The following is a 114,791-nucleotide window of genomic DNA, read 5'->3' on the forward strand; positions in this document are numbered from 1 at the left end:
GGACGCCGTCCGGATGCTTCAGGACCAGGGTGTACAGGCAGTCCTGGCTGTCCATAACGGTCTTCATCGCGGCGTCGGAGGGCAGCACCCCCACGCCGCAGATGGCCCAGTCCAGAGCCTTGCCCTGGTTCATCAACCGGTCCAGGTACATCGCCTCGTGTGCCCGGTGGAATCCCCCAACACCGAAGTGCACAATGCCGGTGGTCAGACGGGAACGGTCATATTCGGGCCGCGGCAGGGACGCCGGCAGGTCGGAAAGGAACTCTTCGCTGAGTTTGGTCATGATGAGCCGCCTTAGGCAAAAGGATGGGCGTCAATCTACCAGACCCCTTCTCCCGGCACCCGGCCTCGGACGGCCTTTTAACCACGTACTTCGTCACTCGACGGCCTGGGTATCCAGTTCGATAAAGGCCCAGTCCGGCTCAGCCAGGATGGGGTCCATCACCGGTCCGCCGGCCTCGGCGATCCGGTCCTGGACCTTGGGCGGCAGGCCGTCCTGGCGGAGGTTGTTCCTCAGCCAATCCTTGGCGGAGCTGTCCAGGTACGGCCACCAGCGCTCGATTCGGATAGGTTCCACTGCAGCCCCCTTCAGCGTTGCGTAAATCCACGGTGACACCGGCACCGAGGGGGCGCAAGAGGGCACCGAAAGAGGGGCAGCCGAAGCTCCAGTGCTACCGGCAGGTAGTACCGGAGCGGTCCAGACCTAGTCGCGGACGGTGATGGATTCCAAGGCGGCATGGGCCTCTTGGGCCAGGGATTCGGGGATGGGTGCGCTCTTTGCCGCGTCCGCAGAGGTCTGCTGGCCCTCCCTGCTGACCACATACTGGCCGAAGGTCCGCACGCGTTCCACGAGGGCCTCGTCGGCGTACGAGCTGCAGTAGATCTGGTAGGAAACCAGTACCAGCGGATAGGCGCCGGGCGCGGTGGTCCGCCGGTCCAGCTGGAGCGCAATGTCATTCTTTCCCCGTCCGGGGACCCGCGTGGATTGCTCGACGGCGGTGCTCGCCGCCTCGGCACTGATCGGCACGAATTCGCTGCCGACCAGCAGGTTGGCGGTGCCCATGGAATCGTCAATCACCGAGTCATCGGCATAGGTCACGGCTCCCTCGGTACGCGTCACGGTACTGACGACGCCGGAGCTTCCCTGCGCGTTCTCCCCCTGCAGCCCGCCCGGCCAGGTTCCGGACGGGGCGTCCGGCCAGGCCTCCGGCACTACCTCGTGCAGGTATTCAGTGAAGTTCTCCGTGGTGCCCGAATCATCGGCACGGCTGACCGGGGTGATCCGTGTGGAGGGCAGCTGCACGTCCGGGTTCAGGGCCGCGATGGCCGGATCGTTCCAGGCCTCAATCCCACCGCGGAAAATCCGGGCAATGGTGTCGGCATCCAGGTTCAGCGATTCGATGCCGGGGAGGTTGAACGCTACGGCAATCGGGGAAATGTAGGCCGGAATGTCCAGGGCACCGTCGGGTCCGCACACCGTTTTGGCATCTTCCAGCTCTTCGTCCTGCAGATAGGCATCCGAACCGGCGAAGTTCACCGCACCGGCCAGCAGGGCGCTGCGTCCGGCACCTGAGCCGTCCGGGGAGTACTGGAGCTGGACCTTGGGGTGCAGCGTGCCGAAACCGGCGATCCAGGAATCCATTGCCGGCCCCTGCGCGCTCGATCCGGCACCGGAGAGCACTCCGCTGAGGTTGGAAGTACTGTTCTCGGCCGCCTCCCGCTGGGCATCGCCAAGGGGATAGTCGGATCCGCATGAGGTAAGGGCAAGCGATGCCAGCACCACCGTGGCCAGGGAACGGGCGGGGCGGATTGGGCGCAAGGGGTGTCCTTCCACAAGGGGGCTTCGGCGTCCAACGCCGCAGGAGGCAGCGGCTGGTTCTTCCGCTCATTCAAGGCTAGCCGGATTTTGGCTCCCTCCGCCAACCGAAAGCCCCCTTCACCCTTGAGCGCCGGCATTGCCGGCTGTCACGATTGACGGCACTGCGGATTTAATCCGTTTCGGCGCGTCAGCGCCGGGCGGCTCCGCGGCCGCAACGTTCGAGGAGTACCCGTGCTGATAGCCGCAGCCATCTTTGCCGTCGTGGCCGCCGCGGTGGCTTTCTACTTCTTTATGCTCGAGTCGCTGCGCTGGGCGGAACCCGAAACCGCCGCGGTCTTTCAGCTGCGGGGGTCCAATGCTGCCGCCACGGCCCAGCTGGCCTACAACCTGGGGTTCTACAACCTCTTCCTGGCGGTGGGTGCCGGGCTGGGAGTGGTCCTGCTCTTCGCCGGCAACGCCGTGGCCGGGCTGACCCTGATGACGTTCACCACGGCCTGCATGCTGCTCGCCTCTGTGGTCCTGGTGCTCAGCGACCGGAGGATGGGGAAACTGTCCCTGGTCCAGGGCGGTCCGGCGGCGTTCTCCCTTGTCTTTTCGCTGCTGGGCACCTGAACCGGTGCCACCGCCGGCGGAACGTTACCCGGCAGCGCCGGCGGGCACCGCGGGAGCATAGGCGGCCGAGGTCCAGAGATGGAACAAGGCGTAGGAGCGCCACGGACGCCACGGCTGCGAAAGCCGGGCAGCCTCGCGTCCGGACCCCACTCCCAGCGCCCGCTTGAGCACCAGGTCGTCAGCCGGATACGCGTCGCGGTCCCCCAGTACCCGCACGGCCAGATAGTCGGCCGTCCACGGTCCGATTCCAGGCAGGGCCAGCAACCCGGTCCGTACGGCTCCGGGTTCCGCACCGGCGTGCAGCGGCAGTCCTCCGGCCACTGCCCCTGCCAGGGCAGAGACGGTCCGGGCCCGGGCATGCGTGATCCGCACTGCGGACTGGATGTCCGCAGCCGGAACGGCAGCCAGCCGCTCTGCCGAGGGAAAGGCGGACAGTCCGGCGGGCCCCGGCTCCCCGAAGGCCGCGACCAGCCGTGATCCGAATGTCCGGGCAGCGGCAAGGGATACCTGTTGCCCCAGGACAGTCTGGACCCCGGTCTCGAAGCCATCCGTGGAGCCTGGCACCCGCAGCCCCGGGTGCCGCCGCACCAGGGGCTCCAGCAGTTCGAACCCGGCGAGGAACGGATCCACGACGGCTGGGTCCGCGTCCAGGTCCAGCCACGCCCGGACCATCGCGGTCAGGGCCGCTTCCTCCGGTTCCGGCAGTCCGGGCAGGTCGAGGACCACCCCGGCATCCCCGAAGTGCACCGCCGCCGCGACCGGAGCGGAACCCGCCGCAAGCAGCCGTTCCACGGTGGCGCCGCCGTCGGTCCGGGTGACCCTCTCCAAACCGGGTACGGCGTGCGCCTGCAGCGCGTTCGCCAGGGGCTCCCAGGCGAACGGGGTGCGGTGCTGCAGTACATAACGCCGCCGGCCGGCGGCGTCTTCGCTCACTCCAGTCCGGTCATGCGCAGGGTGATGTTGATCCGGCCCGAGGCCAGCCCCGACGCCGGGTCTGCGGTGCCCGCCAAGGTCCGCGGGACGCCATGATAGGCGAAGCGGGAGGGGCCGCCGAACACGAAAAGGTCTCCGGATTCCAATTCCAGGTCGGTGTAGGGACGGTTCCGGGTTTCGGTGTTGCCGAACCGGAAAACACAGGTGTCCCCGATGCTGATGGACACCACGGGGGCGCTGGATTTCTCGTCCTTGTCCTGGTGCATGCCCATGTGGGCGCCCTCCGCGTAGTAGTTGATCAGCGCGGTGTCGGGAGTGTAGTTTTCCGGCCGGAAGTCCTCCCTGGCGTAATTGCCGTCGGGTTGCCGGTAGGCCTCACGGAGGGCGTCGCGGCCCAGTTCCACCAGCCAGTCGGGCAGTTCCGCGACGCGTCCGCCGCCGACGTCGTCGGCTGTCCTCGTGTATTTGTAGGGCTGCCAGTGCCAGCCCAGGCACACGGTCTGCACGGACATGGGGTGCCCGCCCGGCAGGACGGCCGCGCGCATGGGAACCGGCCCGATGGCCCACTGCCGGCAGGCCGCTACGATGTGCTGCTGTTTCTCCGGCGGCAGCCAACCGGGCACATGTACCGCGCCGACGGCGGGTTCGGAACGTTCACGCGGGAACAGGGAGTTACTCATGCGGCAGCTTCCAGGTCGAGGAGGATTTTCTTCGCAGCGGGACCGCCGCGGTAGCCGCCGGTGGTTCCGTCCGAGCGCAGCACCCGGTGGCACGGAATCACCAGGGGCAGCGGATTACGTCCGCAGGCGGTCCCCACGGCCCGGACCGCCCCCGGATTTCCGGTCAGCGCGGCAATACCGGCGTAAGTGGCGGTGTGCCCGTAGCCAATGCCCTGTAACGCCTCCACCACGGTCCGCCGGTAACCGGCGGTCAGCCGCAGGTCCAGGTCCAGGTCAAAACTGTAGCGGGTGCCGTCGAAATACTCGCGGAGCTGGGCGGCGGGACGGGCCAGCCGTCCGGGGGCTTCCAGGATCCGCGGACTGATCCGGGTACTCAGGTCCTGCAGCACCGTATCCACCCCTTCACATTCGAACGCGACCCGGACCAGGCCGGCGTCGGTTGCCGCGAGGACGAGCCGGCCCACGGGACTGTCGATGACGGTGTAGGCAACGTCCAGCAGCCCGGCCGGCTCCGCCTCGGCGGCAAGGCGCGCATGCAGCGCGGCCAGGACCGCGTCCTCGTGCGGATCGGGGTCCAGCAGGCCGGCGGCGGAGAGACCGCCCCCGGAGGGCTCAAAGGATGCCATTGCGGTCCTCCTTGTACAGGGTGCGTAGTTTCTTGATGCCGTCTGCGGCGGACCGCCGGCAGGCGGCCTCGCTGCCGCCGAGCAGCCGGGCCACTTCGGCGTAGGGAAGACCCGCGAGGTGGTGATAGGCCAGGGCCTCCCGCTGGCGGACCGGCAGGGTTTTCAACGCCCCCCACAGCCCGTCGGTGTCCGGCGGATTGGCCGCCGCCCGTTCCGGGATGATGTCCACGGGCAGCGGGTTCCGGGCGGCTGAGCGGTGCTGGTCCACGGCCTTCCGCTTGGCGATGGTGACGAGCCAGGCCTGGACATTGGCGCCGTCGGGCAGGTCCGGGTAGGCGCCGAGCGCGGCGAGGAACGTCTCCGACCAGGCGTCCTCGGCCTCATCCGGGCCCAGGACGGCACGGCAGACCCGCAGCACGGCCGGACCGTGCTCGCGGACAATCTGCTCAAAGGGTTTCACTTCCACATACGGTAGACGTTTTCCACCGCCGGTTTGTGAGCCCCCGCGGCCGAAAGTTCTTCCCCGTCCAGCGGCAGTGGCTAGACTTCCCCTACGTCACAGATCAAAGGAGATCTCCCCCCATGCATAATCTCGCCAGCATCCTGACCGAAACGGCGGCACGCTTTCCGGAGCGGACAGCCCTGAAACTGGATGACACCGTCGTGTCCTATGCGGCCCTGGACGCCATGAGCGCCAAGGTAGCCGGCCTCCTTGCCAGCAAGGGAGTGGTGCCCGGAGACCGTGTTGCGCTGGTGATGCCGAACATTCCCCAGATGGCTTTCGTTTACTTCGGCGCGCTGCGCCACGGCGCCGTCGTCGTCCCCATGAATCCGCTGCTGAAGGCCCGCGAGGTGGCCTACCACCTGCAGGACTCCGGTGCCCGGATCGTCTTCGCCTGGGAGGGCGTGGCTGCGGAAGTCTCCGCCGGGGCTGAGGAAGCCGGCGGCGTGGACGTGGTGTCCGTGGACTCCGGGGCGTTCCTGCAACTGCTGGCCGGTGCGGACAGCAGCACGGAAGTCGCCGAAGTGGATGACCAGGACACGGCGGTGATCCTCTACACGTCCGGAACCACGGGACGGCCCAAGGGTGCCGCGCTCACGCACCGGAACCTGCTCAGCAACGCCCGCGTGGCCCAGTCCCTGCTGAACACCGTGGAGACGGATGTCCACTTCGGCGGACTGCCCTTCTTCCACGTATTCGGCCAGACCGCCGCCCTGAACTCCTCGGTCCTTTCCGGAGCCTCCATCAGCCTGCTGCCCCGTTTCGACGCCGGCAAAGCCCTGGAGATCATCGAACGCGACGGCGTGACCATCTTCGAAGGCGTTCCCACCATGTACGTGGGCATGCTGCGCCACCCGTCAGTGAAAACCACCAACCTCTCCTCCCTGCGCGGAGCCATTACCGGCGGGTCCGCCATGCCGCTGGAAATCCTGCACGAGTTCGAGGAGGTTTTCGGCATCGAACTCCTGGAGGGTTACGGCCTCTCGGAAACCTCGCCGATCGTGTCCTTCAACGTCCCCGGCGGGAACCGGCGGCCCGGCTCGATCGGCAAGACCGTGGCCGGAACGGAAGTCCGGATGCTCGACCCGGACGGCAACGACGTGCCGACGGGCGACATCGGGGAGCTCTCCGTCCGCGGCGACGGCGTGATGAAGGGGTACTGGAAGAACGACGACGCCACCGCCGCTGCCATCCCGGACGGCTGGTTCCGGACCGGGGACCTCGCCCGCTTCGACGAAGAGGGCAACATCTACATCGTGGACCGCAAGAAGGACATGATCCTGCGCGGCGGCTACAACGTCTATCCGCGGGAGATCGAAGAGGTGCTCTACGAACATCCGGCGGTGGCCGAAGCAGCTGTCATCGGCATCCCCGACCCGCTGCACGGCGAGGAAATCGCGGCCGTGGTGGGGCTCCGGGAAGAGGCCGTGCCTGCTGACGACGCGGCGCGGGAGGCCCTGATCGCAGATATCCAGCAGTTCACCAAGGACCGGTTGGCCGCCTACAAGTATCCGCGCCGAATCGAGCTCACCGACGCGCTGCCCAAGGGCCCCACGGGCAAGATCCTGAAGCGCGAAATCAAGGTCTCCGCGCCCCTGGTGGCTGAAGCGCCTGGGGTCTAGGCGCGCGGGCTTTGGGCCTTTGGGCCCCTACGGGGCCTGGAACGGCGGCAACGAAATTCTCCGCTCGCAGAGCTCGCGAGAATATTAAAGCCGCCTTCCTCCAGGCCCCTCCAGTGCCCGCGGAAGAGGCCAGCAGGTGCCGGTGCCCAGTCCCGTGTGTTTGCGGCCTGCGGGCATTGCGGGAATTGAAGGGTTAAGCGGCGGCTAGGCGTAGGGCTCGACGTCGGCCGTTGCTTCGCCTGGAAGGCCCGCCGTTTCGTCGGAGCGGACCAGCACGACGCCGGCGACGATCAGGACGCCGCCCGCCAGCTGCACGGGCCGGGGCAGTTCGGCCAGCAGCAGCCACGCCCACAGGACGGCAAACAGCACCTCGGTCAGGGACACGAACGAGGCCACGCGTGAGCCCAGCGAACGGGCCGCGATGATGCCGGTGACATAGGCCAGCACCGTGGAGAAAAGCACCAGGCCGGCCACCGGAACCCACCAGGCCGTCTGCCAGCCGCCAAGCTCCACATCCGCGGTGCTCACAGCCATCGGAAGGACGCCGGTGAGGCCCAGTACGGCCATGGTGGCCCCACCGACAAACATGCCTCCCGTGGCAAGCACCAGGGGCGGAAGGGAGTCGTTCTGTTTGGCGGTGATGAAGAAATAGCCCGCCAGGCAGACGGCTGCCGCGAGACCCCACAGCACGCCCACCGGGTCGACGCGGATGCTGCCGCCCAGATCCAGGACCAGCACGAGTCCTGCCACGGCGGCCACCGCGCCGAGGACCGTGCGGAGGCCGGGCCGGCGGCGCGTCACCGCCCACAGCCAGAGCACCATAAGCACCGGAGCCAGGAACTCAAGCAGCAGGGCCACACCGACGGACAGGCGCTCCACCGCGTTGAAATAGAAGAACTGGCATCCCGCCACCCCAATGAAGCCGAAGACCACGATGGTGCGCCAGTTGGTCCACACCTGGCTCCAGCGTCCATGCAGGGCAACTGCGGCCGGAATGGCCAGCACCAGGGCGGCCCCGAGCATCCGGACAGCAACGGCGCCGGTGGAGGTCCAGCCGGTCTCCAGCAGCGACTTCGCGAAGGAACCGGAGAGCCCGAACACAGACGACGATGCAAGCGCTACAAGAATTCCGGCTGCTCCGGGACGCAGGCGGCCGGGTGTGGCCCGGGCACGTGCCATGGATCCCCCTGGGTAGGCGTTGTCCGGGACACCGCGCCCGGGTTTTACGACGGCGACGCTACCCGGGGCGGGGTGGCGTTTCAACAATCCGTCCCAAGGCAACCCCACGTCCCCTTATTGGAGTACAAGGACAGCAGAAACGGCGGCGGGCCTTCCCCCGGGCCTAGGGTTGATAGGTCAAGAAGACGGCGCCTCCTCCTGCCAGGGATCTTTCCATGGTTTCCATGCTCACCTTCGTCAGCCGCCGCACCGCCTGGCTCGTCCTCGCCGGCTGCACCGCCTTCTGGGTGGTGCTGATTGCCGGTCTTTTGGAAGCACCGCTGGGTACCCCGCCAACCCTCATGTTCCTGTGGATGTACGCCAGCCTTATGGTGGCCCTGGCCAGCACGCTGGTGGCCGCAGCCGCCGTCGCCGCGCTGGTCCTGCACCGCAGGGCACCCGCCGCAGGAAAACCCCAGCCGCCTGCTCCAACGGATCCCGGCCCACAGCAGCCGGCGGAGCCGAACGGTCCGCGGGACTTATACCTTCTGCTCCGTGGCCAGTTCAAGGAGCAGTGACAAAACAAGTGGTCCGGACTCTTGATAACGGGTGAGTGCTCTGGTGTTCTGATCGGGCGGTCCAGCAGCGGGCCGGACCTGCTGCTGAAAACCCTGCCCGCAGATGAGCCCTCACTCCCCCTTTTCGCCGTCCCTCCCGTTTGAACAGGCCCGCCAGGCGCGGGGCGACCTGCAGCAGGCACTGCACAATGAGCTGGTCCTCAAATACCGTGACATCGCCGAAACCGCGGCCGCCGCCTATGCCGGCAGGGGGCGCGAGCTGGCTGATCTTCGGCAGGTTGCCTACATGGGACTGATCAAGGCGGTCCGGCGCTTTGATCCTGCAGTCGGCCCGCATTTCCCTGCCTTCGCAGTCCCGACCATCCATGGGGAACTCAAGCGGTATCTCCGGGATCATTCCTGGGTGGTACGCCCACCACGGCAGCTTCAGGACCTGCGGACGGCCATTGCCAGGCTGCAGCCGGAGCTGCTGCAGTCGCTCGGGCGTGAGCCCTCACTCCGGGAACTGTCCGAGGCACTGGGAGTCAGCACCACAACCGTCTCGGAGGCGTGGAACTGCCAGAGCAGTCTCCGCCCGGAGTCCCTCGAGGCCTTGGCCGATACCGCCGGCGCCGAGCAGTGGGCCGTGGCGGACGGACGGCTGGAACGCGCCGAGAACCTCGCCATGCTTCGCCGCGCCGTGCGGAAACTGACCGACCAGGATAAGGAACTGTTGTTCCGACGCTACTTCCACGAGGAGTCCCAGCAGGCCATCGGCGAGCGCCTGGGCATGACGCAGATGCAGGTGTCCCGCGGTTTGGCCCGGATCCTGGTGCGCCTGCAGCACGAACTACTGGGCGCACCCGCGGCGGCACCCGCTTCCGACGCCGCCACCGCCTGACCTCCGGCTCCACCGGCACCGCGTCCTACAGCGCTTCGAGTTTCTCCACCGCGGACAGGACGTCCTCCACTGTGACCGCCAGCAGCGCCGGATCGGGATCCCCGGCAAACGTGTCCCCACGGCGCCGGCTCTCGTCGGTCAGGGCGATGTGCGGGCCCGGGGGCGGCCCCCATTCGCTGACCGGCGCCGGGCCGAAGAGGACCACCGACGGCCGGGCGTAAGCGGAGGCCAGATGCGCTGCACCGGTATCGGCGGAAAGTACCAGCCGGGACCGGGCAATCACTGCGGCGAACTCCTCCAGGCGCAGTTTCCCCGCCACCACGCTTTCCGTCGGCAATCCGGCGGCGGAGGCGACGGCGAGCGCCCGCCGGCGTTCGCCCGCACTGCCCGTGAACAGCACTGGCGCACCGGCAGCGGAGAGTTCCCGGGCGACGTCGGCAAACCGGTCCGCAGGCCACAGCCGGCTGCCGTACGCGGCACCCACGTGGATGACCACCGCTTCGGGTACCCCGGCGGCGGCCGGCGGCGGGTCCAGCCGGTAGTCCAGCGGATCGGCGGGGATGCCGTGCCAGGACAGCAGGTCCGCCCACCGGTCGCGTTCGTGGACCCCGTCCTTCCACGGCGGCCCGTCCCAGCCGGGCCCGGCGTGCCCGATCCGGCGGGCGGGCTGCACCGCCTCCAGCCGGCTGCAGCTCTCCGGCCCGCTGCCGTGCAGGTTGACGGCAATGTCTATCTGTCCTGGTTCGAGCGGAATGGGTACATCGAGTCCGTGCAGGGGAAGCAGGTCATCCACGGCGCCGGTAAGCGGCAGCACGGGCCGCAGCCACTCCTGGGCGGCATAGCGGATGCGGTGCCCCGGGAATTCCCGGCGGAGGGCCTTCAGGGCCGGAACCGCCACCAGCAAATCCCCCAGTTTCAGGGCACGCAGCACCAGCAGCTCGGGACGGCGGACCAGTTCGGGCATGGGTGCGGCTTCCTTCCGGTCGGGTGCACATCCTCCCAGAACAACCGGCCGCCGGATACGGGTGGTGCGGCAGTGCACCTGTCCAAGAAGTGGCCCGCGGGATGTTTAGCTCCCCTTCCGGAGGGGAACAGATGCGGTATGGGATTTTTGCCGTCACCGCCGCGTGCCGTCCTGTTCGACCGGGACGGCACGCTGGTTGTTGACGTGCCCTACAACGCTGACCCGGCCCTGGTGCAGCCCTTGCCCGGCGCCGCCGAAGTGCTGGACCGGCTGCGGCGGCAGGGCGTCCGCGTTGGAGTGGTCACCAACCAGTCCGGCATTGGCCGGGGAATGCTGACCGCTGCCCAGGTGGAGAGGGTCAACGCCGCAGTCGAGAACCTGCTGGGTCCCTTCGATGTCTGGGAACTCTGCCCGCACGCCCCCGGATACGGGTGTATCTGCCGCAAGCCCCGTCCCGGCATGGTGCTGCGGGCCGCCAGGCGCCTCGGGCTCGATCCGGTCGAGGTCGCAGTGATCGGAGACATCGGCGCCGACATGCGGGCCGCCGCAGCCGCCGGTTCGCGCGGTGTGCTGGTTCCCACATCGGTGACCCGTGCCGAGGAAACCGCCGCCGCGCCGCTCGTGGCCAGTGACCTGGCCGGCGCGGTGGAGCTGTTGTGGGGCAGCAGATGACCCGGCGCGTGCTGGTGGCACGGCTCGACGGCGCCGGCGACGTCCTCCTGGCCGGGCCCGCCGTCCGGGCCGTGGCTGCGGCGCCCGACGTCGAGGTAATACTGCTGTGCGGGCCGCAGGGCGCGGCCGCCGGCCGGCTGCTGCCCGGGGTGTCCCGGGTGCTGGAGTGGTCCTGTCCCTGGATCCTGAACCCCTCACCGGAACCATCCCGGGACCTGCTGCAGGCGCTTCGGGAGGCGGTCCGCGCTGCCCGGGCCGACGAAGCGGTCATCCTTACGTCCTACCACCAGTCGCCGCTGCCCCTGGCGCTGCTGCTCCGGGAGGCGGGGGTCTCCACCATCACTGGGGCGTCCACGGATTACGCCGGGGCGCTGCTGACCTGCCGGCTGAAACCCGAGGAGGACTTCCCGGAAGACCAGCCGGAGGCGGAACGGGCACTGCGGATCGCAGCCGCCGCGGGTTTCCGGCTTCCGGCCGGCGACGACGGCAGGCTGCGGCTGGGTCCGCTGCCGGACGTTTCCCATCTGGTGGGCGGCACACCCTACGTCGTAGTGCATCCAGGTGCGGCGGTGCAGGCGCGTGCCTGGCCCGCGCTGCACCATGCCGCCGCCGTCGAACTGCTCACGGCTGCCGGATACCGCGTGGTGGTCACCGGCGGACCGGGCGAGAAGGAACTGACCGCCACGGTCGCCGCCGTGGCCGGACTGGACCTGGGCGGACGTACCGATCTGGCGGGGCTGGCCTCCCTCCTGGCGGGAGCCGACGCGGTGGTGGTCGGCAATACCGGCCCCGCCCATCTCGCCGCCGCAGTGGGAACCCCGGTGGTCAGCCTCTTCGCCCCGGTGGTCCCCGCCATCCGCTGGGCGCCCTACCGGGTTCCACTGGAACTGCTGGGGAACCAGGGCGCCCCCTGCGGCGGGACCCGGTCCCGGACCTGTCCGGTTCCGGGACATCCCTGCCTGTCCGGCGTCACGCCTCAACAAGTGGTGGACGCGGTACAGCGGCTGGTCACCGGCGTTCCATCCCTGCAGACGCACCGTGAAATGAGGCACCGATGAAGATCCTGCTGTGGCATGTCCACGGCGGCTGGATGGAGGCATTCATCCGCGGCGCCCACCAGTACCTGCTGCCGGCCACCCCCGCCCGGGACGCCTGGGGGCTGGGGCGCGGCGGCAGGCCCTGGCCCGGGTCCGCCGTCGAGGTGGCGCCGGAGGCGCTGCGGGAACAGCAGATCGACGCCGTAGTGCTGCAGCGCCCCACGGAAATCGAGGCCTGCACCCGCCTGCTCGGCCGCCGGCCGGGCAGCGACCTTCCCGCCGTCTACCTGGAGCACAACACCCCGCGCGGCAACGTGCCCTCCACCCGGCACCCGCTGGCCGGGCAGACGGAGATCCCGATCGTGCACGTCACGCAGTTCAACCGCCTGTTCTGGGACAACGGAGCGGCTCCGGTGCGGGTGATCGAACACGGCATCCCCGATCCCGGCTACCTCTACACCGGGGAACGCCCGCATCTGGGGGTGGCCGTGAACGAGCCGGTCCGCCGCGGCCGGGTGGCCGGAACCGATTTACTCCCCGGCTTCGCCCGGACTGCTCCGCTGGAGGTCTTCGGCCTCGGGACAGAACTATTGCCGGATTCCCTGCACCTCGGGAGTGGACGGGTGCTGGTCCGCGGCGACCTCCCCGTTGCCCGGCTGCACCGGGAACTGGCCGGCTGCCGGGCCTATCTGCACCCGATGCGGTGGACCTCGCTGGGACTGTCCCTGCTCGAGGCCATGCACCTGGGCCTGCCCGTCCTGGCCCTGGCCACCACCGAAGCGGTCCGGGCCATCCCTCCCGGGGCCGGGGTGGTCAGCAACGATCCGGAGGAGCTGCTCCAGGCCGCACGGATGTTCTTGGCGGATCCGGAGCAGGCGCGCACCTGCGGCCGCGCCGCACGGGCAGCTGCCCTGGCCCGGTACGGGCTGGACCGGTTCCTGGCCGACTGGGACGGACTCCTCGCAGACCTGCTCACAGAGACGGATTCCGCCGCGCCGTTGGCCGCGGCGGCAGGAGCCACACCGGCATCGACAGGAGGGGGACAACAGTGAGAATTTCAATGGTGTCCGAACACGCAAGTCCGCTGGCTGCACTGGGCGGGGTGGACGCCGGCGGCCAGAACGTGCACGTGGCCGCACTCTCCGTGGCGTTGGCCGCCCGCGGCCACACGGTCCAGGTGTACACCCGTCGGGATGATCCCGGACTGCCGGACCGGGTGCAGGTCCAGGACGGGCTGGAAGTCGTCCATGTCACCGCCGGGCCGGCACTTCCGCTGCCCAAGGATGACCTGCTGCCCTACATGGGGCAGCTGGCCGACGGCGTTGTGGCCGACTGGGGTGCCGAACCGCCCGACGTCGTGCATTCGCATTTCTGGATGTCCGGCCTTGCGGCGCTCGAGGCGGCCAATGCAGCGGAGGGCGGCGTGCCGGTGGTCCACACCTTCCACGCCCTGGGCACCGTGAAGAAACGGCACCAGGGTGCCGAGGACACCTCCCCGCCGGAGCGGACCTGGCTGGAGCCCTCCGTGGGCCGCCGCGCGGACCGGGTGCTGGCCACCTGTTCGGACGAAGTCTTCGAGCTCAAGGCGATCGGGGTGCCGGGCAACCGGATTTCCGTTGCCCCCTGCGGTGTGGACCTGTCCCTTTTCGCGTCCGAGGGACCCGCGGAGCCGCGCCGGCGGCGGCACCGGATTGCCGCCGTCGGGCGCCTGGTGCCGCGCAAGGGTGTGGACCTGGCCATCCAGGCCCTGGCCCTGCTGCGGGATGAGGGCCTCGACGACGTCGAACTGCTGATTGTGGGTGGCTCCAGCGACTGCGCCGGGCTGGAATCGGATCCGGAGGCGCGGCGGTTGCTGGATCTTGCCCGGTCCCTGGGGGTCGAGGACCGGGTGCTGCTGCGCGGACAGGTGCCGCGTGAACAAATGCCGGCGGTGCTGCGCAGTGCGGATGCCGTGGTGTGCGCGCCTTGGTATGAGCCCTTCGGCATCGTGCCGCTGGAGGCGATGGCGTGCGCGGTGCCCGTGGTGGCCTCCGCGGTGGGCGGACTGATCGATACCGTGGTCCACGGCAAGACCGGCCTGCATGTGCCGCCCCGGGACCCGGCGGCCCTGGCCGCGGCACTCTCTGAGCTGCTGCAGAATCCGCGCTACGCCCGGCGGCTGGGTGCGGCGGGCCGGCAGCGCGCCGCCGCCCGCTATTCCTGGGACCGGGTGGCGCTGGATACGGAGAAGGCGTATCAGCTTGCCCTGGGCACGGCGGCCCGGCCGGTCCGGCTGCAGCCGCTGGGAGGGAAGGCACTGTGAGCATCGAATCGCCGATCACCCCGGCGCCGGCATCCTTCGCGGGTGCGGGTGCGGAGCAGGCGGTGCTGGACCATCTGGCCGCCGCGCAGCCCGCGCTGCTCTCCGTCCAGCGGCAGGCACGGCACCTTACGGAGTGGGGCATTGAGCTGGCGGCCCGCCTGCTGGCAGGGCACCGGCTGCTGTGCGCTGGAAACGGCGGTTCCGCCGCGGAAGCGCAGCATCTAAGTGCGGAACTGGTGGGCCGGTTCGACGGGGAGCGGCGCCCGTTTTCCGCCCTTGCCCTGCATGCGGAAACCTCCGCGGTCACCGCGATCGCCAATGACTACGGATTCGAGCAGCTCTACGCCCGGCAGGTGCAGGGCCACGGCAGGCCGGGTGACGTCCTGATCCTCTTCTCCACCAGCGGTGCCAGCCCCAACCTGCTGGCCGCGGTGAGGGCCGCGCACGATGCGGGGCTGCGCACGTGGGCGCTGACCGGGCGGGCCCCGAATCCGCTCGCGGCGGCGTGCCAGGACTTCATTGCCATCGACGCGCCGGCGGCGAACGCGCAGGAGGCCCATCTGGTTGCCCTGCATGCCCTCTGCCGGTCCTTCGACGCCGAGATCGCGCGGTGCACAGAGGCAGGAGGAACTCCGTGAAGTCGATAGTTGTGGTGGGTGATGTCCTGCTGGACACGGACATTTCCGGCTCGGCGCAGCGCCTGTCTCCGGACGCTCCGGTGCCCGTGGTGGAGGTGGACGACGTGGGACGCCGGGCGGGAGGAGCCGGTCTGGTGGCGCGCATGCTGGAACGGGACGGGCGGCAGGTCCAGCTGGTGACGGTGTTGTCCGACGACGACGCGTCCGGGCTGCTGCGCACAGCGCTGGCCGGCATCCCCCTGGTCGAGGGTCCGTCAAACGCCCCCACCCCGGTGAAGACCCGGATCCGGGCCGGCACCCATGCCGTGGTCCGCTTCGATTCCGGCTGCTCCCCCGCCCCGGTTCCCGGGGTTACTCCACAGATGCTCGCCGCCGTCGCCGGAGCCGATGCGGTGGTGGTGGCCGACTACGGACGGGGCCTGACCGCCAACCCGCTGCTCCGGGAGCTGCTGGCGGTCCTGGCCGCACGCATTCCGGTGGTCTGGGACCCGCATCCTGCGGGTACGGATCCGGTGCCCGGCGTCGCTGCCGTGACGCCGAACCTCGCCGAGGCCCTGCACGCCGCGGGACTGGCGCCGGGCGGGGTTCCGGCCGCCCTGCACGCGGCGGAACGGCTGCTGGCCCGCTGGCAGAGCCAATCCGTAGTGCTCACCATGGGGGCACAGGGTGCGCTGGCACTGCCCGCGGCGGGCCTGGCGCAGGTTCTTCCGGCCCCGAAGGTTTCCGTGGACGACACCTGCGGTGCCGGGGACAGGTTCGCCGCTTCCCTCACCGCCCGGCTGCTCGACGGCGCCGGGCTGGAGGCTGCCGCCGAAGGCGCGGTGCAGGCCGCGGCGTCCTTCCTGGCCGCAGGGGGCGTGGCCAGCCTCGAAACGGAGGCACCGCTGCAGATGCCGGGTTCCGGAGCGCCGGACGCCATGGAAACGGCGGCGCGGGTCCGGGAACGCGGGGGAACCGTGGTGGCCACCGGCGGCTGCTTCGACCTGCTGCACGCCGGACATGCCCGCACGCTGCTTGCCGCCAGAGGACTGGGCGACTGCCTGATCGTCTGCCTGAACTCGGATGATTCGGTCCGGCGGCTCAAGGGTGAGCACCGTCCGATCATCGGTGCCGGGGACCGGGCCGAACTGCTGCAGTCCCTGGAATGCGTGGACGGGGTGCTGGTCTTCGAGGAGGACACTCCCACCGCGGTGCTGGACCGGCTGCGGCCGGACATCTGGGTAAAGGGCGGCGACTACCGCGAAGACCAGCTCCCCGAAGCCGCGTTAATCCGTTCCTGGGGCGGGGAAACCGTCACCGTCCCGTTCCATCCGGCCCGGTCCACCACGGCCCTGGCCGCCGCACTGGCGAAGGTCGGGTGACCGGCACCATCCCCGGTTTCCACCGCCACGCCGTTCCGCCGAAAGGAATTCCCATGAGCCTGTCCCCAGCGGCCCCCGCGCCGGCCTCCCTTCCGGATCCAGTGCCCGGTCCTGTCCCGGTCCCGGACCCCCTCATCCAAATACTCCCCCTTCCCGCGGTGTTCACCGGCCGGGTGCTGGTCACCGGCGGCGCCTCCGGGCTGGGTGCCGCCGTCGTCCAGGCGGTGACCGAGGCGGGCGGCAGCGTGGTGGTGCTGGACCGCGATATCAGCGCCGTCACGGAGGCGAAGGCCATACAGGTGGACGTGGCGGACCGGGCCGCCGTTGAAGCGGCCGTCCAAGAGGCGGCGCAGATCCTGGGCGGACTGGATGCCGTGGTGACCGCCGCCGGCATTGACCGCTGCGGGCGGCTGGAGGACGTGGCGGCGGAGGAATGGGAGAAGGTCATCGGGGTGAACCTGATGGGCACCGTCTCCGTGGTCCGGGCGGCGCTGCCTCATCTGCGGAAGAGCCACGGCCGGGTGGTCACGGTCGCCTCCTCGCTCGGCATCAAGGCGGTGTCCGATGCCACGGCGTACTGCGCCTCGAAGTTCGGGGTGATCGGGTTCAGCCGTGCCCTGGCGGCCGAGACCCGTGGCCAGCTGGGCGTCACCACCATGATTCCCGCCGGGATGAAGACCCGGTTCTTCGACGACCGCACCGAGCAGTACCGTCCGCAGGACGATTCGCGGCTGAACGATCCGGAGAACGTGGCCGCGGCGATCCTCTTTGTGCTGGGCCAGCCGAGGGGGTGCGAGGTCCGGGAAATGGTCATCTGCCACGAGGAGGAAGACTCCTGGCCGTAAGCCGGGCAATTACGGCCAGGGTGCGCAGTCCGGCGCCGGCCTAGCCGCGCACCTGCCGGCTCCGGGACCGGACCGCGACGGCGGCACACAGGATCACGGCCACTCCGCCGAGCGCCGTGGCATAGGTGAGCTGCTCGCGCAGGATCAGGGCCGCCCAGCAGATGGTCAGCACCGGCTGGACCAGCTGCACCTGGCTGACCTGCGCCATGGGACCGATCCCAGCCCGCGGTACCAGGCGAAAAAGCCCAGGAACATGCTCACCACGGCCAGATAGCCGAAGGCGCTCCACTCGGTGAGGCTTCCCGTGGGTGGCCGGCCGGCCACCGCCGCCAGGGTCAGGGCCAGCATCAGCGGAGACGCAAGGACCAGCGCCCACGAGATGGTCTGCCAGGCCCCGAGTTCCCGGGCCAGCAGGCCGCCTTCGGCGTAGCCGACCGCCCCCGCACCAACGGCGGCAAGCAGGAGGACATCGGAGAAGTGCAGGCCGCCAAGCCCCCCGCCCTGCAGCGCGGCAAACCCAACGGCCGCAGCGGTTCCGAGCCCGGCCATCAGCCAGAACATCCGGGGTGGACGTTCCTGCGTCCGCAGGACAGCGATGACAGCCGTTGCCGCCGGAAGGACGGCAATGACCACCGCGCTGTGGCCGGCCGGGGCAGTGGTCAGGGCAAAGGAGGTAAAAAGGGGGAACCCGGCGACGACGCCGCCGGCCACCAATGCCAGGCGTCCCCACTGCGCACCCCGTGGCAGGCACTGCCGGGTGGCCGCGAGCGCGGCTGCGGCGAGGAGGGCGGCGATGACTGCCCGGCCCGCACCGATGAACAGCGGCGACATCCCGCCGTCCTGCACCGCAATGCGGGTGAAGGGGACAGTGAACGAGAAGGCCGCCACACCCAGCAGCCCCCAGCCGAGTCCGGCTCGGTTTAGGGATAGCAGCGGCGCAGGATCGAGAGTAGCGCTATTATCTGGCTTCATGGCCGATAGTAGCAGTGCACAACGGATCGCGGCAGGGCTGCGGACCTGGATCTCGACCGCCGCCCCGGGGGCGCAACTGCCGTCGACGCGGACCCTGGTGGCGCAGTACGGCGCCAGTCCGGTCACGGTGCAAAAGGCGCTGCGCACCTTGGGTTCGCTGGGCCTGGTGGAGAGCCGCCCCGGCGCCGGAACCTTTGTGCGGGCCCGCAGCGCCGCCCGCCCGCACGACTATGCCTGGCAGACTGCCGCGCTGGGCGCCCCGCGGAGCATCCCGCCGATGTCCGCTGCCCTGCGGGCCGTCCCCGACGACAGGATCGCGCTGCACGCGGGGTATCCGGACCGGGACCTGCTCCCCTCCCGGCTGGTGCGGGCCGCATTCGCCCGTGCCGCGCGCAGCGAAGCCGCCCTTTCCCGCTCCCCCGCCGCGGGGCTGCCCGACCTTCGGGCCTGGTTCGCCGCGGAACTGGGTGAAGCCGCACCGTTCGGCGTCGCGCCGCCGGCACCCGCCGACGTCGTCATCCTGCCGGGCAGCCAGAGCGGCCTCAGTACGGCGTTCCGCGCCCTCGTTGGCCCCGGCCAGCCCCTGCTGATGGAATCGCCCACCTACTGGGGCGCCATCCTCGCCGCCGCGCAGGCCGGGGTGCAGGTCATCCCCGTGCCCAGCGGCAGCCTCGGCCCGGACCCCGCTGAGGTGGCCCGCGCCTTCGAATCAACCGGTGCCCGGGCCTTCTATGCCCAGCCCACCTTCGCCAACCCGACCGGGGCCCAGTGGTCCCGTACACGGGCGGACCAGATCCTGGAGACGGTGCGACGGTACGGAGCCTTCCTGATCGAGGATGACTGGGCCCATGAGTTCGGCATCGCCGGCACCCCGGAACCCCTGGCCGCCCGGGATGACAGCGGACACGTGGTGTACCTGCGCTCCCTCACGAAGAGTGTCTCCCCCTCGGTGCGGGTGGCGGGCATCATTGCCCGCGGCCCGGCCAGGGAGCGCCTGCTGGCGGATTTCCAGGCCTCGTCGGTGTATGTCAGCGGCGTCCTGCAGGCCGCAGCGCTCGACGTCGTCACCCAACCGGCGTGGCAGACGCACCTGCGTTCCCTCCGCGGGCAGCTGGGCACCCGGAGGGACCTGCTGGTGGACGCGCTGCAGGAGCATGCGCCGCTCGTCCAGCTGGACGCAGTGCCCCGGGGCGGCCTGAACCTCTGGGTGCGGCTGCCGGATGCCACCGATGTGACCCGCTTTGCCCGCGAGTGTGAAAACGCCGGAGTCCGGGTGGCCCCTGGCACCGAATGGTTTCCGGCGGAGCAGACCGGCGCCTACCTCCGGCTGAACTATTCCGGCCCCAACCCCGGGTCGTTCGCCGAGGGTGCCCGCATCATCGGGCAGACGCTGGAGCAGCACCGGCAGGACTGACCGCTACTGTGCGGCCCGCGAACCCGCCGAAGGCCCCGGCTCGGACTCCGGCACGCCGTTCGCCGCTGCGCCGGCGCCTGCGCCCGCGCCCGCGCCGGTATCGGCGTTCTCCGGCTCCCACCGGAGGAGGTCCCCCGGCTGGCAGTCGAGCACCTCGCAAAGGGCGGCCAGGGTGGTGAAGCGGACGGCCTTGGCTCGTCCGTTCTTCAGGACCGCCAGGTTCGCCGGGGTGATCCCGATCCGTTCGGCCAGGGTTCCCACGGGCATTTTCCGCCGAGCGAGCATCACGTCGATGTCCACGATGATGGGCATCAGATCACCCCGCCGAGCTCGGTGCGCAGCCGGGCCGCCTCTGCGGCTGTCGCGACGGCGGAGGCCAGCAGTGCCCGCATCACCAGAACGAGCAGGGCGCCCGCCGCAATGGTAATGCCCATGCCGCTGATCAGCAGGACGATGCCCGGTGCCACTTCCTCGCCGGGGGCCAGCACCGTGCCCAGCGCGAACAGCAGCAGGGCCGCGGCCGAGAGCGCGCCGATGATGACATCCACGTAGCGGAAGGCCGCGGAGGAGAAGACGGTCCCCCGCCGCACCATGGTCAGCAGCCGCCAGACGCAGACCAGGCAGACCTGGAACGCCAGGATGCCGAGCACCACGATGGACAGGACGGGTATGCGGACGGCTTCCGCGCCGGCTTCGGCGAGGTCAATACCGAACAGCGGCACCATCACGGCCTGCACAAACAGGGTGCCCAGCAGCACCAGCGCGAGGACGCTCCGTAACACCAGGATTGTTGCTTTTCCCATCATGGTCTCCCTGCGGAAGCACTGCGGCTATTGAAGGTCAATCAATACTTATCGATTATCGAGAGATTCCGCAAGGGTCCCCCGAGCCTAGGGCGCCGAATCCACTACGGAGGTTGTGATTGCCGTCCACCTAGTCACGGTGCCCGCCGGGACCCCTTTGTCCTCCCTGAGCTGCACCTCCCGCTCGCCGATCATTTGGCCGGACTCCGGGTCGATGATGATTTCCATCCTGGTCCGGTAATTGCTGCTTTTCATTCCCAGGGAGACTCCGGTCCGCCCGTCCAACGTGGCCTCGCGGTCCACCACGGTCACCCCTGGGATCAGGGCAATAGCTTCGTAGAGCGCGGCACGCAGGTTAGCCGGAATCACACCTGTTCGCAGGATGTTTGAGGCAGCCGTGAAGGCTTCGGCATCCGTGTTCCATCCTCTGCCCTTTGTTTGTTCATAAATCATGTTCAACAATTCGTCCGGGTTGAGGGGTGCGCTTTTAATCATCTCGTTCAGCGAAATATCGTTGAGGACCTGCCAGTCGAAGCCGCCCCATTGCCCGCCGGGTGCACGCAATACTTCGCCGTCCATCGGCATTCCGAAGGCCCGCCTTTCCGCCATCCTCTCCGACGCCTGCCGCGAACCTTCGCCGAAGAACTGCACCGGTGCAATGGGCTCCGAGGTCCAGACCCATTCCCCGGTCCTATCCGCCGGCACATACATCTGCCGGTCCAGACTGGCTAGCCAGCGGTAAGTGGCCTCTCCCGTCTGCCTGGGCTCGAACATCATTATCACGCCGGTGGTATTGATCTTCAGGTACTGGCCTGGCTGGACTACGGGATCAGACGTGTTGACCGCGGCTGTCGCGGCAGCGTCGAGCACCCGGTCCGCCTCCGCCGTCGCCCCCGGGCGTTCACCCGAACCCATGACGTCGACCGCCACCAGCGTCGCGACGAGTGCCACAGCCGCGGCGGAGGCAAACAGAGTGCGGCGCCAGGGCCGCACGGGGTGCAGCACCGGTGCCGGGGTTTGATGTGCGGATTCATCCGCCGCCCTTTGCATCAGCTTCTCCCGCCCGGAGGCCAGGACGGCCGGGGTTACGGTTCCGGTGGTGTTACGCGTTGCGCGGAGCAGGTGCAGTTCGTCCATGATCACTGTCCATTTCGTCGAAAAGGGCAAAGCCGAGGTCGGCCCGGAGCCTGCGCCGGGCGCGGTTGATGCGGGAGCGGACGGTGCCGATGGGCACGCCCGTTGCGGTGGCGATGCCGTCATAGGTCAGGTCCGCCCAGGCATAGAGCAGGATCGCTTCTCGGTCGATCGGGGTCAGCGCGTGCAGTGCCGCACCGATCCGGGACCGGTCGCCGTCGGCGTCGACCGCCGCGTCCACGTCTTCCAGCCCGTCGGCGGCATGTCCGCGGCCGCCGTTCCGGGCCAACGCCCGCAGCATGCGGGCTTCGGCGCGGTGATGCCGGCGCAGCAGATTCGTGGCGATGCCGAAGAGCCAGGGCCGTACGGCCTCGGACGGTCCTTCGAAGCCTGCCCTGCGTTCAAAGGCGATCAGGAAGGTTTCCGCCATCACGTCTTCGGCGGCAAAGTCACCGGCACGCCGGGCCGCGTACCGGTAGATGTCCGGTGCGTGCCGGTCATAGAGTTCCCCGAATATGGCAGGGCCGCTGCGCGACCGCTCCACAATCTCTTTGTCTGTCTTCACACCTTGTAATGCCCGATCACCGGCAATGGTTCACGGATCCCCCGGATTTCTTTTCGACGGCTGCCCCTCTGGGCAACATGCACATTAAACGACGACGGCGCCGCCCGGACTCGCAGGGAGTCCGGCGCGGCGCCGTCGGGCGTGCTTCTTGAGACTAGAGCTTGGAAGCAACCAGTCCGGTCAGGTCGACCAGGCGGTTGGAGTAGCCCCACTCGTTGTCGTACCAGCCGACGATCTTGACCTGGTTGCCCATAACGCGGGTCAGGCCGGAGTCGAAGATGCAGGAGGACGGATCGCCCACGATGTCGGAGGAAACAATCGGATCCTCGGTGTACGTGAGGATGCCGGCCCAGCGCGGATCCTGTGCGGCCTTGGCGTAGGCGGCGTTGATCTCTTCGACCGTGGCTTCCTTTTCCAGCGTGACGGTCAGGTCAGTGACCGAGCCGGTGGGGACGGGAACGCGGATGGCGAAGCCGTCCAGCTTGCCCTTCAGCTCCGGCAGGACCAGGCCGATGGCCTTTGCGGCACCGGTGGAGGTCGGCACCATGTTCAGGGCAGCGGCACGGGCGCGGCGCAGGTCGCTGTGCGGGCCGTCCTGCAGGTTCTGGTCCGCCGTGTAGGCGTGCACGGTGGTCATGAGGCCCTTTTCGATGCCGAAGGCGTCGTTGAGGACCTTGGCCAGCGGGCCCAGGCAGTTGGTGGTGCAGGAGGCGTTCGAGATGACGTCGTGGTTCTCGGCGTCGTAGTCGCCGTCGTTCACGCCCATAACCACGGTGAACGCGTCACCCTTGGCCGGAGCGGAGACCAGGACCTTCTTGGCGCCGGCGGTGATGTGCTTGCGCGCATCGTCGGCGTTGGTGAAGAAGCCGGTGGATTCGATGACGATGTCCACATCGAGCTCGGCCCAGGGCAGGTTGGCCGGATCGCGCTCAGCGAAGACCTTGATGGTGGAGCCGCCGACAACCAGGTTGCCCTCTTCGACGGTGACCTTCTCGGCCAGGCGTCCGGCTACCGAGTCGTACTTGAGCAGGTGGGCCAGCTGGGCGGGATCGCCGAGGTCGTTGACCGCAACAACCTCAAAGCCTTCACCGTGCTGCAGGGCTGCCCGCAGGTAGTTGCGGCCGATCCGACCAAAACCGTTGATTCCGACGCGTACCGTCATGAGTGCCTCCTTGATGCAAACAAGTAAATTTAGGAACTAAATTTATTCTCTCCTATAATTATGCTGTTATTACCGCCACACGTCAAAAGGCCACTTCCATGGACGCCTCCGCCAACACCCCGCAGCTGCTGCGCCGCACCAACCTGCGCGCCGTGCTGGAGGTGCTCCGTGCCGCCCCGTCCGTCACGGGCACCGACCTGATCAACGCCACCGGCCTGACCCGGGCCACGGTGATTGCGGTCTGCGACGACCTGATTGCCCGCGGCTGGGCCCGCGAAACCGACTCCCCGCGCCTCGACCGGCAGAAAGGCCGGCCCGCCCGCCGGTTCGAGTTCAACGAAAGTGCCGGTTACGTCCTGGGGCTCGACGTCGGCATCGCCACCGTCCGTGTGCTGGCCGCGGACCTGGCGGGCGTCGTCGTGGGCGAATCAGAGGCGCGGTTCCCGCGTCACGGCGGGGAGCCGGAGCAGCGACGCCGGGTAGTCACCGAGGCCGTTGACGCCGCGCTGGCGGACGCCGGGATTTCCTCTTCGGCGGTACTGTGCGCCGGGATGGGCATTGCCGCCCAGGTCACCGGGGCAGGCGTTATGGCCCCGGGGCAGGAGGTGGCGCCCATGTTTGATCTCGGGTTGAGTTCCACCTTCAGCGAGGCCCGGGGCTGGCCGCTGCTGGTGGAAAATGACGCCAAACTGGCAGCCCTCGCCGAACGCTGGCGCGGCGTTGGTGCCGGTGAGGACAATCTGGCGGTGATCCTGGCCGGCGAACGCCTGGGCAGCGGCATCATCGAGTCCGGCCGGCTGCTGCACGGCGCATCCGGCGGCACCGGGGCCATGGGCGTCCTGGATCTGGTTGCCGGGGTCGGCAACGAGGACGGCATCGCGAAGCTCGCGCGCCTCTGGGGCAGCGCCGCGTTGAAGGAGGGGCACAGCGGCAGGATCCGCGAACTCGTGGGGCCGGACACCAACCGCGCCTCGGCACGGCTGGTGTTCGAGGCTGCCGAGGCCGGGGATCCGGTGGCCGAGGAAATCCTGGGCCGGATCGCCCGGCGGATGGCCAGGGTACTGGCCCTGGTGTCCTCGTTCTTTGATCCCCGGCTTATCGTGATCGGCGGTGCGGTGGCGGCGTCGGCCACGGCCCTCCTGCCCGCCATGACGCAGGAACTGGACCGGTATGTGGCGAAGCCGCCCCGCGTTGCCGTCTCGAACCTGGGCACCATGCTCGTCCCCACCGGCGCCGTCCGCCTGGCCCTGGATTATGTGGAGACCCACCTCCTGGACCTGGTGCCCGAACCGCGCCGGGAGTAGGCGGAACCTACCGCAGTTCCTGGATGCGCAGCTGGTTTCCGGCCGGGTCCCGCAAAGCGCAGTCGCGGGCTCCCCAGTCCTGCTCCATGGGTTCCTGGATGACGTCCGCTCCCCCGGCGACGGCACGCTCGAAGGTCCCGTCCAGATCTGCGGTTGCCAGCAGCAGCCCGGCGTAGGTGCCCTTGGCCATCATTTCCCCGATGGTCCGGCGCTCGGCGTCGGTGATGCCCGGGTCAGCCGCAGGCGGCTGGAGGACAATGGACGTCCCGGGCTGGTCCGGCGGTCCCACGGTAATCCAGCGCATGTCCTGGTAGCCGACGTCGTTGCGGACCTCGAAGCCGAGCACATCCCGGTAAAACGCCAGCGAGGCGTCGGGGTCCGAGTGGGGAAGAAAAGCTGCATTGATGGAAATATTCATCGAACTCACCCTCTTTGGGGCGGCGGCAACCGCCCGTTCCTGATTGGTCGTTGCACTTTGCGGGTCACACACCCAGGCAGGTCGAGCTCCTGCTGTGCGGCCCGCCGCCGGTAAGTCCCCGGCGGTACGCCCACGAGCTCGGTAAAACGGGTACTGAAGGTGCCCAGCGACGAGCACCCCACCGCGAAGCACACCTCAGTGACACTGAGGGTGCTGCAGCGCAGCAGGGTCATGGCACGTTCAATGCGCCGGGTCATGAGATAGGAGTACGGCGATTCCCCGTATGCCAGCCGAAACTGGCGGCTGAGATGCCCGGCGGAAAGATGGACCCCGCGGGCGAGGGCTTCCACGTCCAGCGGCTTGTTAAACTCGCGGTCCATCCGGTCCCGCACCCGGCGCAGCCGGGCGAGCTCCGCCAACCGGCGGGAGGTGTCCACCGACCGGCTGGATCCTTGGTCCCTGTCCGCAGTCACTGATGCTGAAGCTGCGCCACTCATCGAATGCTTCCCTGCTGCTGTCCTGTCTGGTGTTCCACCTACGCTACCGACGGCCGGGGGAAGGCGCTTCTCGATTCCTGATCATTTTTGGCCCCTTACCAAGGGCCGGGTGCCTCTGCACCCGGCCCTTAATCAACTACGCCTGGTCTGAACCATCCGCGGTTCCGTCGGCGGATTCCCGGTCCTCATCCGGCCCGCCGTCGTGATCGTCATGGTGGCCGCCGTCGTGGTGGCGGTCGTCGTCGGGTCCGCCGTGATCGTGGCGGCCGTCGGGTCCGTCCTCTGCATTTCCCTCGGCACCCTGGTCCCCGTCATTGGGTCCCTGGGCGTCCTGGTCCTGGTCCTTTTCGTCCTGGTCCTTCTGATCCTTCTGGTCCTGGTCTTTCTGGTCCTGGTCCTGGTCCTGGCCGTCGACCCGGCCCTCACCCTGCCCGGCATCCTGCCCGGCATCCTGCTCCTGCGTTGTGGTGCCGGCCTGCTCAAGATCATCGTTATCCGCTACAGCAGTACCCGCGAAGAAACTGGCAACCAGAAGCCCAATACCGGCAAGGGCACTACCGCCCCAGACGACGGCTTTCCTGGTTCCGCTCCGCATTCCCATAGTGGTGTTTCACCTCCGAAAAAGTGGTTCGCTGACAGTTCCATAGTCGAGCAGGAATCTTGGAGGATTCTTGGAAACCGCCGGAGGCAAGCAGGATGCGCGGCCGCCGGTGCGGGCGCCGGTGCGGCCCCTACCCAGAGATATGCTTGGCGGCGTATATATTGATCCGGGCCCGTTAGCGCCAGTAATTGTTCGCGGCGGCGACGGTCGCGAACTCCACGGCCACGACGTGCGAGGCCGCGATAATACTGTCCGGATTGTTGGCATAGGCATCACGGATAATGTGCTCCACCTGCCCGTCCGGCTGGATCGCGAAGGCCGTCTGGAGCGCCAGGTTAATGGCCAGCTGGCGTCCTTCCTCCGGAGTCGCACATGTAAGTGAATTATTCGGCACCAGCTCCATGGTGTCCGTCCTGTCCTCTAGTCGGCGGACCCGGGCGGATACACCCGTTCCCCTCAGTTTCACGCCGCGGGACGCCACCGCTCAAGGCGTCATGCTGCATTTCCCCCGCCAACCCCCGCTTTGCACCGCCAGCAGCTCCTCGACGTCGGTCCACACGTCGTCCACCGGCACTCCGGCGACGAAAGAGTCATCGTGTTCGCACCGCTCGGCCGTCCAGCCCACCTGCGTGACGTCCGCCTTGCAGACGGGGCAGTCGGACACCCAGGCCATGTGCACCCGGTGCGTGGCGCGGCCAATCGCCCCGGCATTCACCACGTTGCCGAACCAGTAAATCCCCACCGTTGCCGTCCCGACGGCCTGCGCCAGGTGCCGCGGACCGCTGTCATTACCCACCATCACGGTGCTGGCCTGCAGCAGGGCCGCGAGCGTGCCAATGCCCAGTTCACCGGCCAGCGAGCGGACGGGTGCCCCGGGTCCGGCGGCGGCGAGTGCCAGGTCCGCGACCTCCTGCGCCAGGTCCCGGTCGGCGTCGTTCCCCACCACCACGACCTGGCAGCCCTGCGCGACGGCGAGTGCCGCCAGCTCGGCGAAGGACGACGCCGGCCACCGCCGCCGCGGATCGGTGGCCCCGGGGTGCAGGGTCAGCAGTTTCCCGTCCGGCTTCAGCAGTGCGGAAACGAAAGCCGCTTCTGCGGGGAGGACCGGCAGCTGCGCGTCCAGGCTGACGGGGGCGGCACCGGCAAGCCCGGCCACCTCCAGCGCGCGGAACACCTCATGCTGGTAGTAGATGTAGGGGATGCTCCGGTCCAACGCCGCGGCGTCGGGGGTGCGGGTCCCCACGGTGTGCCGGGCACCCAGGCCAAGCAGGAAGGGATTCGAATTCCGCCCGCCGCCGTGCACCTGCACGGCCAGGTCAAAGCGCTCCTGCCGCATCCTGGCCAGGAACTCCTCCACCACCCGCGGGTCCTCCGGTCCGGCGGCGATTCCGGGGGCCGCGGGCAACACCTCCACCCGGTGCACCGGTCCTGGCCGGTCAATCAAAAGGGCAGCGTGCAGGGCCGTTCCCAAGAGTGTGATGGAGGCGGCGGGATACGCGGCGGCAAGTGCCTCGATGGCGGGGAGCGCAAACATCAGGTCACCGAGGCCGCCGCCGCGGAGTACGGCGATCTTTTCCACCCCGGCAAAGCGAGGGGCCAGCGGGCCTACGCCGCGGGCCAATCCATCCCGCTGTCCCGGCGCGGGCCACGGCCGTCCTGAGGGGGGTGCCTGGGTCATTGCTGTCCTCCGGTCGCTGCCGCCGGTCCTGTAGCTCGCCACCCTAGGGGGCGCAGCCGCCGGGTCCAAGGGTGGTCATGGTTCCGCACAGCCAGCCGTTTGGTGCCGTGCCGCGCCGCGAAGGTCAGTCCTCCGGCAGCTTGGCCGCCAGGATGCCGCGGATGTAGTCGCGGTTCATGGCCGAAACGGTGAGGCCGTCACCGCCGTAGTGCTCCACGCACATGGGACCGTCGAAGCCGGAGTCGAGAGCCATGCCGATCGCCTCCCGGTAGTTGATGAACCCGAGGGCCAGGGGCGCCGGCGCGGAGGCGTAGGAACCTGTGGCGGGGTCGTAGTCCCGGAAGTAGTTCTTCAACTGCCAGTAGTTGGCGTGGGGCAGCATCTTGGCCAGCATTCCGCGCCAGTCCTCGACCCCGCGGTGCAGGCGGACGATGTTGCCGATATCCGGACACAGCCCCACGTTGGGCAGGTCCACGGCGGTGACCAGCTGGACGGAACTGTCGGCCGTGCCGAGGAAGGTCCCCTCATACATTTCCAGGGAAAGGCTCACGCCCCGTTCGGCGGCGTACTCGCCGAGCTCGCGGAACCGCGACGCCGCCCGCTCCTGGTTTTCCGGGGTGTCCTCGTCCTCGGCCCCCGGAGCCAGCCAGAACCAGGTCGCGTCCTTCTGTGCCTGGGTCAGCGGATCATGCAGGCCCAGGCACACCATGGACACCTCGAGGTCCGCCGCAGCATCGATGGTCCGCTTCGTGTAGGCGAGGTTGCGCTGCGCCTGCTCCCCGTCGGGGGTGATGACGCTCTTGCGCGTCACGGCGATGTCACTGAACGCCAGGCCGTAGGAACGGGCCGTCTCCAGCAGCTGCTTCCTGCCCACGGAGTCCAGATCGCCCGGACGCACCCAGGAATCGGTGAGATCAACGTAGTCGAATCCCGCGTCACGGACCTCACGGAGGGTTTGTTTCCACCCTGCAGGACCGGCCGTGGTTCGGTCCTGACCGTCCGTGGTGATGCCGGCGAAGTTCAGGAGGGCCGCACCTATCGGCCAGTTTCCGGCACTGTAATCCATGTTGCTCTCCTTGGAAGTCGGCAAAAGCGGGAACTGGCGGGAGGGTGCTGGCCAACACCCTATAGGATATTGGCAGGCTGTCCACCCGGAAGCGGCGGGCGTGGATAAGGGAGCGGCATGGAGAAGAACGTTGCTGGCGGGGCATGGATCGAACGCAGCATCCTGACCGACCAGGTACACAAGGAAATCCTCGCGCGCCTCATGGACGGGAAGCTGGAATCCGGCGCTTCCATCAGCATCGACGGAACGGCGCGTGAGCTTGGGGTGTCGCCGACGCCGGTGCGGGAGGCCTTGGCCCGGCTCGAGTCCACGGGCCTGGTGACCCGTGCCGCACTGAGGGGCTACCGGGCTGCGCCGCGGCTCAACCGGGAGGAACTCCTCGACTTGATGGACGCCCGGCTGCTGCTCGAGCCGCACAACGCGGAAGTCGCCTGCATCCGCGCGGACGACGCCTTCCTCGCTGCTTTGGAGCACACCATCGAGGACCTCCGGCAGGCACCGAACGGGCCGCACTTCGCCGACTACCGTTCCTATTGGGAGGCCGACGAGCGTTTCCACCGCATGATCGCCGAGCAGACGGATAACAAATTCCTGGTCGGTGCCTACACCTCTCTTGGCGGACACGTGCACCGGTTCCGACTGTTCAGCGGAACCGGTGTCGATGATGCCGGCAGTGCAATCGAGGAACATACCCGGATTCTGGATGCCATGCGCCGCGGGGACGCTGGGGCGGCCCGGACCGCGATGGCCGGCCATCTCCGCGGCGTCCGCGAACGTGCCGCCCGGGAAAACGGTACCCCCGGCGAAAGCGGCGGAAGCAAGCCCGCTTAACCTGCGGAGCCCACCTATACTCTCCCGCACCATGGTTGACACCACCGGGACGCGTGTGGATCCTATAGGAAACACGACGGGCATCCCGGTGTAGCTTCTACCGTTTTCCTGTCCCACAACCGCACCTCCGGTGGCGCCGTGTCCCTAGACGCATGCACATCAGAGGAGATGGCGATCGTGACTCAGCGCTCAGTAGCAGTTGTGGGTTCGGGATACATGGGTGGGGGCATCGCGCAGATGCTGGCCCTCGGGGGTGCGCGCGTCGCCCTGGCGGACGTTTCGCAGGAGGTCGCGGAAAAGAACCTCGGGCGCCTGCTCACTGAAGCTGAACAGTTCGTTGCGGACGGATTGTTCCCGGCGGACGCGGTGCAGCGCCTGCAGGAGAACCTGTGGGCCGCTCCGGGCATTGAAGAAGCCGTCGCGGATGCCTCCTACATTGCGGAGGCAGTCCCGGAGATCATCGAGATCAAGCACAGCACCCTGCGCCGAATCAGTGCGGCGGCGCGGCCGGACGCCGTCATCGGGTCCAATACCTCGACCATCCTCATCGCCAGGCTCGCGGAGGCGGTCGACCACCCCGGCCGTTTTCTCGGCGTCCACTTCTCGAACCCGGCACCGTTTATCCCCGGCGTCGAGGTTATCCCCCATGCCGGCACAAGCCCGGAAACGGTGGAGACGGCGCAGGAAATCGTCACGCTCACCGGCAAACGGTCCGCCGTCGTCAAGGACGTCACCGGATTCGTGCTCAACCGCCTGCAGTACGCACTGTTCCACGAGGCCGCGCAGCTGGTCGAGGAAGGCATCGCCACGGCGGAGGACGTCGATACCCTCGTGCGCACCACCTTCGGCTTCCGCCTGCCGTTCTTTGGCCCGTTCGCCATCGCGGACATGGCCGGACTGGATGTCTACTCGTTCTGCTACGCCTCACTGCAGACCGAGTTTCCCGAACGGTTCGCCACCCCTAAGGCCCTGCAGGATCTCGTTGATGCAGGGAAACTCGGAACCAAGTCAGGCGGTGGCTTCCTGCAGATCCCGGCTGAGCAGACGGACAACCTTGTTGCCTACCGCAACAAGGCCTATGTGGCCATGGCCGGGCTGCTTAACGTGCTCGGCCCGAGCCCTGTCGATGCGGTAGTCAAGGACGGCACTGCCCCGAACACCCGCTGAACCCGCAGTACAACTCCATGCTCCGCCGAAAGGGCGGCACCGTGAGGCGCTGCGTCGGCCGGCGGTCCCGGACAGAGGTGGAACATGACTTATCTTGTGAACGATCCCGCGGACTTCGCAGCCGATGCCCTGCGCGGCTACGTTGCCGCCCATCCCCGGCATGTGGCCATGGCACACGGGGGCGTGGTGCGCTCGACCGAAACCCCGAAGGGCCAGCCTGCCCTGGTCATCGGCGGAGGGTCCGGCCACTACCCTGCCTTCGCCGGATGGATCGGGCCCGGCATGGGCCACGGCGCGCCCTGCGGCAACATCTTCTCCTCCCCCTCGGCCTCCCAGGTGTATTCCGTGGCACGGTCGGCTGAAAACGGAGGCGGCGTCATCCTCGGCTTCGGCAATTACGCCGGCGACGTCCTGCACTTCGGGCAGGCCGCCGAGAAGCTGCGGGCCGAAGGCGTGGACGTGCGGATCATCCGCGTGTCCGACGACGTCGCCTCGGCAGCCGCCGGGGACCATCGTGACCGCCGGGGCATCGCCGGAGATCTGGTGGTGTTCAAGATCGCCGGCGCCGCCATAGAGGCCGGAGCCGACCTCGACGAAGCCGAGCGGCTGGCCTGGAAGACCAACGACGCCACCCGCTCCTTTGGGGTGGCGTTCAAAGGGTGCACCCTGCCCGGCGCCGCAGGGGCGCTGTTCCACGTGCCGGTGGGCGAAATGGGGATCGGACTGGGTATCCACGGGGAACCGGGCATCCGGGAGGTACCGATGGGCACCGCCGTGGAGATCGCGGACCTCCTGCTCGACGGCGTCCTGGCCGAGGAACCTGAACACACCGGGGACGGCTACCGGGGACGGGTGGCCGTCCTGCTGAACGGCCTGGGCACGGTCAAGTACGAGGAGCTTTTTGTTGTCTATGGGCGGGTGGCCGAGCGCCTGGCCGCACGGGGCCTCACCGTGGTGGCCCCCGAAGTCGGCGAGCATGTCACCAGCCTGGATATGGCGGGACTGTCCCTGACCCTCCTCTTCCTCGACGACGAACTCGAGAAGTACTGGCTGGCGCCGGCCGATACCCCGGCCTTCCGCAGGGAAGCACCCGACCTGGCCGCACGGCCCGAACGTACCGGTGTGCACGTTCCCGGCGAGGAACCCATCCCGGAGTCCACCGCCGAATCCCGGGAGCTGGCGGAACGGATTGCGGAGGCCCTGGAGCTGATCCAATCCGCCGCCGCCGAGAACGAGGAATACTTCGGGCGGCTGGATGCCGTCGCCGGCGACGGCGACCACGGCCAGGGCATGGCTTACGGCTCACGGGGCGCAGCCACATCCGGAAGTGCCGCTGCGGAACGGGGCGCCGGCGCCCGGACCGTGCTGATCCATGCCGGGGAAGCCTGGGCCGAGGAGGCCGGTGGTACCTCCGGTGCGCTCTGGGGTGCTGCCCTGACTGCCGCCGGCGGGGTCTTCGACGACACCCGCGGCACCGAACCGGCGGAGGTGGTGCAAGCCATCGTCGAGGGAATCGAAGCAATAGTCCGCATCGGCGGCGCGGTACCGGGCGACAAAACGATGGTGGACTCCGCCCTTCCCTTCCGGGACGTGCTGGTTGCGGAGTTCGGCAGGTCTTCAGATCTGGCCGGAGCCACGAAGAAGGCCGCCGCCGCCGCACGGGAGGCCGCCGAGTCCACCGCGCAGATGACTGCCCGCCTCGGGCGGGCCCGCGTCCTGGGCGAAAAAAGCCTCGGCACTCCGGATCCGGGAGCCGTGTCCTTCTCCCTGCTCATGGACGCGTTGGGTGACTTTTTCCGTTCCGGCACGGTTGCTTCCAAGGCACTGCCGTGACCCTCTGGATGGGCACCAGCTGGAAAATGAACAAGTCCCTGGCGGAGGCCCGCGACTACACGAGGGGCCTGCTCACCGGCCTGTCCGGGCTCAGCCTCGACGGCATCCAGCCGTTCATCATCCCCCCGGTCCAGGCGCTGGCGGCGGTGGCGGAAATCCTCGGTGACGACGGCCGGGTCCTGCTCGGGGCGCAGAACGCCCACTGGGAGGACGGCGGGGCGTGGACCGGTGAAGTGTCGGTGCCCCAGATCGCCGACGCCGGGGCGCGGCTGGTCGAAATCGGCCACTCCGAGCGGCGGGAGCACTTCGGCGAGACCGCGGATACCGTGCGCCTGAAGGTGGGCGCAGTCCTGGACCATGGGCTGATCCCGCTGCTGTGCATCGGGGAACCTGCATCCGTCAAAGCTGCCGGAGGTTCCGCTGCCTTCATCCTGGACCAGGCCCGCAGCGCATTGGACGGCCTGGATGATCACCGGCTCGCCCGGGTCCTGATCGCTTATGAGCCCATCTGGGCCATTGGGGCCAAGGGGCGCCCACCCCAGGCTGCGGAACTGCGGGAAGCGTTTGCCGCCCTTTCGCAACGGTACGGCGGCCGGGTCTCCGGCCTGCTCTACGGAGGCTCGGTCAACCTGGACAACGCCGGGCCGTTACTGGAGGAAGAGCATGTCGATGGCTTGTTCGTCGGCCGTGCGGCGTGGCAGGTGGAGGGATATCTGGGCCTGCTGGGCATCGCGGAGCGGTATGGAGCCGGGCCGGGCACCACGGGCCCGGAGTCGGAAAGAAAGAGCTACGGGAAGCAGAGGGAAACCGTGATGGACGGAAACAGGAAACTGCGGATTGTCATAGGCGGCGACGACGCCGGATTCGACTACAAGGAGGTGCTGCGCAGGGACCTCGAGGCAGACGAACGGGTGGAGAGCGTCGTGGATGTCGGGGTCTCCCACAGCGAGAACGTGGATTATCCCCATGTCGCCGTGGATGCGGCGCGGAAGGTGGCCAGCGGCGAGGCGGACCGTGCGCTGCTGATCTGCGGCACGGGCCTGGGTGTCGCCATCTCGGCCAACAAGGTTCCCGGCGTCCGGGCCGTGACGGCCCATGACTCGTATTCGGTGGAGCGCTCTGTGTTGAGCAACAACGCGCAGGTGCTGTGCATGGGCCAGCGGGTGGTCGGCATCGAGCTCGCCCGGCGCCTGGCCAAGGAATGGCTCGGCTATGCGTTCGATCCTTCCAGCTCTTCCGCAGCGAAGGTGGACGCCATCACCGGCTACGAGGGCCACTGACCGCCGGGCCGGCGGGCGGACCCGGCCTGCGTCAGGACGTACTCTGCGTCAGGGACGTAGCCGGTGCCGTCGACGAACGGACGATCAGCTGCGTGGCCAGCTCCACCCGGGTGGAGTCGGGCTTCTCCCCTCCCATCTGGCGCAGCAGCGCCCGGACGGCAGTCCGCCCCATCTCCTTGAGGGGCTGGGCCACGGTGGTCAGGCTCGGAACCGCCTGCTCGCCGATATAGGTTCCGTCGAATCCGACCACGCTCAAATCCCGGGGAACGGAAATTCCCTGCGAGCGCGCATGCGCGAGGACACCAAGGGCAATACTGTCGGAAGCGGCAAACACGGCCTGGGGCGGGGTTTCGAGTGCAAGCAGCCGGGCCAGCGCCTGGCTGCCGGTGCCGGCGTCGAAGTCTCCGGCCAGGACATAGTCCTCATAGATGGGAAGACCCCGTTCGAGGAGAGCCGCCATGTAGCCGTGCTCGCGGTCCTGGCTGCATTCCGCACTGGCAGGGCCCCCAATGAAGCCGATCCGTGTGTGGCCCAGGTCCAGCAGGTGCTCCGTGGCAGCCTTACCTCCCGACCAGTTCGTGGCACCGACGCTGGATACCTCCGGCCCCAGGGGATTAATCGGGTCAATCACCACAACGGCAATTCCCTGGTCCTGGACCGCCCTGATTTCCCGGGACGACCACCGGGAGGTCACGAGCAGGAGTCCGTGCCGGCCCATCCCCCGCATCCGCTCGGCCCGCCCCTCGGGTGGATAGCCCGTCGGCCAGGTCTTGGAGAGCACCACCTCGGTCCCCTCACCCTCCGCGCTTTCGAGGATCCCATCCATCACCTCTGCGTAGTAAGCGCTGGTCACGCTGTCCACCACCACATCAATCGTCCGGGGAACAAAGGGCGTCAGCGGGCGGCGCTGGCCGGGAGGCTGGTAGCCGGCGTTCTCCAGGGCAGCCAGGATCCGCCTGCGGGTGGCAGGTGCCACATCACCGCGGTTGTTGACCACCTTCGACACGGTGGGCACCGAGACCCCCGCGAGCTCCGCCACGGACGCCAGCGTCACTTTCGTCTGTGTATCTGCATTCGACAAAATCCGAAAACCTTTCGCTTCGACCGCCGCCCGGCAGCCCACCCTCTGCGGAATCATCCTGGGCCCGGCGTTCCAGCAGCGGCGCAGGGCCCTGAAGGAACAAAGAAAAGAGAAACCCTTGACGCCGGTATGTGATGTAGCTAACTTTACGCCTGTTAGTTGTTTTTATCGAAAATATTTCGATATCTCTTCCGCAGTGTGGCGGTCAACGGCCGTGTACCCGCGGAGTTGACCGCCCATCTCTGCCGGCAGTGCCGCTGGCCGAGTCGACTTACGGAAGAACTGATAAACATGCAAACACGTACTTCTCTTCTCGCAACGGCCTCCGCACTCACCTTGGCAGTCGGCCTCTCGGCCTGTGGATCGAGCGGACCCAGTGATCCCGCCGCGGACTCCGATGCCCCGACCATGTGGGCACTCACGGGGAGCAGTGAAGACATCTTCCGCTCCTCGATCGAGACCTGGAACGAAGACAACCCGGATAACACCATCAACCAGGAATTCTTCGCAAATGATGCCTACAAAACCAAGGTCCGCACTGCAATAGGCGCGGGCGAAGGACCGACCTTTATCTACGGATGGGGCGGCGGCGTACTGAAGTCCTATATCGACGCCGGCCAGGTGACCGACCTGGACCAGTTCCTGGCGGACAACCCGGAGGTCAAGGACCGCTACATTCCCTCGGTGCTGGAAAACGGCGTGATCGACGGCAAGACATACGCCCTGCCGAACAACAACATGCAGCCGGTGGTCCTGTACTACAACAAGGAAGTCTTCGAGAAGGTCGGAGTGGAACCCCCCGAGACCTGGGAAGAACTCATGGCACTGGTGCCGACGTTCAACGAAGCGGGGATTGCACCCTTCGCGCTGGCCGGCCAGTCCAAGTGGCCCAACCTCATGTGGCTGTCCTACCTGGTGGACCGCATCGGCGGTCCCGAGGTGTTCCAGGCGATCCTCGACGGCAAGGAGAACGCATGGTCCGATCCCGCCGTCATCGAAGCACTCACGAAAATCCAGGAACTGACCGACGCCGGGGGGTTCATTAACGGCTTCTCCTCCATCGCTGCCGACGCCGGAGCCGACAGCGCCCTGCTCTACACCGACAAGGCGGCAATGATGCTGCACGGCGGCTGGGTCTACCAGAACCTGAAGAACGACGCCCCCGAATTCGTCGAATCGGGCGACGTCGGTTTCGTGCCCTTCCCCGCCGTTGAAGGTGGCGCGGGCGATCCGGCGAACATCGTCGGCAACCCGGCAAATATGTGGTCCATCTCCTCGAAGGCTTCCGACGGGCAGAAAGAGTCGGCACTCGAGTACCTGAAGGGCGGGCTGTTCAGCGAGGAATACACCCAGGCCATGATCGATTCGGGGGCCGTTCCCGCGGTCAACGGCATTGAAGAACAGCTGGAAGCCTCGGAGGACAAGGATTTTGTCCAGTTTGTCTACGGTCTGGCGCAGGACGCCCCGAGTTTCCAGCTCTCCTGGGACCAGGCGCTGAGCCCCGCCCAGGGTGACGCCATGCTCGCAAACCTCGACCAGATCTTCCTCGGCGAGATTACCCCCGAACAGTTTGCCAAGAACATGAACGCAACCCTGGGCAAATGAGTACCCTGCTGAAGCCCAAGCCGGGCATCCCCGTGCGGGGTGCCCGGGCCGAGGGTCCCTCGGCGTGGATGGTCGTTCCGGCCCTGGTCTTCTTCCTGACGTTTGCCGTGATTCCCCTCCTCGGCGTCGTCTTCCTCAGCTTCACCCGGTGGAACGGGTTGGGCGAGATCACCTTTGGCGGCCTGGAGAGCTGGCGGACTGCGCTTACCGATTCCGTGACCCTGAACGCCCTCATCGTCACCCTGAAGATCCTGGTCTATTCCCTGCTCGTGCAGGTTCCCGTCAGTCTCCTGCTGGGGGTCTTCACGGCGGGGAACCACCGTTACAGGGCCCTGCTGGCCATCCTGTACTTTGTCCCCCTCCTGCTCTCGTCGGCGGCAGTGGCCATCGCTTTCCGGGCCCTGCTTGACCCCAATTTCGGTGTCGGGCCGGGACTGGGCATTCCGGTCCTCGCCCAGGACTGGCTGGGCAGCTCCGATCTGGTGCTGTTCGTCGTCGTTTTTGTTATTGCGTGGCAGTTTGTTCCCCTGCACACGCTGATCTATCAGGGAGGGGTACGCCAGATTCCGGCGTCCTTCTACGAAGCCGCCCAGATCGACGGGGCGGGGCGCATGCAGCAGTTCTTCCACATCACGCTGCCCCAGCTGAAGTACACCATCATCACTTCCTCGACCCTCATGGTCCTCGGATCGCTGGCGTACTTCGACCTGATTTTTGTCCTCACAGCCGGCGGCCCGGGATACTCCACACGGCTCCTGCCCCTGCACATGTACCTCACGGGCTTCCGGGCCAATGACATGGGGGCAGCCAGCGCCCTCGGGGTCATCCTCGTCGTTATCGGATTGGGGCTTGCCCTCATCCTGCAACGGCTCGGCGGCAGGAACCGCAGCGCCAGCCAACTGGAAGGATCCTAATGGCACTGGTCACCGAGTCAGCGAAGACGCACGAACCCGTTCCGCAGCCCTCCAGGCGACACCTGGGCGGCAAAGTCACCCCCAATTTCCTCGGAGGGCTTGGCGGCTGGGTTTGGCTGGCATTGATCGTCCTCCCCATCTATTACGTGGTCATTACCAGCCTGAAGAACCAGGCAGGGTTTTTCGGGAGTAACCCGTTGGCGCCGCCCACCGACCCAACACTGGCGAACTACCGGACTGTCCTGGAGGCGAACTTCGTCCGGTACTTCACCAACAGTGTGATCGTGACGCTGGGCAGCGTGGTTCCGGCAGTCGCCGTGTCCTTTATGGCCTCCTATGCGGTGGTCCGGGGAAACGGCCGCATCATTGCCTCAGCCCACAAACTGTTCCTCCTCGGGCTGGCCATTCCGCTGCAGGCAACCATCGTCCCGATCTATTTCATGATCACCAGGGCCCAGCTTTATGACTCCCTGCTGGCGCTGATCCTTCCCTCGATAGCATTCGCCATTCCAATCTCGGTCCTGATCCTGTCGAATTTCCTGCGGGACGTGCCGAGGGAACTGTTCGAATCAATGCGGCTGGACGGCTGTTCCGAATTCACCATGATGTGGCGCCTCGCGCTCCCGTTGGTCCGTCCCGCGGTAGTCACGATCGCCATCTATAACGCCTTGAATGTGTGGAATGGCTTCCTGTTCCCGCTCATCCTCACCCAAAGCCCGGAAATGCGGGTATTGCCGCTGTCCCTCTGGACTTTCCAGGACGAATTCACCGTCAATGTACCGGCGGTCCTCGCCGCGGTGGTGCTGTCCACGCTTCCGCTGGTGGTCCTGTACGCCTTTGCCCGCCGCCAGCTCGTCAGCGGCTTGACTGCCGGGTTCAACAAGTGAGCGGGGAGAACACCGGGGCGGTGGCTGCAGCGTCAAAGCCCTCCCTTCGGGTAGGCATGGTGGGGTACGCCTTCATGGGTGCCATGCACTCACATGCCTGGCGCACCGCCCCGCGCTTCTTCGATCTGCCGATGCGCCCGGAACTCGCCGTACTCGCGGGCCGGAACAAGACAGCCGTCGAGGCCGCCGCAGAGAAAATGGGGTGGCGGGACACCGAAACGGACTGGCGGGCACTGGTGGAGCGCGACGACGTCGACCTCATCGACATCTGCACTCCCGGTGACACCCATGCCGAAATAGCCATCGCCGCCCTGGCGGCAGGCAAACACGTACTCTGCGAAAAACCACTGGCCAACACGGTGGAGGAAGCCCACCGGATGGCAGCCGCCGCGGAGGCCGCCGAAACCTCCGGGGTATTCGCCATGTGCGGGTTTTCGTACCGCCGGACCCCCGCCCTCACGCTTGCCCGGAGGCTGGTGGAGCAGGGGAGGATCGGCACCATACGGCACATCCGTGCCCAGTACCTGCAGGATTGGCTGTCGAATGAGAATGCCCCGCTGACCTGGCGGCTGGACAAAAGCAGATCCGGATCCGGTTCCCTAGGCGATATCGGCGCCCACAGCATCGACGCGGCCCAGTATGTCTCCGGACAGCGGATCGTCAGCGTTTCGGGGCACCTCCAGACCTTTGTCCACGAACGGCCCATCGGAGGCACCCTCGTGGGCCTTGGCGGCGCGGGGGCCAGCGACGCCGGGAAAGGGCCGGTGACCGTCGACGACGCCGCTGTTTTCACCACCAGGTTCGAGGGGGGTGCGCTCGGTGTTTTCGAGGCAACCCGTTTCGCGCTGGGCAGGAAAAACTCAATGCGCCTGGAGCTCAACGGAAGCCTGGGATCCCTAGCCTTCGACTTCGAGAACATGAACTCCCTGGAGTTCTACGACGGCACGGAACCGCCGGAAACGGCCGGGTTCAGGACGATCAACGTGACCGAACCGGAGCACCCCTATACCGGAAACTGGTGGCCCTCCGGCCACGGCCTGGGCTACGAGCACGGGTTCACCCATCAGGTCGTGGACCTCGTAAACGCCGTCTCCGCCGGCCGCACGCCGTCGCCGTCCTTTGCGGAAGCCCTGCAGGTCCAGACAATCCTGCACGCCGTAGAACAGAGCGCCGGGGCCGAATCGCTGTGGCAGCACCTTTGAGCGGCCGATCCAATCCACATGAAAGAGACTCCATGAAAAACAGACAGGCCCTCATCGTCCGCGGCGGCTGGGACGGCCACCAACCCGTGGAAGCCACGGAGAGGTTTCTACCGTTCCTCGAGGACCAGGGGTTCGATATCCGGATTGAGGAATCGCCCAAGGTCTATGCGGACGCCGGCTACATGGGCCGGGTAGACCTCATCGTGCAGTGCAACACGATGAACACCATCGAAAAAGACGAGTTCCACGGGCTCCGGACGGCCATAGAAGCCGGCACCGGGATGGCCGGCTGGCACGGTGGCATCGCTGATTCCTACCGCAACGAAGCCGACTACCTCCACCTGATCGGCGGACAGTTCGCGTGCCACCCCGGCAAGCATCCGGACGAGCGGACGGGGGAACAGTCCGACAACTACGTGCCGTACCGGGTGAATATGCTGCCGGCCGCCGCAAACCACCCCATCACGGCCGGAATAGGGGACTTCGACCTCGTCACTGAGCAGTACTGGGTGCTCACGGACGACTACATCGACGTCCTGGCAACCACGACGCAGGCGGTCCGCGAATGGGACCCGTGGAACCGTCCCGTAACCTCCCCCGCCATCTGGACCAGGCAATGGGGCAAAGGCCGGATCTTCGTGTCCACGCCGGGACACCGCGTCGAGATCCTCGACGACGCCAACGTGCGTCAAATCATCGAAAGGGGTTTGCTGTGGGCGAGCCGTTGAATGTCGGAATGATTGGGTGCGGAGCGATTGCGTCGCAGTACCTCGCAACGATTCCCTCCCTGCCGTCCATCCGCCTCCAGGCGGTCGCCGACCTGGACCACCGCCGCGCAGTCGCCGTCGCAGAGTCCACCGAAAACATCCGCGCGATGACCGTCGATGAACTGCTGGCCGATCCGGACATAGACACGGTCCTTAATCTCACGATCCCTGCCGCCCATGCCGAGGTCGCGGCGCAGGCCATCGCTGCGGGAAAGCATGTCTACGGCGAAAAACCCCTGGCCGCGGATACGGCCTCGGCCCGGCACGTCCTCGACCTGGCGCAGCACGCCGGCGTCCGGGTGGGATGTGCTCCCGACACGGTGCTCGGCACGGGGATCCAAACCGCCCGCAAAGCCGTCGACGACGGCCTGATCGGCCGCCCTATCTCTGCCGTCGCAACAATGGTCACCCCCGGCCACGAACGGTGGCATCCCAACCCGGACTTCTATTACGTTCCGGGTGGGGGCCCGCTCCTGGACATGGGCCCGTACTACGTCACGGCCCTGGTCACCCTGCTCGGCCCTGTCAGTTCGGTGATCGGTGCAGCCAGCCACACCCGGGCCCACCGCATCATCGGGTCGGGTCCGCGCATCGGCGAATCAGTACCTGTCTCCGTGGATACCCATGTCACCGGGGTGCTGGTCCATGACTCCGGCGCGTTGTCCACGCTGATCATGAGCTTCGATGCGGTGAATACCCGTGCTTCCAACATCGAGGTACATGGCGAGGCGGCCAGTCTGACCGTCCCTGATCCCAACTACTTCGACGGCGACGTCTCCATCTACACGCTTGCCGGCAGTGACGGCGGGTGGAGCACTCTCCCCGCCAGCGCAGGCTACCTTGGTGCGGGCCGCGGTTATGGCCTGGCCGACATGGCCCTCACTCCGGCCGGTGAACAACACCGCGCCAACGGCCAGCTCGCCTATCACGTCCTCGATGTCATGGAATCGCTGCTGCGGTCAGCAGCAGAGGGAGTTTCGGTTCCGGTGCAAAGCACCGCAGAGCGGCCCAAGGCGGTTCCGCTCACGTCGCTCTCCTCACTCGCCGTTCCGTAAACGCTTCCAAGTCGCGGTGTGCTCCTCCGGGTGTCTGAAAGGCAGGGGATCCGGGTACAGGATCGGTACGACGCGACAAGGAGCGCACATGTCCACCACCATCCGCCCAAAGGCCTCCGCTGCGCCGGGCACAGCGGTTTCGCCGGACCTGATCACCATCCTCGACCCGCGGGACGGCACCGTCGTCGGCAGCCTGGAACCGACCAGCCGCGCCGGGATCCGGGCCGCCGTAGCGGCAGCCCGGGACGCGCTGCCGGGCTGGGCCGGCACCGCTCCCGCGGAGCGGGGCCGGCTGCTGCGTGCCGCCGCTGCCGCCCTGGGACTGCGTGCCGCCGAACTTGCCGGGGTGAACACCCGCGAGACGGGACGGCCGGAAGCCGAAGCCCTCGCCGGCGTGCACGCCGGTGTGGCGGCCCTGGAGCAGTATGCCGAACTCGGGCCGGTGCACCGGGGACACAGCCTCCGCGGGGGCGTCCTGGCCGCCGATTACACAGTGGCCGGGCCGCGCGGTGTCGCCGTGGTGCTTACCCCGTGGAATGATCCGGTGGCAGTGGCCGCCGGGCTGATCGGTGCGGCGCTGGCCGCGGGCAACACTGTGGTCGCCAAGCCCAGCGAGCGGTCGCCCCACACCGGGAAGCTGCTCGGTGAGATCCTGGCCCCGGTCTTCCCAGCCGGGGTACTTGCCACCGTCACCGGCGGGGCAGACGTAGGTGCCCATCTGAGTATGGATACCGAAGTCGATGTCCTGGCACACGTCGGTTCCAGCGAGACAGGGGAACGGATTGCCCGGGCGGCGGCCCTGACGGGAGCCCACGTCATCCTGGAAAACGGCGGCAACGACCCGCTGCTGGTGGACGGGGACGTGGATCCGCAGTGGGGGGCCGGACAGGCCGCCGTCGGGGCCTTCAGCAACAGCGGCCAGATCTGTACGTCGGTGGAGCGTATCTACGTCCACCGCAGCATCGCGGACGCGTTCTGCGCCGGACTCACCGCCGAGGCGAGGCAACGCAACGTGGACCGGGCCGTGGCTCCGCTGGTGGATACCCGGCTCCGCGATGCTGTGCACCGGCAGGTAGCCCAGGCGCTGGCACGCGGCGCCACGGTTGCCGAAGGCGGAGTAGTGCCGGAAGGACCCGGCGCCCACTACCCGGCAACCGTCCTGCTGAACTGTTCGGCCGGGATGGACGTCTTCGATGCTGAAACGTTCGGCCCGGTGGCTGCCGTGCAGGTGGTGGACAGTTTCGAGGAGGGACTTGGCCTCGCCGCGCAGGGCGATTACGGGCTGGCCGCCACGGTGCTGACGGGCAGCATCGCCCACGCGCAGCGTGCGGTCGCGGGCCTGGAGGTTGGCACCGTTAAGATCAACGCCGTCTTCGGCGGAGCTCCCGGCGGGTCGGCGCAGCCACGGCGCCGGAGCGGCCGCGGCTTCGGTTACGGCCCGGAACTCCTGGACGAGTTTTCCCTGGTGAAGGTGGTCCATATGGCCTCCCCCGGCCCCGCTTCGCCGGCAAGCCCGGCATGACGGACTTCCCGCAGCCCGGAGAAGTGCGCGGCCTGACGCCGGGGCTGCCGGGCCGGATCGCGGCAGCCTCGCTGCGCGTGGCAGTCATCGGCGATGTCATGCTGGACGGCTGGTGGTCCGGGGTCACCGAGCGGTTCTGCCGCGAAGCTCCGGCACCCGTGGTTGATATCCAGCGTCGGAACTACGCAGCGGGCGGTGCGGGAAACACCGCCATGAACCTGCAGTGCCTCGGCGCGCGGGTGCGGCTCGGCGGGTTGACCGGCAGTGACGCGGCCGGCGCGCAGCTGCGTACGATCCTTTCCGGAGCGGGGGTGGACCTGGCCGGGCTGGTGCAGCATTCCGGTGCCGAAACTGCCACCAAGTACCGGATAGTCGCCGGTGAGCAGGTGCTGTTCCGGCTCGACGACGGCGGCCGGTTTCCGGCGGCGGCCGAAGAACTGCTCGCCGCTTCGGTCCCCGCGCTGGTGGAGGGCGCCGACGCGCTGGTGGTCTGCGACTACGGCACCGGCCTGTTGCACGGGCGTGTCCGTGACGCCCTGATAGCGCTGCGGGGCGGCCGCCTGACCGTGGTGGATGCGCACGACGCCGCTGCCTGGTCCGGTCTGGGACCGGACCTGGTCACACCAAATGCCGCCGAAGCCGCCCTGCTGCTGGGCAGGGACCTGGGGCCGGACCGTGCCGCAGGAGTGCGTGCCGCGGCTCCGGCCCTGCTGGCCGCTGCCGGTACCGCCGCAGCCGCAGTCACCCTGGACCGGGACGGAGCGGCCCTGATCAGCGCCGGCGGCGGATTCCACCGCACCTGGGCCCGTCCCGCCGCGGAAAAGCAGGCATCGGGCGCCGGCGATACCTTTGTAGCCTGCCTGACCCTGGCCCGGGCCGCAGGCCTGCCGCTGTCCACCGCCGCCGATCTGGCGCAGAACGCCGCCGACATAGTGGTCCAGCGGCCCGGAACCTCCGTGTGCAGCACCGCCGACCTGGAAAAACACCTGGACAGCTTTGCCGACACGGCGCTTAGCCAAAGCGAGCTCCTGGCCCGGACGGCCGCCGAACGGTCTGCCGGGCGCCGGATTGTCCTGACCAACGGCTGCTTCGACGTGCTGCACCGCGGGCATACCCGGTACCTGAACCAGGCCAAGCAGCTCGGGGACATCCTGGTGGTGGCCCTGAACAGCGACGCGTCCGCCCGCCGGTTGAAAGGACCCGGCCGTCCGATTAACCCGGTGCACGACCGGGCCGGGATCATTGCAGCGCTCAGCTGCGTGGATTACGTGACCATTTTCGACACCGACACTCCGATTCCGCTGATCCGCGAACTGCGGCCGGATATTTACGCCAAGGGCGGGGACTACTCCGCCCAGATGCTCGCCGAAACCCCCGTGGTGGAGGAATGCGGCGGACGCGTGCGGATTCTGGACTACGTCTCCGACCACTCCACCACTGCCCTGGTCTCCCGGATCCGGGCGGGTGGCACCCCTCCTCCTCCCGCGGAGCGGCGGCAGGGAGGCGACGCCGGGTACGGGACCGGCGATCCCGCGGGCACCCACGGCACCGACAACGGCACCTCCGGGGATCCCCCGTGACCCGGCGCTGGTCCGGCGACTGGGCACTCCCGCCGGGTTCCGGCAACCCGGCGGACGTGGACGTGTTGATTCCCACCCGTAACCGGCCGGCCGAACTTGCGGTCACCCTCGCCGGGCTGGCCGCCCAGGACGGCCTCCGCTTCGACGTCGTCATCAGCGACCAAAGCACCGATGTCCCATCCTGGAACCACCCCGCCGCGGAGGCCATGGTCCGTGTCCTCCAGGCCCAGGGACGCTCCGTCCGGCTGCTGCGGCACCTGCCCGCCCGCGGGCTGGCCGAACAGCGGCATTTCCTGCTGGGGGAAGCCAGCGCACCGCTGGTCCTCTTCCTGGACGACGATGTCTGGCTGGAACCGGAGATGCTCGTCCGGTTGACGGCCGCGCTGGCGGCCTCCGGCGCCGGCTTCGTGGGGGCGGCCGTGCAGGGATTGTCGTATTTGTCCGACCGGCGGCCCGAGGAACAGCAGCCGTTCCAGATATGGGAAGACAACCAGGTGCAGCCCGAACGGATCCGCCGCGGCGAGCCGGGTTTCTCCCGCTGGACACTGCACAACGCCGCCAATCTGGCGCACATTGCTTCCGGACTGGGTATCCCGTCCGGCGAATGGCAGCTGTACCGGATCGCCTGGGTGGGGGCCTGCGTCCTCTATGACCGGGAAGCGCTGCTCGCCTGCGGCGGGTTCGGGTTCTGGGACCAACTGCCCTCCGGGCATGCCGGGGAGGACGTGGCGGCGCAGTGGCGGGTGATGGAGAGGTTCGGCGGCGCGGGGATGGTTCCCTCCGGGGCGGTGCACCTGGAGTCGCCGACCACGGTCACCGACCGGTCCGCCGACGCCGCCGAGCTCCTGCTGGGTGCCGGCACCGACGATCTCCACAGACCTGAAAGTAACCCACCACGAAGGAGGAACCATGGCTGACAAGCCCAGCCCGATCGATGTCCAGAAGACCCTCGGTGGTCTGGACTATCCCGCGTCGAAGGAGGACATCGTCAAGAAGGCCGAAGGTGCCGGGGCCGGAGGAACGGTCCTGGAGGCGCTAAAGAACCTGCCGGAACGCCAGTATGACGCGCCGACGGACATCGGCAGGGCGATTTCGGCTAGCTGGGCTGCTCAGGCAGTGGGATCCGTGGGACGGGGAGCTTCCGGATTATCCACCGGGGCCGGGGCTGCCGGCCTGCCCACGTTTCCGGCACCGCCGGGAATCTTTGCGGAGCTGCGGTTGATGCCCGAACCCTGGCTGAGGTGCTCGGGATTCGGCTTCTCCGTCATAAGCAGCAGCGAGGACACCAGCAGCGAGGCGATAAACGCGATGCCGACGGCGATGAGGCCGAGGTCGAACCGCAGTTCCTTTTCCGCTCCCCCGGTGGCGAAGATCATGGTGGCAACACCGGCAATCACGGCCAGCACGGCAGAGAAGATCAGCGGTGCCTTTACGGAGTTCCGCTTCTGCGGCCCGCCGGTTGAGCTGTTCGCCACTATCATTGCCTCCTGCTGTGTTGGGGTGGCGCGGATCGGTGCGTAAATGCACCACGCGCGTTACCTAGTTTACGGCCTACGCCTGCTCCACTGCGGCGGTGCGGGAATCGTGCCGGGCACCCAGTGCGGAAATGGCCACGATCACGGCGGTGACAATCGCCGCGCCACCGGTCACTCCGAGCAGGGCGCGGACGCCAAGGTCGTAGAACGCCGGCACCAGGACACCTGCCACGAGCGCAGCCGCACCGGTGATCAGCCAGTCGCGTGCCGGGAGGAAGTCCCGCCGGTTCCGCACCCACAGGATAATTTCCAGGGATCCACCAAGGATGAGGGCGGCAGCTGCCGTCACCCGGAACGCTTCGGCGGAGGCAAGTACCAGCGTGGCCGCACCGGCCAGGACATAAACCACTGCCTCAACCAGCAGGAAAGCCCGTACCTTGCCGTGTCCGCGGGCTGCGCCAAGCATCGGCCAGAGTGCGGCGCCGGTGAGCAGCAGGAAGGCTCCCCCCGCGTATGCCAGGACCGGCTCGGTGGGATCCTGCCAGAAGACGGTCAGCACGCCGTAAACGGCGGCCACCACCGCACGGACCAGCATGGGTCCCCAAGCTGCCCCGGGATTGGATGCGCCCACTGCAGAGCCTCCGCTTTCACTTCGCCGTTGTGATGGCCGGTTGGCCACCGTCAAGCTTAGTCGCTCGCGCCTGCGGCCGCGGCACCGGTGACCATCCAGGCATCCCGCCGGGAACGCCACGACAGCGTCACGGCGCGGGCGCTCATGTAGCCAAGTGCGAAGGCCGCCCACAGCCAGGCAATCCCGCCGGTGCCGGACAGGCCTGCCGAGTGCACCCAGATCAGCAGCGGGAGATAGGCCGCCAGGTTCAGCAGCCCGGTGAGGGCCAGGTATCTGGCGTCACCCGCGCCGATCAGCACGCCGTCCAGCACGAACACCAGCCCGCAGATCGGCTGGGAAAGCGCGAGGACCCAAAGCCCGGCGGTCATGGCCTGCTGCACCCCGGCGTCGTTAGTAAAGAGCACTCCTGCCACCGGTGCCACCAAGGCCAGCAGCGCCCCCGTGATGACGCCGAACCCCACCCCCCACACGATCATCCGGCGCGTCAGGGCGCGGGCCAGCACCGTATCCCCGGCGCCCAGCTCCTTGCCGATCATGGCCTGGGCCGCGATCGCCAGGGCATCCAGCGCGAAGGCAAGGAAGGTAAACACGGTCATCACCAGCTGGTGGGCGGCGAGGGATTCCGGCCCCTGCGCGGTGGCGACCAGGACGGTGGCGAGCACCGCGGCGCGCAGGCTCAGCGTGCGCAGCATCAGCCACGACCCCACGTGGGCGGTGGCCCGGATCCCGGACGCGGCGGGCAGCAGAGAAACCCCCTGCGAGCGGGCCATCCGCGCCACCGCGGCGAGGTAGAACACCGCCATGCCGCACTGGGCAATGCTGGTGCCCAGCGCGGATCCCGCCACGGAAAGGGAGAACCCGTAAACCAGCAGGTAGTTCAGCCCAATGTTGACGGCGAAGCCCACCGTGGCCACCACCAGCGGGGTGCGGGTGTCCTGCAGCCCGCGCAGCACTCCCGTGGCGGCCAGGACCACCAGCATGGCGGTCAGGCCCGGCATCGAGAAGCGCAGGTAGTCCACGGCGTAGCGGTGCACATCGCCGGTGGCCCCCATGGCGCTGCACAGCTGCGGAGCGAGCAGGAACCCGGCCGTGGAAAGCACCACGCCCAGCACGACTGCCAGGGCAATGCCGTCCCGTCCGGCGGCGAGCGCCTCGGCCTGCCGGTTGCCGCCGAGGTAGCGCGCCACCGTGCCGGTGGTGGAATAGGCCAGGAAAACCATCAGCCCGACGGCGGTCTGCAGCACCGTGGAGGCCAGGCCGACGCCGGCCAGCTGGGCCACCCCGAGGTGGCCGACAATGGCGGAGTCGGCCAGCAGGAACAAAGGTTCGGCAATCAGTGCACCCAGCGCCGGCAGGGCCAGGGCAAGGATCCGGCGGCTGAGCCGCCGGGAGGAAAGGTCGGCTTCGGTCTTCACGCCTTCCAGCCTACGTTTCGGGCACCTCCGGAATCGAAAGTGCAGTACTTACTGGTTTTCCGCTGGAAACCGGTAAGTACTGCACTTTCGATGCCCCAAACGGTAACTACTGCACTTTCGACGACGACGGCGTCCGCTCCCCGCCGTCGTCGTTCCTGCGTAGGACGACGACGGCCACCACTGCCGCCGCCAGCAGCAGCACTCCCACAAAAAGCACCAGTGACGGCCAGCCACCCTGCTGGAAGTAGTAGCCGCCCACCCAGCCCAGCAGGCTGGACCCCGTGTAATAGAAGAGGTTGTACAGCGAGGAGGCCTGCGCCCGCCCCTCATAGGCAAGCTGCGGAGTCCAGCCGGAGGCAATGGAATGCGCGGCGAAGAAACCGGCCGTGAACACCAGCAGACCGGACACAACGGCCGGAAGATTCTCGGCCAGCGTCAGGGCCAGGCCTGCCGCCATTGCCGCGATGGACAGCAGCAGCACCGGCTTCCGCCGGCCGCGGAGCCGGACGGCCAGGGTTCCGGCGGCCCGGGAGGACCAGGTGCCGGCGAGGTAGGCCAGGAACAGGGAGCTGGCCAGGCCCGAGGGCAGTCCGAAGGGCGGCTCGACCAGCCGGAAGCCGAGGTAGTTGTAGACCGCGACGAAGCCGCCCATCAGCAGGAAGCCCTGCAGGTACAGGGCCAGCAGCCGGGGGCTGCGCAGATTGGCCACCAGCCGCGCAGCCAGGCCGTGGCCGGGGTCGGAGCGGCGCATGGGGACAAAGCCGTGCTGGCGGGGAGCGGTAACCATAAACACGGCTGCGGCGCCGGCGGCCAGGAGACTCACGGCGGCCACGCCCACCCGCCAGTTCACCAGTTCCGCCAGCGGCGCGGCCAGGATCCTGCCGGCGAGGCCGCCGACAGTGGTGCCGGAGACATAGGTTCCGGCGGCGACGGCGGCATGGAGCCGGCTGACTTCCTCGCTGAGGTAGGCCAGGGCCACCGCCGGGATTCCGCCCAGCGCCGCACCCTCCAGGAAGCGGAGCCCCAGCAGCACCGGCAGGCTGGGACTCAGGGGAACGGCCAGGCCCAGCAGCACCGCGGCCAGAATTGCCATCCGCATAACGGGCAGCCGCCCAAAACGGTCCGCTGCGGCGGACCAGGGAATCACTGCGACGGCGAGTCCGAGGGTCGCGGCGGACACAGTGAGGGCGGCCGTCGAGGCGGAGATGTGCAGGTTCGCCGCCAGTTCCGGCAGGACCCCCTGCAGGGAGTACAACTGGGCGAAGGTAGCCACACCGGCGGCGGCGAGTCCCACCAGGACGCCGCGGTAGCCGCTGCTGCCGGGCCGGTGCCCTGCAAACTGCCCCGTGGAGGGTCCGTCGGTTCCGGCGGCTTTGTCCTGCCGGCTCACGGCTGGTCCGCGCCGAGGGGTGCAGCGGATATGGGTCCGCTGCTCAGCGCACCGCACAGTTCGGCATCGAGGTTGCGGCGGGCCTGCGCTTCCCAGAGCCCGCGTCCGGCCGGCGTGCGGTAGAGCGGATCGGCCGCGGCCAGCTGCTGGACCACCCGCCGTCGCCCGGCCGCAAAGTCCGCCTCCGACAGGTGCCCGTATTCGGCCCGGACCGCCTGCAGGTAGGAGCCGTAGCGGGCCGGTTCCCGGGCCAGCACCGCCAGGTCCGCGTCCGTGAGCAGCGCCCCGTTGCGGTCCGCGGGATCAGGGTCATGGGTGGCGGTGAGGCGGACCAGCCGCGCGCACTCCGTCACCTCTGCGGCGCCCACACCCGCAGGCACCAGCAGCTGCTCCGCCAGCCGGGCAGACGCTTCCTCGTCGGCCCCCGGACGGCCGGTGTAGACCGCGTCGTGGAACCAGGCCGCCAGGGCAACCGGGCGGGGAACATCGCCTCCGGTGAGCAGGTCGAGGGATTCGAGGACCTGCAGCAGATGCCTGCGGTCGTGGTAGCGGCGGTGCGGTTCGTTCCAGCACTCCAGCAGGCGTTCGCCCAGCTCCGGCATGCCGGGGAGCAGCCGTTTCCACCGGTGGCGCAGCGGTGCGGCGAGGGCGGACGGGCGTTCCCGTGCCGGGATTCGCAGCCCGCTGGCAATAAGGATGCGGACCAGCTGCCCGCCGCTGACCGGCTCCGCACCGCGGGATACGAGATCGTCATAACGTTCGCGGGGCACGTCGTAATGGTCACCGTCGAAGGCCCTGACGGTCACATCGGCAGCCCGGGTGAAGGCGTGCAGCTCAGCCAGGCTGACATCGGACACCAGGTGGGAAAAGAGGGTGTTGTGCGCCGGCCACATCGGCGGATCGATGTAGATCATGGATGCCGGGCTTCCGGCCGCAACAACAGCATCTTTCATGTCTATCGCACCCGGGGCCGGAATTTCCATGCAGCCGCCGCGTCCGTTGCGCACCCCCGGGGTCAGATCCTGAAAAACGCTTGTCCCGGCGGTCCCTCGGTGCTGAAATAACCGCATGGATGCCGTACCCCACGCGATGCCCACCGCTGTGCCCTCCACCGTGCCCACCGGCCCCAGCGTCCCGGCCGTCGTCGCTATCGGAACCCGCAAGGGACTGTGGCTGGCGACGAGCTCCGACCGCCGGAACTGGGAGGTGCGCGGACCGGAATTCGCCATGACAGAGGTCCCATCCCTGGCATTCGACACCCGCAGCGGGACGCCGCGCCTGCTGGCCGGGGTGCGCTCCGAGTGGTGGGGGACGAACGTCGCCATCTCTGATGATCTGGGCAAAACCTGGCAGGAACCCGAGCAGGCGGCCATTGCCTTCCCGGAGGACACCGGCGCCTCACTGGAACGCATCTGGCAGCTGGCACCGGACAGCGCGGACCGGCCCGGCGTCATCTGGGCCGGCTGTGAGCCGATTTCCGTGTTCCGGTCCGACGACGGGGGCAAGCACTTCGAGCTGGTGCGTGGGCTGTGGGACCACCCGCACCGCACCCAGTGGGGTGCCGGCTACGGCGGGCCGGCCGCCCATACCGTCCTGCCAAGCCCGAGCGACGAGTCCGTGCACGTGGCGATCAGCAGCGGCGGCGTGTACCGGTCCGACGACCGCGGGGACACCTGGGACGCCTTCAACTCCGGCATCATTGCGGACTTCATGCCGGAGAAGTATCCGGAATTCGGGCAGTGCGTACACAAGGTGGCCCGCGACGCCGGGAACCCGCAGCGGTTGTACGCCCAGAACCATGGCGGGGTGTACCGCAGCGACGACGCCGGCGGCGAGTGGATTTCCATCGCGGACGGCCTGCCTGCGGACTTCGGCTTCGTGATGCTCGCCCATCCCACCCGCCCGGACACCATCTGGACCATTCCGATGGGCTCGGCGGGAGAACGCAATCCACCGCAGGGCCGCCCTGCCGTGTACCGCAGCATCGACGCCGGCGGCAGCTGGGAACGGTTCGACGCCGGCCTGCCGGAGTATGACTTCAACGCGGTGCTCCGCGACGCCGCCGATGTGGACGACGCCGATCCCGCCGGCATCTATTTCGGCACCCGTGGCGGCGAGGTCTACGCCAGCTCCGACGAGGGTGAAACCTTTTCCCTGGTGGCGGCCAACCTTCCGGATGTGCTCTGTGTCCGCGCCGTCGCGCTTTGACGCACCCGGCCGTACGGCCGCCGTCGGGCTGGTGCTGCCAGCGGCACTGGCCGACGCCGCGGACGGACAGCGGCTGTTGGCCCTTCGTCCCGGAAGCGGACATGGGACGGCGGGGGACGTCATGGTCGCGGATGTCCTGACGCTGCTGCAGGTGGATTTTCCGGGGGTGTACCGCCGCATCTGCGACGAGACCGGCCGAGTGCGCCGCTATGTGAACCTGTACCTGGACGGCGAAGATATCCGGGACCTGGATGGTGCGTCCACGGTGCTGCCGGACCGTGCCGAACTGCTGGTGCTGCAGTCGATCGCCGGCGGGTGAGCCGGCGCCTGGACCACCACGGTTAAAGCGGAACGGGCACTTCCGCAATCGCGGAAGTGCCCGTTCTGTTTAGCTACCCGCCCGGAAGCGGATTGCAGTGCCTGAGATTAGGCAGGCAGCTGCAGGGTCTGACCGGTGAAGATCAGGTCCTGGTGGATAACGGTATCCAGGTTGGCGTTGTACAGGGCCTGCCAGCCGCCCTCGATGCCAAGCTTCTCGGCGATCTCGGAGAGGGTGTCGCCTTCCTGGATCACGTAGGTCTCACCGGACAGTGCCGGAGCCGGGGTCTGAACCGGAGCCACGGCCTCAACCGGGACGCTGGCCGGTGCCGGAGCAACCGGGGCCGGCTCGACGTAGGTCTGGACCGGAGCGGGCTCGGTGTAGGTCTCCACCGGAGCAGCCTCGACAACCGGGGCCGGCTCAACCGGAGCAGGCTCGGCAACCGGGGCCTGCTCAACTACCGGGGCCGGCGCTGCGGCCGGAGCAGGCTGGGCAGCCTGCGGGTTCGCAGTAGCGCCGGTCATGCCCAGCTTGGCGGTGCAGGCAGGCCAGGCGCCGGGGCCCTGTTCGGCCAGGACCCGCTCGGCTACGGCAATCTGCTGCTCCCGGGTCGCATCGGCAGCATTGGCGGCGTACTCGGTGCCGCCGAAGCCGGCCCAGGTGCTCGGCGTGAACTGCAGCCCGCCGGAGAAGCCGTTACCGTTGTTGATCCCCCAGTTTCCGCTGCTTTCGCACTGTGCAAGGGCGTCCCAGTCCATGGAGGCTGCGTTGGCCGGAGCGGCCATGCCGACAAGGCCGGCAGCGCCAGCACCAGTGATGGCGGCGGTGGCCAGGCCGCGGCGTACGATACGACGGATCTTCTGGTTCTTCATAAGTCTTTTGCTCCCACGGGTTCCACCTGCGCTCGTCCCGTCCCCGGGCTTCCTCACGCCGTCGCCTTCCCCATTGTGATAGAGGTCTTCGTCGATGCCGCGCAGCGGCGACGCACAGTGGACGCGCGGCATCAGGCTTACTGGTTTGAGGCCGCACCAGGATTGGTTGCGGCCGCCGCCGACTTCGATCCAGTCAGGCGGTCCAGCCCTCGATCAGGGCCTTAACCAACGTAGGGGAGGCTTTTACCGAGATCAAATCGATATCAACGCTGCTCAAATCGTTACGTTCTGCAGATCCGCGCAAATAAGCCGATCCCTTACAATTCAACCCTCATTTTGTAGACTTCGTCACAAGGCGTTTTGGGGTGCTTTGGCGGCTTTTTATGTGGCGGGCATCATTTTCTGGACGTGGGGAAAGCCACAAAAGAAGCGGCGGACGCCCCGTAAGGGACGTCCGCCGCCGATGGCTTCTGGAGGAGGCTATTTCAACGCGTTGGATGCCTTCCGCTTGTTGAAGACGTCAAAGCCGACGGCCAGCAGCAGGACCAATCCCTTGATGAACTGCTGATAGTCGATTCCCACACCCAACAGCGACATTCCGTTGTTCAGGACGCCCATGATCAAGCCGCCGGTGATCGCCCCCACAATGGTGCCGACACCACCAGTAACGGCTGCGCCGCCAATGAATGCGGCGGCTATGGCATCGAGTTCGAACAGGTTTCCTGCCCCGGGGCCGGCCGAGTTCAGGCGGCCGGTGAAGATCAGCCCGGCCAGGGCAGCCAGCACGCCCATGTTGACGAAAAGTAGGAAGTCCACCCGTTTGGTGTTCACGCCGGACAGGTGCGCCGCCTGGAGGTTGCCGCCCCTGGCGTAGACATGGCGGCCAAAAACGGAACGGTTCATCACGGCGCTGTAGGCAATCACCAGGATGCCCAGCACCACCAGGACTATCGGCGTGCCGCCCCGTGAACTGGCCAGCAGATAGGTGAGTCCGAGCAAAATGGCGGCGCTGAAGGCCAACCGGGTGAAGAACCAGGCCCGGGGCTCGTCATCGAGGTTCAGCTTGGTCCGGGCAGCCCGGCCGCGCAGCTGGCTGATCACCAGCAGTGCGGTGGCCAGCACGCCCAGCCCGACGGTGGTCCAGTCCAGGAGGTTGGTTTCCGGCGGAAACAGGCCGGGGAACAGGGATCCGCCGCCAAGCTGGCGGTATTCCTCCGGGAATCCGGTGATCCGCTGGTTACCCAGGATGATCTGCGTCAATCCTCGGAAAACGAGCATGCCGGCCAGCGTGACGATGAAGGCCGGGATGCCGACGTAGGCAACCCAGAATCCCTGCCAGGCACCCACCAGGGCACCCACCGCCAGGGAGGCCACCAGGGCCGCCCACCAGGGCATGCCCCAGTCGCGGATCATGATCCCGGACATGGCGCCGACAAAAGCCGCCACGGATCCGACCGACAGGTCGATGTGCCCGGCAACGATGATCATGACCATGCCGATGGCCAGCAGCAGGATGTAGCTGTTCTGCACGATGATATTGGACACGTTGTCCGGCTGGAGCAGCGCGCCGCCGGTCAGCACCTGGAACAGGGTCACGATGACCAGCAGTGCCAGGAAAATGCCGATCTGGCGCAGCCTGCCGGCCAGGAACCGTCCGGCGTCCCCCAACGGGGATGTCTTGGGGCTCCTGGTGCCGAGAGCCGGATCCTCGCCGGCGAGAGTGGAAACCATTGTTATTCCTTTTCCTGGGTCATGTACTGCATAAGTCGTTCAGGGGTGGCTTCGGCGATGGGGACCTCCGCTGTGATCCGGCCCTGTGCCAGGGTGTAGATCCGGTCACAGATCCCCAGCAGTTCCGGGAGTTCCGAGGAGATGACCACCACGGCTTTGCCCTCTGCGGCCAGCCGGTTGATGATCGTGTAGATCTCGTATTTGGCTCCCACATCGATGCCGCGGGTGGGTTCGTCGAGGATCAGGACATCCGGGTCGGCGAACATCCATTTGGACAGCACCACCTTCTGCTGGTTTCCGCCGGACAGCTTGCCGGCCACCGCTGCCACTGAGGGTGCCTTGATGTTCATGCTGCGCTTGTAGTCCTGCGCCACGACGGTTTCGCGGCCGCCGTCGACCCATCCCCTGGTGGCCAGCTTGGTCAGGGCGGATGCCGAGATGTTCCGTTTGATGTCCTCGATGAGGTTCAGCCCGTACCGTTTGCGGTCCTCCGTGGCGTAGGCGATGCCATGCCGGATGGCTTCCGGCACCGTGCGGGCGGTGATTTCCGTGCCGTTCTTGTACAGCTTCCCGCTGATGTTGGATCCGTAGCTCCGGCCGAAAATGCTCATGGCCAGTTCGGTGCGCCCGGCGCCCATCAGTCCTGCGATTCCCACGATTTCGCCGGCGCGGACGGAAAGCTGCGCATTGTGGATCACCGTCCGTGCATGCTCGCGGGGGTGGTGGACAGTCCAGTCCTCCACGCGAAGCACCTCCTCGCCGATCTCCGGCGTGCGGTCGGGATAGCGGTTCGTGAGCTCGCGGCCCACCATGCCCTTGATGATCCGCTCCTCAGTGACGGCGTCGCCGTGCAGGCTGAGGGTTTCGATGGTCTGCCCGTCCCGGAGGATGGTGACGGAGTCGGCAATCGCCCGGATCTCGTTGAGCTTGTGGCTGATGATGATGCAGGTGATGCCGTCCTCGCGGAGGCCGCGGACCAGGCCCAGCAGATGCGCGGAGTCTTCATCGTTCAACGCGGCGGTCGGTTCATCCAGGATCAGCAGCTTGACGTCCTTGGACAGCGCCTTGGCGATCTCCACCAGCTGCTGCTTTCCCACGCCGATGTCCCCCGCCGGGGTCACCGGATTGATGTCCAGCCCCACCCGCCGGAGCAGTTCGGCGGCACGGACGTTGGTTTCGTTCCAGTTGATGAATCCCCGGGCCGAGCGCTCATTGCCCAGGAAAATGTTCTCGGCCACCGAGAGGTAGGGCGAGAGTGCCAGTTCCTGATGGATGATCACGATCCCGCTGCGTTCGCTGTCCTTGATGTCCCGGAAGGAAACGGCCTCGCCGTCCAGCAGGATCTCCCCTTCGTAGGTCCCGTGCGGGTAGACGCCCGAGAGGACTTTCATGAGGGTGGACTTGCCGGCCCCGTTCTCGCCGCAGACCGCATGGACCTCCCCGCGGGCAACGGCAAGGGTGACGTCCTGCAACGCCTTGACCCCGGGGAAGGATTTAGTGATCCCCATCATCTGGAGAATGTAGTCGCTCACTCGGACCTCTCTGTGCCTGGACTGGATGCTGGTTTACCCGGGCGGGCGGCGGTGTGCCGCCCGCCCGCCCGGGACCGTTATTCGAGTTCCGAGGCCTCGTAGTAACCGCTCTCGACAAGGACCTCTTCGTAGTTGTCCTTGGTGACGATCTCCGATTCGAGCAGGTAGGAGGGAACAACCTTCACTCCGTTGTCGTAGGTCTCCTCATCGTTGACCTCCGGTTCCTCACCCTTCATCAGCGCGTCGACCATCAGGACGGCACGTTCGCCAAGTTCGCGCACGTCCTTGAAGATCGTGGAGTACTGCTCGTCGGCCATGATGGACTGCACGGACCCGACTTCGGCGTCCTGTCCGGTGATGACGGGCAGGTTCTCCCCGCTGTAACCGCCGGAGCGGAGCGCGGAGATGATGCCGATGGACAGTCCGTCGTAGGGCGACAGCACGCCGTCGATCTGCTGGCCGCCGCCCACCGTCAATAGGTCCTCCATGCGGTCCTGCGCGGTGTCCGGCAGCCAGCGCAGGATGGCGGCCTGCTCAAACCCGGTCTGGCCGCTGGGGACCTTCAGGGTCTGGTTGTCCAGGTAGGGCTGCAGGGTGTCCATCGCGCCTTCCCAGAAGAAGGTGGCGTTGTTGTCATCGGGGCTGCCGGCGAACAGTTCCACGTTGAACGGGCCCTTCTCGCCGGTTTCCTCGCCGTTTTCGTCCAGGATTCCCAGGCCGGTGAGCAGTGAGGTGCCCTGCTGTACGCCAACCTCGTAGTTGTCGAAGGTCGTGTAGTAGTCCACGGTGTCGGACTCGTTGATGAGCCGGTCGTAGGCAATGACGGGAATGTCCTGGGATTCCGCCGTCTCCAGCACGCCGGTCAGCGTCGTGCCGTCGATGGAAGCGATCACGAGTGCCTCGGCCCCGCCGTTGATCATGTTTTCGATCTGCGAAACCTGGGTGGGAATGTCGTCGTTGGCGTACTGCAGGTCCACCTCGTAGCCGAGTTCCTCGAGCTGAGACTTGACGTTCTCGCCGTCGGCGATCCAGCGTTCGGACTGCTGCGTCGGCATGGCGACGCCGATCTTGGCTCCCTCGTTGGAGCCTTCGCCGGATTCACCCCCGCCGCGGTTGCCTGCGCAGGCGCTGAGGCTCAGCGCGAGCGTCAGGGATACTCCCCCGATGAGGGTTTGTTTCAGGGTCAGTGCCATGGTTCTGCCTTTCGTGGTGCCTGGTCTGGTGGAGTGGGTAGTTGGGGTCAAAGCTTGGAGGCCAGCCGGTAATAGGCGGAGTTCCAGCGCACTTCCCGCTGGAACTCCCGCAGTTTGGTGTCGGCGTCGATGAGCAGCAGTTCGACGCCGGTCATCCCGGCGAAGTCCGTGACGACGTCCGCGCCGATCGCCGTGCTGAGGACCGTGTGGTGGGCGGCGCCGGCCGTGAGCCAGGCCGCGGCCGACGTCGGGAGGTCCGGGTCCGGACGCCAGACGGCGCGGGCGACCGGCAGGTTCGGCAGGGGTGCGTCCGGCGGCACCACCTCCACAGTGTTGGCGGTGAGCCGGAACCGGTCGCGCATGTCGGACATGGCGACGACGACGCCGGGGCCCGGGTCCGTGTCGAAGACCAGCCGGACGGGGTCTTCCCGGTCCCCGATACCCAGCGGGTGGATTTCGAGTGCCGGCTTCTGCGTGGTGAGGGTGGGGCAGATTTCCAGCATGTGCGCACCGAGGATTTTCTCCTCGCCGGGAACCAAGTGGTAGGTGTAGTCCTCCATCAGGGAAGCGCCGCCGGGAAGCCCTGCCCCCATGACCTTCGCGGCACGGACCAGCATGGCCGTTTTCCAGTCACCTTCGGCGCCGAAGCCGTAGCCGTGCGACATCAACCGCTGCACCGCGAGGCCGGGAAGCTGCCGAAGCCCGCCTAGATCCTCGAAGTTCGTGGTGAAGGCACCAAAGCCGCCTTCTTCCATGAACTGCAGGAGGCCAAGCTCCTGGCGGGCGCCGTACCGGAGCGATTCATGCCGTTCACCGCCGCGCCGCAGTTCAGGCACGACGTCGTAAAGTTCCTCATATTCGGCGACGAGCTTGTCCACGGCGTCGTCGGCCTGGGCGTCCACCACGGCTACGAGGTCGTTGACCCCCCAGCTGTTGACTGAGACGCCGAACTGCAGTTCCGCCTCGGTCTTGTCCCCTTCGGTAACCGCGACATTGCGCATGTTGTCGCCAAAGCGGGCGATCCGCAGGTCCTGGATGGCCGTCCGTCCCGCGCAGGCCCGCTGCCAGGAGGCGATCTGCCCGATGACCGCCGGTGCCGAGACATGCCCGACGACTGTTTTGCGCGGAACGTCGAGCCGGGTGGCGATGTAGCCGAACTCCCGGTCGCCATGGGCGGCCTGGTTCAGGTTCATGAAGTCGAAATCAATGTCGCTCCACGGCAGAGCAACGTTGATCTGGGTGTGCAGGTGCAGCAGCGGCTTGCGCAGTGCGTCCAGGCCGCTGATCCACATCTTGGCGGGGCTGAAGGTGTGCATCCAGGCGATGACGCCGATGGTGCGGGGTTCGGCGTTGGCTGCGAGCGCGGCGGAGCGGATGGACGCGGCGTCGGTCAGGGTTGGCTTCCAGATGATCCGGACGGGCAGGCCGGCGGATTCCAGCATGCCGACAATGGCCTGGGACTGCTCGGCGACCTGGCGGAGCGTGTCTTCGCCGTAGAGGTTTTGGCTGCCGGTAAGGAACCAGACCTCGTAGGGCTCGAGGGACGTGTCTAGCGGGCTCACGGTTATGCGCTCCTGGAGGTTGTTGGGGCCGGTGTTGAAGCGGCGGGTTGTGGCGGGGCGGCCGGCGAAGCAGGTGCAGGGCCCGCCGGCTGGCCGTACACGTTCTGGTACCGGTGGAAAAGGGAGTCGATGTCGGCGGGGTCCAGGGGCACCGGCTCACCGAGCTGCCGGGAGAGGTGGACCGTGCGCGCGACGTCCTCGAGCATGACCGCGGCCTTGACCGCGTCGCGGGCATCCCGGCCCACGGTGAACGGGCCGTGGTTGCGCATAAGGACGGCACGGGACCGGTGGCCCGCCAGGGTGGACACAATGCCCCGTCCGATGGAGTCGTCCCCGATGACGGCGAAGGGACCCACGGGGATCTCGCCGCCGAATTCGTCGGCCATGGCCGTCAGGACGCAGGGCACGGATTCTCCCCGGGCGGCCCAGGCCGTGGCGTAGGGCGAGTGCGTGTGGACCACTCCCCCGACGTCGGGCATGTGCCGGTAGACGTAGGCGTGCGCGGCGGTGTCGCTGGAAGGTGCCAGCCCGGCACCGGGGGTGCCGGGAACGGGGCTGCCGTCCAGGGTGCACAGGATCATGTTCCCGGCGGTGAGGTCGTCGTAGCCCACTCCGCTGGGCTTGATGACGAAGAACTCGGTGCCCGGGACCCGCCCGGAAATGTTTCCGGCAGTCCAGGCAACCAGGCCATACCGGACCAGTTCGGCGTGCAGGCCGGCGACTTCGGTCCGGATCTGCTGTATCCGTTCCTCGACGGAAGCCGTCACGCTCATGCGGACACCTCGCGGACCTTGCGGGCCGAACGCCGCAGGGCTTTCAGCCGGTGCATGACGTCGTTGCCGCCGCGCCCGAAGTAGTCGTGCAGGGTTACGTATTCCGCGTACAACCGGCTGTAGGTCTGGGCACGTGCGGGATCCGGAAGGTAGGCATTGTGCTCCACCCGGCCCATGGCCGCAGCGGCCGCACGGACGTTGGGGTAGGCGCCGGCCGCGACCGCCGCGTGGATCGCGGAGCCCAGCGCCGGACCCTGGTCGCTGCCGATCACGGAGATCGGCATGTCCAGGACATCGGCATAGACCTGCATCAGGAACCGGTTCTTGACCAGCCCGCCGGCCGCGATGAACTCCGTGACCGGGACGCCGGAGGCGGCAAAGGTTTCAATGATGGTGCGGGTGCCGAAGGCGGTGGCTTCGAACAGCGCCCGGTAGACCTCATGCGGGCGGGTGGCGAGGGTAAGCCCTACCAGCAGCCCGGAAAGTTCGTGGTCCACGAGCACCGACCGGTTGCCCGACTGCCAGTCCAGGGCCAGGAGCCCATGGGCGCCCACCTCTTCCCGGCCCGCCTGCTCCGTCAGCAGTTCATGGACGCTGAGTCCGCGTGCGGCGGCTTCTTCCGTCACCTCCGGCGGAACGAAGTGTTTGGTGAACCAGCCGAAGATGTCACCCACACCCGACTGGCCGGCTTCGTACCCATAGAGGCCGTCCACAATTCCGCCGTCGACCACGCCGCACATCCCCGGGACCTCCCGCAGGACGTCCGCGCTCATGACGTGGCAGGTGGAGGTCCCCATGATCGCCACCATCTGTCCCGGAGACGCTGCTCCGGCGGCCGGGGCGCAGACATGGGCGTCCACGTTGCCCACGGCAACTGGGATGCCTTCCGGCAGCCCGGTCCAGGCTGCGGCCTCGGCGCTCAGGGTTCCCGCCGCCGAGCCGAGGCTTCCGATCGGGTGTTCCAGCTTTTCCTCGACAAAGCCGGCAAAACCGGGGTTCAGTGCGGCCAGGAAACCGCGGTCGGGGTAGACCCCGTCCTGCAGGATTCCCTTATAGCCGGCCGAACAGGCGTTGCGTACGTAGCTGCCGGTGAGCTGCCAGACAATCCAGTCGGCGGCCTCCACCCAATGCTCCATCAGGCCGTACAGCTCGGGATCGTCTTCGAGCAGCTCCAGGCCCTTGGCGAATTCCCATTCACTCGAAATCAATCCGCCGTACCGCGGCAGCCAGGCTTCCCCGCGGTCTTCCGCCAGGCGGTTGATCCGGTCCGCCTGCGCCTGGGCGGCATGGTGGCGCCAAAGCTTTACATACGCATGCGGCCGGTCTTCGAGCCCGGGCAGTTCGTTCAGCGGTGTTCCGTCCGCTGTGGTGGGGACCATGGTGCAGGCCGTGAAATCTGTTCCCACTCCGATGATGGACTCCGGTGCGGCGCCGGCGGCCCGGACCGCGGCGGGCACGGCCTGCTGCAGGACCTCCCTGTAGTCGGCCGGAACCTGCAGGGCCCACTCGGGCGGCAGCGGTTCCCCGGTGGCTGCCAGGACCGTATCCATGACCCCGTGCCGGTAGGCATGGACCGCGGAACCCATTTCGGCGCCGTCGTGCACCCGCACAACGACTGCACGGCCGGAAAGAGTGCCGTAATCGATGCCCACCACGTAGGTGGGCGCACTGCCGGGCTGGCTCACGGTGACCTCATTGTCATCTGGTTGTCATCTGGACCGCCACCGCCATCCGGGCGTATGTGAACGGTCACATTGATATTTCCAGTCAGGCTACCAACCAAATGTGGCGCAGGCCACACCTAGAGGTCACGTTTTGGTTACGGGTGCGCCGGTCAGATCCGGTCGTGCTCCGCAGCGGGAGCCGCCGTGGACCCGCGGCGGATGAAACGCGGGGCCACGTCCCCGAGGGTGACCGGGCCTTCCCCACGCAGCTCGGCCAGCAGCACGGCAATGCAGCGGCGGCCCAGCTCCGGGAAATCCTGGCGGATGGTGGTCAGGGGCGGCAGAAAATGCGCGGCTTCAGGGACATCGTCGAATCCCACCACGCTGAGGTCCTCGGGAACCCCCAGTCCGGCGTCCGCATAGGCATGCACGATGCCGAGGGCAATGTGGTCGTTACCGCAGACGACGGCGCTGAACGTGCGCTGCTGCCTCAGCTCGAGCCCCACCCGGTAGCCGGAATCCGCCGTCCACTCCCCCGCGGAGAGGATTGCCGGCTCCAGTCCCCATTCCGCCATCTCCTCCAGGTAGCCCTGCCGCCGGGCCTCGGTTTCCACCCATTCCCCCGGCCCGGGCACGTGCACCACCCGCCGGTGGCCTAGTTCCAGGAGGTGGCGTGTCGCCAGCCGTGCGCCGGCCAGCTGATCCACGGACATGCGGTGGTCCTCGCCGTGCAGGGAATGCACGGTGACAAACGGGATGCGGATGGACAGCTTCTCGATGACCTCCAGCGTGCGGGCCTGGGGAGCCAGCACCACAAGGCCCTCCACGGCATGGCTCATCAGCCGGTCCAGCGCCGCTTCGATGGACCGGTGGTCCGCTTTGTCGATGTAGGCGGGGTCCACTACGTAACCCGCCGCGTTGGCAGCCGTCTGCACTGCCTGCAGGCTCGCCGTCGGACCGTACTCCACTCCCGAGGCAACCAGGGCGCCGATAATCCGGGATTCCTTGGTGACCAAAGCCCTGGCCGCACGGTTGGGGCGGAACTGCAGCTCCTCCATGGCGTCAAGCACCCGCTGGCGGGTGCTCTCGCGCAGATTGGAGTGCCCATTGATCACGCGTGACACGGTCTGGTGGGAAACCCCTGCCGCGGCCGCAACGTCGCGGATATTGGGGGCACGCCGATGGCTTACGGAGCCGGTACTTCCCTCAGAAACCATAATCAGAACCGTACTCCACGGCAGGGTTCCCGACATCCGCCGCAGCCGGGTGAGGTCCGCGGTCTCCGCTTCTGGACAGTGGATGCGGCACAGGTCTAACGTTGGTCCTCGTGCTCACATTCTTCAATGCGCTCAGGCGCATTCTGGTCGGGCGTCCTTACGGCAACGAACGGCTCTCGCACACCCTTCTCCCCAAGCGGATTGCGCTCCCTGTTTTTGCCTCGGACGCCCTGTCGTCGGCTGCCTACGCACCCGACGAAATCCTGCTTACCCTGGCACTGGCCGGCGTCGCTGCGGTGACCCTCTCCCCCTGGGTGGGTCTGGCCGTCATTGTTGTGCTGCTCACGGTGGTGGCATCCTACCGGCAGAATGTACGTGCCTATCCCTCCGGCGGCGGCGACTACGAAATTGCCAGCACCAACCTGGGCAAGCCCGCCGGCCTGACCGTTGCCTCCGCACTGCTGGTGGATTATGTGCTCACTGTGGCGGTGTCGATGTCCTCGGCGGCGTCCTACCTGGTGACGGCCATCCCGGCACTGCACGGCACCCAGGCCACCATCGCCGTCATCGGGGTGGCCGTCCTGGTCCTGGTGAACCTGCGCGGCATCCGGGAAGCCGGTGCCTTGTTTGCCGTACCCACCTACATCTTCATGGCTTCCGTACTGGGCATGTGCCTCACCGGCTTCGTCCAGTTCCTCAGCGGAGACCTCCAGCGGGCCCCTTCTGCCTCCTTCGAACTGGTGCGGGAATCCGCTTACGACGAAGGGCTCGTCGGCCTGGCCGGCGCCCTGCTGCTGCTGCGCGCCTTCTCCTCAGGCGCAGCCGCACTCACCGGCGTCGAGGCGATCAGCAACGGCGTACCGACTTTCCGCAAACCCAAGAGCGCCAATGCCGCCACCACCCTGCTGCTCCTGGGCGTGATTTCCGCTGCCATGATCAGCGGAATCATCGCCATGGCCAACCTCACCAAGGTCCATGTGGCACAGGACCCGGCCACGCAGCTCACGGCCAACGGTTCCCCGGTCGGTGAGCAGTACGTGCAGCATCCGGTCATCAGCCAGCTGGCTGAAACCATCTTCGGCGGCGGCAGCATCGCGTTCTACCTGGTGGTCGCTTCCACGGGGCTCATCCTGGTGTTCGCCTCCAACACCGCTTTCAACGGTTTCCCGGTGCTTGCCTCGATCCTGGCCAAGGACGGGTTCCTGCCCCGGCAGATGCGCACGCGCGGGGACCGGCTGGCCTTCAGCAACGGCATCATCGCCCTCGGCCTGGGCGCGCTGGTGCTCATCGTGGCCTTCGATGCGGACGTCACCCAGCTGATCCAGCTCTACATTGTGGGAGTGTTCGTCTCCTTCACCGCCAGCCAGCTGGGTATGCTCCGGCACTGGACCGGCAAGCTGCGCACCGAGCGGGACAAGGATGCACGGCACCGGATGCAGCGCTCAAGGGCCATTAATGCCATCGGTTTCGGTATGACCGCGTTGGTGCTGCTCATCGTGATTGTCACCAAGTTCACCCACGGCGCGTGGATCGCCCTGCTGGCCATGGCCGTGCTGTACGTGATTATGTACAGCATCCGGGCCCACTACGACACGGTCGCCCGTGAACTGGCGCTCGACGACGGCGAGCACGGGCTCGCGCTGCCGTCCCGCGTCAATGCCGTGATCCTGATTTCGCAGGTCCACAAGCCCGCACTGCGGGCTATTGCCTATGCACGCGCGTCCCGCCCCTCAAGCCTGAACGCCATCATCGTGGACCTGGATCCGGAAGACACCCAGCGCACCCTGGATGATTGGGAGCGGCTGCAGATTCCGGTGCCCCTCACGGTGCTTTCCTCGCCCTACCGCGAGACCATTTCCCCCGTGCTGTCCTACCTCCGCGATGCCCGCCGCAATGCGCCGCGGGAACTGTTCGTGGTCTACATCCCCGAGTACGTGGTGGGCCGCTGGTGGGAACAGCTGGTGCATAACCAGACCGCCCTGCGCATCAAGGCCCGGCTGCACTTTGAGCCGTCCATCATGGTCGCCAGCGTGCCCTGGCAGCTTGCCTCCAGCCACGACGCCCACGGCCAGCCAGCCGGCGGACCCGGGGCGAACAACCGGGGCTAGGCACGCCGCGCTGCCCCGGGGCTACGGCGCTGCTCCTGCGCTACTGAACTGCCACGATGCTGCTACTGCAGGGCGTCTTTGCGCCCGGCCAGCACGGACCGGTAGGCGTACTCGGTGAGCCGGCCGTCCTGGACTGCCTGCTCGACTGCCGCGAAGGAACGCGGACCGTCGTCACCGCTGTACGGGAAGTGGATGAGCTCGGCGATGAGCTCCCATTCCTCGGTGATGGAATCGATGAGATCACCGGGAGTCTCCTCGGCTGAGGGTCCCCCGCCCAGGACCGTCCAGTCACCCTCCGGCACCCGGTAGGCCTGCAGCCGGTCCAGGTCCGCTTCGAGCTCCGCCAGGGAGGCGTATTCCGTCTGTGCGACCGGCGGCACGGAGCCGTCCGGCGTCGCCAGCTGGCTGACGAAGGTGTCCTCGGAGGACGGGTAAATGGACGTGGGTACCGGTTCGCCTTCCTCCAGGTAGGCGGGAAGCTGGGAGGGCATCCAGTACCAGGCGTCGCCCTGGTCCGGTCCGCCCGGCTGGTCCCGCTCGCTGATCCAGCCGCGGGCCGTGAGCAGTGCCTCTGCGTCGTCGCTGAAATAGGCGGTTTCGCCGCGCAGCAGCGCATTGACCTCATGCTCGGCGCGGCGGGCCTGCTTCTTCTTGGAGACGGCCTTCTTACGGGGCTTTGACTTGGGCACGGCGGGATCTCCTGCGGCTGTGGGGGAAACGGGTGGAGGCGGTGGGGGTGCGGGGGCGGGCTAGAAGCCGCTGCCGCCCTCAACTGCCATGTTCGAGAAGCGTGAGTAGTGGCCCTGGAACCCGACCACTATGGTTTTGGTCGGACCGTTACGGTGCTTGGCCACAATGACGTCGGCCTCACCGGCACGCGGTGATTCCTTGTCGTAGATGTCCTCACGGTGCAGCAGGATCACCATGTCCGCATCCTGCTCGATGGATCCGGATTCACGAAGGTCGGAGACCATCGGCTTCTTGTCGGTGCGCTGTTCGGAACCACGGTTCAGCTGTGACAGGGCGATAACCGGCACTTCGAGTTCCTTGGCGAGCAGCTTCAGGGCACGGGAGAACTCGGATACTTCCTGCTGGCGGGACTCCACCTTTTTGCCGGACGACATCAGCTGCAGGTAGTCAAGGACCACCAGCTTGAGGTCGTGGCGCTGCTTCAGGCGCCGGCACTTGGCGCGGATTTCCATCAGGGACATGTTCGGGCTGTCGTCGATGAACAGCGGCGCGTCATTCATCCGGCCCATCGTGGTGGCGATCTTGCCCCACTGCTCATCCTTGATGGTGCCCTTGCGCAGGTCCTGGAGGCCGATGGTCGCCTCCGCGGAAAGCAGGCGCATGGCGATTTCGTTGCGGCCCATTTCCAAGGAGAAGAAAACGGTGGTCATGTTGTTCTTGATGGCTGCGGAACGGGCAAAGTCCAACGCGAAGGTGGACTTACCGACGGCGGGACGCGCGGCGATGACAATCATCTGGCCTGGATGCAGGCCCTGGGTCAGCTCGTCCAGCTCGTAGAAGCCGGTGGGCACGCCCGTCATACCCTCACCCCGGTGCCCGGCAGACTCGATCTCGTCCACCGTTCCCTCGATGATGTCCTTCAGCGGAACGTAGTCCTCCGCGGTGCGGCGCTCTGCGACGGCGTAGATCTCCGCCTGGGCGGCGTTGACGATGTCGTCCACTTCCATGCCCTCGTTGGAATAACCCAACTGGACAATCTTGGTGCCTGCACCCACGAGGCGGCGCAGCACGGCCCGCTCGCGCACGATCTCGGCGTAAAAACCGGCGTTGGCGGCAGTCGGAACGGACTGGATCAGGGTGTGCAGGTAAGCGGGGCCGCCGATGCGGCCGATTTCGCCGCGCTTGGTCAGTTCATCGGAGACGGTGACGGCGTCGGCGGGCTCGCCGCGGCCATAGAGATCGATGATGGCCTCGTAGATGGCCTCATGTGCCGGACGGTAGAAGTCCAGGCCGCGCAGGACCTCGACGCAGTCCGCGATGGCGTCTTTGGAAAGCATCATGCCGCCGAGTACCGACTGTTCGGCCACAAGGTCCTGGGGCGGTGTCCTCGCGAAGTCCGGACTTGATGTTGATGCCGGGGAGTCCGTATGCGTGAGCGACACTGTGACCCTTTCCATGGAGGCGAAGACGTTCGATCCCTGCCCTGCCGGAGGGATGGCTTATCTCTATCAGCCCGCACTGACTTCCGGCCGGAAGGACGGCGGCGGTGCTGGCGGATCGGCCCGGCGGACATGCGTCTGAAGAAGGGATTCACCGCAACCGTATGCCCCCGGCGCCCTGCCGACAAACGAGTTATCCACAGGTCCTGTGGATAGTCTGTGCATAACGCGGCGTGTCTTGTGCACAGGTTGGGTATAAGCATGTGGATAAATATTCATTTTTTCGAGAAACATGGCTCTGACTAGGGCAAACGCTTGTCCACACCTGTGCAAACAGACTATTTTTCCGCCGCGCCGGGCGGCGGACCTGAGGTTGACAGCAGTGAAAAAGAGGCCTAGGTGTGCCGAAATCCACACGCATCGGTTCAGATATCCACAACAGTGCAGGACTGGTCGCGGATTTCCTTCCCCAGCCTGCCGCGACAGCAGCCCTGCACGCCCCGTCAACTGCCCCGGAACGCAAAAACACCCCCCGGCCCGAAGGCTGGAGGGTGTTCTGCGTTCGTCTGCGTTAGACGCTAGCCGGCAACGACGTCGAGGTCGATGACTGCTGCAACATCGTTGTGCAGGCGGACGTTGGCCTGGAAGGAACCAACCGACTTGATGTGAGTCGGCAGTTCAACCTTGCGCTTGTCGATGGTGCCGAGACCGGCAGCTTCGACAGCGGCAGCAACGTCGCCGGGCTTGACGGTACCGAAGAGGCGTCCGGACTCGCCGGCCTTGACGGTCAGCTTGACCGGCTTGGCGGAGAGAGCAGCAGCCTGCTTCTGAGCATCTTCCAGGGAAGCGTGCTCGCGGGCAGCGCGGGCAGCCTTGATGGACTCAACCTGCTTCTCGCCACCCTTGGTCCAGGTCAGAGCGAAGCCGCGGGGCAGAAGGTAGTTACGTGCGTAACCGTCCTTAACCTCGATGACGTCGCCGGCAGCGCCGAGACCGGTTACTTCGTGGGTCAGAATGAGCTTTGCCATGAATTAGGTTCCTTTCCTTTAGCCGCGGCCAGCGCCGGAGTAAGGCAGGAGAGCAACTTCGCGGGCATTCTTGATTGCCTGCGCGATCTTGCGCTGTTCCTGCACGGACACGCCAGTTACGCGACGAGCGCGGATCTTTCCGCGGTCGGAAATGAACTTGCGCAGCAATGCTACGTCCTTGTAGTCGATGACAGTGATGTCAGCGGCCTTCAAGGGATTGGACTTTGGTTTGGGCTTGCGAAGTTCAGCCTTAGCCATCGTGGAGCTCCTTATGTCTAGTGGAGCCCGTGGATACATTTTCCACGGGATGGGCTCGACGGCGGTTGCCGTCTGAGGATGGCACCCGAGGGCGCCGGGTGAAGGGCCGCTTCTCCCTCAAAGGGGGTCGCCGCTCTTCGGATGAAGAGGTTTAGAAGGGCGGATCGTTCGAATCCGGACCGCTGCCCCATCCACCGGAGTTGCCGCCCGCAGGGGCGCCCCAGGGATCGTCAGCCGGTGCGGACTGCGTCTGCTGCTGGCCGCCACCCCAACCGGGGTTGGAGTTGCCGCCGAAGCCGCCGCCGCCACCGCTGCCGCCGTTGTTGCCGCCGAAGCCGCCGCCGCCACCGCCGGAGCGCTGGGTGCGGGTGACCTTGGCAGAGGCATAACGCAGCGAGGGGCCGATTTCGTCGACCTCCAGCTCCATTACGGTGCGCTTTTCGCCCTCTTTGGTTTCGTACGAACGCGACTTCAGGCGGCCCTGGCAAACAACACGCGTCCCCTTGGTCAGGGATTCGGCCACGTTTTCAGCGGCTTCGCGCCAGACAGATGCCCGGAGGAACAGCGTTTCGCCGTCTTTCCAGTCATTTGACGTGCGGTCGAAGGTCCGCGGAGTCGAGGCAATGGTGAAGTTAGCCACTGCCGAACCGGACGGAGTGAACCGGAGTTCCGGATCATTCGTTAGGTTGCCGACGACGGTAATAGTTGTCTCGCCTGCCATGTTGCCTCCTGATATCGGTTTGGTTTGCAGAAATTACTCTGCGGAAACCTTTGCAGCTTCAGCCTTAGCGGCCTTCTTGGCATCCTTCTTGGAGATCTTCTGCTCTTCCGGGCGGATGATCTTGGTGCGCATGATGGTCTCGTTCAGGCTCAGCTGGCGATCAAGCTCGGCTGCTGCTGCAGGCGTACCGGTGAAGTTAACCACCGCGTAGATGCCTTCAGTCTTTTTCTGGATTTCGTAGGCCAGTCGACGACGGCCCCAGATGTCTACCTTGTCGATGGTTCCACCATCGTTGCGGACAACATTGAGGAACTTGTCGAGCGAAGGCTCGACGGTACGCTCTTCGACCTCGGGGTCGATGATTACCATCAGTTCATAAGCACGCATTTGTGAACCCACCTCCTTTGGGCTATACGGTCACGGCATTTCCGTAACAGGAGGTTCTTTTGCGTTGTCTCCTCCTCGGCGTGCGGCTGATCCGCAGCGGGAGGAATCTGCCGACCTAAGCCGACAGCACAGACTTTCTTATCCTATCCGATTTCCCGGACCGGGATTGACACGCCGGGATCCGCAGGAACCGGCCCCCGGTCAGGCCCCTCCGCCCGCGAAGAACAGCTCGGCCACGGCGGCCAGGCGCTGGGGATCCTGCACACCCGCCATTTCCCGGGCCGAGTGCATGGACAGCACGGGTATCCCGACATCCACTGTCCGGATGCCCAGCCGGGTGGCCGTCAGGGGGCCGATGGTGGAGCCGCAGGGAACCGAATTGTGGGAGACGAACTCCTGGTACGGCACCCCGGCAGCGGCGCAGAGACGCGCCCACCGGGCCATGCCGGGCGCATCGGTGGTGTACCGCTGGTTGGCATTGATCTTCAGCAGCGGGCCGCCGTTGAGCACCGGGTGGTTGGCGGGGTCGTGGCGTTCCGCGTAGTTGGGGTGGACGGCATGGCCGACGTCGGCGGAAATACAGAAGGAGGCGGCCAGTGCCCGGGCACGGTCCGCCGTCGTCGCACCGAGGCCGTCGCCGATCCGCAGCAGGACATCCTCAAGGAACGGTCCGGCCGCTCCGGACCGGCTGCCGCTGCCCACCTCTTCGTGGTCGAACGCGGCGAGGACGGCAACCGGTGCCGCCGGCGCAACGTCGGCCGCGATGAGCGCGACGACGCCGGCGTGGACGGAGGAGAGATTATCCAGCCGGCCGGAGGCAAAGAACTCACCCTCGGCGCCGAAGACCTGGGGTGCCTGGGTGTCGGCGGCAACGATGTCGTACCCGCCGATTTCCTCCGGTGCCAGGCCCGCCTTCGCGGCCAGCAGTTCCATCAGGTCCGAAGTGGAGGGATCGCCCAGTCCCCAGACCGGGTTCATATGCTGCTGCTTGTCCAGCTTCAGGCCCTCATTCACGGCCCGGTCGAGGTGGATGGCCAGCTGCGGGAACCGCATCAGGGGACCGGTTTCCACGAGGTGTTCTTCGCCGTCCAGGGTGACCATCCGCCCGGCCAGCTGCAGCTCCCGGTCCAGCCACGAGTTCAGCAGCGGTCCGCCGTACACCTCCACTCCGGCCTGGAGCCAGCCGAGCCGGCCGGTGGTGGGACGGGGCTTGAGTTTGAAGGACGGCGAATCGGTGTGGGTGCCGAGGATCGAGAAACCAGTGGCCGGGCCTGCGGCCTCCGGGGTGACCCAGGCGATGAACGCCCCGTCGCGGACCACGAAGAACTTTCCGGGCGACCGGGGGAAGTCACCGGTTTCGAGTACTTCGGTGAATCCTGCCTCCGTGAGGCGGCGCGCCCCTTCGCGCGCCGCATGGAAGCTGGAGGGTGAGGCGCCGACAAACGCGCCGAGATCTTTTACGTGGGCCAATGCGTTCGACATGCTCCGATTCAACCAGAGCCCGCCCTCCCGGCGTAACCGCGTCCGTTTGCGGGCGTAAGAAACCCCCGGCAGGTCAACTGCCGGGGGTTGTGGAGGAGGTGTTGCTCAGTCCGGTGGGGGCGGCGGCGGCCGTTCTTCCGCCACCACCCGCACCGAAGTGTTTAGTCCCTAGACGTCGCGGCGCTTGGTGACGATGAGGGAGATGATCAGCAGTACCGCGGCCCAGGCCGCGAGGACCAGGCCGCCCTGAAGCTGGGTCAGGGCGCCTTCGGCAGCGGGGCCGGCCAGGACCAGCTGGGTCCCGGCGTTGCTCGGCAGGAACCGGGCGGCGTCGGGAATCCAGTCAGCAATCCCCTCGACGATGCTGACAACCATCGGCAGGACGAAGATGATCCCGATAGCGGTGACCACTCCCCCGGCGGTGTTGCGCAGCAGCGTTCCGATCGCCATGGAGAACACCGCGATCAGGGCCAGGCAGGTGCCGGTGTTGAGGATGCTGGCGAGCACTCCGTCGTCGTCCAGGGACAGGGTCAGGTCCTCACCGGCCAGGATCGGCTGCACCACCAGGAAGGAGACAAAGGCTGCCCCGGCGCCGACGATGAAGGAGATCACGGCGATGATGAGGTTCTTGGCCAGCAGCGCCGGGATCCGCTTCGGAACGGCGCTGAAGGTGGAACGGATCATTCCGGTCCCCCATTCGGAGGCGATCAGCACCACGGCGAGGGAGGCGATGAGGAGCTGTCCGAAGAAGATGCCGCTGGAGGGCAGTTCGGGCACCAGGTCGCGGTACATCTGCGGGTCGCCGAAGGCCATGGCTTCCTCCGGCGTGGACGCCGAATTGATCATGTCCAGTACGACGACGGTCTGCCAGGCTGCCAGCGCGGCCAGCCCGACCATCACCACCACGGTGATGGCCAGGAGGATCACGGTGGAGGGCACCGTGGTGACCTTGATCCATTCGGATTTCAGGATCCGCGGAAAGGTCACTCCGGAGCCGGTGCGGGGCACGGGCGAGGTGGAGGGTTTGGAGGATGTTGCGGTACTCACGGTCTTAGTTCCCCTTCGTGCTTCCCGCAGGAACCAGTTCCTGCGGCAGGTCCTGGGACCTGTATTCGACGTCGTCGCGGGTCAGCTCCATGTAGGCGTCCTCGAGGGACACCTGCTGGGGTGTCAGCTCGTAGACCAGGATCTGCCGGGCGAGGGCGGCTTCGGCAATGGCCCGGGGGTCGACGCCGGTGAATTCCAGCAGCCCGGGTTCCTTTTCGACGCCGGTGACGGCCCCGGAAAGGTTCGACCCGGCCACCGCCTGCAGGAGTTCGTGCGGGTTGTCGGTGCGGACGAGTGTCCGTACCTTGTCCCGGCCGGCGATGATTTCATCGATCGGCGCGTCGGCAATGATCCGGCCGCGGCCGATCACGATCAGGTGGTCCGCCGTCTGGGCCATTTCGCTCATCAGGTGCGAGGAAAGGAACACGGTGCGGCCTTCGGAAGCGAGGCCGCGGGCCAGGTGGCGGACCCAGAGGACACCTTCGGGGTCGAGGCCGTTCACCGGCTCGTCCAGGATCACGGTGTGCGGGTCGCCCAGCAGCGCCACGGCAATGCCCAGCCGCTGGCCCATGCCGAGGGAGAAGCCGCCCACCCGCTTCTTCGCCACGGGAGCCAGCCCGGTCAGTTCAATGACCTCGTTGACCCGCTTGGTGGGAATGCCGTGGGTGGCTGCCATGGCCCGCAGATGGTTGTAGGCACTGCGCTTGGTGTGCACGGCCTTCGCGTCGAGCAACGCACCAACCTCGCGCAGCGGGGCCTTGTGCCGCGAATAGGGCTGGCCGTTAACCAGCACGCGGCCGGAGGTCGGATTATCCAAACCCACGATCATGCGCATGGTGGTGGATTTCCCGGCGCCGTTGGGGCCGAGGAACCCGGTCACCTTGCCCGGTTGGACGGTAAAGGAAACGTCGTCCACGGCGGTTTTATCGCCATAGCGCTTCGAAAGGCCATATGCCTCGATCATGGGTGATCCTCACGGGTTGGGAAGCAAAATCTGGGGGGTCTACCTCCACCATAGGCGGCGCGGGGCGCTGCGGGACCGGTCCAAGGGATGAATCAGGGTCCCCCTCAGGGATGATCAGGGGCTTCCCTGACCGTCCTGCCCGACGCCCTGCGACCGGTATTCGACCTCACCGCGCGTCAGCTCCATGTACGCGTCCTCAAGCGATGTCTGCTGCGGGGTCAGTTCAGTAACCAGGATCCGCTGCGCCAGCGCGGTCTCGGCAATGCCACGTGCGGATACGCCGAGGACTTCGAGCCGCCCCGCTGCCGGCCGGCGGATCTCCACACCGTCTGAGCCAAGGGCCGCGGCGAGGGCGTCGGCGTCGTCGGTGCGCACCAGGATGCGTTCCCGGCTGCTGCCGGCAAGTACCTGGTCCATGGGTGCGTCCGCCAGGATCCTCCCCCGGCCAATCACAATCAGATGGTCAGCGGTAACGGCCATCTCGCTCATCAGGTGCGAGGAGATAAACACCGTTCGCCCCTCTGCGGCGAGACCGCGTGCCAGGTGGCGTACCCACTGCACACCCTCCGGGTCCAGGCCGTTGACCGGTTCGTCAAAGATCAACGTCCTGGGATCCCCCAGCAGGGCCGCAGCGATGCCCAGCCGCTGGCCCATGCCCATGGAGAAACTCCCCACACGCTTTTTCGCCACCGCACCCAGGCCGGTCAATTCGATGACCTGGTTAATGCGCGCGTTGGGGATGCCGTGGGTGGCGGCGAGCGCACGCAGGTGGTTGTAGGCGGTCCGCCGGGGATGGACGGCCTTGGCCTCCAGCAGGGCGCCCACTTCCCGCAGGGGCGCCTTATGGCTGGCGTACGGCGCCCCATTGACCACCACGGTGCCGGCGGAGGGATGGTCCAGGCCCATGATCATGCGCATGGTGGTGGACTTGCCGGCGCCGTTGGGTCCCAGGAACCCGGTGACCTTGCCCGGCTGGACCGTAAAGGTAATGCCGTCGACGGCGGTCTTGCCACCGAACACCTTCGCGAGGTTTCGGGCCTCAATCATGCGGACTCTCCATTTCGAACGGTGTGACGGCACCGCCCCCTCTACCGGGAGCTGATCGACTCGAACTTGCGCACCGCCAGCGGAACAAAGACCACGAGCATCACGGCCGAGCCGATCAGCACCGTGGCAACGGCGTTCTGCATCGGCCAGGTGTCCGGGACGGGCGCGCTGCCGAGGTTGCCGAACAGCTCGCGTACGGCCTGCACGAGTGCCGACACCGGGTTCCAGTCCGCAAAGGTCTGCAGCGGTCCGGGGAGGTTGGAGCTCTGCACAAACGCATTGGAAATGAAGGTGATGGGAAACAGGATCATGAAGGATGCGTTGTTGATGGTCTCAGGCGAACGCACCGTCATCCCCAATAGGGCCATGACCCAGCTGAACGCATAGGAGAAGAGCAGCAGCAGTGCAAGGGCGGCCAGGAACCGTGCGGGGGTGCTGTCCACCCGCCAGCCCACCAGCAGTCCGGTGCCCATCATGATGAGCATGGAAATCCCGTTCAGCGCCAGGTCGGCGTTGGTCCGGCCGATCAGCACCGCGGAGGGGCTCATCGGCAGCGTCCGGAACCGGTCGATGATGCCCTCCTTCAGGTCCTGTGCCATGGCGGAGCCGGAGAAGGTGGATCCGAAAACCACCGTCTGGGCGAAGATTCCCGCCATCAGGAACTGGGTGTAGTCGGTGCCTGCCACCGCAATGGATCCGCCGTAGACCTGGCTGAACAGCAGCACGAACATGATCGGCTGCAGCACGGCGAAAATGATCATGTCCGGTGAGCGCTTGATTTTGATGAGGTTGCGCTTGGTGACCGTCCAGCCGTCACCGGCCCACCGGGCCGGAAGGCTCGGCGAGCTGGTCCGGATACCGGTTGCTGATACTGCCGCGCTCATCGGTGTGCCTCCTCTTTCTCCGTTTCGGCGTCCTCTTCGGCCGGCTTGCCGGTGAGCTGCAGGAAGACGTCGTCCAGGGTCGGGCGGCGGATGCCGGCGTCGTGCAGCTCGATGCTGCCGGCTTCGAGCTCGGACAGGATGCGCTGGAGCGCTGCGGGACCGTCGACGACGGCGACCTCGAGTGTCCTGCCGTCGCCGGAAAGGTGGGGATCCCCGGATCCATGCCTGCCCAGGATGGACAGCGCTTCGTCCGCGTCCTCCTGGCGGTGCAGGGCCACCGCTACCCGGTGCCCGCCGATCTGTGCCTTCAGGTCATCCGAAGTTCCCTCGGCAATAACCTTCCCCTCGTCGATCACTGCCACCTTGTCTGCCAGCTGGTCCGCTTCCTCCAGGTACTGGGTGGTCAGCAGCAGCGTGGTTCCACGGGCCACCAGGTCGGTGATGACACCCCAGAGCGCAATCCGGGACCGCGGGTCCAGTCCGGTCGTGGGTTCGTCCAGGAAGAGGACCCGGGGTTGGTTCACCAGGGCGCCGGCGAGGTCCAGACGGCGGCGCATACCGCCGGAGTAGCCCTTGACCGGCCGGTTGCCGGCGTCGGAGAGCTCGAACATATCGATCAGTTCGACTGCCCGTTCCTTCGCGCGCCGGGCAGGCAGGTGGTACAAATGCCCCACCATGTCCAGGTTCTCAATCCCGGTGAGGTTCTCATCCACCGCGGAGTACTGGCCGGACACGCCAATGACGCGCCGGACTGCCTTGGGATCGCCGAGCACGTTGATGCCGTCGATGACGGCGGTGCCCGAATCGGGCCGGATCAGGGTGGTGAGGACCTTGACGGCGGTGGTTTTCCCGGCACCGTTCGGGCCCAGCAAAGCGGTCACTGTTCCTTCAGGGACAGCGATGTCCAGTCCGTCCAGGGCATGCACGGGACCGGATTTCGAGGAGTAGACCTTGGTCAGACCCTCGGCAGAGATCAACGGCGTGGAAGTTGACGACTGTGGTGAAAAGGACATGCGTCGAGGGTAGGACCGGGAACGGGAGGTGCGCCCCTCTCATGCGGACACCATTGGTCCGCAGTATTAAGCCGATTCGGGTACGGCTTTCCGTTCGGCGGCGGCCGGCGCAAAGACAATCGAAACCAGCATGGCGGCTCCCACCACCAGCAGCGCATTGCGGATCCCCCAGCTCTCGCCCAGGAAGCCGAGCACCGGCGGGCCTACGAAGAAGGCCATGTAGCCAATGGTGGAAACCACGGAGACCCGGCCCGCGGCATGCACGGGGTCCTCTCCGGCGGCGGACATTCCCATCGGAAAGCCCAGCGCCGCGCCGATCCCCCACAGCACGGCCCCTCCGGCGGCCAGCACCAGGTTCGGGGCGAACACGAAGAGCAGCAGTCCGGCGAGGGAGGCGCTCATGCATATCCGCAGCGCCGGAACGCGTCCCAGCCGGTCAATCAGGCGGGCACCAAACCAGCGGGTGAGGGTCATGGCGGCAACGAACACCCCGAACATCACGGCTCCGGTTGATTCGCTGGTGCCCAGCCCATCCACCGTCGCCTTGGCCACCCAGTCATTGGCCGCACCTTCGGTGAGGGCGGCGCCCAGGACGACGACGCCGATCATCACCGTGCGCCCCTCCCGCCAGGCACCGAACCGGGACGGCTTTGACGACGCATCGGCGCCAGTGCCGGCAGCTGCGGGGTGCGGCAGCTGGAGGAAGTTCCGCGGCACGATCAGCACCGCCACGCAGACCAGGGTCAGGATGCCCAGCAGGTGCAGGGACAGCGAAACGCCGGCGGCGGACAGCACGGCACCAATCATGGCGCCCACAAACGCCCCGCCACTGAACGCGCCATGGAATTTGGGCATCACCGTCCGGCCCACCCGGCGCTCCACGTCGGCACCCTCCAGGTTCATGGCAACGTCCCAGCCGGCAATCCCCACCCCGAACACCAGCAGGCCCGCGCCGGTCAGGGGAATCGACCCGAGATTCAGGCCCGCGGCGATGGCGAGCGAAGCGGCCGACGTCGTCAGGCCGCCTGCGCGTACGGCACCGGCCGTGCCGATCCGCTGGGCCACCGAACCGGCCAGCGGCAGCGCCACGACGGATCCAATGGCCGAGAACAGCAGGAGCAGGCCGACACCGGCGGCACCAATACCCAGGTCCTGCGCTGCGGCCGGAATCCGGGCCGCCCAGCTGGCGAAGACCAGGCCGTTGAGGCCGAAAATCACGAAGACGGCGATGAGTGCTTTATTCAGGGCTGATTCGCTGGTTTCCTCCACGCCCAATATTGTCCCCTACCGGACCCGCTCCACGCGTTTTTCGTCCCACACCGGGGTTTCGGACTCGTAAACCCTGCCGTCGGAACCGAACACCAGGAAACGGTCGAAGCTGCGGGCAAACCAGCGGTCGTGGGTGACGGCCAGGACCGTGCCTTCGAAAGCGTCGATGGCCTTTTCCAGGGCCTCGGCCGAGTGCAGGTCCAGGTTGTCGGTAGGCTCGTCCAGCAGCAGCAGGGTCGCGCCGGAGAGCTCCAGGAGCAGGATCTGCATGCGTGCCTGCTGGCCGCCGGAAAGCGACTCGAATTTCTGTTCCGAGGACGCGGCCAGGCCGTAGCGGTCCAGCGCTCCGGCGGCGGCTTCGCGGCCCAGCCCGGACCGGTGTTCGTCGCCGCGGTGCAGGATGTCCAGCAGGGTCCGGTCAGCGAGGTCGGGGCGCATCATGGTCTGCGCGAAGAACCCCGGCCGGATCCGTGCCCCCAGTTTCACCGAACCGGCATGCGGCACGGCCGCGATTTCCACTTCCGAGACGGGCTCGTGTTCCTTATCCGGGTCGCTGCCGCCCAGGGCCAGCAGGCGCAGGAAATGGGACTTTCCGGATCCGTTGGAGCCAAGCACCCCCACCCGGTCCCCGAACCAGATCTCGGTGCTGAACGGCTTCATCAGCCCAGTCAGTTCCAGCTTCTGTGCGACGACGGCACGCTTGGCCGTCCGCCCGCCGCGCAGCCGCATCTTGACGTTCTGCTCAATGGGAAGGGCTTCGGGCGGTCCGGCCTCGAGGAATTTGGCCAGCCGGGTCTGCGCCGCGTGGTACCGGTTGGCCATGTCGGAGCGGAACGCGGCCTTGTTCTTGTACATGTTGACGAGTTCCTTGAGCTTGAGATGCTCCTCGTCCCAGCGCCGGCGCAGTTCCTCGAACCGGGCGTTGCGGTCCTCGCGGGCCTTGACGTAGCTGCTGAAGCTTCCGCCGTGGATCCAGGCCGAGGCGCCGTTGATGCCCGGTTCCAGGGTCACGATCCGGGTGGCGGCGTTGTCCAGCAGTTCGCGGTCGTGGCTGACAAACAGCACGGATTTCCTGGACTCGGCCAGCTTTCCCTCGAGCCAGCGTTTGCCGGGGACGTCCAGGTAGTTGTCCGGTTCGTCCAGGAGCAGGAGCTCGTCCGGCCCGGCGAAGAGTGCCTCCAGGACCAGCCGTTTCTGCTCGCCGCCGGAAAGCGTGGCGGCCCTGCGGTACTGCGCCCGGTCGAAGGGCAGTCCGAGCGCGGCCATGGTCACCTCATCCCAGACGGTTTCCTGTTCGTAGCCGCCGACGTCGCCCCATTCGGTGATGGCGGTGGCGTAGCGCATCTGGGTGGGCTCGTCGTCGTGCTCCATCATGGCGAGTTCGGCTGCGTCCACTTCGCGGGCCGCGGCAGCGAGGGCCGGCGGCGCGGCCGAAACGAGCAGGTCGCGGACCGTGCTGTCATCACGGACCTGCCCGACGAACTGGCGCATGATGCCCATGTTGCCGGACCGGGAAACGGTGCCCTCGTCAGGTTTGAGATCCTCGGCGATGATCCGCAGCAGGGTGGTCTTCCCGGTGCCGTTGGGGCCGATCAGGGCCGTTTTATGCCCGTCGCCGACCTTGAAGCTGACGCCGTTGAGCAGCTGCCGGCCGTCGGAGAGGAAATAGTCAATGTTGGATACGTCGAGATGCGCCACGTATCCATCCTCCCATTCCCCGCGGCTGGCTCCCCGTTGGCCGGAAGCCGCCGGCCGGGCATACGATGAAAAGCCCTGGAATTTCAAGGAAAATCTCAAGAAAGCAGGACCAAATGATCTTCATTACCGTCAAGTTCCTCGTCAAGCCCGAGTGGACCGAGCGCTGGCCGGAACTGACCGCCGGCTTCACCGCCGCCACCCGCGCCGAGCCCGGCAACCTCTGGTTCGACTGGTCCCGCAGCCTGGAAAACCCGAACGAGTTTGTCCTCGTGGAGGCGTTCAAGGACGACGCCGCCGCCGCGCATGTCCAGAGCGGCCACTTCCAGCAGGCCATGAAGGACATGGTTCCGGCGCTGGTGGAAACCCCGAAGATCATCAACACCGTCATTGACGGCGAAGAATGGTCCCGGATGGGCGAGCTGACCGTCGAGTAGGACTACTTTTTATCCGGCTCGTAGCCGGCACGGCGAAGCATTTTCCGCAGGTCCACCACGGTCTGCTCGTCGATGTCCTTGCCTTTCGGCACCGTAAGGACATCCGTCTGCCCGGCCAGGGTGACCTCGTACTTGCCGTTGTGCTCCCGGGTAGTGTCGGCCACTGCTTCCAGCAGTGACAGGACGTCCTTCCATTCGATGTTGCTGCTGGAAGGATGACGCAGGATCTTGTCCAGCGTGTCCCGGTGGTGGTTGTTCAAATGCTCGGTCATGGGAACCTCCTGTTACCAGTTCCCCATGACCGGCCACCACGCGCAAGGCCCGGCTCTCTGTTGTTCAGGGGTCCGTCCCGGGATTGTTCCCGCTGCACCCGCGGGACTGGGCCTAGCCCGGTTCGGGTGCGAGGTCGGGCACCGGCAGTCCGAACACGTCCTTGAGTGCCAGCTTTGCCGCATGCAGTCCGCCCATGCCGTGGACCCCCGGTCCCGGCGGGGTGGACGCGGAACTGAGGTAGACCCCGGGCACGGTCGTCCGCCACGGTTTTGGAGACAGGACCGGACGGATGAGCATCTGGGCCAGCGTCACTGCCCCGCCGCCGAAGTCCCCGCCAACGTAGTTGGCGTTGTACTGCGCCAGATCAGCCGCCGTCGTCACCCGCGAATCGACAATGACATCACGGAAACCGGGGGCGAACCGCTCAATCTGGGCGGTCACCGCTTCGGTCATGTCCACCGTGGAACCGGCGGGTACATGGCAGTAGGACCAGAGGACGTGGCGGCCGGCGGGGGCACGGCTGGCATCGAAGGCGCTGGGTTGGGACAACAGCACGTACGGGCGGCGAGGGTGCCGGCCGGAGGCGACGTCGTCCTCGGCCGCAGCCAGTTCGGCCCGGGTGCCGCCCAGGTGGGCGGTTCCCGTGCGCGCCATCTCCGGGTTGGTCCAGGGCACCGGACCGGAGAGGATGAAGTCCACCTTGCACGCAGCGTTCCCGTAGCGGAACCGCTGCAGGGCCTTGGCATAACGCGGCGGAAGCCGGTCCCCGCCCAGTTCCAGCAGTACCGACGGGGACACATCCAGGATCACGGCCCGGGAGTCCGCCACCTCGTCCAGGGACGTGATCCGGTGCCCGGTGGAGATCTCACCGCCGTGCTCCCGCAGGTCATCGGCCAGCGCCTCGGCGATGGCCTGCGAGCCGCCTACCGGGATGGGCCAGCCCACGGAGTGGGCCAGGGTTCCCAGCATCAGCCCGCCGCCCGCGGAGGGCAGCGACGGCATTCTGCCGACGGGGTGCGCCGCGACGCCGGAGAGCAGGGCCGGGGCGGCGTCCTCCACGAAACGCCGGTTCCACAGGGGCGTGCCCTGGTCCAGGGCAGCCAGGCCGAAGCTCGCCAGCGCAACCGGATCCCGGGGAATGCTCAGCAGGGAGCCCATCAGCAGTTCAGTGACGGCCTCGCTGCGCTTCACCAGCGGTTCCATCAGGCGCCGGTAGGCGGCACCGTCGCGTCCCAGCCCGTCCACGGTCCGGTCCAGGTCCCGATACGCCAGTGCCGCACGTCCGCCGTCGAGCGGCGATGCATAGGAAATCTCCGGCACCGCAAGGCCGATCCGCCGGTCCAGGCCGAAGCTGCGGAAGAACGGGGAGGCCAGGGCCATGGGATGCACGGCCGAGCAGATGTCGTGCAGGTGGCCGGGTTCCATCAGTTCCTTGGTGCGGCTGCCGCCGCCCACCGTGGATTCGGTTTCGAACACCCGGACCGTGAGGCCGGCACGGGCCATAACGACCGCCGCTGCAAGTCCGTTGGGCCCGGCCCCGACCACACTGACATCGCTCACGAGTCTGCCTTGTTCCCCTTCCGGCCGGCGATGCGGCCTGCAAGTCCCTTGGCGGAGGCCGGGAGGCCGCGCAGCTTCCCGGGCGCCTCACGGCGCATTTTCAGGGCGTTGGCCACCAGTGCGTACCGCAGCGGATGCAGAGGGATGTCGTAGGTGGTGGGAATGGTGACCACGGTCTTGGAGAAGTTCCGCTTGAACGTGGTGACGTTGATCAGGCTGGGGTAGTTGTCGCTGACAATGCCCGTGAGGCCGCAGGCGGTGTTGCCGGCTTCCTTGAGGACCTTGAAGGCCTCCCACAGCAGCAGGTAGGGCGCGTTGGTCTTACGGGCACTGTGCGAACTGGCCGCGAAGTAATAGACCGAGTAGCCCCGGTACTCGGTGGTGATCAGCCAGGACACGGCCTGCCCGTCCATGTAGGCCACCATGAGGCGCAGGTGGTCGCCGAGTTCGGTGAGCAGTGTTTCGTAGAAGGTGGACTCGAAGCTCGAGAAGCCGTCGCGGGACGCGGTTTCCTGCATGATCGGGAACAGCTCCGTACGGAACACTTCCGCCCAGCGGTCCCGCTCAATGGTGCTGACCTTGACGCCGAGCTTCTCCGCCTTGCGGATCAGGTTCCGGGCGTTGGAGCGGAAGGAGGCAAAGATTTCATCGGTGTCCGGGGTCAGGTCCACCACGATTTCACGTTCGTACCAGCCGTGTTCCAGCGGGCCGGTGACGGGTGGCTGGGGATGCTCGATCTGCATGCGGATGTAGAGCGGGTCCACCGCGGGATCGGCCCGGAACTGTTCCTGCACGGTGGAGACCAGCCGGGCTTCGGCGTTGTGCGTGCGGGTGGTGAACCAGGTCGGGCCGTTGACGACGACGAGGGACGGACGGAGCCGGCGTTCGGACCGGAGGTAGCTCGCCGTGGCCACCAGGGTGCCGCCGTCGTAATAGGCCCAGATGCCGTAGGGGCTGCGGCCGAGTTTCCGCTCAAAATCCGCCCAATAGGGGGTCTGTTCCAGCGGAATCACCACATCGGGGTGCGCGGCGGCAAGCGCCTCGAACTCCTCGTGGCTGAGCTGCTCGGAACGGTATGGAACGGGGGTCACTGTGCTTCTTTCGCCGGGGCCGCATGCGTTTCCAAGGGTACCCGAACCGGCCCTCCCCGCCGCAGGAGCCAGCGGTCGGGCGCACCGTTAAACGGGCCGCCCTGGGGATCATCTACGCCGCCGCGGCGCACCGGATCGCCGTCGGGTTCGAGGACGTCGGCGACCACCCGGTACATCAGCCACATGGTGGCCAGAACGTGGCCCAGGATGGCCAGCACGTAGTAGGGCGAATCGAGGTTGTGCTCCGCTGCACCGCCCGAAGTCTCTTTCGCCAGGTACATCCAGACGGCCCACCAGTGCATCACCTCGAAGAACTGCCAGATGAGGAAATCGAGCCACCGCGGCCGGGCAAGGGCAACCAGGGGAATCAGCCACAGGACAAACTGCGGGGAATAGACCTTGTTGGTCAGGATGAATGCCGCCACGATCAGGAAGGCCAGCTGCGCCAGGCGCGGCCGGCGCCCGGACCGCAGTGCCAGCACGGCGATTCCTGCGCATGCAAGCGCGAAAAGCAGGTACGCCGCAACGTTGATGAACTCCGCGCCGACGCCGGTTCCACCGGCCCTTTCCACGGTCAGGTTCCACGCGAACCAGATGGAGGAGTATCCGGCCGGACGGTCCCCGGTGAAGGTCAGGAAGAAGCGCCAGGATTCGTAGTCCCGGAGCAGGAACGGCAGGTTCACCAACAGCCAGGTGCCGGCCGCAGCCGCGAAGGCCAGCACCGCCGGGCGCAGCCGCAGCGTCCGCAGTGCAAGCACCAGCACTGCGCCCAGAATCAGCACGGGATAGAGCTTCAATGCGGTCCCCAGACCGATCAACACCCCTGCGGCCACCGGACGGTTCCGGGCAAAAGCCAGCATGCCGGCCGTGGCCAGCATCACGGCAAAAATGTCCCAGTTGATTAACATCGACAGGATGGCCGCCGGAGCCACCGCCACCATGGCCGCGTCCCAGGGCCGGCGGCCGGCCAGGCGCATGGTGGCGATGACCGTGGCAATCCACGCCGCCGCAGCCAGGACCGCGTTGATGTCAAAGTAGCTGAGCGCCCGGGCATCAGTGGCACCGGTGCCGGGCACCACCAGGGCGGTGGCTCCGGCCAGCAGCCCCAGCAGGACCGGATACTCGAAAAGGGCACCCTCGGTCAGGAACGGGAAGATCCCCTCCCCCAGCCCCCGGGTGCGGAAGAGCTCCGGCCAATCCGAATAACAGGCGGCATAAAAATGGTCCGGTGTGCTCCACCCGCCGGCACGGCACGGCGTCTTCACCAGCACCCCCAGCAGGGCAGCGGCGGTCGTGAGCAGGATCAGCACCCGCTCCACGGTGAAGAATCCCGGCGTGACTATCCCCGGCGCGGTGTGGATGCCCAGCGGCCCGCCGATGCCTTCGGTGAACCTGCGGAGGAACGGATCGTTGCGGGACGGCACCACAATCCGCTGTGGACCGCGCCTGGGGTTGGGCTGCATAGGTTCAGTATCCACCAGGGCCCTGTGCGCTGCGGGCCCCTGCGGCGCCGGACGGATGCACCGGACCTGGTCCCGGGAAACACCGGCAGGTGATAACAGCGCCGGAGATGTGACTCCAAGCACGTAGACTGGGGAGGTTGTCTGCGCCGGGGGCGCAGCGTTCAACATTTTCTTCAAAGGAGAACCGTGTCCGAGAACCCCATTCGGGTCGCAATTGTCGGTGTTGGAAACTGTGCAGCTTCGCTGGTACAGGGTGTCCAGTACTACCGAAGCGCCGACCCCAACGAAACCGTCCCTGGCCTGATGCACGTAAAGTTTGGCGATTACCACGTCAATGACGTGCAGTTCGTCGCCGCTTTCGACGTCGACAGCAAGAAGGTCGGACTCGACCTCGCTGACGCGATTGGCGCAAGCGAAAACAACACCATCAAGATTGCCGACGTGCCGCAGACCGGCATCACGGTACAGCGCGGCCACACCCTCGACGGGCTCGGTAAGTACTACCGGGAAACGATCACGGAATCCGACGCGTCGCCGGTGGACATTGTCGCCGCCCTGCGGGACAACGCAGTGGACGTTATGGTCTGCTACCTGCCGGTGGGCTCCGAGCAGGCCGCGAAGTTCTACGCCCAGTGCGCCATTGATGCCGGCGTGGCCTTCGTCAATGCCCTGCCCGTCTTCATTGCCGGCACCAAGGAATGGGCGGACAAGTTCACCGCGGCCGGCGTGCCGATCGTGGGCGACGACATCAAGAGCCAGATCGGCGCCACCATCACGCACCGCGTTATGGCCAAACTGTTCGAGGACCGCGGGGTCATCCTGGACCGCACGTACCAGCTGAACGTCGGCGGCAACATGGACTTCAAGAACATGCTCGAGCGCGAGCGCCTGGAATCGAAGAAGATCTCCAAGACGCAGGCCGTCACCTCCAACACCTCCGCCGCGCTTAAGGCCGACGACGTACACATCGGCCCGTCGGACTACGTCGCCTGGCTCGATGACCGCAAGTGGGCGTTCGTCCGGCTCGAGGGACGCAACTTCGGCGACGCTCCGGTGTCCCTGGAGTACAAACTGGAGGTCTGGGACTCCCCCAACTCCGCAGGCGTCATCATCGATGCCGTCCGTGCCGCCAAGATCGCCCTTGACCGCGGGGTCGGTGGACCCATCCTTTCGGCCTCGAGCTACTTCATGAAGTCGCCGCCGGAGCAGTACAACGACGACATCGCCAAGGAAAAGGTGGAGCAGTTCATCCGCGGCGAGGTTGAGCGCTAAAAGCCCTGAGCCAATGCCCCTGTCCCCCTTCCGGGAACAGGGGTATTGCTGTTTCCGGACCCGGCACCGGCCTTAGATGAGCCCGCTGGGTGTTCCATCCGCAGACACACCCATCCGCAGCGCCGCCGGATTCCGGGGCAGCCCCGGCATGGTCATGACCGCGCCGGTCAGCGCGACCACGAAGCCGGCACCGGTCTTGAGGGTCAGGTCCCGGACATGGAGCGTGAAGCCGGACGGTGCGCCCAGAACGGCGGGGTCGTCGGAGAAGGAGTACGGGGTCTTCGCCATGCAGACCGGCAGGTGCTCCAGGTTCCGCGCGTGGATTTCCTGCAGCCGGCGCCTGGCCGGGGCCGCGAATTCGACGTCGGCGGCTCCGTAGATTTCCCGGGCCACGGTACGGATTTTCTCTTCCACCGGCATTCCGTCCGGATACAGGAACCGGAAGTCGGCCGGCTGGTCCAAGGCCCGGAGCACCGCCGCCGCCAGGTCGTCGCCGCCCGGGCCGCCGCCGCCCTGCGCCCACACGTCGGCAAGGGCGGCACTGACGCCCTGTTCGGCGCACCAGTCCAGAAGCCAACGCAGTTCGGCGTCGGTGTCTGTCCTGAAGCGGTTGACCGCCACCACCGGGTTGATCCCGAACCGGCGGATGTTTGCCAGGTGCCGCTGCAGGTTCGCGGCACCGGCCCGCAGTGCCGGAATATTCTCCGCGGTGAGGTCGTCCCTGGGGACGCCGCCGTGCATTTTCAGGGCCCGGACGGTAGCGACCACCACGACGGCGTCGGGGGCGACATCCGCCACCCGGGACTTGATGTCCAGGTACTTTTCCGCGCCGAGGTCAGCACCAAACCCGGCTTCCGTCACAACGATGCCGGCCAGCCGGCGGGCGGTCGCGGTGGCGATGACTGAATTACAGCCGTGTGCGATGTTGGCGAACGGGCCGCCGTGGACGAGTGCCGGGGTTCCGGCCAGGGTCTGCACCAGGTTGGGTTTGAGGGCGTCGCGCAGCAGCAGTGTCATGGCGCCCTCGGCGCCAAGGTCGGCGACGGTGACGGGCCGGCGGTCATAGGTGTAGCCCACGGTGATCCGGGACAGGCGTTCGGAGAGGTCCGCAAGGTCCCGGGCGAGGCAGAAGATGGCCATCACTTCCGAGGCCACGGTGATATCGAAACCGTCCTGCCGCGGCACGCCCTGCGCCGGGCCGCCGAGGCCGATCACAATGTCCCGCAGGGCCCGGTCATTCATGTCCAGGACCCGCTTGAAGGTGACGCGCCGCGGATCCAGTCCCAGCTGGTTGCCCTGGTAAATGTGGTTGTCCACCAGGGCGGCCAGCGCGTTGTTCGCCGCGGTGATGGCGTGGAAATCGCCGGTGAAGTGCAGGTTGATGTCTTCCATCGGCACCACTTGGGAATAGCCTCCCCCCGTGGCGCCGCCCTTCATGCCCAGCACCGGCCCCATGGATGGTTCGCGCAGGGCTATCATCACGGTTTCCCCGGCCCGCTGCAGGGCGTCGGCCAGTCCAACCGTCACGGTGGATTTGCCTTCACCCGCGGGGGTCGGACTCATGGCGGTCACGAGGACCACCCGGCCGCGGGCCGTACCCTCCGGCAGGAGCGCCGGATCAACCTTGGCTTTGTAGCGCCCGTACGGTTCCAGTGCACCGTCCGGAATGGCTACCCGCCGGGCTATCTCGGTAATGGGCAGCAGGCGGGCCGCACGGGAAATCTCGAGGTCTGAGGGCACGTCCGCGCTGGTAGGCATATCGTCTGTTCCTTCCGCTGCGCCGTCAACGGGTCGCCTCGACGGCCATTGGTGCTTGGATGGAAGCCAAACTATCAGCAGGTCGGGTGCGGGTGGCCCCTGGAGGTCCCGCCGGCGCTGCCGTGGGGCAACTTAGGCCCTGCGGTTATTTACGGACCGCACGGCGCGCGAACAGGTCCGCCGCCTCCCGGTAGCTTTCCGCCGTCAGCATGGCCGTCCGCCGCCAGCCAAACGCCTGGGCGTGGACCGCTGCCCCTTCACCGAGCGTTCGACGGCGTTCGGTGCCGTCATAGAGGGCCTCCAGTTCGGCGGCCCACCGGCTGGGAGCGTGGCCGTCGACGAGGATGCCGCTCCTGCCGTTACGCACGGCTTTGGGAAGCCCGCCCACGTTGGCGGCAAGGACGGGGGTGCCGCAGGCCTGGGCCTCGAGGGCAACCAGTCCAAACGATTCGCTGAACGAAGGCACGGCCACGACGTCGGCGGCACGGAACCAGTCGGCTAGCTGGTGCGGTTCGACCGGCGGACGCAGGGACACGGTGTCCTGCAGGCCCAGCCGGCGGATCATCGGTGCCAGGTCAAGTACGGAGGATCCGCTGCCGGCACCCAGGATGCTCACACGGAGGGGAATGTCCGGGCGGCGGCGCCGCAGCTCGGCGGCCGCCTCAACCAGAATCTGGGGGCCCTTCAGCCGCTGGATCCGGCCGGCAAAGACCACATGGAAAACTCCGGGGAGGAACCCCCGGCCCGCCTGCACCCCCGGCCTCCCCCGTGGCGAAAAGACGTTCAGATCCACGCCGGGTGCCACCACGTCGACGGCTGCGGGATCGGCGCCGTAGAGTGCTTCGAGTTCCGCTGCCTCGGTGCTGGTGTTGGCGATCAGCCGGGTGGCACCGTGGACTACCTGCTGCTCGCCGTCAATGCGGATCTGCGGCTCGGGTTCCTCCCCCGGCTGGGCCTGGAGGTTCTTGACGCGGGCCATGGTGTGCATGGTGTGCACCAGTGGCAGGTCCCATTGCTGGGCAACGGATAATCCCGCCGTTCCGGATACCCAGTAGTGGGAGTGCACAACGTCGAATCCGCCGTCGAGCAGGAATGGCTGCGCTTCGGCCACCGCGTACGCCAGGTCCAGGTAGGGCAGCCGTTCCTTGGGAACCTTGCAGACAGGGCCGGCGGTCACGTGGCGGACCTTCACCCCGGGAGCCAGCTCGACGTCGGCGCTCTGCAGGGGGTCCGTGGCGCGGGTAAAGATCTCGACCTCGGTCCCGGCCCGTGCCAGTTCCAGGGCAACGGAGCGGACATACACATTCATGCCGCCGGCATCGCCGCAGCCAGGCTGCTCGAGGGGGGAGGTATGGAGGGAGAGCATGGCCACACGGTTGACCTGGGGCACTTCGCTCCCTTCCTTACAGGTATTTTCTCTATCGACTTTATAACGTCACGCGGCTGGGCTTTGTTTCCTGTCACCCAGAACACGTCCGGCCCCCGCCGCGGAAGGCCCGGCACAGCACTGCCCGGCACCTCGCTTGGAGGTGCCGGGCAGTGCGGCTGGATCCGCCTGGTTCCGAGCTGTTTGAGACTGAGATCACTTGACGGAATGGAAGTAATGCAGGAGCAGATGGCCTTCGGGGCCACACAGGGCCGCGTCCATCCGGGCATCACGGACGGCGCTGGAACGGAGGTAGGAGCTCCGTAGTCGCTTGAGCATTGGGTACACCCCCTTCGCTGTGCGTGGGGCGAATGCTGCTCGTGGGGTGAATTGGTTGCTTTTGGGCATGACGGTATTGGGCAGGGGGAATTCAGACATGGGAATCTCCGACAGGGAAGCACCACAAAGGCGCAAAACAATAAACAGATAAAAGATGCGTCGAAATGACGCTAGAAACCAATAAAAGACATCAAAGAGACGTTCAGGCGATTTGCGGGAAAATACCCGACCATGACGCCGCGATATCTTTCAAAGGGAATGCCGGCGATTGACCCGCACCAAACCTGAACCACATGCAGCCGTCCAGCCCCCTTCGAAACAGGGGTGCCGGAACGGAGTGTGGTGCCGGATGAAGGTGCGTGGTGCTCGCGCCGGTGGCGGCAGACGGCCTGCCGGGGCGGCGGCGTTTAGGCTGAAGCGGCCGGCCAGGAAGCAGCCGCGGTAAACCCGGTGGAGGCTATATGCCCGCCGGAGAGGACCGAGGATGGCACCCGTGGGGTCCGGAAGGATCGCCGGAGATTGCCGCCGGTTTTGCCACCGGTCACTACGATGTGAATTCCATTAGTGTTCATCAATCTCCACCTCCTGTTCGCGGTACGCGGGGTACTGGACGCTGATGCAGGCTGCAGCTCGGTAAGCCCAATGAGCCCAATAAGCTCAACTAAGCCTGCACGTCCGGGTCGGTCTTTTGCGGGCCATGAAGTGCCCGCAAAAGAAAGGTACAACAAAACCCAGGTCCGTGCCAAGCACTTTTTGTAAATTCACCGGAATTTTTTATTGCCAGTGCGTTAGGCACGCGTGCCCTCTGCGTATTAGAGGTTCCAGCCGACGACGGCGGGGGTGCGCTTGTCCCACCCGAGGGTGCAGACCGCAGCGGTGCTCAGCGCGAAATGCCGGCCCATCTCGGGGGCCAGACCCAGCCAGCGGGCGGCCAGGATGCGCAGGAAATGTCCGTGGGCCACCAGGAGGACCTTCTCCACCGGCATTGCCTCCGGGTTCCGGTCCATGGCCGTGCCGCTTCCGGCCTGGACGGCTGAGATGATGCGGTCCGCCCGCTCGGCCACCTGCGCCAGGGTCTCCCCGTTGGGCACGCCGTCCTTCCAGATCAGGTAGCCCGGATTCTCCTCCCGGACCTGCCGGCTGTTGCGGCCCTCGTTATCCCCGTAATCCCACTCGTGCGCATGCGGAAGCACTTCGGCGTCGGGGTAGCCCACCAGTTCCGCGGTGCGGCGGGCACGGATCAGCGGGGAGGTGAAGACCCGGTCAAACGTCACCGGTCCGATCTTCGCCCCCGCGGCCGCGGCCTGTGCCTCACCCTCGGCCGTCAGGGGTATGTCGGTCAGGCCGGTGTAGTTGCCCTCGCGGGACCATTCCGTTTCACCGTGGCGCAGGAGCCAGAGCCGGGGCAGCCGGGTTCCGGACGGCGTCAGGTCCGGAACTGCCGGTCCGAAGTTTTCCCCGTTGCTCATTTGCCGTCCTTGTTCGTCCGTGGTTCGCCCGGTTCCCCGAGGGGTTCCTTTTCCGTTGTATCAGGTGTTGCGGGGCCGGCAACCTGGTTTTCCGGTTGTTCAGCCCACCAGCCGCGAAGCAGTTCCGCTGCCTCGGCTTCGGTGCGGGGACCGTTCTCCATCCGTTCCTCCAGCAGGAACCGGTACGCGCGGCCCACCACCGGGCCGGGCCGGATCTGCAGCAGGGCCATGATCTGTTCGCCGTCCAGGTCCGGCCGGATCGAGGCCAGCTCCTCCTGCTCGGCGAGCGCGGCGATCCGCTGTTCCAAGTCGTCATAGGCGAAAGCCAGGCGCTCGGCCTTGCGCCGGTTGCGTGTGGTGACATCGGACCGCGTCAGGCGGTGCAGCCGCTGCAGCAGCGGACCGGCGTCGTTCACGTAGCGGCGCACCGCCGAATCCGTCCAGCCTGCGTCACCGTAGCCGTAGAAACGCATATGCAGTTCCACCAGGCGGGCGACCGCCTTGATGGTGTCGTTGTCGAACCGCAGGTTCTTCATCCGCTTGGCAGTGAGCTTGGCCCCCACCGCGTCGTGGTGCAGGAAACTCACCGAGCCGCCCGGCTCGAAGCGGCGCGTGGATGGCTTTCCGACGTCGTGCATCAGGGCCGCGAACCGCAGCACGAAGTCCGGTCCCGGAACGGGACCGTCGGTACCGGTTTCCAGTGCGCAGGCCTGGCGCAGGACCGTCAGTGAATGCTGGTAAACGTCCTTGTGCCGGTGGTGCTCGTCCACTTCGAGCCGCAGGGCGGCCACCTCGGGCAGGACATGGTCGGCCAATCCGCTTTCCACCAGCAGGTCCACGCCTGTCCACGGGGCCTTGCCGCGGATCAGTTTGGTCAATTCGTCCCGGACCCGTTCGGCGGAGATAATCCCGATCCGCCCGGCCATCTCCCGCATCGCTTCGAAAACATCCGGGGCCACTTCCACACCCAGCTGGGAGGCGAAGCGGGCGGCGCGCATCATGCGCAGCGGATCGTCGGAGAACGACGTCGATGGCGCACCGGGGGTGCGCACCATGCCGTCGTGCAGGTCGCGGGCTCCACCGAAGGGGTCCACCAGTTCCATGGACGGCAGCCGGAGGGCCATCGCGTTCATGGTGAAGTCGCGGCGGAACAGATCGTCTTCGAGCTTGTCGCCAAAGGCGACGGCGGGCTTGCGGGAGTCGGGGTCGTAGGCGTCGGCCCGGTACGTGGTGACCTCCACCTGGAAGCCGTCCTTGCGCATGCCGATGGTGCCGAACTCCCGGCCGATCTCCCAGTAGGTGTCGGCCCAGCCCTTGATGACCTTGATGATGTCGTCCGGGCGCGCGTTGGTGGTGAAATCCAGGTCCGGGGAAACCCGGCCCAGGAACAGGTCGCGGACGGGACCGCCAACAAGGGAAAGCTCGTACCCGGCGTCCTCGAAACGCGCACCCAGCTCCGGGATCACGGCGGGTAACGGGGACTTCAAGGCCGAACTATCAAAAAGGTGCACCATAGTCCTTTAAGCGTGCCAGATAAAACAGCGCCGGACCGACAACCGGTCCCGGCAAGGGCGCGGACACGCCGGGCGTTCCCGCGTCCTCTCCGGCGGCCCGCCCAACAGTCATCATCCCCGGACAAAGATCGTTACAGTGGGAGTATGGCCCATCCCGTACCGAGCGCCCCTAAGCGGACCCCGTTGACAGCGTCAATGGGCGGCGCCGGTGCGCATACGGTACATTCCCCCCTCCCCACCGTGGAAGAGGTTTCCGCCGGCGGGATTGTGGTGGATACCTCAACCGGGCAGCTGCAGGTGGCCATCATCGCGCGCCTGAACCGCGGCGGACGGCTGGAGTGGTGCCTGCCGAAGGGCCATCCCGAGAACGACGAGGACAACCAGGCCGCCGCCGTCCGCGAGATCGCTGAGGAAACGGGTATTGACGGCCGCATCCTCACGGCGCTGGGCAGCATCGACTACTGGTTTACGGTCAGCGGGCACCGGGTGCACAAGACGGTCCATCATTTCCTCCTGGAAGCCTGCGGCGGGCATCTGACCATCGAGAATGATCCGGATCACGAAGCCGTGGATGTCGCGTGGGTCCCCCTGGCGGAGTTGGGCCGGCGGCTCTCCTTCCCCAATGAGCGGCGCATTGCCGACCTGGCCCGCGAAATCCTTCCGCGCTACCTCTGACCGCTGCCTCCGGCGCCGCCCGGACCCGGTCCCCGGTTCAAGCAATCCGGACTGCAAGTGAGAACATAGGGTCACGATGGCCGAAAAGAACATAGCCCCCAGTACCGCGCGTTCCAGCGCCGTGATGGCAGCTGGCACCCTGGTATCCCGTCTCCTTGGCTTGGTCCGCACCGCTTTGCTGGCTGTCGCCATCGGCAGTACCGGGCTGGTCAGTGATGTCTTCAGCTCGGCGAATGTGCTGCCGAACTTCATTTACCTCATGGTGGCCGGCGGCGTCTTCAACGCCGTCCTGGTCCCGCAGATCATCAAGGCCAGCAGGCAGCCGGACCGGGGAGCGGAGTATGTCTCCCGCATCCTGACCCTCAGTCTCCTGGTGCTGGCGGTCCTTGCCCTTGTGGCCACGCTCGCGGCACCCGTAATCCTGCGCATCGTCCTGTCCCTGGGAGCTGACCAGCTGCCGCTGGCCACCAGCTTCGCCTACTGGCTCTTCCCGCAGATCTTCTTCTACGGTGCCTACGCGCTCATTGGGCAGGTGCTCAATGCCAACGGACGCTTCGGCGCCTATATGTGGGCACCGGTGGTGAACAACATCGTGACCATCGCCGGGCTGCTTGTTTTCATCTCGATGATCGGCCGGGAGGAGACGTCGTCGTTCTCGCCGGAGAACTGGACCCCGCAGGCCACACTGATCCTGGCCGGCTCCACCACGCTCGGCATCGTGCTGCAGGCTGCGGTCCTGCTGTTCCCGCTTCGCCGGCTGGGGCTGGGACTGCGCCCCTCCTTCGGCCTGCGGGGCGTGGGGCTGCGCCAGACCGGCCGGGTGGCCAAGTGGACCATCCTCACCATGCTGATCGGTAACGGCGCCTACCTCGTCTACACCCGCGTAGCCACGATCGCCACGGACGCCCGGCCGGAATACCTGGCTATGGGCCGCGAGATTGCCGGACAGCTGAACCTGGAAACCGCGTCGATGCTGTACATCATTCCGCATTCCATCATCACGCTGTCCCTGGCCACCGTGCTGTTCAACCAGATGTCCCACGCGTACACGGAAAAGAACTACGACGAGGTCCGCGCCACCCTGTCGCAGGGGCTGCGGGCCATCGGAGTGGCCACAGTGTTCTGCTCCGCGGTCCTGATTGTGCTTGCCGGGCCCATCAGTATCTGGTTCAGCGGCGGGTCCAACATTTCGGCCACCCTGCAGGCACAGGTGCTGGTACTGCTCGCCGTGACGGCACCGTTCCTCAGTGCCTCCTTCCTCATGAACCGCGCGTTCTACGCAGACGAGGACGCCAAGACACCGCTGATCATGCAGATCATCCTGTCCGCGTTCGGCCTGGCCCTGGCCGCGTGCGCGGCGGCCCTGCCGCCGGACAGGATCATCTTCGGACTGGCCATCGCCTACTCGCTTGGAAATATTGGCGCGGTCACGGTCAGCCATATCTTCCTTAAGCGCAGCCTGGGCGACTACGGCGCCGGGCACGTCGTGGACGTCCATATCCGTCTCGTGGCTGCCGCACTCGGCGCGGCCGCTGCCGGTGCGGCAGCGCTCTGGCTGATGGGCGGATACACAGTGGAGGGCTTCGCCTGGCAGTCCCTGGGTTCCGCCACCGTGGTGATGGTGGTCTGCGGTGCCTTGATGGCCGGCGTGTACTACGTGTTGCTTCGGGTGTTGCGGGTCTCCGAGCTGGACGCTTTCCTCCGCCCGATCCTTGCCAAACTCCGCCGGACTGCCTAAAGTGCCGACTCCGGCATTGGCCGGTGTCACAGGTAGCATGGGAACAAAGCAGGCAGTTCAGGGCTGCGGCAATCGGCCGCGTTCGGTGTCCGTGAACGAACATCCAGATTCAAGCAGAACGTTTAAGCATGACGCAGTTCATCGCCGTTCATGTTGATTGCCGTTTTCATTTTGATTGCCGTTTTCATTGGAGGAACACGTGCCACAGTCGGTAGACGTCGGTTCAGTACTGGGCGGCCGTTACAAGGTGACCGCGCTGGTGCTTGCCTCGGCGGAGCAGGATCTGGTGCTCGATGGTGTGGACCAGGTCCTGAACCGTTCCGTGAGCATCCTCCTGGCCGCCCCCGTGAACGCCAGCCAGGTCTCGGCAAGCGCGCGTGAAATCGCCACCGGTGAACGCCACGGAAATGTCCAGGTGCTGGATTTGGGCGTCAGCGACGGCCGCACCTACCTGATCACCAACAATGCCAACGCCGCAGATCTGCTGGACCTGGTTATCGAGCGGGATGGCCCCTACGTGGAGCCGTTCTTCACCGACACCCTGGGGTCCGAAATCTTTGGTGTAGCGCGCTCCCGGGAACCGGAAGTCGTCGAAGATGACCGCTACGTCGAGTACGAGGACCCCGCTCCCCGCCGGCCGCTGCTTTCCGGCGCCAACAAGCCCCGGCTGCCGAAGTTCGGCCGCACGGGTGCCGCAGCCGGCGCTGTCGCCGGCGCCGCTGCCGCGGATGCCCGGGGCGAAGCAGTCTCCGGCGGTGCCACTGTTCCTGCACCGCCCGCAGTCCGGCCCAAGCAGTCCGCCCCCACCGCACCGGCGGCCAAGGTCACCAAGTGGGAAGATGACGAACCGCAGGCTGCCGCCGTGCCGCAGCGCAACGGCCGTTCGGCGTCGACCTTCCCCAAGTCCGCCCTTGCCGCCGGCAGCTACGACGACGGCGACCGCTACGACGGCGGATATGGGGACCCCGATGAGGACTATGACGACGGGGATAAGCCGAACCGCAAACCCGGGCGCATCCTCATCGGCGCCGTCCTCAGCCTCGTGCTCGTTGTTGCCGTGGTTCTCGCGGTTTCACAGCTGGGCAAGTTGGGGGAGCTGTTCGGTGCCGACCCCGAGGCCGGCGCTACCACTGAACCGACCCAGGACGCTGCTCCGGCCCCGAGCGCCAGCGCGGCCGACCCCGCACCGGCAGCGGAGATAGCGGGCATCACGCGGCTGGTACCGGGTAATCCGCAGCTGGACTCCGCCAATGACGGCGCCCTGCCCCAGATGATCGACGGCAACCCTTCCTCGTACTGGTCCAGCTACGTTTACGCCAGCGATACCTTCGGCGGGCTCGCCACGAGCCTGGCGATGGTGGTGGACCTTGGTGCCGACTCTGAGGTCAACGAGGTCGACATCACCCAGATGAACGGTTCTTCGGGGGGCAGCTTCTCCATCATGCTCAACGACACCCCCGACCTGAACGGTGCGACATCGGTGGCCCAAAGCGGCTTTACCGGTCCCACCACGAGCATTCCGGTGCCCAAGGTGGACGGACAGCCAGCCACTGCCCGTTACGTCATCGTCAACTTCACGCAGCTGCCGCGCCTCAACGGCGTCCAGGCCGCGTATCCCTGGGGACTGAGGATCGCCGAAATCGGCGTGTCCTGACCCCTCCGCTTCAAACCGGCCGCCAGGCCGCGATCAGCATGACCCGAGCAGGCCCCCCGGAATAAGCTGGAACCGGTAATGGTTGTGCCGTGTGGATCCCGTAGTTCAACAAGGAAGAGGAACACTCCCCGTGAGCACCGTAAACCCCGTAGCCACCACCGACGGCGCCGCTGCTGCCGGCGACGTCCGCGAGGTCATCATCGTCGGCTCCGGCCCCTCCGGATACACCGCTGCCGTCTACGCGGCCCGTGCCAACCTGAAGCCGCTCCTGATCGCCGGCTCCGTCACTGCCGGCGGCGAGCTGATGAACACCACCGATGTGGAGAACTTCCCCGGCTTCCCCGAAGGCATCATGGGTCCGGACCTGATGGCCAACTTCGAAAAGCAGGCTGCCCGCTTCGGCACCGAAATCCTCTTCGAGGACGTGACCGAGGTTGACCTCACCGGCGACATCAAGACAGTCACCATCGGCACCGGAGAAACCTTCCGTGCCCGCGCCATCATCATCTCGACCGGTTCCGCTTACCGGGAACTGGGCCTGCCGGATGAGAAGCGGCTCTCCGGGCGCGGCGTCAGCTGGTGTGCCACCTGCGACGGTTTCTTCTTCAAGGGCCAGGACATCGCCGTCGTCGGCGGCGGTGACTCCGCACTGGAGGAAGCACTCTTCCTCACCAAGTTCGCCGCTTCCGTGACCGTGGTGCACCGCCGGGACAGCCTGCGTGCCTCCAAGATCATGCAGGAGCGGGCCCTCTCCCACGAGAAGATCCGCTTTGCCTGGGATTCGGAAGTTGCTGCCATCCGCGGCGAGGACAAGGTCACCGGCCTGGTGCTGCGCAACACGAAGGACGGCTCGGAGTCCGAGCTGAACGTCACCGGCGTGTTCGTAGCCATCGGCAACGATCCCCGCGTGGATCTGGTGCGCGGCCAGCTGGAACTCACGCAGGAAGGCACCATCGCCGTCCTCGGGCGGACCTCCAAGACCTCGCTGCCCGGCGTTTTCGCCGCCGGCGATGTCATTGACCCGACCTACCGGCAGGCAATCACGGCCTCCGGCTCCGGCTGTGTGGCAGCCGTCGACGTCGAGCACTACCTTGCCGATCTGGGCGGATCCGTCTCCACCGCGGCGGAGGTTCCCACCCCGCCGTCCGAGGCTGTCTCCGAACACGCAGCCCTTTAATTCCATTCCCCGCTAGGAGAGCAACATCATGAGCAACGCAAAAGCAGTAACCGACGCTTCTTTCGGTACCGACGTCCTCACCGCGGACAAGCCGGTTATCGTGGATTTCTGGGCTGAATGGTGCGGCCCCTGCCGCATGCTGTCCCCCATCCTTGACGACATCGCCGCCCAGTACAGCGACAAGGTGGACGTCGTGAAGGTGAACGTGGACGAAAACCCGGCCATCGCCGCCCAGTACGGCATCACCTCCATTCCCGCCGTGTACGTCTTCAAGGGCGGCGAGGTAGCGGCGACCTCCATCGGCGCCAAGCCGAAGCAGGTCCTTGAGCAGGAATTCGCGGCTTTCCTGAAGTAATAACTCATGACTGTGCATGGTGAAAGCCTGCGGAGGCTGGATTGCAGCCGGCGCGTAGTGACGCTTCGAGAAGCGTTGCTGCGTGCCGGCGTCACCTTGTCCTACCTGGCACCGGACGCCGTAACCGATCCGACTGTCTTCGACGACCACGTCGACGCTGCGGTCCGCGCGTTCCAACAGAGCCGCGGTCTGATCGTGGACGGCGTTGCCGGTCCGGACACCCAGCGCGCTCTCTCGGAAGCACAGTTCCGGTTCGGAGACCGCACCCTGGACTACGTTGAGGGTGCGCAGCTGCGCGGCGACGACGTCGCCGAACTGCAGCGCCACCTCTCCCACCTGGGCTTCTACTACGGCCACATCGACGGCAGTTTCGGGGTACGCACCCGCTACGCCGTGGCCGAACTGCAGCAGAACCTCGGGCTGCCGGGCAGCGGCGTGTGCGACGGCGACACCATGCAGGCAATGTCCCGGGTCAACCGGGCCATTTCGCCCAGCCAGGCCTTTGCCCTGCGTGACTACGAGCGGCTGGACCGCGCCACCGCCGCGCTCCGCGGCCGCATCATTTCCGTGAACATCGGCCGTTCCCCCCGGGAGTCCCCGCATACCGCCGAACGCCTCACCGGGAATCCCCTGACCGAGGTACTGATCACCACGGACATCGCGGAGCGGGTTGAACGCATCCTGCGGGAGTTCGGAGCCCAGTTGGTCCCGCAGCAGGCCGGCTCGGTCCGCGACCCGGGATCGCGGTGGAACAGCCCCAGCCTGAACCTGGACATCCACTGCGACTGGCTCGACCAGCAGGCGGCCTCCGGCATGGCGGCCTACTACTGGGGACTGCCCGGCACGGGCGAGGCACGCTCCCCCATTGGCCACCGCGCCGCTGTCCTGCTGATGAAGGAACTCGGCGCGCGCACCGATCTGGACAACCTGGGGGTGCACGCCCGGACCTGGGACACCCTGAAGGTTCCGGGAGTCCCCTCCGTGGGGCTGGATCTGGGCTACCTCAGCAATAGGCACGACGCCGAACGCCTCGCCGACCCGGTCTTCCGCCAGACGGTGGCCGACTCCATTGTGATCGGCATCCAGCGCCTGTATCTGCTGGAAGAGGAAGACCAGCCCACGGGCACGTTGGCCCTGGACGATGTGTTGAAGTTCAACCCGGCCCAGACCGAAGCAAACCGTCAGGTATCCGGACTCTAGGCCCGGTCCTGCACGTTCGAAGCGGCACCCCTGATTCAGGGGTGCCGCTTCGTTTTTCCCCATACCCGAGCGATGGGCACGAGTAGGTGTGCGGATACGCGTTTGGCGAGCGGTTTTCCCCGCCGGAGCGCGGAAACTACTCGGAATCGAGCATGAAACTACTTGGCCTGAGCGGATATGGTGGCTTGTCCACCGGGACCCTCACTGGACCTCCGGACCGTTGCGCTAGCATTACCGTCGATGCGGCAGGATCCGGAGGCCGTTCCTAACCCAGAGGGCGCTGATGCGATCCACTTTCCCTTCCCTGAAGAGCCGTGAGCCCGCCCGCCCCGCAGCTCCGGGCGCACGCCTCCGGCCGGACGTCCAGGGCCTCAGGGCAGTCGCGGTGGCCGTCGTCGTGCTCGACCACCTTGTTGGCTGGCCGAGCGGCGGTTTTATCGGTGTCGACATTTTCTTCGTGATTTCCGGATTCCTGATCACGGGACTCCTCCTGCGCGAATACGAAAAGACCGGTTCCATCTCCTTTGCGAACTTCTACCGTCGCCGCATCAAGCGGATCCTCCCGGCATCCACACTCGCGATCGCGGTGACGCTGGCGTGCTCCTTCCTGATCTTCGGGCAGGGACGCTTCATGGAGACGCTCAAGGATGGCGCCGCCGCCGCGCTCTTCAGCGCGAATTGGCGGTTCTCGGCCACCGGTACCAACTATTTCCGGGCCAACGGCCCGGTCTCCCCCCTCCAGCATTTCTGGTCGCTCTCGGTGGAGGAGCAGTTCTATTTCGCCTGGCCGGCGGTGATGCTGCTGGCCCTGACCCTGGTGGTCAGGCGGGGCGGCGGCCGGCACCACGCGCGGCTCGGTGCGGGCATGGTCATCGGGCTGGTCTCCCTCGTCTCCCTCGCCTGGGCGGTGTGGGAGACCCAGTCGCTGCCCACGCGTGCCTACTTTTCGACCTTCTCCCGCATCTGGGAGCTGGGTGCCGGAGCAGCGCTGGCCTTCACTGCACCGCTGTGCGCCCGTCTTCCGGCCCGGCTGCGGCCGGTGATTGCCTGGCTCGGCCTCGCGACGATGGCGGCAGGTCTCTTCCTTATCGATTCCTCATCAGCGTTTCCCGCACCCTGGGCCCTTCTCCCCGTAGCCGGCGCCGTCCTCGTGATCCTCGCCGGAACCGGGACCAGCGAACATCGGTTCCTCCTTCCCCTTACCAACCCCGTGAGCGGGTACCTGGGGAACATCTCCTATTCCCTGTACCTGTGGCACTTCCCGGTGATCATCTTCGCCGGGGCGGTCTTCGTCGAGCGGTCGCCGCTGTTTTACGTCGGCTGTGTGACCGCTATGCTCCTGGCCTCCGTGTTCTCGTTCCACCTTGTCGAGGATCCGGTCCGCAGATCTCCGTGGTTGTCCGGCGGCCGCACTCCGGCGGTTACGGAGGTGACACGCGGCACCGGGTTCCGGCGGGCTGCCGTCGCCGCCGCGGTTACCGCCCTGATCACCGCTGCCGCGGTTCCCTTCATTCCCGCGCAGGAGAAGGAAATCCGCCTGGCAAACGTTCTCCCGGCAGGGGTGTCGAAGGAGACGGCGGACCTGCAGGAGCAGATCCGCACCGCCCTCGGCAGCACCGAGTGGCCGGAGCTGAGCCCCTCCCTGGACGATGCCATGGTGGGCCTCGAGGCGCCGAAGGAGATCACGGCCTGCGGCGGCACCGGGCGTCTCGTGGTCGAGAGGTGTACCTGGGGCGATCCGGACGCCCGGCACCACGCCGTCGTCGTCGGCGATTCGATCGCCATGACCTGGGTGTCACCACTCCGGGAAGCGCTCGGATCTGACAACGATTGGGACGTGACCAGTCTGGGCACGTTCGGCTGCACGTTCACCGATCTGCTGATCGAGAACCCCGAACCCGAAGTAGTGCAGGCCTGCGAAGGACGGAAGTCCCAGGCCATCGCTGCCATCAAGGAGCTGCAGCCGGACGTCGTCTTCATTGCCAACACCTACGAGCCGCGTTTTCCCGCGTTCTGGAACCGGCCGATGACCCCGCAGGAGTGGCAGGGAAGCATGGACACCATGCTTCAGCGGTTCGGCGGCTCCGTGGACCGTGTGGTCTTCCTTGCCCCGCCGCCGCTCTACACGGACATCACGGACTGCTACTCGAAAATGGCCCAGCCCTCGTACTGCGCAGGCACCATCGATCCCCAGTGGCGCACCTTTGCGACGGCGGAGATGGAACTCGCCGACACCGTAGGTGCTTCCTTCGTCAATCCGGAACTGTGGTTCTGCGCGGAGGACTGGTGCCCCAGCTTCGTCGGCACCACGCCCACGAAGCGCGACCTTGTCCACATGACGCCCGCATATCAGGTGAAGGTGGCCCCGGCGCTGCGGGCCGAGCTCCTCGACCAGGGCATAGTCGACTTCTAGCCTTCTGTCCTCTCCGCCGGCAGTCAACACCGGGTCGGCAAGTGCCTCAACGCCTAAGTTGCGTAACTACTACTCGTGTCCCGCCTCCCGGGCGTTACTAACGTCACTGATTGATTGCTCGTGTCGAAACCGGGCAGGAATGCTGGCGGATCAATTATCGAGGAGCATCCCTATGGGGACAGAAACTGGTTACTCACACGGGCGCACCGAGCATCGGGTGCACCGCCCCGTCGTCCACAGGCATCTGGCGGACCTCGGCAGCGCACCGGCCAGGGCGCAGTCCCGCACCGCCGTCGACCTGGAAGTGGTCATCCCGGCCTACAACGAAGCCGCGCGCATCCCGGGCACCCTGGAGGCTACGGCCGAGTTCCTCCATGCACAGCCGTGGACCTCGCGCATCGTGGTGGTCGACAACGGAAGCGCCGATGACACGAGCGCCGTGGTGCGGAAGCTCTCGCGCTCGGTGTCTGTGGACATCGCCCTCCTCGGGTGCTCCCAGCCCGGCAAAGGGGCCGCGGTCCGCCGCGGCCTGCTGAGCAGCCGTGCACGCTACGCAGGTTTCATCGACGCCGACCTTGCCACCCCCATCTCCACACTCGAAAGTGCAATGCCGCTCCTGGAAGCGGGCATCGCAGCCGTCATCGCTTCGCGTCATGCTCCGGGTGCGGAGTTCGTCCAGCCCCAGCAGCTCGGCCGGCGCCTCGGTGGAGGAGCCTTCCGCTTCATGACACGGCGCATGGTGCAGGGCATCGCGGACACGCAGTGCGGGTTCAAGTTCTTCGACCTCGCCGCCGCTAAGCGGGCACTGGTCGAATGCCGCACCATGGGATTCGCCTTCGACGTCGAACTCCTGCAGCGGATGCAGTCCCAGGGCGGACGGATCGTCGAACTCCCCGTGGCCTGGACCGACAGTCCCGCCTCGACCTTCCGCCCCGTCAGGGACGGTCTGGCGAGCTTCCACGCCGTCCACCAGATGGGGCGGGCACTCTGATGGAAAATCACCGTAAATCCCCGACCGCACACCTCGCCGGGAAACATCTGCTGGTCCTCAACTGGCGCGACATCCGGCATCCCCAATCAGGCGGCGCCGAGCAGTACATGCACCAGATCGCCGTCCGCTGGGTCAAGGCAGGGGCCAGGGTCACCTGGGTGACCGGGCGCGGCAGCAACCAGGCACCGCAGGACGTAATCGACGGCATCACGGTCATCCGGGCGGGCGGCCCGCTCGGACTGTACGGCCGGGCGGCGCTCTGGATGTTCCTCAACGGCACCAAGTTCGACGGCGTAATCGACTGCCAGAACGGTATCCCGTTCTTCTCGCCGCTCTTCCTGCCACGGGCGACGCCGGTCGTGCAGGTGGTGCACCACGTCCACCAGGACCAGTTCGCCACCAGGTTTGCACCACCCCTCGCGGCCGTCGGGCGTTTCCTCGAGAAGGACGTGGCGCGGGTGGTCTACGGCCAGCGCTCCATCGCCGCTGTTTCCCTGTCCACCCGCCTCGAACTTCGGCGCCGCCTGGGCTACTCGGGCCCCATCTTCGTGGTGCCCAACGGCACGATGGACCTGCCCGACGAGGTAGGACCCCGGGACCCGGACCCCACCATCACCGTGGTCAGCCGGCTGGTCCCACACAAGCGCCTCGACCTGCTGCTCGGCCAGATCGCCGTCGTGGTTGAAGCGATACCGAACCTCCGCGTGAACATCGTCGGTGACGGATCAGAGCGGGAGCGGCTGCATAAGATCGCCGCCGACCTCGGCCTGCTCTCGAATGTCACCTTCCACGGATACCAGCCGAATGCAGTCCGTGACGGGCTCCTCAGCCGGGCCTGGATCACCGCATCCACCTCCGCAGCGGAGGGGTGGGGCTGTTCCATCATCGAGGCCAACGCCTGGGGCGTGCCCTGCGTCGCGCTGCGGGTTCCCGGCATCCGGGACTCCGTGGTCGATGGGAAGACCGGCTGGCTGGTGGACGAGCCCCGGGACTTCGGAGCCACACTCATCACGGCCCTGAAGGAAACCGGCAACGTGGAATCGGCACGTTCCATCACGGCCGCGTGCCGCGACTGGGCGGCCCGCTTCACCTGGGACCGGAGCGCAGCACTCCTTGCGGGGGTCCTGATCGAGGAAATGCGGGCTACGCGGGGAATCCGTTCCCAGCGCCGCCGCGCCCGCTCGGACATGTCCGCATTGGTCCGTTTCGCCACACCGGCGAACTTCGACCCGTCGACATCCCTGAGGGCCACGGACGAAGTCATAACGGACGGCCCGCAGACCGCCATCCTCCTCAACGGGTGTGATGAGACCGATGCTATGGGCGTGATGCGCCGGATGGGTATCTTCGAGTCGGATATCAGCCTCGCAGACCGCGAAGGCATCCTCACCGGTCCCTCGACAGCACCGGTTGCGGGCGGCACCGACCTCCAGCCCGTACCAAAGGGCTTCCGGAGCCGCGCTACATGAGCGCGTCGGCATTACCTGTGAGTACCGCCGTGCCCGAGCAGTTGGAGCGCGCCTCCACGCGGTCGGCGGCCTCCGAGGTCGCCCACAACAGCGGTCTGCTCTCCGTGTCCGCAGGCGTAGTGGGAGTCGTCAGCTACATCTGCACCCTCCTGATGGCCAATGCCCTCAGCTCCCAGGAGTACAGCAACCTGGCTGCGGCGCAGATGCTGTTGGGCATCGTCGGCATCGTCTCCTCCGCCCTCGTGCCCCTGCCCCTCTCACACGCAGTGGCAACTAATGCTGCCGGCAGCGCCGGCCGCCGGGACGGACTGGCGTTCGCGCTGACGGTGTCCGTGGCCGCGGGCATCGTGGCAGCCGGCACCACGGGAGCCGTTGTCTCGGCCTTCGGATCCCCTGTCCTGGCGCTGGTCGCCGCGCTGACCGCCTTCGTGCTGTTTGTCGTCGCCGCCCCGCTGGGGTGGCTGCAGGGCGAATTGAGGTTTGTCCGGTACGCGGCCGCCTCAATCGCGGAGGTGCTGGTCAGGCTCGGCTTCAGTGTGCTGGTCATCGCCCTGGCCTGGGGTGCGACGGGTGCCGTCCTTGGCTTCGCACTTGGCGCGCTGGTGATCCTCGCCGTGCCGCGCTCCTTTTACCGGGACATCACATGGCGCCCGCAGGTTCTCCGGGACCGCTGGCGCTGGTCGGAAACCGGCGACATCGCCCTGACCCTGTGCATCGTCACGGTCCTGACCGGGGCCGACGTCGTCGTGATGTCCTTCCTGGACGGCGGGACGGACGCGGCGGCCGGCTTCCAGGCCTTGTCCACCATCGCCAAGGGCCCCATCTATGTTGCCGCAGGCACGGTCCTGGTCGCCTTTCCCCTGCTGCGCCGGGCCGGTGCGGACCGGGAATCCATCCTCGTGTCCGCCCTGCGGTCCTTCGGCCTGTTGGCCATCGCCGCCTGCGTGGTCATCGCCACGGTACCGGCACCGGTCGTGGAACTGGTCCTCCCCGAAAAGTTCCATCCCTCGATCGCCCTGCTTCCCTGGCTGGCGGGAGCCGGCCTCGGGTACGCGGTGCTCACGGTCCTCGCGACCATCCTTTTGGCCCTGCGCGCCTACCGGCGCTGCCAGCTTGGCCTCATCGCGGCTACGGTGCTCCTGCCGGCTGGGATGGCGGTGGGCTGGAGCGTCGGTGGTGTTCCGGGTGTGGCCGTCGGCACCGCCGCAGCATCGCTCGCTTCCGCCGCGGTGCTGGCGATCATCGCTTTTCCGCTCCTCCCCCGTTCCACCCGGCGCCTGGCCCTCCAGGGCCTCCTTGCCGGCGCAGTACTGTCCCTTCTCCTCCTCGTGGCCGGTCTCGTGCCACCCCTATGGATTCTGGTGGTTCTCATGACAGGTTTCGGTATCCTTGCAGGTCAGCGGCGTTCAAGCGCTCCCGAGACAGAACGGGAGGCGGAGCCGGCCCGGCCGGTGCGGCGAGGTCTCCGGGCCCCGGAGCGGTTCAGGCCGACCCGGAGCGGGCTGCTCGGTTTCATCGTGGTGGCCTGTGTTGCCTTCGGAGCCCGGGCCGTGGGCCTGGCCCGCGGATTCGAGCTGTGGGTGGACGAGATGCTGTACGCCCGCCTGGGGTATTCCGTCAGCCTCGGCGAAATCCCCAACCTGCCGGACGGCCCGTTTATGCTCCACCCGCCCGGCTATTTCCTGCTCGAGGGTGCCGTGATCAGTGTCTTCGGCATCTCCGGAGACAACCTGGACCTCGTGCTGCAGCTGCGCTGGCTCAACGCCGTGCTGGGCGCCGTCAGCGTAGGGCTGGCCTTCCTCCTGGTCCGCACGGTCGCGAACATGCCTGCCGCCTGGATCACCGCAGTGGTGATGACATTGGAGCCGTTCGTGCTGCGGAACAACAGCCGCGTGTTCCTTGAGACCTTCGGCATGGCCGTGATGCTCGCCGGGTTGCTGGTCCTCGTGTCCCTCATACAGCGCAACGCCCCCCGCTACCGGGTGCCGCGCCTCGCTGTGGCCGGTCTGCTCCTGGGATTCGCCGTCCTCACCAAGGACGTCTTCGTCCTCGGCGCCGTGGCCCCGATCCTCATCGCCGCCCTGTGGCGGCGGACCCTCGCCGTGCGTGACAGCCTCACCGTCGTGGCGGCCGCCCTGGTCCCCTACACGGTGTATCTCCTGGTACTGGGCTTCAACGGGTTGCTGGACACGTGGCTCTGGGCTAAGGGCAGCGGGGTGCGCCGTGCAATCGGGCTCGAGCAGTCCACGGGATTCAACGCCGAGGGCGCACCGGGGATTCTAGGCCGGGTCCTTGACCAGATCGGCCAGTTCGGATCTTCCTACCTCCTCCTGGCCCTCGCCCCGTTGACCGGGCTTCTGCTGTGCTTCAGCGCCATCGCCGCGCGGCGCCTGCTGGGCCTGGTGGCGCTGATGTTCGGTCTCTTTGGCTTGTACAGCGCAGCCTTCGGCACCCTCGAGGAGCAGTACGGCTACCCCGTCCTGGTCGCAGGTGTGCTTAGCACCGCGGTCTACGCGGTTGAACTGGTGGAAAGGCGGCCAAGCTGGCGGACACCCGTCATTCTTTTCGCCGCCGCTTTAACGGCACTCACCGCGGTCTTTGGGCTTCGGGCCATGGTCACCGTCGACAACGGGTTCGTCCAGGCACGGGACTGGGCGAACGCGAACCTTCCGGCGGACGCCCGCGTCAGCGTGACCAACAGCACAGGTGAGCTCGCTTTCGAAAGCGATTCCCGCTTTGGTGTGTGGCCGTCGGCACCGCTCCTGGAGGCGAACGATGCAAACTACGTCCTGACCCAGGACCACCCGACATCAATGGGCTACGGCTACGCGCAGCCGGCCATGTTGGAGTGGCTCGAAACCAATGCCCAACCTGTGTTCTCCGCAGAGGGACCCACCAACGGGAACACCGTCATTTGGCAGATCGACGACGAAACCCGCCGCAGCGGAGCGGCGGAGAACATCGGTTTCCCATCCGCCACCTACGAAACCGAGCGTTAGGACCATGCCCCACCCCCTGACCGCGAGACGGAAAACCCGGGTACTGCTGCAGCTGAGCGTCATCGCTCTCCTGGCGGTGATTGCCGTCGGGAGTTTCATCGTCGTGGTCCAGCGCGGCGACGGCCCGGACGCCGCTGACGGCGGCACCCGGTTCGGAGTCCTCGCCTCGAAGTGCGACTCCGTGCGGTCCCGCGAACTCCGGCAGGCCGGGATAAGCGTGGTCCACGTGGATCTGCGGTGGGATCTCTACCACCCGGAAGCACCTGCAGCAGCACCGGCGTACACGCAGCAGGTCTTTTCGATGCTGGAGATCTGCCGGGACGCCGGATTCGACGTCGTCCTCGGGCTGGGGACCCAATATTCCCCGGAATGGGTGCGGGACCTGCCCGACGGCCGGTTCGTCGACCAGACCGGCGCGAGCAGCGAGTCAGCCGCGCCGAACCTGATGTTCAGTACGGACGCACGCTGGGCCTTCGAGACCTATGTCACGGAAGTGGTGCAGCTGCTGCCGGAAAACAGTGTCACGGCAATCCGCGTGGGAACCAGCGAGGCAGGTGAGTTGGGTTTCCCCGCCGAGCCACTGAGCAGCCGGAATGGCCGCAACAGCTTCTGGGCCTACAGCGATGCCGCACAAACGGGCAACGGCCTTCCCGACGGCATGGCGAGCACGCCGATGCCAGGATGGATGCCGGGCGACACGGAGTGGTTAGGATCGGCGTTCACCGCGGACGACGCCTCCACCTGGTTCGACTGGTATACGGACTCGGTGACCCGGACTGTTGCCTGGCAGATCGGGCTGCTGCAAGGGCTTGGATTCGAGGGCGATTTCCACCTGCCCCTGGCTGGACGGGGCGTGCTGCCCGAGGACCGCGAGAGCGCGGTGCAGGCACTCCTCGACGGGACGGGTGACCGGGATGCAAGCCTTGAACGCGGGCTCTACTACCCGGATCAGTTGCCTGCCCTCAAGGATGCCGTACCCGAGGCGAGGATCGTTGCCGATATCACGGGCCTTGGCGACCCCACGGCAGTTCTCGCCCGCAGCGAATCTCCCCCCACCGATACGTGCCGGGGAGAGGATGCCGGTCTGCCGCTTGAGGAGACACCGGGAGTCCAGGACTGGTCGGCGTCGCGGTGGACCATTGCCGTCGCCCGCAGCGCGGGATATCCGGTGATGGGCGAAAACCCGGGCCCCTCCTCCCAGCCGGGGACCGGCAGCGCTGCCAATTCGGATCCGCTCCGGGATCAGCTGAAGTCCGGTGCCCGGTACGCCGGGGACTGCGGCCTGGAGATCTTCCTGTTCGCGTTCGAGGATGATTTGTTCGCACCGGGGGCCGAGGTGCCCCTCTCCGTCTACGCGGACATTATCCGCGGCGTTGAAGGGTGAAGGGTATGACTAGTCCCCCACGCTCCACGGTCACCGCACCAGTGGCTTCGGTCCCCCCGGAGCTCCACGGCCGGCTGCGCGTGCTGCATCTGGGGTTCGAAGATCCGCTCATGCCGGGAGCCGGTGGAGGCTCCGTTCGTACGCACCAAATCAACCGGCGACTGGCGGCGGGCGGATTCAGCGTGACTGTCCTGACCACCACCTATCCGGGAGCCGAGGAAAGGATCCAGGACGGAGTCCGCTACGTGCCGGTCGGCTTCGGGCAGGGACGCAACCGGCTCACCCGCCTCCTGGGCTATATTGCGCGGCTGCCGTTCGAGGCACGCCGACGGCGTGGAGAAGCCGACCTTGTGGTCGAGGACTTTTTCGCCCCGTTCTCCAGCATGGCCGCGCCTCTGTGGTCGGGCCGGCCGACCATAGGGGTGGTCCAATGGCTTCACGCCGGTGACAAGGCCCGGCAGTACAAGGTGCCGGTGCACTGGTTGGAGCGGTTCGGCGTCCGTAGCCACTCCCGCATGATTGCGGTGTCCCAGGGCACCGCGGACAAGCTGGCGCTCCTGAACCCTGCTGCCCGTGTGGAGGTTGTCGGCAACGGCATCGACCGGAACTCGCTCGACCGTGAGCCGGAGCTCGGTGACAACGTCCTGTTCGTCGGACGGCTCGAACTGAAGCCCAAGGGCATCGACCTTCTGCTCTCCGCGTGGGCAGCAGCTGCCCCGCAACTCGGGGCGAAGCTCATCCTTGCGGGCACCGGACCCGACCACGAGAGGATCGAGCAGCTGATCAACTCGCTCGGGTTGTCAGAGTCGGTGGAGTTGGTCGGCTGGGTGTCGGGAGAGGCTAAGCGGGACCTCGTGCGCTCTGCCCGCCTCGTCGTCGTACCCTCCCGTCACGAGACGTTCGGCCTGGTGGCGGTTGAGGCCCTCGCCGGCGGAACCCCCGCGATAATTTTCGACATCCCGGGCCTTCGTGAGGTGGTTCCCCGGGACTGCGGCTGGATGGTGCGTCCATTCGATGTGCAGGCCCTCGCCGCCGAACTCGTGCAGCGGTATCCCGATGGTTCCACGCTGCTGGCAGCAGGCCGTCGCGGGCAGGCGTTCGCCCGGCAGTTCGACTGGGACGTCCAGGCGGACCGGCAGGCGGCCATCTACCGCAGCGCGCTGTCGGCGCGCACCGGAGGCTGATCCGCTGACGTGACTGCCATACTCGTCCCGCATCCGAAAGGCCTCCAGTGATCTCCAGCCTGCCCCGCGTCCAGCACTCCCTGCTGGGCAACAATCCATGGCTTTTCCTCTCCCCGCACCTCGACGACGCGGTGCTGTCCTGCGGCGCGCTGCTCCAGGAGAGCGCACGCACCCGTGACATCACTGTGGCCACGCTCTTCACCGAGCCCGCGAGCCCTCCGCATACCCGCGCGGCGAGGACCTTCATTAGTCAATGCTGCGCCTCGGATGCCGGGTCGCTCTTCGAGGCCCGGCAGGTCGAAGACCGGGAAGTGTTGGAGGAACTGGGCGTGCGCCACCTTCATCTGGGCCTCGAGGATGCCCTGTTCCGCCAACGGCATGCGGCGCCGGCAGCTGCGCTGGTGAAGAAGGTGCTCCCCGAACTTGTGCACCGGTATCCCACCTACCGGTACGACATTGCCCTGGGGCGCATCTCGCGGGGGGACCGCACTCTGATCGAGAATCTCCGTCTGCGGGTCCGGGGGCTTCTGCAGCAAACCGGTGCTGAGCTGTTGTTCTGCCCGATCGGGATCGGGCGGCATGTGGACCATCTGATCACGCGTCGGGTAGGGACTTTTTTTCCGGACAAGGCGGTGTACTACGCCGATTTCCCGTACAACCTGTCTTTCCCGGTGGACCAGAAGTTCGTTACCGCGCAACGGCTTCAGCGAGGGACCTGGGACCGGCATCTGGCGGCGAAGGAGGCGATGATCAGAGGGTACGGCACGCAGGCGGACGCCTTGTTTCCCGACGGACAGATCCCTCTGGAACCGGAGGCGTACTACGCCCCCGCGGCGTAAACCGGGGCGGTCAGCAGCTGTACCCGAGGGAATCCACCCGGCTGCCGAAGCCCGGGTTGATCTGGAAGGCTCCGCTGCGGCAGGCCTTGTTGCCGCTGAGCACAACACCGGTGAGCTTGCCGAAGATATCAACGGACAGCCCTGGATTATCCTCGAAGCGGTTGTCCCGGACCTCCACGTTGGTGACCGGGCCTTTGCCCCCGTAGTAGCCGGTGACGAGGCCTCCGCTGGACCCCCAGAAGTGGTTTCCAACGATTGTGAGGTTATAGGCACCGGCCTTACCGACGGCGATCTGCATGGCGGACCCGTGGCGGCCGCCGCGCACCGTATTACCCAGATAGGCGACATCGTGGACAGGCTCGCCCATACTGTGCGCCACGAGACCGTCGTCGCCGTCGTCACCCGATCCCTGGTCCACCGTGTTGCCCTGCACAACGCCGAAGCTGGCGTCCAGGATGTGGATGCCGTCCAGCTGGTCGTACCTTCCGTTGGTGGAAACCGAGGTGGTGTTGTTTCGGATGCAGAAGCCGGAGCTGGCCACCACTGCGATGGAATAGGTGAACGGATTAACCGTCGTTACTTCCTCGACGACGACGTTGGTGGAGTACCGGACGTCGATCAGGTACTCGGTGAGCCGGTTTGGCATGTTTCCATCAAGGGTGTCGCCGCTGTGGTCCGCGGTCAGGTCCGAAATAGTCACCCCCGAGGCACCGTTCGTTGTGATCAGCGGGTGGCCGCCGAAGGGCCCCGTGCTCTCAAGAAACTGCGGTCCCGCCTTCAATCTGGTGGCACTGCCCGCTCCCTTGAGCGTCACGCCGTCGCGCAGGATGAGGGGACGGGAGAGGAGGTAGGTGCCTGCGGACAGCTGGACCACCTCCCCGCCCCGGCCCGAGGAAGCGTCAATGGCCGCCTGGATGGTCCCTGCCCAGTCCACCGTGGAATCTCCGCCCGGCGCTTCGACACGGCTGACAGTGGCAGCCGTACTTCCGGTAGCTACGCAACTCATGGCCGTACTCCCTTCCACGGCGGTCTCGGCCTGTGCGGGCACGCCGAGGAAACTTGACGCGAGAACCATGGCGGCCACGCGTGAAAACGAGCGCTTCATGAGCCTCAGTGTAGGGGCCGCTGCCGAATAGGTCGCCCGTAATTCCGTTGCAGTCTTTCCTTGCTGCCTCGGGATCCCTGCGGGCGGCACCAAAAGCCGTTTCACGTGAAACAACCCCGACGCCCAGTGCTGCATGCGTCCCAGGTTCGCGGGTACGGCGCGGCGCTCGGGTGGGGCTAAGTGGCGGTGGTGTTTGTAGGTTCTGCCCCGGGCCGGCCCTCGGGATGGACGGCCAGAAAGAGCGAGTAGTGGGTGCTGCCCTCAGGGGGCTTTTCCGCTTCGAATTCGTCGAACAGGTTCTGGACGCGTTCGAGGAGCCTTGCGTGTCCTTCTTCGGTCAGGCGTATGCCTAACCGGGATATCGTGACCTGCTCCGATGCGGGAACCTGCCCGACCTCGGAGACAAAAGCGCCAATCATCGCGCTGCGCATCTGGGCATCGCGGCTATCCAGATTCAGCTGCCACGACTTGCCCGTCGCCCGGTACGGAATCTCATATGCACCGCTCGGCCCGGACCTTGCCTCCTGCGGTTCCAGGAAACCTGCCGACACGAGCTTGCGGACGTGAAAGAGCACCGTGGCCGGATTGCTGTCGAGCCGGGTCGCGATCTCCTTGTTGGTCAGCTCCTCGTTGAGGCAGAGACGCAGAATGCGAACCCGTATCGCCGAGGCAAGGGCTTTCGCCTCTTCCTCACTCGCTGACCGCCGAGGGGCACCGCCGCTCTCCATGGGTGCAGAGTACCAGAGGGGGCTATTGACAAATGTCAATCGATTGCCCAAAGTCAACCACATGACCGACGAAGATGGTGCCGAAGGGCAAGCGCAAGCAGGGGTCCTCCAGGATCGTGACTTCCGCTTCCTGCTGGATTCCACCTCGCTGAGTCAGATTGGGCAGCAGATTTCAGGCCTCGCACTGCCGCTGGTAGCGGTGGTTTCGCTGACAGCCACAGAGTTCGAAGTGGGACTCCTCTCCGCCATGAGCACTGTTGCGTTCCTATTGATCGGCCTGCCCGCCGGCGTCTGGGTTGATCGGCTGCGGTACCGGCGGATACTCATCGTCTCGGATCTGATCCGGGCAGTGGTCCTGCTGACTATTCCGACCGCCTGGTGGCTTGGCGTCTTGACCGTCTGGCAGCTCTACGCTGTGGCTCTGGTTATGGGTGTCTTCAGCGTCTTCTTCGACGTGGCCTACCAAAGTTATCTCCCTCGGCTCATAGGGAGGGAGCGTCTAGTCGAGGGAAATGCCAAGCTGGAGACAGTGCACTCTGTCGCCCAGCTGGGCGGCCCGGTTGCAGCCGGCCAGCTCATCGCCTGGCTAACGGCTCCCGTTGCCCTGGCATTCGATGCCGTCGCCATGGGTTTGTCCGCGCTGTTCGTTGGATGCATGCGTTACCAACAGCCCAAGCCCGACGCAGGTGCGCGGTCGCCGCTGGCAGCCGATATCGCTGAGGGCCTGCGTTTCGTCCTTGGCAACCCGCTGCTTCGGGCGATCGCCGGTTCCACAGCATTATTCAACCTCGCCTTCGCGGCCTACATGGCCATGCTTGTGTTCTTCCTGCCGCGTGATGTTGGCCTGGGTGCCCAGCAGATCGGAATCGTCTTCTCACTACTGGGTGTCGGCGGCCTGGCCGGTGCCCTCGCTACGAGGCGTTTGACCCTGTGGTTGGGCGAAGGGCCAGCCATCTGGCTGTCCACCGCCACAACGGCGCCCTTTGCCCTCCTGATGCCGGCGGCGGCCGACGGCGGATGGTCGGTCTGGCTCGGCGCGTCCGGCCTCGCCGTGGCCGGGTTCGGCATAGTCGTTTACAACGTGACTCAAGTAAGCTTCCGTCAGCGGCTGACCCCTGACCACCTGTTGGGCCGTATGAACGCCACCATGCGCTTCCTAATCTGGGGAACACAGCCAATCGGGGCGGTGATAGGTGGCTTCCTTGGTCAGCTGTATGGGGCAGAGGCTGCTCTCTGGATCGCGGGGACGGTTGCCTGCATGGCCTTCTTGCCTGTTGTCCTGTCGCCCCTGCGCAGGATGCGCCGTCTGCCCGATGGACACACCGCTGTAGCCACCCCTCCTCCCGCTTAGGCTGGTGCATGGCCTGGGCCGTGTACAGCCCTGTGGGCCCCTATGTCCCTACGTAAGCGCGCCAGAGACAGCGCTGACCCGCAGCACCGTTTCACGTGAAACAGCTACACACCGGGCGCCCAGCTGCACTGAAGTCGAACCTTGCCGCCTTTGCTGAGTCGAGCACAATCTCCCCAGGCAGAGCACTAGGGGGATTCGTTTCACGTGAAACAGTGGACGATAACGGTGCCTGTCGGGTCCGTACGCCATTTTCGAAGAAGCAGTCGATGTATCGCCAGCACCGCGACAGTGCGTCGACCGCAACCGCCAACGTCCGCCGCTATGTCGCTATCTCGCCATCTCGCCATCTCGCCATCTCGCCATCTCGCCATCAACTTTAGCCATTGCCCATGCCAGGCAGCGAAGCGCCTCCTGGAGGTCGGCAGTGTTTCGGCCTGGAAACCGACGGTGTTTCACGTGAAACCGGCTGGCCTTCCGAGTCGCCTCCGCGCCTCGTGACCCAGCATGAAGATGCAACCAGCCCGCTGCATCAGTTCCAATGGGGCCTTCGGCAACAGCTGCACCAGTTCTGCGCATCCATCTCACATGGTGGTGTGCGGTTTCACGTGAAACACCGTCAGCGAACTGGAAGCACTCCTGCAACCGTGCAGCTCTGACGCAGGATGGCTAGGTGATCGGTCAGGAACGCCCCTAGTCGCTTGGATTGACCCAAATCGTTTGGCTTTAGGGCGGCTTCTTCCGCAATCGCGGTATAGCTAATTGGCTACACGACCTGCAAGGACGTGCTCATTCACTGGATACCGGGATAAATGCGCGGGCTCATAAGCGCGAACCCTGCGGCATGAACCGTTGCCGAGCCGGCGGTCCAAGCACAAAGCACAGGAAAGACACACCTCCGTCTTGACTGTCGCTAACGGTACCGAACCTATGATCCGCACTGTTTCACGTGAAACAGCGAAGCTCGTCCTGTGGTCGGGAACTGTCATCTTGACGGACTAGGGACTCCTCGATTCCTTTTCCTTCTCGAGACTCTTCAGGGCCCTCACACAGGATCTCCACATCAATAAAACGGCCGTCCGGTTTCACCCTTTCCCGACGGCGAAAAAATGCGAAATCTAGCGGCCTAGCGCAGATAACCAAAACGGTCCGGTTGTGTACCAGGTCTGTCTGATTGCTGGCTTGTCGTACACCGGTGGCCACCCCGGGACGGTAGGTAGAGGCCCTGCGGAGCTGGGGTTATGGGGAGCGTTAGCCCCAAGAGCCTCTGGACCCGCGCGGTGCCGGTGTGTTCGCCTCAGCACCCGTCGGTGTCCGGCCGACATCAGTACCTTGGTAAAGAAGGGCAGCGGGCATGTTTCACGTGAAACCAATGCGGGCCAGGCTGGTGTGGCGTATGGGCTTGGGTAAGGAGGGGTAGGGTGCGCTGGTTCACGCGAAACCGATGCAGTGGCATCGATGCGGCATAAGGACAAGGGTACGCGCTGTAACAGCGTCGGTGTTTCACGTGAAACCACCAAGCAATCGCTGTACCTAAGCGGCGGACGGTCCGATTTCGGCGCCCACGCACCCAGCGGTATCCAGCTCGTGCAGCGAGGTGGACTGTTTCACGTGAAACAGTGTGTCCTTAAGCTCTGCAGCTCGCCGCAGACGAGAAGTCGCCTCGACTAGGCCAGAGGGAACAAACTAGCTCCGGAGTGCGGCCGTTGTTATGGCGACTAGCGGTGGAGACGGGAAGTTGCCCCCGCGCCGTTCTGACCGGCCGATCGGCCGACCGCCCGGGAGGGACGAATCCCAGGCCTCCACTGAACGACTCAGAGTTCTATTACCGCGTACGGGCCGCTATTACGTTTAACAACTCCTACCGACAGTCAACGTCGCTTTAGAGCGTGATAGTCGAGGGCTACAACCCGAACTGGGATGAACGACCGTCGGTCCATCCGCGACAGCTGCACCGGAATGACCTTTGCCACCGGTGACTACGAAGCGCAGGACACCCCTGAAGACAAGAAGGGCCGGTGTTTCACGTGAAACACCGGCCCTCCAATCCAGCACAGACTTCCCGATTTACTCGCCAGGTGCCGAGAGGACGCCCATAATCCGGTTCAGATCGTCAACGCTGGCGAATTCGATGCTGACCTTGCCCTTCCGGGCACCCAGGGTGATCTTGACGTTTGTATCCAACCGATCGGAAAGCGAGGTCGCCAAGTAATCCAAACGCTCGTGGCGGGCGCCGATCTTCGGCTTAGCCGTCTTCGCCGGCTTCCGGATCCCATCAGCCAGTGAAACGATTTCTTCCGTGGCCCGCACGGAAAGACCCTCGGCCACGATCTTTTGGGCCAACTTCTCCATCTCCGCTGGGTCGCCGAGTCCAAGGAGCGCACGCGCGTGCCCAGCTGACAGAACCCC

Annotated in this window: 105 protein-coding genes and 3 pseudogenes (2 of these 108 only partly in view); 47 read left to right on the forward strand and 61 right to left on the reverse strand. The window is 66.7% G+C overall.

Translation table 11 applies throughout. The annotated features are described in order from the left end of the window. From QNO10_RS13985 to pstS, 3 genes are all read right to left on the reverse strand, one after another. On the reverse strand, window positions 1–283 hold the 5' portion of the coding sequence (locus QNO10_RS13985) for a mannitol dehydrogenase family protein (RefSeq protein ID WP_229946103.1). 1,190 nt of this gene lie to the left of the window's left edge; 283 of the gene's 1,473 nt are visible here — the first part of the coding sequence; its start codon is at window positions 281–283; its stop codon lies beyond the left edge, outside the window. A gap of 93 nt (window positions 284–376) precedes the next feature. After that, window positions 377–577 carry a hypothetical protein gene (locus QNO10_RS13990; protein ID WP_229946101.1) on the reverse strand — a complete coding sequence of 67 codons (201 nt, stop codon included), beginning with the start codon at window positions 575–577 and terminating at the stop codon, window positions 377–379. A 126-nt stretch (window positions 578–703) separates the two neighbouring features. Continuing rightward, window positions 704–1,819, reverse strand: coding sequence for a phosphate ABC transporter substrate-binding protein PstS (gene pstS, locus QNO10_RS13995; protein ID WP_229946098.1), 1,116 nt, complete (start codon window positions 1,817–1,819; stop codon window positions 704–706). A gap of 231 nt (window positions 1,820–2,050) precedes the next feature. Between pstS and QNO10_RS14000 the strand changes: the two genes are divergently transcribed. Further along, window positions 2,051–2,431, forward strand: coding sequence for a DUF1304 domain-containing protein (locus tag QNO10_RS14000; RefSeq protein WP_229946095.1), 381 nt, complete (start codon window positions 2,051–2,053; stop codon window positions 2,429–2,431). A gap of 24 nt (window positions 2,432–2,455) precedes the next feature. Here the strand turns inward: QNO10_RS14000 and QNO10_RS14005 are convergent, their stop codons facing one another. The 4 genes from QNO10_RS14005 to QNO10_RS14020 are packed head-to-tail and all read right to left on the reverse strand — an operon-like array spanning window position 2,456 to window position 5,130. Then, complete coding sequence (locus QNO10_RS14005; RefSeq protein WP_229946092.1) at window positions 2,456–3,364, reverse strand: DNA-3-methyladenine glycosylase family protein; 909 nt, start codon at window positions 3,362–3,364, stop codon at window positions 2,456–2,458. After that, on the reverse strand, window positions 3,361–4,044 hold the full coding sequence (locus tag QNO10_RS14010) for an alpha-ketoglutarate-dependent dioxygenase AlkB family protein (RefSeq protein WP_229946089.1): 684 nt from the start codon (window positions 4,042–4,044) through the stop codon (window positions 3,361–3,363). The genes QNO10_RS14005 and QNO10_RS14010 overlap by 4 nt, the downstream gene beginning before the upstream one ends. Further along, a complete protein-coding gene (locus QNO10_RS14015; RefSeq protein WP_229946086.1) occupies window positions 4,041–4,670 on the reverse strand; it encodes a methylated-DNA--[protein]-cysteine S-methyltransferase in 630 nt (209 codons plus the stop codon). The genes QNO10_RS14010 and QNO10_RS14015 overlap by 4 nt, the downstream gene beginning before the upstream one ends. Beyond that, window positions 4,657–5,130 (reverse strand): RNA polymerase sigma factor, encoded by a 474-nt coding sequence (locus QNO10_RS14020; protein WP_229946084.1) that lies wholly within the window; start codon window positions 5,128–5,130, stop codon window positions 4,657–4,659. The genes QNO10_RS14015 and QNO10_RS14020 overlap by 14 nt, the downstream gene beginning before the upstream one ends. 122 nt (window positions 5,131–5,252) lie before the next feature. Here QNO10_RS14020 and QNO10_RS14025 point away from each other — a divergent pair, with 122 nt between their 5' ends. Continuing rightward, window positions 5,253–6,794 carry a long-chain-fatty-acid--CoA ligase gene (locus tag QNO10_RS14025; protein WP_229946082.1) on the forward strand — a complete coding sequence of 514 codons (1,542 nt, stop codon included), beginning with the start codon at window positions 5,253–5,255 and terminating at the stop codon, window positions 6,792–6,794. Between the two features lie 204 nt (window positions 6,795–6,998). On the opposite strand, the gene QNO10_RS14030 is transcribed toward QNO10_RS14025, so the two are convergent. Beyond that, on the reverse strand, window positions 6,999–7,973 hold the full coding sequence (locus tag QNO10_RS14030) for an EamA family transporter (RefSeq protein WP_229946078.1): 975 nt from the start codon (window positions 7,971–7,973) through the stop codon (window positions 6,999–7,001). 215 nt (window positions 7,974–8,188) lie between these two features. Between QNO10_RS14030 and QNO10_RS14035 the strand changes: the two genes are divergently transcribed. Further along, window positions 8,189–8,530 carry a hypothetical protein gene (locus QNO10_RS14035; RefSeq protein ID WP_229946076.1) on the forward strand — a complete coding sequence of 114 codons (342 nt, stop codon included), beginning with the start codon at window positions 8,189–8,191 and terminating at the stop codon, window positions 8,528–8,530. Between the two features lie 103 nt (window positions 8,531–8,633). After that, window positions 8,634–9,410 (forward strand): sigma-70 family RNA polymerase sigma factor, encoded by a 777-nt coding sequence (locus QNO10_RS14040; protein ID WP_229946073.1) that lies wholly within the window; start codon window positions 8,634–8,636, stop codon window positions 9,408–9,410. Between the two features lie 25 nt (window positions 9,411–9,435). Here the strand turns inward: QNO10_RS14040 and QNO10_RS14045 are convergent, their stop codons facing one another. Next, window positions 9,436–10,374: a glycosyltransferase family 9 protein gene (locus tag QNO10_RS14045; protein WP_229946070.1), complete on the reverse strand. Its 939-nt coding sequence runs from the start codon at window positions 10,372–10,374 to the stop codon at window positions 9,436–9,438. Between the two features lie 138 nt (window positions 10,375–10,512). Between QNO10_RS14045 and QNO10_RS14050 the strand changes: the two genes are divergently transcribed. From QNO10_RS14050 to QNO10_RS14080, 7 genes are read left to right on the forward strand one after another with little or no spacing between them, the layout of a single operon-like run. Next, the gene (locus QNO10_RS14050; protein ID WP_229946067.1) at window positions 10,513–11,046 is read left to right on the forward strand and encodes a D-glycero-alpha-D-manno-heptose-1,7-bisphosphate 7-phosphatase; all 534 of its coding nucleotides are present in this window, start codon (window positions 10,513–10,515) and stop codon (window positions 11,044–11,046) included. After that, the gene (locus tag QNO10_RS14055) at window positions 11,043–12,104 is read left to right on the forward strand and encodes a glycosyltransferase family 9 protein (RefSeq protein ID WP_229946659.1); all 1,062 of its coding nucleotides are present in this window, start codon (window positions 11,043–11,045) and stop codon (window positions 12,102–12,104) included. The genes QNO10_RS14050 and QNO10_RS14055 overlap by 4 nt, the downstream gene beginning before the upstream one ends. Then, window positions 12,101–13,135, forward strand: coding sequence for a glycosyltransferase (locus QNO10_RS14060; protein ID WP_229946064.1), 1,035 nt, complete (start codon window positions 12,101–12,103; stop codon window positions 13,133–13,135). The genes QNO10_RS14055 and QNO10_RS14060 overlap by 4 nt, the downstream gene beginning before the upstream one ends. Further along, a complete protein-coding gene (locus QNO10_RS14065) occupies window positions 13,132–14,385 on the forward strand; it encodes a glycosyltransferase (RefSeq protein WP_229946059.1) in 1,254 nt (417 codons plus the stop codon). The genes QNO10_RS14060 and QNO10_RS14065 overlap by 4 nt, the downstream gene beginning before the upstream one ends. Before the next feature lie 2 nt (window positions 14,386–14,387). Then, entirely contained in the window at window positions 14,388–15,023 is a 636-nt protein-coding gene (locus QNO10_RS14070; RefSeq protein ID WP_442860220.1) for a D-sedoheptulose-7-phosphate isomerase, read from the forward strand. Next, on the forward strand, window positions 15,020–16,384 hold the full coding sequence (locus QNO10_RS14075; protein WP_229946056.1) for a PfkB family carbohydrate kinase: 1,365 nt from the start codon (window positions 15,020–15,022) through the stop codon (window positions 16,382–16,384). Before QNO10_RS14070 ends, QNO10_RS14075 begins: the two co-directional genes overlap by 4 nt. A 53-nt stretch (window positions 16,385–16,437) precedes the next feature. Then, entirely contained in the window at window positions 16,438–17,229 is a 792-nt protein-coding gene (locus tag QNO10_RS14080; RefSeq protein ID WP_229946052.1) for an SDR family oxidoreductase, read from the forward strand. A 40-nt stretch (window positions 17,230–17,269) separates the two neighbouring features. Here QNO10_RS14080 and QNO10_RS14085 read toward each other — a convergent pair. Beyond that, a pseudogene (locus QNO10_RS14085) lies at window positions 17,270–18,201 on the reverse strand (DMT family transporter). Between QNO10_RS14085 and QNO10_RS14090 the strand changes: the two are divergent. Beyond that, on the forward strand, window positions 18,200–19,615 hold the full coding sequence (locus QNO10_RS14090) for an aminotransferase-like domain-containing protein (protein ID WP_229946051.1): 1,416 nt from the start codon (window positions 18,200–18,202) through the stop codon (window positions 19,613–19,615). The pseudogene QNO10_RS14085 and the gene QNO10_RS14090 sit on opposite strands and share 2 nt — an antisense overlap. Window positions 19,616–19,618: 3 nt before the next feature. Here QNO10_RS14090 and QNO10_RS14095 read toward each other — a convergent pair whose 3' ends face one another. The 5 genes from QNO10_RS14095 to gap form a co-directional block, all read right to left on the reverse strand. After that, a complete protein-coding gene (locus QNO10_RS14095) occupies window positions 19,619–19,927 on the reverse strand; it encodes a helix-turn-helix domain-containing protein (RefSeq protein ID WP_229946049.1) in 309 nt (102 codons plus the stop codon). Next, window positions 19,927–20,418, reverse strand: coding sequence for a DUF2975 domain-containing protein (locus QNO10_RS14100; protein WP_229946047.1), 492 nt, complete (start codon window positions 20,416–20,418; stop codon window positions 19,927–19,929). Before QNO10_RS14100 ends, QNO10_RS14095 begins: the two co-directional genes overlap by 1 nt. An 87-nt stretch (window positions 20,419–20,505) precedes the next feature. Beyond that, complete coding sequence (locus tag QNO10_RS14105; protein ID WP_229946045.1) at window positions 20,506–21,555, reverse strand: CU044_5270 family protein; 1,050 nt, start codon at window positions 21,553–21,555, stop codon at window positions 20,506–20,508. Further along, a complete protein-coding gene (locus QNO10_RS14110; protein ID WP_229946037.1) occupies window positions 21,521–22,117 on the reverse strand; it encodes an RNA polymerase sigma factor in 597 nt (198 codons plus the stop codon). The genes QNO10_RS14105 and QNO10_RS14110 overlap by 35 nt, the downstream gene beginning before the upstream one ends. Window positions 22,118–22,271: 154 nt before the next feature. Then, complete coding sequence (gene gap / locus QNO10_RS14115) at window positions 22,272–23,279, reverse strand: type I glyceraldehyde-3-phosphate dehydrogenase (RefSeq protein WP_229946034.1); 1,008 nt, start codon at window positions 23,277–23,279, stop codon at window positions 22,272–22,274. Window positions 23,280–23,377: 98 nt separating this feature from the next. Between gap and QNO10_RS14120 the strand changes: the two genes are divergently transcribed. Further along, window positions 23,378–24,583: an ROK family protein gene (locus QNO10_RS14120; RefSeq protein WP_229946032.1), complete on the forward strand. Its 1,206-nt coding sequence runs from the start codon at window positions 23,378–23,380 to the stop codon at window positions 24,581–24,583. A 7-nt stretch (window positions 24,584–24,590) separates the two neighbouring features. Here QNO10_RS14120 and QNO10_RS14125 read toward each other — a convergent pair whose 3' ends face one another. From QNO10_RS14125 to QNO10_RS14150, 6 genes are all read right to left on the reverse strand, one after another. Then, complete coding sequence (locus QNO10_RS14125) at window positions 24,591–25,001, reverse strand: VOC family protein (RefSeq protein WP_229946030.1); 411 nt, start codon at window positions 24,999–25,001, stop codon at window positions 24,591–24,593. Window positions 25,002–25,006: 5 nt separating this feature from the next. Continuing rightward, window positions 25,007–25,381: a helix-turn-helix transcriptional regulator gene (locus QNO10_RS14130; protein ID WP_229946654.1), complete on the reverse strand. Its 375-nt coding sequence runs from the start codon at window positions 25,379–25,381 to the stop codon at window positions 25,007–25,009. Between the two features lie 253 nt (window positions 25,382–25,634). Next, window positions 25,635–26,099 carry a hypothetical protein gene (locus tag QNO10_RS14135; RefSeq protein ID WP_284162252.1) on the reverse strand — a complete coding sequence of 155 codons (465 nt, stop codon included), beginning with the start codon at window positions 26,097–26,099 and terminating at the stop codon, window positions 25,635–25,637. 175 nt (window positions 26,100–26,274) lie between these two features. Further along, complete coding sequence (locus QNO10_RS14140) at window positions 26,275–26,493, reverse strand: hexameric tyrosine-coordinated heme protein (protein WP_229946026.1); 219 nt, start codon at window positions 26,491–26,493, stop codon at window positions 26,275–26,277. A gap of 90 nt (window positions 26,494–26,583) precedes the next feature. Then, window positions 26,584–27,777, reverse strand: a complete 1,194-nt coding sequence (locus tag QNO10_RS14145; protein ID WP_229946024.1) for a glycosyltransferase family 9 protein — start codon at window positions 27,775–27,777, stop codon at window positions 26,584–26,586. Window positions 27,778–27,901: 124 nt separating this feature from the next. Further along, window positions 27,902–28,843: a sugar phosphate isomerase/epimerase family protein gene (locus QNO10_RS14150; protein WP_229946022.1), complete on the reverse strand. Its 942-nt coding sequence runs from the start codon at window positions 28,841–28,843 to the stop codon at window positions 27,902–27,904. 117 nt (window positions 28,844–28,960) lie between these two features. Between QNO10_RS14150 and QNO10_RS14155 the strand changes: the two genes are divergently transcribed. The 5 genes and pseudogenes from QNO10_RS14155 (at window position 28,961) to QNO10_RS14175 (ending at window position 33,954) form a co-directional block, all read left to right on the forward strand. After that, the gene (locus tag QNO10_RS14155; protein ID WP_229946019.1) at window positions 28,961–29,674 is read left to right on the forward strand and encodes a GntR family transcriptional regulator; all 714 of its coding nucleotides are present in this window, start codon (window positions 28,961–28,963) and stop codon (window positions 29,672–29,674) included. Between the two features lie 177 nt (window positions 29,675–29,851). Further along, window positions 29,852–30,841: a 3-hydroxyacyl-CoA dehydrogenase family protein gene (locus tag QNO10_RS14160; protein ID WP_283995853.1), complete on the forward strand. Its 990-nt coding sequence runs from the start codon at window positions 29,852–29,854 to the stop codon at window positions 30,839–30,841. Window positions 30,842–30,925: 84 nt separating this feature from the next. Continuing rightward, window positions 30,926–32,674, forward strand: coding sequence for a dihydroxyacetone kinase family protein (locus tag QNO10_RS14165; RefSeq protein ID WP_229946017.1), 1,749 nt, complete (start codon window positions 30,926–30,928; stop codon window positions 32,672–32,674). Window positions 32,675–32,682: 8 nt separating this feature from the next. Then, window positions 32,683–33,399, forward strand: a pseudogene (locus QNO10_RS14170) (triose-phosphate isomerase); the annotation flags it as partial. An 87-nt stretch (window positions 33,400–33,486) separates the two neighbouring features. Then, the gene (locus tag QNO10_RS14175; protein WP_229946651.1) at window positions 33,487–33,954 is read left to right on the forward strand and encodes a ribose-5-phosphate isomerase; all 468 of its coding nucleotides are present in this window, start codon (window positions 33,487–33,489) and stop codon (window positions 33,952–33,954) included. Between the two features lie 31 nt (window positions 33,955–33,985). Here the strand turns inward: QNO10_RS14175 and QNO10_RS14180 are convergent, their stop codons facing one another. Beyond that, window positions 33,986–35,008, reverse strand: coding sequence for a LacI family DNA-binding transcriptional regulator (locus QNO10_RS14180; protein ID WP_229946015.1), 1,023 nt, complete (start codon window positions 35,006–35,008; stop codon window positions 33,986–33,988). Window positions 35,009–35,326: 318 nt separating this feature from the next. Here QNO10_RS14180 and QNO10_RS14185 point away from each other — a divergent pair, with 318 nt between their 5' ends. The 10 genes and pseudogenes from QNO10_RS14185 to QNO10_RS14230 all read left to right on the forward strand — a co-directional run. Next, the gene (locus QNO10_RS14185; RefSeq protein WP_229946013.1) at window positions 35,327–36,640 is read left to right on the forward strand and encodes an extracellular solute-binding protein; all 1,314 of its coding nucleotides are present in this window, start codon (window positions 35,327–35,329) and stop codon (window positions 36,638–36,640) included. Continuing rightward, a complete protein-coding gene (locus QNO10_RS14190; RefSeq protein WP_229946011.1) occupies window positions 36,637–37,554 on the forward strand; it encodes a carbohydrate ABC transporter permease in 918 nt (305 codons plus the stop codon). Before QNO10_RS14185 ends, QNO10_RS14190 begins: the two co-directional genes overlap by 4 nt. Continuing rightward, complete coding sequence (locus QNO10_RS14195) at window positions 37,554–38,441, forward strand: carbohydrate ABC transporter permease (RefSeq protein ID WP_229946010.1); 888 nt, start codon at window positions 37,554–37,556, stop codon at window positions 38,439–38,441. Before QNO10_RS14190 ends, QNO10_RS14195 begins: the two co-directional genes overlap by 1 nt. Before the next feature lie 56 nt (window positions 38,442–38,497). Next, a complete protein-coding gene (locus QNO10_RS14200) occupies window positions 38,498–39,643 on the forward strand; it encodes a Gfo/Idh/MocA family protein (RefSeq protein WP_229946649.1) in 1,146 nt (381 codons plus the stop codon). Between the two features lie 32 nt (window positions 39,644–39,675). After that, window positions 39,676–40,371: a ThuA domain-containing protein gene (locus tag QNO10_RS14205; protein ID WP_229946009.1), complete on the forward strand. Its 696-nt coding sequence runs from the start codon at window positions 39,676–39,678 to the stop codon at window positions 40,369–40,371. Beyond that, entirely contained in the window at window positions 40,356–41,465 is a 1,110-nt protein-coding gene (locus QNO10_RS14210; RefSeq protein ID WP_229946007.1) for a Gfo/Idh/MocA family protein, read from the forward strand. The genes QNO10_RS14205 and QNO10_RS14210 overlap by 16 nt, the downstream gene beginning before the upstream one ends. Before the next feature lie 88 nt (window positions 41,466–41,553). Continuing rightward, window positions 41,554–42,987 (forward strand): aldehyde dehydrogenase family protein, encoded by a 1,434-nt coding sequence (locus QNO10_RS14215; protein ID WP_229946005.1) that lies wholly within the window; start codon window positions 41,554–41,556, stop codon window positions 42,985–42,987. Further along, window positions 42,984–44,567 (forward strand): D-glycero-beta-D-manno-heptose 1-phosphate adenylyltransferase, encoded by a 1,584-nt coding sequence (rfaE2, locus tag QNO10_RS14220; protein WP_229946002.1) that lies wholly within the window; start codon window positions 42,984–42,986, stop codon window positions 44,565–44,567. Before QNO10_RS14215 ends, rfaE2 begins: the two co-directional genes overlap by 4 nt. Continuing rightward, window positions 44,564–45,484 carry a glycosyltransferase family 2 protein gene (locus tag QNO10_RS14225; protein ID WP_229945999.1) on the forward strand — a complete coding sequence of 307 codons (921 nt, stop codon included), beginning with the start codon at window positions 44,564–44,566 and terminating at the stop codon, window positions 45,482–45,484. Before rfaE2 ends, QNO10_RS14225 begins: the two co-directional genes overlap by 4 nt. After that, window positions 45,477–45,635: pseudogene (locus QNO10_RS14230) on the forward strand (DUF2795 domain-containing protein); the annotation flags it as partial. The gene QNO10_RS14225 and the pseudogene QNO10_RS14230, both read left to right, overlap by 8 nt. Window positions 45,636–45,676: 41 nt before the next feature. Here the strand turns inward: QNO10_RS14230 and QNO10_RS14235 are convergent. The 5 genes from QNO10_RS14235 to QNO10_RS14255 all read right to left on the reverse strand — a co-directional run bounded on the left by QNO10_RS14235 (window position 45,677) and on the right by QNO10_RS14255 (window position 50,431). Further along, window positions 45,677–46,042, reverse strand: a complete 366-nt coding sequence (locus QNO10_RS14235; RefSeq protein WP_349665746.1) for a hypothetical protein — start codon at window positions 46,040–46,042, stop codon at window positions 45,677–45,679. 76 nt (window positions 46,043–46,118) lie between these two features. Then, a complete protein-coding gene (locus QNO10_RS14240) occupies window positions 46,119–46,673 on the reverse strand; it encodes a DUF308 domain-containing protein (protein ID WP_229945995.1) in 555 nt (184 codons plus the stop codon). 56 nt (window positions 46,674–46,729) lie between these two features. Then, window positions 46,730–48,088 carry an MATE family efflux transporter gene (locus tag QNO10_RS14245; protein ID WP_229945993.1) on the reverse strand — a complete coding sequence of 453 codons (1,359 nt, stop codon included), beginning with the start codon at window positions 48,086–48,088 and terminating at the stop codon, window positions 46,730–46,732. Window positions 48,089–48,194: 106 nt separating this feature from the next. Continuing rightward, window positions 48,195–49,478: an MFS transporter gene (locus tag QNO10_RS14250; RefSeq protein WP_229945991.1), complete on the reverse strand. Its 1,284-nt coding sequence runs from the start codon at window positions 49,476–49,478 to the stop codon at window positions 48,195–48,197. Further along, window positions 49,475–50,431, reverse strand: coding sequence for a DUF4031 domain-containing protein (locus tag QNO10_RS14255; protein WP_229945988.1), 957 nt, complete (start codon window positions 50,429–50,431; stop codon window positions 49,475–49,477). Before QNO10_RS14255 ends, QNO10_RS14250 begins: the two co-directional genes overlap by 4 nt. 136 nt (window positions 50,432–50,567) lie before the next feature. Here QNO10_RS14255 and QNO10_RS14260 point away from each other — a divergent pair, with 136 nt between their 5' ends. Beyond that, the gene (locus tag QNO10_RS14260; RefSeq protein ID WP_229946647.1) at window positions 50,568–51,686 is read left to right on the forward strand and encodes a WD40/YVTN/BNR-like repeat-containing protein; all 1,119 of its coding nucleotides are present in this window, start codon (window positions 50,568–50,570) and stop codon (window positions 51,684–51,686) included. Next, window positions 51,664–52,005: a ubiquitin family protein gene (locus tag QNO10_RS14265; RefSeq protein ID WP_229945986.1), complete on the forward strand. Its 342-nt coding sequence runs from the start codon at window positions 51,664–51,666 to the stop codon at window positions 52,003–52,005. Before QNO10_RS14260 ends, QNO10_RS14265 begins: the two co-directional genes overlap by 23 nt. Window positions 52,006–52,112: 107 nt before the next feature. Here the strand turns inward: QNO10_RS14265 and QNO10_RS14270 are convergent, their stop codons facing one another. From QNO10_RS14270 to QNO10_RS14305, 8 genes are all read right to left on the reverse strand, one after another. Further along, complete coding sequence (locus QNO10_RS14270) at window positions 52,113–52,877, reverse strand: LysM peptidoglycan-binding domain-containing protein (RefSeq protein WP_229945984.1); 765 nt, start codon at window positions 52,875–52,877, stop codon at window positions 52,113–52,115. Between the two features lie 480 nt (window positions 52,878–53,357). Continuing rightward, window positions 53,358–54,608 (reverse strand): multiple monosaccharide ABC transporter permease, encoded by a 1,251-nt coding sequence (gene mmsB, locus QNO10_RS14275; RefSeq protein ID WP_229945983.1) that lies wholly within the window; start codon window positions 54,606–54,608, stop codon window positions 53,358–53,360. A gap of 2 nt (window positions 54,609–54,610) precedes the next feature. Continuing rightward, window positions 54,611–56,119 (reverse strand): multiple monosaccharide ABC transporter ATP-binding protein, encoded by a 1,509-nt coding sequence (gene mmsA, locus QNO10_RS14280; protein WP_231707309.1) that lies wholly within the window; start codon window positions 56,117–56,119, stop codon window positions 54,611–54,613. A 98-nt stretch (window positions 56,120–56,217) separates the two neighbouring features. Next, window positions 56,218–57,333: a multiple monosaccharide ABC transporter substrate-binding protein gene (chvE, locus tag QNO10_RS14285; RefSeq protein ID WP_229945979.1), complete on the reverse strand. Its 1,116-nt coding sequence runs from the start codon at window positions 57,331–57,333 to the stop codon at window positions 56,218–56,220. A 47-nt stretch (window positions 57,334–57,380) separates the two neighbouring features. After that, entirely contained in the window at window positions 57,381–58,895 is a 1,515-nt protein-coding gene (gene araA, locus QNO10_RS14290) for an L-arabinose isomerase (RefSeq protein WP_229945977.1), read from the reverse strand. A 2-nt stretch (window positions 58,896–58,897) separates the two neighbouring features. After that, window positions 58,898–59,668 carry an L-ribulose-5-phosphate 4-epimerase gene (locus QNO10_RS14295; RefSeq protein ID WP_229945975.1) on the reverse strand — a complete coding sequence of 257 codons (771 nt, stop codon included), beginning with the start codon at window positions 59,666–59,668 and terminating at the stop codon, window positions 58,898–58,900. Further along, on the reverse strand, window positions 59,665–61,353 hold the full coding sequence (gene araB, locus QNO10_RS14300) for a ribulokinase (RefSeq protein WP_229945972.1): 1,689 nt from the start codon (window positions 61,351–61,353) through the stop codon (window positions 59,665–59,667). Before araB ends, QNO10_RS14295 begins: the two co-directional genes overlap by 4 nt. Window positions 61,354–61,502: 149 nt before the next feature. Further along, window positions 61,503–62,549 carry a LacI family DNA-binding transcriptional regulator gene (locus QNO10_RS14305; protein WP_229945970.1) on the reverse strand — a complete coding sequence of 349 codons (1,047 nt, stop codon included), beginning with the start codon at window positions 62,547–62,549 and terminating at the stop codon, window positions 61,503–61,505. A gap of 110 nt (window positions 62,550–62,659) precedes the next feature. Between QNO10_RS14305 and QNO10_RS14310 the strand changes: the two genes are divergently transcribed. Further along, entirely contained in the window at window positions 62,660–64,657 is a 1,998-nt protein-coding gene (locus QNO10_RS14310; protein WP_229945967.1) for an APC family permease, read from the forward strand. Window positions 64,658–64,719: 62 nt separating this feature from the next. On the opposite strand, the gene QNO10_RS14315 is transcribed toward QNO10_RS14310, so the two are convergent. The 14 genes from QNO10_RS14315 to QNO10_RS14380 all read right to left on the reverse strand — a co-directional run bounded on the left by QNO10_RS14315 (window position 64,720) and on the right by QNO10_RS14380 (window position 78,584). Next, a complete protein-coding gene (locus tag QNO10_RS14315; protein WP_229945965.1) occupies window positions 64,720–65,346 on the reverse strand; it encodes a cell division protein CrgA in 627 nt (208 codons plus the stop codon). 60 nt (window positions 65,347–65,406) lie between these two features. Next, entirely contained in the window at window positions 65,407–66,789 is a 1,383-nt protein-coding gene (dnaB, locus tag QNO10_RS14320; RefSeq protein WP_229945963.1) for a replicative DNA helicase, read from the reverse strand. Window positions 66,790–67,364: 575 nt separating this feature from the next. Further along, a complete protein-coding gene (gene rplI / locus QNO10_RS14325) occupies window positions 67,365–67,814 on the reverse strand; it encodes a 50S ribosomal protein L9 (RefSeq protein ID WP_229945962.1) in 450 nt (149 codons plus the stop codon). 18 nt (window positions 67,815–67,832) lie between these two features. Continuing rightward, the gene (gene rpsR, locus QNO10_RS14330; protein ID WP_007269381.1) at window positions 67,833–68,072 is read right to left on the reverse strand and encodes a 30S ribosomal protein S18; all 240 of its coding nucleotides are present in this window, start codon (window positions 68,070–68,072) and stop codon (window positions 67,833–67,835) included. A 151-nt stretch (window positions 68,073–68,223) separates the two neighbouring features. Next, on the reverse strand, window positions 68,224–68,793 hold the full coding sequence (locus QNO10_RS14335) for a single-stranded DNA-binding protein (RefSeq protein ID WP_229945960.1): 570 nt from the start codon (window positions 68,791–68,793) through the stop codon (window positions 68,224–68,226). 33 nt (window positions 68,794–68,826) lie between these two features. After that, window positions 68,827–69,180 (reverse strand): 30S ribosomal protein S6, encoded by a 354-nt coding sequence (gene rpsF, locus QNO10_RS14340; RefSeq protein ID WP_229945955.1) that lies wholly within the window; start codon window positions 69,178–69,180, stop codon window positions 68,827–68,829. A 201-nt stretch (window positions 69,181–69,381) separates the two neighbouring features. Further along, on the reverse strand, window positions 69,382–70,662 hold the full coding sequence (locus QNO10_RS14345; RefSeq protein WP_229945953.1) for a M18 family aminopeptidase: 1,281 nt from the start codon (window positions 70,660–70,662) through the stop codon (window positions 69,382–69,384). A 168-nt stretch (window positions 70,663–70,830) separates the two neighbouring features. Next, window positions 70,831–71,709, reverse strand: a complete 879-nt coding sequence (locus tag QNO10_RS14350) for an ABC transporter permease (protein WP_229945951.1) — start codon at window positions 71,707–71,709, stop codon at window positions 70,831–70,833. 4 nt (window positions 71,710–71,713) lie between these two features. After that, a complete protein-coding gene (locus tag QNO10_RS14355; RefSeq protein ID WP_229945950.1) occupies window positions 71,714–72,673 on the reverse strand; it encodes an ABC transporter ATP-binding protein in 960 nt (319 codons plus the stop codon). Window positions 72,674–72,787: 114 nt separating this feature from the next. Then, on the reverse strand, window positions 72,788–73,720 hold the full coding sequence (locus QNO10_RS14360) for an ABC transporter ATP-binding protein (protein ID WP_229945949.1): 933 nt from the start codon (window positions 73,718–73,720) through the stop codon (window positions 72,788–72,790). A 41-nt stretch (window positions 73,721–73,761) separates the two neighbouring features. Beyond that, window positions 73,762–74,604 (reverse strand): ABC transporter permease, encoded by an 843-nt coding sequence (locus tag QNO10_RS14365; RefSeq protein ID WP_229945948.1) that lies wholly within the window; start codon window positions 74,602–74,604, stop codon window positions 73,762–73,764. Beyond that, window positions 74,601–75,617 (reverse strand): ATP-binding cassette domain-containing protein, encoded by a 1,017-nt coding sequence (locus QNO10_RS14370; protein ID WP_229945946.1) that lies wholly within the window; start codon window positions 75,615–75,617, stop codon window positions 74,601–74,603. Before QNO10_RS14370 ends, QNO10_RS14365 begins: the two co-directional genes overlap by 4 nt. Before the next feature lie 66 nt (window positions 75,618–75,683). Then, a complete protein-coding gene (locus tag QNO10_RS14375; protein ID WP_442860214.1) occupies window positions 75,684–76,892 on the reverse strand; it encodes an MFS transporter in 1,209 nt (402 codons plus the stop codon). 9 nt (window positions 76,893–76,901) lie between these two features. Beyond that, window positions 76,902–78,584, reverse strand: a complete 1,683-nt coding sequence (locus QNO10_RS14380; RefSeq protein ID WP_229945942.1) for an ABC-F family ATP-binding cassette domain-containing protein — start codon at window positions 78,582–78,584, stop codon at window positions 76,902–76,904. Window positions 78,585–78,697: 113 nt separating this feature from the next. On the opposite strand from QNO10_RS14380, the gene QNO10_RS14385 reads away from it, so the two are divergent. Further along, complete coding sequence (locus tag QNO10_RS14385; RefSeq protein WP_229945940.1) at window positions 78,698–79,018, forward strand: putative quinol monooxygenase; 321 nt, start codon at window positions 78,698–78,700, stop codon at window positions 79,016–79,018. Between the two features lie 2 nt (window positions 79,019–79,020). Here QNO10_RS14385 and QNO10_RS14390 read toward each other — a convergent pair whose 3' ends face one another. From QNO10_RS14390 to QNO10_RS14405, 4 genes are all read right to left on the reverse strand, one after another. Further along, window positions 79,021–79,290: a hypothetical protein gene (locus QNO10_RS14390; protein ID WP_229945938.1), complete on the reverse strand. Its 270-nt coding sequence runs from the start codon at window positions 79,288–79,290 to the stop codon at window positions 79,021–79,023. Window positions 79,291–79,402: 112 nt separating this feature from the next. Beyond that, a complete protein-coding gene (locus QNO10_RS14395) occupies window positions 79,403–80,851 on the reverse strand; it encodes a phytoene desaturase family protein (RefSeq protein WP_229945936.1) in 1,449 nt (482 codons plus the stop codon). After that, a complete protein-coding gene (locus tag QNO10_RS14400) occupies window positions 80,848–81,942 on the reverse strand; it encodes a lipid II:glycine glycyltransferase FemX (RefSeq protein ID WP_229945934.1) in 1,095 nt (364 codons plus the stop codon). Before QNO10_RS14400 ends, QNO10_RS14395 begins: the two co-directional genes overlap by 4 nt. After that, on the reverse strand, window positions 81,939–83,405 hold the full coding sequence (locus QNO10_RS14405) for a glycosyltransferase family 87 protein (RefSeq protein WP_229945932.1): 1,467 nt from the start codon (window positions 83,403–83,405) through the stop codon (window positions 81,939–81,941). The genes QNO10_RS14400 and QNO10_RS14405 overlap by 4 nt, the downstream gene beginning before the upstream one ends. Window positions 83,406–83,591: 186 nt before the next feature. On the opposite strand from QNO10_RS14405, the gene QNO10_RS14410 reads away from it, so the two are divergent. Continuing rightward, window positions 83,592–84,677, forward strand: a complete 1,086-nt coding sequence (locus QNO10_RS14410; RefSeq protein WP_229945930.1) for an inositol-3-phosphate synthase — start codon at window positions 83,592–83,594, stop codon at window positions 84,675–84,677. Between the two features lie 72 nt (window positions 84,678–84,749). Here the strand turns inward: QNO10_RS14410 and QNO10_RS14415 are convergent, their stop codons facing one another. From QNO10_RS14415 to QNO10_RS14435, 5 genes are all read right to left on the reverse strand, one after another. After that, window positions 84,750–86,435, reverse strand: coding sequence for a formate--tetrahydrofolate ligase (locus tag QNO10_RS14415; protein ID WP_229945928.1), 1,686 nt, complete (start codon window positions 86,433–86,435; stop codon window positions 84,750–84,752). A gap of 145 nt (window positions 86,436–86,580) precedes the next feature. Then, complete coding sequence (gene mshA / locus QNO10_RS14420) at window positions 86,581–87,825, reverse strand: D-inositol-3-phosphate glycosyltransferase (protein WP_229945927.1); 1,245 nt, start codon at window positions 87,823–87,825, stop codon at window positions 86,581–86,583. A 192-nt stretch (window positions 87,826–88,017) separates the two neighbouring features. Continuing rightward, window positions 88,018–88,140: a hypothetical protein gene (locus QNO10_RS14425; RefSeq protein ID WP_269437777.1), complete on the reverse strand. Its 123-nt coding sequence runs from the start codon at window positions 88,138–88,140 to the stop codon at window positions 88,018–88,020. 812 nt (window positions 88,141–88,952) lie between these two features. Then, the gene (locus tag QNO10_RS14430) at window positions 88,953–89,609 is read right to left on the reverse strand and encodes a histidine phosphatase family protein (protein WP_229945925.1); all 657 of its coding nucleotides are present in this window, start codon (window positions 89,607–89,609) and stop codon (window positions 88,953–88,955) included. Next, the gene (locus tag QNO10_RS14435; protein ID WP_229945923.1) at window positions 89,606–91,123 is read right to left on the reverse strand and encodes a CCA tRNA nucleotidyltransferase; all 1,518 of its coding nucleotides are present in this window, start codon (window positions 91,121–91,123) and stop codon (window positions 89,606–89,608) included. Before QNO10_RS14435 ends, QNO10_RS14430 begins: the two co-directional genes overlap by 4 nt. A 144-nt stretch (window positions 91,124–91,267) precedes the next feature. Here QNO10_RS14435 and QNO10_RS14440 point away from each other — a divergent pair, with 144 nt between their 5' ends. The 13 genes from QNO10_RS14440 (at window position 91,268) to QNO10_RS14500 (ending at window position 109,201) form a co-directional block, all read left to right on the forward strand. Continuing rightward, a complete protein-coding gene (locus QNO10_RS14440) occupies window positions 91,268–91,798 on the forward strand; it encodes an NUDIX hydrolase (protein WP_229945920.1) in 531 nt (176 codons plus the stop codon). A 76-nt stretch (window positions 91,799–91,874) separates the two neighbouring features. After that, complete coding sequence (gene murJ / locus QNO10_RS14445) at window positions 91,875–93,536, forward strand: murein biosynthesis integral membrane protein MurJ (protein WP_229945918.1); 1,662 nt, start codon at window positions 91,875–91,877, stop codon at window positions 93,534–93,536. A gap of 199 nt (window positions 93,537–93,735) precedes the next feature. Continuing rightward, complete coding sequence (locus tag QNO10_RS14450; protein WP_229945915.1) at window positions 93,736–95,190, forward strand: discoidin domain-containing protein; 1,455 nt, start codon at window positions 93,736–93,738, stop codon at window positions 95,188–95,190. Window positions 95,191–95,320: 130 nt separating this feature from the next. After that, on the forward strand, window positions 95,321–96,367 hold the full coding sequence (gene trxB / locus QNO10_RS14455) for a thioredoxin-disulfide reductase (RefSeq protein ID WP_229945913.1): 1,047 nt from the start codon (window positions 95,321–95,323) through the stop codon (window positions 96,365–96,367). A gap of 28 nt (window positions 96,368–96,395) precedes the next feature. Continuing rightward, the gene (trxA, locus tag QNO10_RS14460) at window positions 96,396–96,722 is read left to right on the forward strand and encodes a thioredoxin (protein WP_229945911.1); all 327 of its coding nucleotides are present in this window, start codon (window positions 96,396–96,398) and stop codon (window positions 96,720–96,722) included. 6 nt (window positions 96,723–96,728) lie between these two features. Beyond that, window positions 96,729–97,922, forward strand: a complete 1,194-nt coding sequence (locus QNO10_RS14465; protein ID WP_229945909.1) for a peptidoglycan-binding protein — start codon at window positions 96,729–96,731, stop codon at window positions 97,920–97,922. A 283-nt stretch (window positions 97,923–98,205) separates the two neighbouring features. Continuing rightward, window positions 98,206–100,335 (forward strand): acyltransferase family protein, encoded by a 2,130-nt coding sequence (locus QNO10_RS14470; protein ID WP_229945906.1) that lies wholly within the window; start codon window positions 98,206–98,208, stop codon window positions 100,333–100,335. Window positions 100,336–100,507: 172 nt separating this feature from the next. Beyond that, on the forward strand, window positions 100,508–101,326 hold the full coding sequence (locus tag QNO10_RS14475) for a dolichyl-phosphate beta-glucosyltransferase (protein WP_229945904.1): 819 nt from the start codon (window positions 100,508–100,510) through the stop codon (window positions 101,324–101,326). Next, window positions 101,326–102,795 carry a glycosyltransferase family 4 protein gene (locus tag QNO10_RS14480; RefSeq protein WP_229945902.1) on the forward strand — a complete coding sequence of 490 codons (1,470 nt, stop codon included), beginning with the start codon at window positions 101,326–101,328 and terminating at the stop codon, window positions 102,793–102,795. The genes QNO10_RS14475 and QNO10_RS14480 overlap by 1 nt, the downstream gene beginning before the upstream one ends. 17 nt (window positions 102,796–102,812) lie before the next feature. Next, window positions 102,813–105,794: a glycosyltransferase family 39 protein gene (locus tag QNO10_RS14485; RefSeq protein WP_229945901.1), complete on the forward strand. Its 2,982-nt coding sequence runs from the start codon at window positions 102,813–102,815 to the stop codon at window positions 105,792–105,794. Between the two features lie 4 nt (window positions 105,795–105,798). Then, complete coding sequence (locus tag QNO10_RS14490) at window positions 105,799–107,178, forward strand: hypothetical protein (RefSeq protein ID WP_229945900.1); 1,380 nt, start codon at window positions 105,799–105,801, stop codon at window positions 107,176–107,178. A 5-nt stretch (window positions 107,179–107,183) separates the two neighbouring features. Next, entirely contained in the window at window positions 107,184–108,362 is a 1,179-nt protein-coding gene (locus tag QNO10_RS14495) for a glycosyltransferase family 4 protein (RefSeq protein WP_229945898.1), read from the forward strand. 47 nt (window positions 108,363–108,409) lie between these two features. Further along, window positions 108,410–109,201 (forward strand): PIG-L deacetylase family protein, encoded by a 792-nt coding sequence (locus QNO10_RS14500; RefSeq protein ID WP_229945896.1) that lies wholly within the window; start codon window positions 108,410–108,412, stop codon window positions 109,199–109,201. Window positions 109,202–109,211: 10 nt separating this feature from the next. On the opposite strand, the gene QNO10_RS14505 is transcribed toward QNO10_RS14500, so the two are convergent. Then, on the reverse strand, window positions 109,212–110,306 hold the full coding sequence (locus tag QNO10_RS14505; protein ID WP_229945893.1) for a glycosyl hydrolase family 28-related protein: 1,095 nt from the start codon (window positions 110,304–110,306) through the stop codon (window positions 109,212–109,214). 176 nt (window positions 110,307–110,482) lie between these two features. Beyond that, entirely contained in the window at window positions 110,483–111,034 is a 552-nt protein-coding gene (locus tag QNO10_RS14510) for an ArsR/SmtB family transcription factor (protein ID WP_229945891.1), read from the reverse strand. Between the two features lie 61 nt (window positions 111,035–111,095). On the opposite strand from QNO10_RS14510, the gene QNO10_RS14515 reads away from it, so the two are divergent. Further along, on the forward strand, window positions 111,096–112,385 hold the full coding sequence (locus QNO10_RS14515) for an MFS transporter (RefSeq protein ID WP_229945888.1): 1,290 nt from the start codon (window positions 111,096–111,098) through the stop codon (window positions 112,383–112,385). 2,064 nt (window positions 112,386–114,449) lie between these two features. Here QNO10_RS14515 and QNO10_RS14520 read toward each other — a convergent pair. After that, window positions 114,450–114,791: the end of a ParB/RepB/Spo0J family partition protein gene (locus QNO10_RS14520; protein WP_229945885.1), read on the reverse strand. 1,071 nt of this gene lie beyond the right edge of the window; only the last 342 of its 1,413 coding nucleotides appear in the window; the start codon falls outside the window, past its right edge — the gene reads right to left on this strand; its stop codon occupies window positions 114,450–114,452.

It is taken from the genome of Arthrobacter sp. zg-Y919, assembly GCF_030142045.1.
Lineage (GTDB): Bacteria > Actinomycetota > Actinomycetes > Actinomycetales > Micrococcaceae > Arthrobacter_B.

Excerpts from the sequence above, each read along its gene's own strand:
- QNO10_RS14010 (WP_229946089.1), bottom strand. The coding sequence starts at position 4,044 with ATGAGTAACTCCCTGTTCCCGCGTGAACGTTCCGAACCCGCCGTCGGC.
- QNO10_RS14015 (WP_229946086.1), bottom strand. The coding sequence starts at position 4,670 with ATGGCATCCTTTGAGCCCTCCGGGGGCGGTCTCTCCGCCGCCGGCCTG.
- QNO10_RS14025 (WP_229946082.1), top strand. The coding sequence starts at position 5,253 with ATGCATAATCTCGCCAGCATCCTGACCGAAACGGCGGCACGCTTTCCG.
- QNO10_RS14030 (WP_229946078.1), bottom strand. The coding sequence starts at position 7,973 with ATGGCACGTGCCCGGGCCACACCCGGCCGCCTGCGTCCCGGAGCAGCC.
- QNO10_RS14035 (WP_229946076.1), top strand. The coding sequence starts at position 8,189 with ATGGTTTCCATGCTCACCTTCGTCAGCCGCCGCACCGCCTGGCTCGTC.
- QNO10_RS14040 (WP_229946073.1), top strand. The coding sequence starts at position 8,634 with ATGAGCCCTCACTCCCCCTTTTCGCCGTCCCTCCCGTTTGAACAGGCC.
- QNO10_RS14045 (WP_229946070.1), bottom strand. The coding sequence starts at position 10,374 with ATGCCCGAACTGGTCCGCCGTCCCGAGCTGCTGGTGCTGCGTGCCCTG.
- QNO10_RS14050 (WP_229946067.1), top strand. The coding sequence starts at position 10,513 with ATGGGATTTTTGCCGTCACCGCCGCGTGCCGTCCTGTTCGACCGGGAC.
- QNO10_RS14055 (WP_229946659.1), top strand. The coding sequence starts at position 11,043 with ATGACCCGGCGCGTGCTGGTGGCACGGCTCGACGGCGCCGGCGACGTC.
- QNO10_RS14060 (WP_229946064.1), top strand. The coding sequence starts at position 12,101 with ATGAAGATCCTGCTGTGGCATGTCCACGGCGGCTGGATGGAGGCATTC.
- QNO10_RS14080 (WP_229946052.1), top strand. The coding sequence starts at position 16,438 with ATGAGCCTGTCCCCAGCGGCCCCCGCGCCGGCCTCCCTTCCGGATCCA.
- QNO10_RS14090 (WP_229946051.1), top strand. The coding sequence starts at position 18,200 with ATGGCCGATAGTAGCAGTGCACAACGGATCGCGGCAGGGCTGCGGACC.
- QNO10_RS14095 (WP_229946049.1), bottom strand. The coding sequence starts at position 19,927 with ATGCCCATCATCGTGGACATCGACGTGATGCTCGCTCGGCGGAAAATG.
- QNO10_RS14100 (WP_229946047.1), bottom strand. The coding sequence starts at position 20,418 with ATGGGAAAAGCAACAATCCTGGTGTTACGGAGCGTCCTCGCGCTGGTG.
- QNO10_RS14105 (WP_229946045.1), bottom strand. The coding sequence starts at position 21,555 with ATGGACGAACTGCACCTGCTCCGCGCAACGCGTAACACCACCGGAACC.
- gap (WP_229946034.1), bottom strand. The coding sequence starts at position 23,279 with ATGACGGTACGCGTCGGAATCAACGGTTTTGGTCGGATCGGCCGCAAC.
- QNO10_RS14120 (WP_229946032.1), top strand. The coding sequence starts at position 23,378 with ATGGACGCCTCCGCCAACACCCCGCAGCTGCTGCGCCGCACCAACCTG.
- QNO10_RS14125 (WP_229946030.1), bottom strand. The coding sequence starts at position 25,001 with ATGAATATTTCCATCAATGCAGCTTTTCTTCCCCACTCGGACCCCGAC.
- QNO10_RS14130 (WP_229946654.1), bottom strand. The coding sequence starts at position 25,381 with ATGGACCGCGAGTTTAACAAGCCGCTGGACGTGGAAGCCCTCGCCCGC.
- QNO10_RS14135 (WP_284162252.1), bottom strand. The coding sequence starts at position 26,099 with ATGGGAATGCGGAGCGGAACCAGGAAAGCCGTCGTCTGGGGCGGTAGT.
- QNO10_RS14145 (WP_229946024.1), bottom strand. The coding sequence starts at position 27,777 with ATGACCCAGGCACCCCCCTCAGGACGGCCGTGGCCCGCGCCGGGACAG.
- QNO10_RS14150 (WP_229946022.1), bottom strand. The coding sequence starts at position 28,843 with ATGGATTACAGTGCCGGAAACTGGCCGATAGGTGCGGCCCTCCTGAAC.
- QNO10_RS14155 (WP_229946019.1), top strand. The coding sequence starts at position 28,961 with ATGGAGAAGAACGTTGCTGGCGGGGCATGGATCGAACGCAGCATCCTG.
- QNO10_RS14165 (WP_229946017.1), top strand. The coding sequence starts at position 30,926 with ATGACTTATCTTGTGAACGATCCCGCGGACTTCGCAGCCGATGCCCTG.
- QNO10_RS14175 (WP_229946651.1), top strand. The coding sequence starts at position 33,487 with ATGGACGGAAACAGGAAACTGCGGATTGTCATAGGCGGCGACGACGCC.
- QNO10_RS14185 (WP_229946013.1), top strand. The coding sequence starts at position 35,327 with ATGCAAACACGTACTTCTCTTCTCGCAACGGCCTCCGCACTCACCTTG.
- QNO10_RS14190 (WP_229946011.1), top strand. The coding sequence starts at position 36,637 with ATGAGTACCCTGCTGAAGCCCAAGCCGGGCATCCCCGTGCGGGGTGCC.
- QNO10_RS14195 (WP_229946010.1), top strand. The coding sequence starts at position 37,554 with ATGGCACTGGTCACCGAGTCAGCGAAGACGCACGAACCCGTTCCGCAG.
- QNO10_RS14200 (WP_229946649.1), top strand. The coding sequence starts at position 38,498 with ATGGTGGGGTACGCCTTCATGGGTGCCATGCACTCACATGCCTGGCGC.
- QNO10_RS14205 (WP_229946009.1), top strand. The coding sequence starts at position 39,676 with ATGAAAAACAGACAGGCCCTCATCGTCCGCGGCGGCTGGGACGGCCAC.
- QNO10_RS14215 (WP_229946005.1), top strand. The coding sequence starts at position 41,554 with ATGTCCACCACCATCCGCCCAAAGGCCTCCGCTGCGCCGGGCACAGCG.
- rfaE2 (WP_229946002.1), top strand. The coding sequence starts at position 42,984 with ATGACGGACTTCCCGCAGCCCGGAGAAGTGCGCGGCCTGACGCCGGGG.
- QNO10_RS14255 (WP_229945988.1), bottom strand. The coding sequence starts at position 50,431 with ATGAAAGATGCTGTTGTTGCGGCCGGAAGCCCGGCATCCATGATCTAC.
- QNO10_RS14260 (WP_229946647.1), top strand. The coding sequence starts at position 50,568 with ATGCCCACCGCTGTGCCCTCCACCGTGCCCACCGGCCCCAGCGTCCCG.
- QNO10_RS14270 (WP_229945984.1), bottom strand. The coding sequence starts at position 52,877 with ATGAAGAACCAGAAGATCCGTCGTATCGTACGCCGCGGCCTGGCCACC.
- mmsB (WP_229945983.1), bottom strand. The coding sequence starts at position 54,608 with ATGGTTTCCACTCTCGCCGGCGAGGATCCGGCTCTCGGCACCAGGAGC.
- mmsA (WP_231707309.1), bottom strand. The coding sequence starts at position 56,119 with ATGATGGGGATCACTAAATCCTTCCCCGGGGTCAAGGCGTTGCAGGAC.
- chvE (WP_229945979.1), bottom strand. The coding sequence starts at position 57,333 with ATGGCACTGACCCTGAAACAAACCCTCATCGGGGGAGTATCCCTGACG.
- QNO10_RS14295 (WP_229945975.1), bottom strand. The coding sequence starts at position 59,668 with ATGAGCGTGACGGCTTCCGTCGAGGAACGGATACAGCAGATCCGGACC.
- QNO10_RS14305 (WP_229945970.1), bottom strand. The coding sequence starts at position 62,549 with ATGGTTTCTGAGGGAAGTACCGGCTCCGTAAGCCATCGGCGTGCCCCC.
- rplI (WP_229945962.1), bottom strand. The coding sequence starts at position 67,814 with ATGGCAAAGCTCATTCTGACCCACGAAGTAACCGGTCTCGGCGCTGCC.
- rpsR (WP_007269381.1), bottom strand. The coding sequence starts at position 68,072 with ATGGCTAAGGCTGAACTTCGCAAGCCCAAACCAAAGTCCAATCCCTTG.
- QNO10_RS14335 (WP_229945960.1), bottom strand. The coding sequence starts at position 68,793 with ATGGCAGGCGAGACAACTATTACCGTCGTCGGCAACCTAACGAATGAT.
- rpsF (WP_229945955.1), bottom strand. The coding sequence starts at position 69,180 with ATGCGTGCTTATGAACTGATGGTAATCATCGACCCCGAGGTCGAAGAG.
- QNO10_RS14345 (WP_229945953.1), bottom strand. The coding sequence starts at position 70,662 with ATGTCGAACGCATTGGCCCACGTAAAAGATCTCGGCGCGTTTGTCGGC.
- QNO10_RS14355 (WP_229945950.1), bottom strand. The coding sequence starts at position 72,673 with ATGATCGAGGCATATGGCCTTTCGAAGCGCTATGGCGATAAAACCGCC.
- QNO10_RS14360 (WP_229945949.1), bottom strand. The coding sequence starts at position 73,720 with ATGATTGAGGCCCGAAACCTCGCGAAGGTGTTCGGTGGCAAGACCGCC.
- QNO10_RS14365 (WP_229945948.1), bottom strand. The coding sequence starts at position 74,604 with ATGAGCGCGGCAGTATCAGCAACCGGTATCCGGACCAGCTCGCCGAGC.
- QNO10_RS14370 (WP_229945946.1), bottom strand. The coding sequence starts at position 75,617 with ATGTCCTTTTCACCACAGTCGTCAACTTCCACGCCGTTGATCTCTGCC.
- QNO10_RS14385 (WP_229945940.1), top strand. The coding sequence starts at position 78,698 with ATGATCTTCATTACCGTCAAGTTCCTCGTCAAGCCCGAGTGGACCGAG.
- QNO10_RS14390 (WP_229945938.1), bottom strand. The coding sequence starts at position 79,290 with ATGACCGAGCATTTGAACAACCACCACCGGGACACGCTGGACAAGATC.
- QNO10_RS14405 (WP_229945932.1), bottom strand. The coding sequence starts at position 83,405 with ATGCAGCCCAACCCCAGGCGCGGTCCACAGCGGATTGTGGTGCCGTCC.
- QNO10_RS14415 (WP_229945928.1), bottom strand. The coding sequence starts at position 86,435 with ATGCCTACCAGCGCGGACGTGCCCTCAGACCTCGAGATTTCCCGTGCG.
- QNO10_RS14425 (WP_269437777.1), bottom strand. The coding sequence starts at position 88,140 with ATGCTCAAGCGACTACGGAGCTCCTACCTCCGTTCCAGCGCCGTCCGT.
- QNO10_RS14430 (WP_229945925.1), bottom strand. The coding sequence starts at position 89,609 with ATGAGCAACGGGGAAAACTTCGGACCGGCAGTTCCGGACCTGACGCCG.
- QNO10_RS14435 (WP_229945923.1), bottom strand. The coding sequence starts at position 91,123 with ATGGTGCACCTTTTTGATAGTTCGGCCTTGAAGTCCCCGTTACCCGCC.
- QNO10_RS14440 (WP_229945920.1), top strand. The coding sequence starts at position 91,268 with ATGGCCCATCCCGTACCGAGCGCCCCTAAGCGGACCCCGTTGACAGCG.
- murJ (WP_229945918.1), top strand. The coding sequence starts at position 91,875 with ATGGCCGAAAAGAACATAGCCCCCAGTACCGCGCGTTCCAGCGCCGTG.
- trxA (WP_229945911.1), top strand. The coding sequence starts at position 96,396 with ATGAGCAACGCAAAAGCAGTAACCGACGCTTCTTTCGGTACCGACGTC.
- QNO10_RS14465 (WP_229945909.1), top strand. The coding sequence starts at position 96,729 with ATGACTGTGCATGGTGAAAGCCTGCGGAGGCTGGATTGCAGCCGGCGC.
- QNO10_RS14470 (WP_229945906.1), top strand. The coding sequence starts at position 98,206 with ATGCGATCCACTTTCCCTTCCCTGAAGAGCCGTGAGCCCGCCCGCCCC.
- QNO10_RS14475 (WP_229945904.1), top strand. The coding sequence starts at position 100,508 with ATGGGGACAGAAACTGGTTACTCACACGGGCGCACCGAGCATCGGGTG.
- QNO10_RS14480 (WP_229945902.1), top strand. The coding sequence starts at position 101,326 with ATGGAAAATCACCGTAAATCCCCGACCGCACACCTCGCCGGGAAACAT.
- QNO10_RS14490 (WP_229945900.1), top strand. The coding sequence starts at position 105,799 with ATGCCCCACCCCCTGACCGCGAGACGGAAAACCCGGGTACTGCTGCAG.
- QNO10_RS14495 (WP_229945898.1), top strand. The coding sequence starts at position 107,184 with ATGACTAGTCCCCCACGCTCCACGGTCACCGCACCAGTGGCTTCGGTC.
- QNO10_RS14505 (WP_229945893.1), bottom strand. The coding sequence starts at position 110,306 with ATGAAGCGCTCGTTTTCACGCGTGGCCGCCATGGTTCTCGCGTCAAGT.
- QNO10_RS14510 (WP_229945891.1), bottom strand. The coding sequence starts at position 111,034 with ATGGAGAGCGGCGGTGCCCCTCGGCGGTCAGCGAGTGAGGAAGAGGCG.
- QNO10_RS14515 (WP_229945888.1), top strand. The coding sequence starts at position 111,096 with ATGACCGACGAAGATGGTGCCGAAGGGCAAGCGCAAGCAGGGGTCCTC.